This window comes from Rossellomorea oryzaecorticis, assembly GCF_045897515.1.
GTDB classification, from domain to species: Bacteria; Bacillota; Bacilli; order Bacillales; family Bacillaceae_B; genus Rossellomorea; species Rossellomorea enclensis.
On record NZ_JBJOSA010000004.1, the window covers coordinates 1 to 115,343 of the forward strand.

Consider the following 115,343-nt stretch of genomic DNA (forward strand, 5'->3'; position numbering starts at 1 on the left):
GCGTACGCGAAGCGCCATTCTTCTTAAATGATTCGGTCCTTCATGGGAATTCTAGAAGTTCCCACTACTATGACCTCGGCTGACTTCTGATCGTTCAGCGGACATTCGCATATCCGGTTACGGTGAGAGCACCGCATGCCGATCAGACCTCCCAGGGTAAGCACACACTCTTCCTCTCCATGTCCCCTCTTCATTTACTTCATACACCCTTTGGCAGTAAGGACTTTGACTTGTTGTGCAGTCTCGCCCAAGTGTATGTAGCCTGATGAAGTTCGTGTTCCTAGGGGCGGAGATTTGCCTCCGACTTCCTTCAGATTCTGGGTCACCCCAGACACCCTTGTCTTCAGCTAACCGTTACTACTGCCTTCACGGCTCGGGACTTGAACCCTGTAGATTGTGCGCATGCCTGGCACACACAAAAAAACAGACCCATCAGAGATGAGCCTGTTTTGGAAGTTTAAAATCAATTATTTCTTAACAACGTTAGCTGCTTGTGGTCCACGAGCACCTTGTTCGATGTCGAAAGAAACTTCTTGACCTTCGTCAAGTGATTTGAAACCTTCACCTTGGATCGCTGAGAAGTGTACGAATACATCGTCTCCACCTTCTACTTCGATGAATCCAAAACCTTTTTCTGCGTTAAACCATTTTACTTTACCATTTTCCATGAAAAATGCCTCCTAATGTGCTTAGCACACAATGTATTACTATTCTTGCGATATCAGGTGAAAAATCAAATCTTGTTCTTCCCTCGTATACCGGACAAAAATAATTCTTCTATAGAATAACAGGATTCTAAAAAATAAGCAAGTAAACATGAGCCCAGTTTATAAAGTCAGACGACTTACTATTCAAGACACCCCTGACTGCTTTAACTTTCGATGTTAAAATATCATTATTGCTTTCGGCAATAGTTGAATTATTATATGGTATAATAAAAGTAGTTGAAAGGAAGTGTCATATGAAATCCACTAAAAGTTTGTTTCCTAATGGATCTTCGGCTACGATTAAAGAAACTGGGGAAACAGTCACGATTTTGAAATCCCAATACGTTAAAAATATGAAACGCTATTCGTATATCGTCAAAGAACATCCTGGTACCTTTTACTTTGAAGAAGAATTGACCAGTGGCGAATAAGAGCCTGAAGCTGCAGATCCACCAATCCTGCAGCTTTTTTTATACGCAAAATTTGTACTGAGCAGCAAAAAAAGCCGCCGTCCCATTTAATGGGACGGCGGCTTTTTTTATGATGACCTGTGAGGGACTTGAACCCCCGACCCCCACCCTGTCAAGGTGATGCTCTCCCAGCTGAGCTAACAGATCGATTTAAACTACATTTATTATTATAGCGCGAATTGAAGTAATGTCAATATATTCTTATGAATATTTTGTCGAAAAATTTATAGACTATATGTATACAAGAACAAGTGTTCGCATATACTGTTGGTATCACGTTAGAAAGGACGATCAGCATGAACAAGCTTCTTACACGTTCACTCACTGAACAGGCACCGATTGAAATTATCTATATGACCGACCATTGTAACACCACGAAACGGAAAGTCATCATTAAAAAAGTGAATATGGATTCTGTGACTGCCTATTGCTTCCTTCGAAAACAGCTTCGTACTTTCCGGCTCGATTGTATCCTTGCTGCTTATCCGCCGATGAAATATAAAGAGCGCCTTTCCCCTATTAAAAGAGGGTGACCGCTATCGGTCACCCTCTTATTACATTTATGCAGTTGCTTGCTTAGGACGTTTGTCTTCCCTTTTAATGAGGAATTGAATTGCCAACAGAACTCCGAATGATACTAAACCGAAGATATCAGTCATCCCTTCAGGATAAATGAGCATCAGTCCTGCTGCCACACAAAGGAAGCGTTCAATTACAAAGAGTCTACGGAACCAATAACCGATCATTCCTGCACCAATGGCAATCATGCCTGTCACTGCAGTAAATACAACCCACAATAATTGAGTGACAGTTGTATCGATCATCAACAGTTCGGGTGACAGCACGAACATATACGGTATGATGAACGCCGCTATGGCAAGTTTTGCGGAGTTGACTCCCGTCCTTATCGGTTCACCCCCGGATACCCCGGCAGCGGCAAATGCTGCAAGCGCAACCGGCGGTGTGATGTCCGCAATAATCCCAAAGTAGAACACAAATAAATGTGCGGATAGTTCCGGTGCTCCCAGCAGGATGATGGCAGGTGCAGCAATGGTGGACGTAATGACATAATTCGCAGTAGTCGGTGAACCCATCCCCAGAACAATCGATGCAATCATCGTAAAGAACAGAGTCAGAAGCAGTTTCCCTTGTGCTGAACTCGTTAAGTCGGCTGCCAAATCAACAAGACCGTTGGCAAGCGTCAAACCTAATCCTGTCTTTGTTACCACCCCGACGATGATCCCCGCGGCGGCTGTTGCCACGGCAACAGAAAGAGCAGTTCGCGCACCGTCGACGAGTGCATCCACAGCGTCCTTGAATCCGATCCTCGTATCTTTACGTATGGCACTGATTGCGATCGTGGCAACGATTGACCACAGTGCCGCCCTCATGACACTCATTCCACTAACGAGTAAAATGATGACAGTCAGTATCGGAAGCAGAAGATAAATTTTCTTCAATACTTCTTTTTTGTTCGGCATTTCTTCATCTGATAAACCTCGCAAACCGAGTCGCTTGGCTTCAAAGTGAGTCATGATCCAAATTCCTGTAAAGTATAATACGGCTGGAATAGCTGCGGCTTTCGCAATATCCCAGTAAGAAATCCCGCCTATGAATTCAACCATCAGGAAAGCAGCCGCACCCATTATAGGAGGCATGAGCTGACCTCCTGTAGATGCTGCAGCTTCTACACCACCGGCGAATTCTTTACGATATCCCATTTTTTTCATCATAGGAATGGTAAAGGAACCCGAAGTCACGACGTTCGCCACAGAGCTTCCGCTTATAGTTCCTTGAAGGGCACTCGAGAAGATGGCGACTTTTGCCGGTCCACCAGTACGTTTACCCGCGATGGCTACAGCCAGATCATTAAAGTATTGACCTACTCCTGTCTTGACAAGGAATGCTCCGAATAACAGGAAGAGGAAAATGAAGGTGGCAGATACGTATAAAGGCGTACCGAGGATCCCTTCAGACGTAAAGAACATCGTTTTAACAATGTCATCCCAGTCATAGCCGCGATGTGAAAGGAAACCAGGCATCTGCCTTCCATAATACATGTATAAAAGGAAGGCTGAGGCTATTATCGTAATCGGCAGCCCCACGGCACGTCTCGTGGCTTCCAGAACCAATATGATGGCTGCAAGTCCGACGTAAAAATCCAGGCTGGTCATAAGCCCAACCCGGCTCACGATATCATCCTGCATGATCGGCCAATATGCACCGATACAGACGGAAATGGCCGCCAATACGACGTCATACCACGCAAGCTTATTTAGTTTCAAGTTCTTTTTCCTTGCAGGGAAAAGAAGGAATACTAGAGATAATGCGAAACCTAGATGAATCGACAGTAATAATTGCCTTGGTATGAATTGAAATATGGATGCCGTCAATTGAAATAATGAGAATGCTAATAGACCAAAAAATATGATCCATTTAAACAGTCCGCTCTCCAATTTTCTCGTAGAAGATTCAGGATCATATTTTTCTAATAATTCTTGTTGTTGTTCTGCAGTGAGAGACTCAAATTTTTTATCTTTTTCCAACAACAATCACTCCTTTCCATTGGCTGAACAGCGATACTTTTTTAAAATGCATTCTAACGATGGCCCCCTCTTTGAAATACTCTTTCAAGGGATATACTTCACCGTCGTAGACAAGCCGGTGATTAGCCACTACTTGTCCGATCTGTATGTCGATGAACGGGAATTCCCTGTCCATATTCGAAATGGCATACCTGCCATCTTTTGTTCTGCTGAATACTTCCCGGCCTTCTGCGTCGGAAGGCATTCCGATCGCTGTGTCTTCGTATAACAGTTTTGTTTGACGTATGTTATTTGCAGGTGTTTGGCGATAGATTTCCTCTACCTCTGACAGGTGGATGGAATGGGTATAGAGGATTGAAAATGATTGATCTTTACTGATCGAGAAATAAGCGGGTTTGTCTTCGTACTCCCTTGGTTCTATCACCAGGAATGTTTGTAAGGGAAGAAAAATGAATGACGTGAGAATAAGAAAAAGGAGAGCGCTCCATAACATGTATTTCCTTTTCATCGCTCCTCCCCCTTTCCATTTCTTCAAAACAAAAGAATAGACCGTGATAAGCGGCCTATCCTTTGTTCATCTCGGGGTGAATCAATTATTCTGCTGAAATACCTTTTTCATCAAAATATTTCTTTGCTCCCGGATGCAATTCGATACCCATACCTTTTAATCCATTTTCAGCTTTGATCAGCTTTCCTTTAGCATGGGTGATCTGATCTGTATTTTCAAAAATTGCTTTTGTTACATCATAAATGACATCTTCAGAGATATCTGCATTTGTTACAAGCATTGCGCGTACAGCGACGGTCGTAATGGCTTCATCCACTTTACTGTACGTACCGGCAGGGATTTCATCCTCTGCATAGTATGGATATTTCTCGATAAGTTCTGCAATCTTAGCTGAATCAACAGGTACGATTGAGATATCTTCAGTCGCAGCAAGTCCTTCTACCGCTCCTGTAGGGGTACCAGATGTGATGAATGCCGCATCGATTGTTCCATCCTGGATACCAGTTGTAGAATCATCGAAAGATAGGTTGCGGGCTTCAAGGTCTTCAAGTTTCATACCGTGGATTTCAAGGATCTGTTCTGCGTTCAAAAGTGTACCTGAACCAGCTTCACCTACTGAAACGACTTTCCCTTTTAGATCTTCAACCGATTTGATGCCGGATTTCTTAGTTGTTACGATTTGGATCGTTTCAGGATATAAAGTGGCGATACCGCGTGCATTCTCTACTTTGTTATCAGAGAACATTTGCGTACCTTCTGAAGCATATGAAGCTATATCTGTTTGTGTAAAAGCGATTTCAGTTTTACCATCTTTGATTGAAGCCATGTTCTCGGCAGATGCACCGGAAGTGGATGCCGAAGCTTTGATCCCGGTTTCATCTTCAATGATTTTTGCGAAGGTACCTCCAAGCGGATAGTATGTACCGCCGGTTCCTCCTGTAGCGATTCCGATGAAGTCTACTTTTTCATCACCATCGGAACTTCCACCGCCAGCTCCGCCTCCGCATGCCGCAAGTACGGCAGTAAGAATAAGAAGCAAGGCAGTGCTTAAGAATAAACTGCGTTTTTTCATAATCTGTTCCCCCCCTATTAAATTTTCTACTTTCCCGTAATCAATTGTATCACAAACTGTAACATTCTTGTCAAACAGGATACATAAACTTATAATTTTTTTCATAAAAAAACCCTCCATCCCACATCCATCCCGTGCAACATCAGATTCAGCGCTATATTTCACCCTTACTCTCAGTTGTAAAATGCATGGAAAATGTATAAAGCGTTTCCATTATATACTCTGGATATTCACTGGAAACAGATGAATGTCCACATAAAAAAGACTGAATGGCCTGAATGGCCATTCAGTCAAACTGTTATACATCAGGGTATCTTATCCGATTAATTCTTCATCCTCAAATTGTTTTTTGTCTTCGCTTGAAATGTTTTCTTCCTTGTCCCGAAGGCTGTGTGCGATCCGTGAAGAAGCGTTCGCGGCGATACTTGCGATAATATCATCCAGGAAGGTGTGAATCCCATTGCCATTTTTAGTATCAAGATCACGTATGATGCCTATCTTATTTTTATCTAAATGGCCGAAGGTCGTTACCGCAATACTTCCATAGCCAAGGGCTGCCCCAAGCGCAATCGTTTCATCCACTCCGAAAAGCCCTTCGTCGGTTTCGACGATTGATTGGAGGGGTTCTGAAAGCATCTTCTTCTCAGCCAGCTGGTCCAATTCCACCCCGACTAAAATGGCATGCTGGATTTCCCTTTTCAAAAGTACTTTTTTCACGCTGTCTATACAATCTTCCATTTCCAACTCAGAATGGTACGGGAACTGCATTTCATATACGATTTCAGCGATATCTTCTATCATGACTCCCCTGTCCTGAAGTTTCTGGAGTGCTGCCTGTGTGACTTCTTTTGAATGAATCGGCTTGTGCATTGTATGTACCCCTTTCTGACTTGTCTTCCATAGTAGAATTATAACATTTTTTAGAATTTTCTCATCCTAATCTGCTTGAAGGATTTAAATGAAAGATTGTGATACAATCTTTTTGTAAACGTTATCGAAGAGAATCAGGAGGGTTATGTATGACTGTTAACAGAGGTGCTGTGAATGAATTGAACCTCTTTAGTAAAGAGCTGAATGAGGAGATAAGGATGCTTGTGTATCTCCCTGCGACTTTTTCTCCTCTTTATAAATATTCTATATTGATTGCGCAGGACGGCAAGGACTATTTCCAGCTCGGAAGGATCCCGCGTCTTGCAGATGAATTTTTGAATAACAAAGAAATAGAAAACATGATCATTGTAGGCGTACCATATAAAGATGTAGAAGATAGAAGAAGAAAGTATCACCCTCACGGAGAAGAAAATGACGCTTATATCCGTTTCCTGGCCCATGAACTTGTCCCTTATCTTGATGAGCATTATCCGACTTATCATATGGGAATGGGACGTGCGCTTATCGGGGATTCATTAGGGGCGACTGTATCTCTGATGACCGCCTTGAAATATCCCAATACCTTTGGAAAGGTCATTCTTCAATCACCGCTTGTAAATGAAAAAGTACTGGATGAAGTTGAAAACTTTGCTCATCCCCATCTTTTGAATATTTATCATGTAATTGGAACCAAAGAAACCGAAGTGAAAACAACCAATGGGAAAGTAAAAGACTTCCTTACGCCAAACCGCCAGCTCCATGAACTGTTCAACGAAAAGAAATTCACCACTTTCTATGAAGAATTCGAAGGTGACCACACATGGAAACACTGGCAGCCGGACCTGAAACGGGCACTTCCCATGATGTTTGGGTGAAATGATCATAAAGACGCCATGAAAGTGAATTCTCCCACACTTTAGAAAAGCTGAATTATCAGTGGGAGAAGTTCCCTTTCGTTCGTCCTATATTAAATTTTTGAAAAATTTGCTATACTATATTTATATTAATTGCTTTTACAAGTAACAGTATCTGGAGGAGGTTTGAAGACAATGAACTATGGTGTTGTCGTTTTCCCATCAAAAAAGCTTCAGGATTTAGCAAATTCGTACCGTAAACGCTACGATCCTCATTACGCTTTGATTCCGCCGCATTTGACCCTTAAAAATGTGTTCTCTGCTGATGATGATCAAATAAAAGATATCGCCGATAAATTAAGGAACGTAGCAAAAAAATATGACCCTTTTAACTTGAAGGTTTATAAGGTCAGCTCATTCCAGCCGGTGAACAATGTCATTTATTTCAAAGTGGACCCTACCCCTGAACTGGAAGGGCTGCATCATGACATGCATAAACAGGACGTATTGGACGATGAGCCTGAATTCGCTTTCGTCCCTCACATCACGATTGCACAAAAACTTTCAAACGATGAACATTCCGATATTTTTGGTTCGCTGAGCATGCTGGGTGTGGATCACGAAGAAACGGTCGACCGCTTCCATCTCCTCTATCAGCTGGAGAATGGTTCATGGACAGTATATGAAACATTCCGCCTCGGAAAGGACTAATGCAGTTGAACGTAGAAATCGCTCAATCGGAATCACAGCTTGAAGAAGTTTTCAGTGTAAGGAAAACCGTGTTTGTGCAGGAACAGAATGTGCCTTTGGAAGAAGAAATCGATGAACATGAAAATCAATCGACCCACTTCATTTTGTATGACGGGGACCGGCCCGCCGGCGCAGGAAGATTCCGTCTGCTGGACGGGATCGGAAAAGTGGAACGTATCTGTGTGTTGAAGAGCCTCCGCGGTAAAGGGGCAGGCAGGGAGATCATGCAGGCCATTGAGCAATACGCTTCAGGGCGTTCCATTTCCAACCTTAAACTCAATGCGCAGACCTATGCGATTCCCTTTTATGAAGGATTAGGTTATGAGGTTGTCTCTGAGGAATTCATGGATGCAGGGATCCCCCACAGAACAATGATTAAAACAATCTCTTAATCAAGCATGCAAGACAAAAAAGATCAATCACCCTTTATATGGGAGGATTGATCTTTTTTTATCTAAATACAAATGACTCAAGTATAAAGGTACTTGCACTGGACGATAATGAAGAAATATATGGGGAGGGATATTATGGAGTACATGTCAATAGCCGTTGAGCTTGTTGTCGGCTATTTCGCCCTTTTGTTTTTAACGAAAATTTTAGGTAAGACCCAAATCACCCAGATTTCTGCCTTTGATTTTATTTCTGCATTGATATTGGGCGAATTGGTAGGGAATTCCCTTTATGATAACGAAATAAGTGTCTGGCAGATCCTTGCGGCCATTTTCATCTGGGGTTTTTTAATATTTGCTACAGAGTTCATTACACAGAAATCCAGAAGGCTCCGCCATGTTTTGGAAGGGACTCCGGCCATAGTGATCAATAAAGGAAAAATAGATTTCCAGCAGTTAAAGAAAAATAATCTAGATTTAAATCAGCTTCAGCATTTACTAAGGGCAAAGGATATTTTTTCCATAAGGGAATGTGAGTATGCATTATTAGAAACAAATGGGACATTAAGCGTCCTTAAGAAACCTTTGTTCGAAAATGTACAGCGGTCAGATTTGAATATCCAGCCAACTCAAGTAAGCCTTCCGCTCTCGTTGATTGTGGACGGTGAAATTGTTTATGATAATTTAAAAATCGTGCACCAGCAAGAAGAATGGCTGATACAAGAAATAAATAAACATGGATTTCAATCACATAAAGAAGTCATGTTTGCAGAATGGAAAGAAGGAGAAAGTCTATTGGTTCAAGGGTACTAAACAACAGTCAGGCTATCGCCACCCTGGGTTCATTATCCTTTACGTAAAACTTTATCCGCCCCTGACGTTCCAGGCTTGTTAAATAAGCAGTCACGGAAGTGCGGAACAGCAGCCACTGACCCATGTTTTTAACATCAAGTTTATGTAATGCCAGGAATTGTGTGGTCAGACTCTCCAGGGTTTCACCTACTCCTTTGCTTTCAATCAGTTGATATAGAGTATGGATCCGTTCTTCATGGACTCTTTGATTCATACGTACGGTATCGCTGAAGTTTTCCTCATATGGACCATGTCCCGGTATTGCTCCTTTGCATTTAATGTGAAGGAGTTTTTCCAATGTTGCCAAGGTCTGGTCCGCATCGATAATAAATGGGATCACATGTTTTTCCAGAGATTCTGTTCCGAAGTAACTGTCTGAGGCGTATAGGATATCTTCTATCAACAAGCCTGCCTGGGCATAGGAGTGGCCTGGAAGATCCAAAGCCTGGAACATAAATGGACCGATCCTATTCTCTCCGGATTCAATATGGAAATCTACTTTGACTGAAGGGCCTTCAAGAAATTTATTTCTTAATTCCTTAATCGGATTGGCGCCATTGAATAGATAAATTGGTTCGAGAAGCGGATTTTCGATGATGGCTGATTCCATGGGAGGGCAGTAAAGCGGTATCCCGGTCACTTTCTTCAAGTATGCGGCGCCGCCAAAATGGTCTGCGTGGGCATGAGTGATGATGCAGTAATCCAGAGGAAGTTCTTGTTGTTTGACCATTTTCAGGATTTTCTTGATTGCCGACTCATCCAGTCCGGTGTCTATAAGGAGTCCTTTACCTTCCTTTTGGCAATAACCGATATTCACGACGCCGGTGAAAGCATAGCAATTCTCATTAAACTGTTGAAGCTTCAATTCATTCATCCTTTCAGTACAATGCTGCAAGGCTCGTACTGTTTGTGAATACAGACAGCGGTCCTTTACTTTATACGTATTCGTTAAAGTAGGTCCCTTTTCCTGTCACTTCCGCTAATAATTCCTGTGGAATCATGTTCTTTTGGGGTCTTCTTTTCGTGGCTGAAAGATTTTTCTTGTGTTCATTGTCCTCGTATATGCGCATTTCTTCACTGAAGGTTTCTTCGCGGTTATTTTTCAGTGCCCTGGCCGGCTGAACGGGAAAGAACCGGAATGGGTGTTTATTCACCTTCATTTCCCTTTCTTGATATTGTCTATATTGAAAGTGTGGAATTGGAGCGATATAGCCCATATTCATGACCTCCTTATAATGGGTTTACCCGCGATGCCATTTTTTTAACCCCGGGTAAAAATAAAAAGAGAATTAACATAAAGTACGTGTCTCAACGTTCTTTTATGTCCATTCTCTTTCAAAAAATTATTTCTTCCCTTTGTTGAGCATATTGGATATAGTCCCAAAATCCAGCTGCTTTCCATCGTTTACGATTGACTTGACGATCTTATCTTCCATCTCTTTATTAACTGGTTTGTTGGCAATTTTCGAAACACGTTTAATGACTTTCCTGACTGTCGCTTCATCCTTGAAATTCGCATTTTGCAGTGAGTTTGCAAGCTCCAGCACTTCGTTCATATTCACGCCTGTCTTCTGCTCGAGATTTTTGAAGAAATTATTGTTCATGAGTAAACCGCCTCCCTTTTAACTATAAGTATCATATGTATAAAAATGGAGAGCGTGAGTATTCCAAGAAAAAAAGACAGGATCCCTCATAAAGAGGATTCTGCCTTTATTCTGCTTCATGATTAGCAGAAGCTAGCTCCAACGATGATCAACAAGATAAATAAGACGACGATCAATACAAAAGTAGAACCATAGCCGCCGCCATAGCCGCCATATCCGCAGCCACCATATCCATATCCGTAAGGCATTCAGCTTCACCTCACTTTACCTTTAGTCACTTATAACATATGTAAGTGAGGGATATTCCGTATGGGCTTTTTTCAATTTTGTTGTGTGTTTGTCCAATTGTACAAATCGAGGGTCAAATTCCCTTCACTGTCCGCCTGTGCCAGGAATACTGCCTCGAAGTCAAGCTTCCTTTTCAAAAGTTCCTTTAACAGCCATGGCTTATCAAATCCAACCGCCTTCAGTGCTGCATCATCAATTTTCCCATCAATGATCACAGCCTGCGGGGGTGTGGCCCTCTGAAAAAGGGACAATATATCTTCTTTTACCAGTGGCTGTTTTTCTTTTTTCAGCATCACGCTGAGGTCTCCATTCGTATCCAGCGTGGCAAATTCAACATCCGCGGCTCTGAAGACATCTTTCTTCCTCAATTGTTCAAGCAATTCATCTACGGAATACTTTTCTTTACGCAGTGCTTTTTCATCGATTTGTCCATCTTTAATGAAAACAGAAGGCTTCCCTTCAGCAAATCTCCTGAATTTGCTGCTTTTAAGAGAGATGAAAGAAAACACAAGCGGGAATGAAAACCAAAGCAGGATACTCATAAGGCCTTCACTGAGCGGCAGGCCAAGATCCATCGAGAGGGTTCCTGCAATACTCCCGACGGTTATACCCGTTATATACTCGAAAAATGATAATTTGGACAGCTGTTTTTTCCCAAGAAGCTTTGTAATAAAGAACAGTGAAAGAAGGATAAATGAACTTCTGGCTGCAACTTCTAAATATTCCGGCATCTCATACACCCCCTGCTATCCCTTCGGTTTAAAAAGGAGCGCCCCAATGAAACCAAAGACGATCGCTGCGGAAATGCCTGAACTTGTTACTTCAAACATCCCGGTCAATACACCTACAAGTCCATGCTCCTGTGATTCCTGCATGGCACCGTTCACAAGGGAATTTCCGAAGCTGGTAATCGGGATTGTTGCCCCTGCCCCTGCAAAATCGATCAGCGGCTCGTATAGCCCAAAACCCGAAAGAATGGCGCCTGCAACCACGAGCAGGCTCAATGTATGAGCCGGTGTCATTTTTGCAACATCAAACAATAGCTGTCCGATGACACAGATGATTCCTCCTATAACAAACGACCAAAAGAACATCGCTAACATGTTTACTACCTCCCTATCCTATACAAATTCAATGGAAACGGCATGTGCAATACAAGGAATGGTTTCTCCCTGCTGGAAGGTAAGGGGCGACAGCAGGGCGCCGGTCGCGACTACCAGGATCCTCTTATACGTACCTTTTTTCATTTCATTCAGCAGATGCCCATAAAGGACAGCGGCTGAACAGCCAGGTCCGCTTGCCCCCGATTGAACCGGCTGGTCTTCTCCATAAATGAGGAGTCCGCAATCCTTATACTGCTGTTCTGTCAAGGTGTATCCGTTTTCCTTCATCAGCTCCATCGCCGTCTGTCTGCCAATGGCTGCAAGATCACCGGTTACGATTAAATCGTAATAAGAAGGGTCTCTTCCCAGATCCTGAAAATGGCCCGTCATTGTATCCGCTGCTGCAGGTGCCATTGCCCCCCCCATATTAAAGGGATCTGATAAACCAAGGTCGATGACTTTCCCAATTGTAGCGGATGTCACCCTCGGTGCTGGAGAGGTGATATCCGTGCCATTGCCGACTACTGCATATCCTGCTCCTGTTACGGTCCATTGTGCTGTCGGGGGCTTTTGCCCTCCGTACTCAGTCGGATAGCGAAATTGCTTTTCAGTTGCAGAATTATGACTTGAGGCCCCGGTCACTACTTTTTCCGCCCCTTGATGATTGACCAGAAAAGCGGCAAGTGCAAGCCCTTCCATTGAAGTTGAACAAGCTCCGAACAATCCAAAGTAAGGAAAGGAAAAGGTGCGTGCAGCAAAGCTTGAGGGAGTGATTTGGTTGATCAGGTCGCCCGTCAGGAAAAATTGGACATCTTCTTTTTGCAGTTTTTGTTTGTCCAGCGCAATCTGCACTGCATCCTCAATTAGGGTGCGGTTTGCTTTTTCATATGAGTCTTGTCCCATCCATAAATCATCAAAAAAGCGGTCAAAGTCATCAGATAGTTTACCCTGTTTTTCGAATGGTCCTCCCACGACGCCTGTTGATAAGATCGCAGGCTGCTTCTCGAAAATCCATGATCTTCCTCCTTTAAGCATCAAATCAACCCCCACTGGATTAATAATGTCTTTATCAGCGCCACAACAAATGCAGAGAAAACACCGAAAACAATGACAGAACCAGCCAGTTTAAAGATATTCCCGCCTACACCAAGGACATAGCCTTCTGTTTTATGTTCAATTGCCGCTGATATGACTGCATTGCCAAATCCTGTTACCGGCACTGCGCTCCCTGCACCTCCGAATTGTCCGAGGTGATCGTAGATGCCGAATCCAGTCAGAATCATGGCGAAAAAGACCATAGTAGCGACTGTCGGATTCCCGGCAGTCTGCTCAGTGAAATTAAAAAAATAAATATAGAAATAACTTACTGCCTGCCCGATCAGGCAAATGGCTCCGCCTACAAAAAATGCCTTTATAACATTTTTCAACAACGGCCTTTTCGTTTCATATTGTTTTTCAATTTTTTCATACTTCTGCTGTTCGGGGGTTTTGGGTGTCTTTCCCACAGAGAATCCCTCCTACGTCTTTTCCTTCTGAAGCTCGATGATATCCTTGAATTCTTTTTCAGCTTCTTTCTTGGAAATCGTTTTCTGCTGGATTTGTTCTTTTAAGCGGACAGTTTCCAGAAAGATTTTGTAATCACTTGATAAAATGAAGTCTTCACCTGGATGCTTATCTTCAAGTAATTTCTCCATATCCTTTTCAATCTTTTTCATTTTAAAGCGCTGCAAATGCTTCACTTTGTATACCACAAGTGTTTGTTCCTTACTTTGAATCACTGCTACATCATAAAGTTCCTTCTTCTTGGCCAATTCTTTTTTAATCGCATGGCCGAAGCTTTCCGTTTCAGGATGATCCACCAGTTCAACAGGCTCTGGATCGGTTGTCTTCAAGAGAGCGATTTTACTCTCCTCTCCATCCTCTTTGTTCGAGCAGCCTGCAATCATTAAGAGACTGATGATCCCTGCCAGTAAATAATTTTTCATACATGATCCCTCTTTTTTGTTTATCATCATTCTTTATTTTTTTCTTAAAGTCTGATTTTATGTAAAAAAAAAGACTGCTCTTAATGAGCAATCTATTTTTTCTTTGATTTCGAACCGCAGCCGCATCCGCCTTTTTTCTTTTTATTTGTTGCAGTATTTGTTGATTTAATCACATTATCCATAGAGGTTTTTTTCAATTGCATTGCCTCCTTTTGCATAAGAATGATTCATTATATGTAAAAGAAAGCGTGCTTGTTTCCACTAATTACCTACACCGATTCTCTATTCCAGTACTGTACGGCAGCTTCAATGATTGCTGCCACACCGGCCACAGCCAACAAAGTGGTGAGTGGACCGAATATGACTGGGAACAGCAGATAACCGCCGTATAAGAATAAGCTTACCCAGATTCCTGTGCACCAATAACAGGATAGCAGTTGACCGATAAAGCCTTTCAATCCGGTCGTTTTGGGTATGAGGTATATTTCTTCCACCCCATCCTCCACTTCTTTCACTTCATCAAAAAAGGGAGCCCGCATCCATTCTGTTATTTTATCGAAGACAATCAGATGCGTCATCCGGAAGATGGCAAAACCAAGGGCCAGGAGCTGTACCAATGATAAATCCATTTATCATCGCCCTTTCTATATTAGTAAATATATACAAGCCCAAATTTTTAAAAGAGGGCAGATGTCCGTTACCTAATTGCCTACCTGACAATATGTTAGTAATGTAAATGAAATTTATTTTAAGGAGGAACTTTATATGGGTTGCGGAAGAGATAGAGATTTTGGTAAAAAAGATCTCGGCTGTGTATGTCAAGCTGTGCGCGCTATCAAAGACATTCAAGATGCTGGTGACGAATGCAACGAATGCCGTAATGACTGTTTCCTTGAGCCACTGGGAACAATGGTCAGCCCTGCTAACCGTGTAAATACACGTATCTTCAAGCTTTATCTGAAGAACGGTGATACATTCAAAGCACACATCAAAGGAAAGCCTTGGAAATCACCATTTTTCCGGGTGAAGGACATCTTCGATAATTGCTGTGCTACATTGCAAGTAGTGAAGCCAGAGCACCATCACCACGGTGGATCAGGCGGAGGCGGCAGAGGCGACGATCTTGAAGATGCAGATACAATGATGAGCGAATGGGAATTAACAGGGGACTGTATCACTGTTGACCTTGATTGCTTCTGTGCGATTCAATGCATCAAAGATGTGTTTGTCGACTTATGTGAAGACTGATAAGTCAGAGTAACGAAGATTAAAGCCAGCCGGGAATTTCCCGTCTGGCTTCTTTTATTGCAAGCCGATCATTTTGATGGATTTTAATGAGTCCCTTGCAACCTCTACTTCATCACCGCGGAAGGTTTTTATTTTAATTGCTGATTCCCACATTGAGATAAGCACCCCTTTATAGGTGTCAGTATCAGTACTGAATTCACATGGGAATGGCACTTTTCCGTTGATGCTTGCAGTAATGTAGTCAAGTTTTTCATCCAGGGTCAATTCCTTGAAGGGGGGCAGCCTTCTGAACGCCTGCATGGAAGACTGGGATTCCTCCCTGGCAGCCTCAGGGACCGGTCTGGCTTCTTTATCAATTTTTGATACAGGGACTGGATTTGCTGTTTCAGAATCTACTTTGTGATGGACGGCTTTGTTTTCAATCGGGCTTGGCGAATCAGCCTCTTTTTTCTCTTTCCGTTTCGAGGAACGATAGACCACTTGCATATTCCCTTTGACTTCCTGAAGCTTTGGCTGTTGAATGTATAACAACGGTTCTTTATTTGATGACTTATCTTTTTTCATGAAGCACACCTCCAATTCTTCTCCACTTTTATATGTATGCAATTGGTGCACGTCAGTTTCGTTTTTGGGATAAAAAACCGCCGGAAATCACTCAGAAGACCGAGTAAAATGGATGGTGATGGGGGTTTGATGGAGGCTTGAAGGACATATACAGGATTATCGTTCATTGATCTATTCTTTTCAGCTGGCTAACCGGTGTTATCAAACAAGTTTGAAGGAATCTTTCGTTTTGGCTCATTAATTTTCGAATTTATTCCGATTATCTTTGAATTTTTACCATTAATCTTTCAATTTCACCCTTTAATCTTTCAAATCTGCCGATAATTCCGTCACGAGGTAAAGCATGGAAATACTCCATACTCTTATATCACTAACGAGTATGACACTTTTCTACATGAAAAAACCCCGCCGGCACTAATACCGGCGGGGTTTAACTTTCATTACCCAAGGATATGATACCCGGAATCGACGTGGAGGTTTTCCCCTGTGATTCCCCTTGAAAGGTCGCTGAATAGGAATACGGCTGTATCTCCTACTTCTTCCTGTGTTGTATTGCGTCTCAGCGGTGCACGCTCTTCGATTTCTTTAAGGATGGAGTTGAAATCCCCCACTCCCTTAGCGGAAAGGGTGCGGATCGGGCCGGCAGAAATCGCATTGACACGGATGCCGTGTTTGCCAAGGTCACTGGCAAGATATTTAACACTTGCTTCAAGAGAGGCCTTTGCTACTCCCATGACGTTATAGTTCTGCATGACACGTTCGCCGCCCAGATACGTCATCGATACGATGCTTCCGCCTTCCGTCATTAAATCCTTCGCTGCCTTTGCCACGGCAGTGAGGGAATATGAACTGATATTATGCGCGAGAAGGAAACCGTCCCTTGTTGTGTTCATATAGTCCCCGGCAAGCTCTTCTTTATTCGCAAACGCGATGCAGTGCGCAAGGCCATGGATCACTCCCACTTCTTCCTTTATTGAAGAGAAGCATTTGTCGATGTCTTCGTCACTTGTTACATCACACGGGAAGAATAGAGACTCTTCTCCGCCTTCCAATGTCCCTGCAAGATCTTTGACACCTTTTTCAAAACGTTCTCCAGCATATGTAAATACCACCCGCGCACCTGATTGATGAAGTGAACGCGCAATTCCCCAGGCGATACTGCGTTTATTGGCAACTCCCATGACAACATATGTTTTGCCTTTTAATGAAAGAGTCATATTTATCCTCCTATTATTACAAGTTATTAGTACCTGATACTAATTCTACATGAAACTTGAAAAAAAGAAAAGGTTCATTTCATTGATATCTTGTTTTTAGTCTCTTGTATTTGATGGATATGACGCTCTTCGTGCCTTCCCAGAAGCTCGAGTACCTGCCATACCGGCATGATGCCGAATCGATGATGATCCATAGTCTTACCGGAAAGCGAATCTTCCGTATGCCCCTCAAGGAATTGATCAGTCAGCCTTCTTGATGTATGAAGGGCGGTCAATAATTGCTCCCTTGTTTGAGGATCTTCCGGCGGATCGATTGGTGCCTTGAGTTTTTTATTTTTATCTTCAAATACACTTAAATCAACCTCTTCCCCTTCCATTACCTGCTGACTTTCTGCAGCTTCCAAAGCGAGTTTCATAAAGCGTGTCTCAGCACCCGCCAAATGAAGGACGATTTGGGCAATGCTCCACTCACCTGGTGCCGGCTTTTCATTCAGCTCTTCGAATGTCAAAGCCTCGAAACTTTCTTCCAGCTTCTTTCTTATGTCTTTTACGTTAATTTCCCACATTCTCATCATCTCCTTATTATTCTGCATATGTAACTAATTAGGTATTCACCACGTAAAATCCTTTATTCACAAAAAAGTAAAGGCCCTCCGGTGTCACCGGAGAGCCTTGTTTATAGACTAGCAATACTCACAGAACTCTAGTTCACGTTTCAGTTCATCTACATATTCCTTAGAGCCGGTAACGATCAACCGGTCATTCATATGAAGTTCTGTATCACCGTGAGGGACAATGGAATCTTTGCCCCTGAAAATACGGACGAAAATGACATCCCCTGTAAATGGGAATTTTCTTAATGTCATCCCTTCAAACTGGCTGTTGAGCATCTTGATTTCATATAGCGACATTTCCTGGTTCGTGAGGATATTCATCACCGATGGAGATTCAATCATCGCTCTCAATAACGCTTTTGTTGAAAGGAATACAGAGTAAACCTCAATCTCCTGTTCCTTGAGTGATTCATGCAGATCAGGGCTTTCGACACGAACGATGACCCGCTCGACACCTCTTTCTTTTGCTGCGACGGATAGTGTGGCATTCGCTTCTTCATCCCCTGTGGAAATCACAAGGATATCAGCTTCGAATATACCAAGTCCATCCAGGGTATCAAGTTCGTAATTCTCAATTTCATTGATATTGAACAATGAGTCTGCAATATTTTTATCCGATTTATCCTGAATCGTATGATAAAGGGTTGAATCATACAGGGACGATTGCAGCTCCCTCGAAGCAGGCAATGTCATTTGATTTGCCCCAAGAAATACGACGTTCAGTTTCTTTTCAGTTGCACTTTCCCGAGGGAACAGCTTCTTAAAGACAATCGGTGTGATGATACAGGCAATGACAGCCACAAGTATCAGCGTACCACTCATTTGCGGTGTTATGATCTCCATTCTCTCAGCGATTTTAGCTGCGGCAATTACCAGGGAGAGTGTCGATGTCAACAGGAACGCGGAAGCGATTGTCGTCTTTGTATCGTACCATTTTTTCAACAAATACACCGGCAGAAGCTTTGAAATCAGGAAAGCAAGCAGGAGCAGCGGGATCAAAAGAAGCATCTTCTTATCACTCAGCAAGGTCATCAGATCCAGTTCAACCCCGACCATTACGAAAAAGATCGGTATCAGAAAACCATAACCGAAAGAATCCAGTTTCTGCACCATTTCCTGATTTGGAGCGAGTAATGACACCAATACACCTGCAAGGAAGGCCCCCAGGATATTCTCCGCCCCGACTGTTTCAGATACCGCGACAAGCAGAATAATCAGCGTGAATACGGCACGTGTCCCTATTTGGACCGTTCCCGTGGACAAGCTTTTGATGAAATTGTTGTTTTTCATACGTTTGCCCAACAGATACAGAAGCACTCCTACACCGAACAGCACCAGCAGAAGCCACATGCTGCCATGTCCTTCACCGTACAGTGAAACAAATACAGCAAGAAGGATCATGGTGACCAGATCTGCTATGACGGCGATCAATAAGATGATTTGACCAATGGCGGTTTTTGAGATCTGTGCTTCCTTCAGGGTCGGAACGACTACTCCCAATGAAATTGTCGATATAATCAAGGTCATAAGGAAAGCATTCTCTATGAGACCAAACAGGACGAATAAATAGGACAGCCCAAGAGAAACGAAGAATATGCCGATGAAAATGATGCTTGCCACCAGCAGTCGGTTAGGCTCTTCCTTTCCGCTCGGGAGGATTTCTTTTTTGGTCTTACTATTTGAGAATGCCTTGAAATCAATTTCCAATCCACTTAAAAACATCAAAAAGATGAAACCGAAAGTGGATAAAGTTTCGAGCCACATATCTTGTTGGACAAGGTTGAATCCACTTTTCCCTATCACAAGGCCCATGATGATTTCGGCAATGACCACAGGGATGAAATTCAATTTAAAACGATGCAGCAATATCGGCGTCAAAAAGGCAACAATGATCACAATAACCAGTGACGTTACAGAAGCATGCTGTTCCATCATACTCTCCCCCTTTTCTTTCTATATAAGGTAGTTTAAAAATAGCGTAGCAAGCCCTAAATAGATCAGGGTGCTGATGATATCGTTGATCGTCGTGATGAATGGACCGGAGGCGACTGCGGGATCGACTTTCAACTTATGCATGAACAGAGGTACAAGCGTTCCTGCCAACGTAGCAACAAATAAGGAAATGAAGACGGAAACCCCGACCAGCATACCGAGGAAAAATGTACCTTTCCACACATAGACAATCAGACTGACAACGATCCCGCATGTCGTTCCTGTTATGAGCCCAGTACCTGCTTCACGCAGGACAAGGGAGAGCTTGTTTTCTTTCTCCAAATCTCCTGTAGCGATTCCCCGGACAGCAACCGCCAGGGCCTGAGTACCTGTGTTTCCTGCCATCCCTGCTATAAGCGGGATAAAAACTGCCAAAATGGCGACTTTATCGAGCGTCGCTTCGAACCGCCCGATGAGATTCGCTGTGATCATACCGAGAAATAATAACGCAATCAGCCATGGCAGACGCTTCTTTGCGGCATTAAAAGGGTTTCTGTCAATGGAATCCAAGTCGGCGATACCGGCAAGCTTGGAGTAGTCATCTGAAGCTTCTTCTTCCATGACATCCATGATATCATCGACTGTGATGATCCCGAGGAGATGATGCTGAAAGTCCACCACGGGCAAGGCAAGGAAGTCATAGTCTTTCATTTGTCTTGCAACAGCCTCCTGATCCTCGCTCACCCCGACTGACATGACCCTTTCACTCATGATTTCAGATATCATGACGTCATCATGGCTGATGATAAGATCCCTTAACGAGATAACCCCCACGAGCTTCTTATCATCGTCTACTACATAAATATAATAAATGGTTTCTGCATTCGGGGCTTCATTCTTAAGGATATACATGGCAGATCTGACCGTCTGATTTTGGGAAATGGCGACAAATTCGGTCGTCATGATACTTCCTGCAGTGTACTCTTCATAATGAAGGAGCTCTTTAATTTCTTTGGCCGATTCATCATCCATGATGGTAAGATAGCTTACCACCTGTTCCTTATCAAGTTCATTCAATACGTCGACTGCGTCATCCGCATACATGTTTGATAACATTTCGGCAGCATATGACGGGTTCATCTCCGCAAGTATTTCCTGATAATCTTCTTCATCTATATCCAGGCTTTCGAATAGTTCAGCCATTTCTTCCGGAGAGAGATAATGGTACAGCCTGGTCCTCAGTTCATCTTCGACTTTCGAGAAGAATTTTGCCTGATCATAGGAGTGTAACTGAGTGAATTCAGACCTGAATAAATCTAAATCTTCCTGCCTGAGGGCTCTAATGAGAAGCTCTTCATCATACATTTCTTTATCCTGCTTTTCTTTTTCATTGTTTTGATCTTTGACTGCTTCTTCCATTAAGGCTCACCCTCCTTTATATGTTAATCTCATATAGTCGTAATAATACTAGCAAATCTTCTTTCAATTGTCTTGCATTAACCGGGGCATTCGATCTGGTAATATTGGTAATGATCTCAAAACGAATAAATACTCACGTTTTTTCAAACACTGAATCATTAATATGTCACAAAACTACTGAAATGAAAAGAAAAAAGTTTCCCGTTTCAGAGAAAGAAGGTACCCTATGAAAACTGATGTAATCGGTGATGTACACGGATGCTTTGACGAATTTTACAGGCTGACTGAAAAACTCGGTTATAATTGGGAATCAGGTCTCCCTCGGCATCCCGAAGGAAGAAAACTTGCTTTTGTCGGGGATTTGACCGACCGAGGCCCTCACTCTTTAAAAATGATCACAGTCGCCGCTTCCCTGCACCGTGAAAAAGAAGCTTACTATGTCCCAGGGAATCATTGCAATAAGCTTTACAGGTATTTTCTTGGGAACAACGTGAAGATCCTCCACGGTCTAGAAACCACAATAGCAGAATTAAGTGCACTGACAGAAGAAGAAAGAATCGGGTACAGAGACTCATTCATTGAGTTATACGAAACTTCCCCGCTGTATCAGGTCCTGGATGAAGGAAGATTGATCATTGCACACGCCGGGATAAAGGAAAAGCATATAGGCAAGAACAATAATCGTGTAAAAACATTCGTCCTCTACGGCGATATAACAGGCGAAGTGAACGAAGATGGAACTCCGGTAAGAAGGGATTGGGCAATGGAATACAAAGGCAGGCCATGGATCATCTATGGGCATACCCCTGTCATGAAACCAAGGAAGATGAATAATACGGTGAACATTGATACGGGGGCTGTATTCGGAGGGAAATTGTCGGCGTTAAGGTATCCGGAAATGGAAATCATAAGCGTGCAGTCAACCATGCCGCTGGTAAAAGAAAAGTTCAGGACCTTCCCCTGATGATATACAAAAAATCCCCTGTGCTGCTTAGCACAGGGGATCCATATTTTCATGAGAAGCCAATTCTGTCAAAGCTTCCCTCATATCATTTGCCAGCGGACACTCGAATTCCATCCGTTCCTTTTTCATAGGATGAAATAAAGAAAGGGTTTTACAATGAAGTGCCTGGCGCTTTAGACATTTTACATTGCCGCCGTACAAATCGTCCCCTATGAGAGGATGGCCGATTGATGCCAAGTGTACGCGTATCTGGTGTGTTCTCCCTGTAAAGGGACGTACGGACAGATGGGCGGCTTCTGGATACTGTCTTAGAACCTGATACCCGGTCTTGGCATATTGTCCGTCTTGCCGGACTTCTCTTTCAATTATACTCGTTTCTTTGCGTCCGATGGGCTTCTCGATCATTCCATATGTATCGGCCATCACCCCTTCAACAAGTGCTTCATATGTCCTCTTCACTCCTCTTTCCTGATGCTGCAGGGAGAAGAGGTGATGCACATGCCTATGCTTGGCTACAAGTACCAATCCGGATGTGGCACGGTCCAGCCTCGTTACAATATGAACAGCAGATGCCAGGTTAAGCTCTTTGTAGTAACCCGCAATCCCATTTGCCAGGCTGCCTGTTGGATGTTCTTTTGTAGGGATTGAATACATTCCCCATGGTTTCTCCACAACGAGGAGATCGCCGTCCTCATAAATGATTTGCAGAGAAATATCCTCGGGAAGTAACTTTTGACTTCCTGTTTCAGGAGCAAAAACCAGTTTGACCTTGTCGTCTTCTTTTAAGGGATGACGGACATTTACTTCCCTGTCATTCACTGAGATCGACCCGCCTTCGAATTTGACAGATGTCAGGGTCCGTTTAGAAACCTTCTGGTCTACAAGAAATTCCCTCAGAAGCTTCCCTTCATATATAGAAGGTACACTCCACTCGATGGAATACCCTTTACTCATCTGCCACAAATGAGTCATGCACCCTCTTCCAGAAAGGGAATGGACGGAAGCGGGCAAAACGGATTTTCTCGTCTGCAACACGGTATTGGATCGATTTCACATCTTTATGAAGAAGGGAAAGATGGTCGATCGTTACCAGGAAGTCGGGACCATTGACAGGCTTCAACATACACGTATGGTGGGCAGGAAGGATAAGCGGCGAACCGATCGTTCTGAATACCCGGTTGTTGATTGATGCCATTTCGGCAAACTGAATAGCTGGCAGTGAAGGGTGTATAATCGCGCCCCCCAGCGCTTTATTATAAGCGGTGCTTCCTGACGGCGTGGATAAACACAATCCGTCCCCCCTGAATCGCTCGAAATGCTGTCCCCTGATTTCTACATCCATGACGAGAGTGCCTTCCACACTTTTCACCGTGGATTCATTCAAAGCCAAATAACGCGTCTCCTTACCGCCATGCTGATAGCGGATGATTGTTTCCAGGAGAGGATATTCAATCACTTGATAAGGAGTCTTTGCAATGGCTATGACCAGTTTTTCAATTTCTTCAGGCACCCAGTCTGCATAAAACCCGAGATGACCCGTATGTACCCCTACGAAGGCGGTTTTATCAAGTCTCGAACGATAGCGGTGAAAGGCATAAAGCAGAGTCCCGTCCCCTCCTACGGAAATCACGATATCAGGCTGATCTTCATCATATGTCAAATTGAAATCCTGTAAATAAGTCCTCATTTTATGCATCAAAGTATTGGACTTTGAATCACCCTTTGATGTAATGGCAAACTTCATTCGGGTTGACCCCCTTCGTCTCATTGTTTATGAATTCTTTTATCAGTCGAGCCGCTTCCCCTTTTATCTTTTTCCATCTTATTGGTGAATATCGCCTGCGCTTCCTGGATTTCTTCCCTTATCAGGCTCATTTCCTCGTCCAGCCGAAAAGCCGCTTCTGCAGCACGCTGGAGCCTCATCTGTATTCTTTCAGGAAATTGTCCGCTGTACTTATAATTCAAAGAATGCTCAATAGTCGCCCAAAAATTCATCGAAAGGGTACGAATTTGAATTTCGACAAGGATGTTTTTTTCTCCCTTGATCGTCTGTACAGGGTAATCTACAACGACATGATAGGACCTGTATCCGCTCGGCTTTTTATGCGTCACATAATCCCTTTCTTCTATCACTTTGAAATCCCTGCGTGCCCGGAGGCGTTCCACCACAGTGTGTATATCTTCAACGAATTGACACATCATCCTGAGACCGGCGATATCCTGCATCTCTCTTTCTATATCGGATAGAGCTATTCCCTTTTGATTTGCTTTATCCAAAATACTGGCGATCGGCTTCACCCTGCCAGTGACAAATTCAATTGGAGAATGAGTCTGCTGAAATTCATATTCTCCCCGCATCCCTTTTAACTTTACTTTTAGCTCATCCACTGCTTGCTTATATGGCGCTAAAAATTCTTCCCAATGATTCATTGCCTCACCCCACCTGAAACATTCCTTATATTTTCATGACGGAATCAATCGATGAAAGCAGTTTCAACCTTCTTAACCATTTCGTCACCGTAATTCCCGTTTCCTTCTATATTACTGACCAAATAGTCAAGCTCTTCGTGAAAGCCGTCCAATTCGAACGATTCTTCCTCGCTTTTTGCGATAACAGGGCACTTCTCATCCAGTGCTTTTTTCAATTGACCCCATATTGGTTCATCCAGGTATAAATATACATATTCTTCTTCATTTTCCGCCAGATAAACGAACGCAAATTTGTCAGAATCTGCAATGATCTGCCCGGCAGGTTTGATCCCTTTAATCAGCTCATTTTGTTCAGTATGTAAGTGCAAAACACCGTTTTCAAATTTCGCTTCCTTAAATTCAATCATTTTTCTCATGGCTATTTCATCCTTCCTTAAAACAATCAGTCTTATTTTATCATAAGAGAGGATATTCATCTAAACATTGAAGTTCCTTTCCTGAAAAGAGATAATAAAAAGACTAAGTAATGAAAGGATGCTTCACATTGGCACAAGAGATTGAAATCGAATTCAAGAACCTTTTAACAAAGGAAGAATTCTTGCAACTGATAAAGCAATTTTCAATAAGAAACAAAGATTTCAGGGTGCAGGAGAATCATTACTTTGATACTCCCGACTTTCAACTGAAGGAGAAGCAGTCGGCATTGAGGGTCCGGGTAAAGGATGGAAACTCCACTCTTACGCTTAAGACTCCTATCACAAATGGTTTGCTGGAAACAAACCAAGGCCTTTCTCCCATGCAAGCAGAAGAACTTTTAAAACAGGGACTTTTTCCTGAAGGGGAAGTGAAAGATGTCCTATTAAATATAGGAATTGAAATCCCCTCGCTCCTTCACTTCGGTTCTTTGAAGACAAAGAGAGCTGAACTTGAATTTCAGGAAGGTCTGCTCGTCTTTGATGAGAGTACTTATTTTGATAAAGTAGACTACGAACTCGAATATGAAGTTAAGGATTTTGACACGGGCAAAAAAATATTTTTTGATTTGTTAAAAGAACAAGATATACCGAAAAGGGAAACGGAAAATAAAATCAAACGTTTTTATCGGGAAAAAGTAAGGAGAGAATCGTAAAATAACTCGAATCTTTTCCGATATTATAGAAAACACCTCTAAATGAGACAGGAGCCGTTAGTTATGAATGTTCAACAAATCAAAACGATGATGGAACTGCAGGCAATGAATAAATTGGGTTCGGTTTCCTCTTTAGGCACTGCGGGGCAGAGTAATCAATTGTTTCAACAGCTATTCACCCAGGCCCTAACAAACAGACAGGGAAATTTGCAGACGCCTGAGAATACACTTGGTGCCGTAAAGAGCCTGTTTGAAACACATCCTGCCTTTACAGTTTCACAACCACCCGTTTCGCTTACCGGACTTAATAAAAACGATTATAAGACGCCCCCGTCAATAGATGATATTATTACGAAAGCCGCCGATAAATACCAGCTCCCGAAAAAGCTGATTCAGGCTGTTATTCACCAAGAGTCAAACTTCAACCCGGATGCTGTGAGTCCTGCAGGGGCTTCAGGGTTGATGCAGCTGATGCCTTCTACCGCCAGTGGACTTGGAGTGACAAATATTTTCGATCCCGAAGAAAATGTTTTTGCAGGTACAAAATACTTAAGACAGATGCTGGATAAATATGACGGTGACATCGATTTGGCGCTTGCAGCTTATAACGCAGGCCCGGGGAATGTCGATAAGTACAATGGTATCCCCCCTTTCAAAGAAACGAAGGCTTATGTTAAGAAAGTAACCAATGCTTTTTATGCGTGAACAGTTTAGATGAAAGATCTGCTTGAGACAGCAGGTCTTTTTTGTTTGACTATCTTCTGTATGTACTTGCTTACCTTCAGGATAGCCCTCATCATTCTGGCAACACTAACTTTACAGATTCTTGCGCCATCAAGGCGATTTGTTTGAGATATAAATGAATGCTTGCTAGAATAAACTTACATTCTAAGTAAAAAGGAGTCCTTCTTATGGTCGAGAAACCTAAAATGCCTTATAACTTAATCGGCGAAAAGAAACTCTCCATGCTCGTTGATGCATTTTATAATAGAGTGTCCAAGCACGAGTTGCTTGCACCTATTTTCCCGGAAGATCTAACTGAGACGGCCCGTAAACAGAAGCAATTTCTGACTCAATATTTAGGCGGACCACCTCTTTATACTGAAGAACATGGACATCCTATGCTGCGTGCAAGGCATCTCCCTTTTCCGATCACGGAAGAGAGAGCGAAAGCATGGCTGGGCTGTATGCATGATGCAATGGACGAAGTGGAACTTGAGGGTCCGGTGCGGGAAGACTTCTTTCACAGACTGGTCTTGACCGCCCATCATATGGTCAATACGGAAACACCGGAGAGAACCAGCGTTGACTAGTTTACATCATTCAAGTCCGCTCAATTCTTGTGGAGGAGCTGAAAAGAAACCACTTGAAATATATATGTTTGTTGATCCCTTGTGTCCGGAATGCTGGGCATTAGAGCCTATCTTAAAAAAGCTTAGGATTGAATACGGCCAGTACTTTCGCATCCGTTATATTTTAAGCGGTCAGCTTTCATCATTAAATATTGCGACAAAGCGTAAACAGGAAGACCTCGCCCAGCAATGGGAGAAAACCGCAAGCCGGTCAGGTATGTCATGTGATGGAAGCTTATGGTTCGATAACCCGATTGATTCACCCTATATTGCTTCGTTTGCAATAAAGGCGGCAGAATTGCAGGGAAAACATTCGGGTATTCGTTTTTTACGATACCTGCAGGAGCGGTTATTCCTTCAAAAACAGGATATTTCGAATTTCGATGTGCTTAAGGATTGTGCTGAGGAAGCAAAGCTCGACCTCAATGAATTTATGAATGATATCCACTCCTACTCAGCATCAAAAGCATTTCAATGCGACGTAAAAATCACGACAGAAATGGATGTCGATGAAATCCCTACCCTTGTCTTTTTTAATGAAAATATCGAAGATGAAGGGTTGAAGGTTACCGGATTGTATTCTTATGAGGTATACGTTCACATCATTGAAGAGATGCTGACAATTAAACCGGAGAAAAACCCTCTGCCGACACTGGATGAATTCATGAAACATTACCGTTTTGTAGCATCCAAGGAAATTGCCGTTGTATATGATTTGTCCATTGAAGAAGTAGAAAAACAAATGAAGAAGTGGATTTTGCAGCAGAAAGTAAAAAGGATCCCTGCAAAGCACGGGACATTTTGGAGATATATCGCTGATTAGTTATTTTACAATAATGAATATTGTGAGTAACGGGAAAACCCGATGTTGTTTCCAACATCGGGTTTTCTATACGAACAAAGGGGATGGGAGAAATTTTTCACGGTCAAACAAAGGGGTATATGTTTGCTTGTGATCAACTTCACACTGATAATATATCATGTATGAACTTGTATTGGCAAGTTGTTTGTATGGTATTTCACAATATTGTCAAAATCCATGAATGAAATTCATCAGCTTGTCATATAGTGATATAAACCTTCTGAGGAGGTACCACGATGAGATTAAGTCTGAAATTTGTGCTGCTGATCGTATTGATCCTGTTCAGCTTTATCATTCATATTCTTGGGTTGATGAATCTCATCCCGCTTCTCATCACAGCTCCCATACTATTCCTATCACTGTTGATTTTTTTCTATACCGTTGGCAACAGGAAGAGATTCAAGGGATTTAAGTCATAAAGATGGGAGGAGCCAAAACAGGCTCCTCCCTTTTCATCATTATTGTAACTTCTCCAATAATTCTTCCATTTCATTCAGTTTTTCTTCAAATACTTTACAAGCTTCCTCCACCGGTTTGGAGGTCGTCATATCGACTCCTGCCTTTTTCAATACTTCAATAGGATAATCAGAGCTTCCCGCTTTAAGGAATTCAATATACCTTTCAACGGCTGTGTCCCCCTCTTCAAGGATCTGCTTGCTTAATGCAGTGGCTGCCGAGAACCCGGTAGCGTATTGATATACATAATAGTTGTAATAGAAATGAGGGATGCGAGCCCACTCAAGACCGATTTCCTCATCGATGGAGATCTCGTCCCCAAAGTATTTCTTATTGAGTGCGTAATATTCTTTTGTAAGGAAATCAGAAGTCAAAGCTTCCCCTTCCTGTGCTTTCTTATGGATCAAGTGCTCGAATTCTGCAAACATTGTTTGTCGGAACACAGTGCCCCTGAACCCTTCCAAATAATGATTTAATAAATATAAGCGTTTCTTTTCATCATCTATCGTGTTCAATAGATAGTCATTCAGTAATGCTTCATTGCATGTTGATGCGACTTCCGCCACGAAGATTGAATAGTGACCATAAGTATATGGCTGTGAGGATCTTGTATAATAACTATGCACACTGTGCCCGAATTCATGTGCCAATGTAAACAGATTGTTGACATTGTCCTGCCAATTCATGAGGATATAAGGGTTGGTGCCGTACGCTCCCGAGGAGTATGCACCGCTTCGTTTTCCTTTGTTTTCCACAACATCCACCCAGCGGTTATCAAATCCGTCTTTCAGGACCGAAGCATAGTCTTCACCCAGCGGTTCCAGTCCTTTTAGGATCATTTCTTTCGCTTCTTCATAGCCGATTTCCATTTTCACTTCTTTTACAAGCGGCGTATAAAGATCATACATGTGGACCTCATCAAGTCCGAGTACTTTCTTACGGAGCTTCACGTAACGCTGCAGCAGGTGAAGATTCTTATTCACCGTTTCTACAAGGTTATCGTACACCTGCTCAGGAATATTGTTATTAGATAACGCCGCGTGCCGCGCAGAATCATAATTTCTGACACTTGCTGTAAAGTTATCTTTCTTTACAGCACCGCTGAGTGTCGAGGCAAATGTATTTTCAAATTTCCCATACGTTTCATATACCTTTTTAAATGCTTCTTCACGCACCCGTCTGTCACTGCTTTCAAGGAAACGAATAAAGCGGCCGTGTGTAATATCCACTTCTTCCCCATCCTCATCCTTAATGCTTGGGAATTCCAAATCTGCATTATTCAGCATCCCGAACGTATTGCTTGCTGCACTGAACACTTCAGAAGCTTGGGCCAAAAGGGCTTCCTCTTCAGCAGATAACACGTGGGGGCGCTGCAAATTGATCTCTTCCAGTGCATGCTTATATTTCTTGAGTTCTTCCTTTTCCTTGAGGAACCCTTTCAGTGTGTCTTCATCGATCGAAAGGATTTCAGGCACCAGATATGCGAACTTGCTGCCTAATTGGGTATAGAGACTTTTTGCACGGTCATCCAGCCCCTGATAATGTGAATTCGTGGTATCCTGGTCATAGCGCATGTGAGAATATGTATAGACCCTGCCCATTCTTTCCATAATTTCATCTTGAAAGCTCAAGGCTTTATACAGTTGATCAGAACTGCTGCTTAACGTTCCTTTGAATTCTTCGGCTTTATTGATCATTCCTTTGATTTCTTTATATTCTTTCTCCCAGGCTTCATCACTTTCAAAAATATCTTCCAGCCTCCAAGTCAAGTTTTCTTCCACTTGATCTCTGGTTGGCAGACTTTTTGTTACTGTGTCATTTGACATATACATCCTCCATTCTGAATCTACAGACTATTCCTTATAGTTACATTCTCTCTCAAGCAGGATATTCCTGCAAGAAAACAATCTTGATTAGTCCTTTTTTAATATATGCTTCAATTTAGGAAATAAATCATGTTCGTGCTGTTGATAGTCGATGAAGGTTTTTGGACAGATCCATTTAGCGGTTAACTTATAGCCTTTTCCCCTTTTTTTCTGTATGATCTCTAATTTTTCTAATAAGCATAGATAATCATTGATTAATGTTTTAATGCTGCTGCCCGTCGAATGCAGCGGGAAATTCCTTGTTTCAATACTCCCATTTTCCAGCCTGCGCATGAAGGCACTATAAATCATCTCTCTAGTGAAATAGGGGGATTTTTTGAGTACATCTTTCCAAATGTAGTATTGCCACTGAAGTGGATGGGTTTTGATCAAGGTCATGTGAGGAATGACCGGTAAGCCGATAAACAACGGTAAATAAAGGAATGTATCACCTTCTCTATATACTTCAGAGAGAAACGGATCACGGCGGGCGGAACTGAACTGTATTTTGTTATTTATCCATTTTTCCCTGTAACGTTTCCAGTTCTCTAGAAAAAGGGACTCTGCTTGATCCGGAGGAAGAATGGATACCGGGATAGTGAATGTATTAAGGGGGATTTCGATTTCTTTTGAGAAGAAAAATGAATTTGTGCTTACTGGTGTGAGATGCGGAAAGATCGTGAAAGATTCATTCGAGGGATCAAAGTGAAGCAGGTAAAAGTGAAGTTCCTCTGAAAAACGGATGAATCCCTGCTGGAAACTTGTTAATTTAAGGGGGGTGCCGATAGTCAGGGGCTGGGTTAAGATCCATATGGGATGTATGTTCCCTTTTCTAAAACCTTCTGTCCTCTCTTTTATTTCGGAAAGTGGAATCGTGCTGCATTGAATCTCTATTGCAATCCGATATCCTCTCTCCGTGATGAGGAGATCGGGAATCTGCTGAACCTCTTTTACAAAATACTCCAGCTTTACATCCTGAAATAGCTGCGACAATCTTTTATATAACAAGGCTTTGCTCCATATATGGTCAGGGGTTTCCTTTTTTGTTTCAAGTATGCATGGGAGCTTTGAAGTGTGAGCAAAATGCGGGATTTTTATATTACCGATCTTGAGGATCAAGGGGGATGAACAGTGAGGACAGGTAAACGTTTTTAAACTTTTCCTTAAATTCAACAGTTCTTCTTTAGAATGGTGAATGGCCGTAAAATGCTGATGATCCATTATAGCTGTTAACATAGAACACCTCCTTCAAATCTTATTCGACACGAATTGGGAAAATCCTGCAAAAAAGCTCAAAGGAAAATTTCCTTTGAGCTTCTCATTATAACAATGGCGACATCAAACGGGAGGTGGATTCAAGTATTCGATATCCCATATGCCTTTTCTGAAATTCGTCGTGTGAAAGTTCGAAGGAATGCTCCAGGTCATTCAGGTATTCGTCCACGAGGGATTGGGTGCTCGTCGTTTTATACAGGAAGGCATTTACTTCGAAATTCAAATGAAAGCTCCTCATATCCATATTGGAAGTGCCAATCGAAGCCAACTCATTGTCGACAATGACTATTTTACTGTGCATGAATCCCTTTTGATATTCATATATCCTCACGCCTGCTTCCAATAGTTCAGGAAAATATGACCTGGAGGCATGAAACACAATTCGCTTATCAGGTTTATGCGGGACAAGCAGCCTGACATCCACTCCGCTCAACGCGGCAATTTTTAAAGCTGAGAAGATATCTTCATCCGGTATGAAGTAAGGGGATGCAACCCAAACGCTTTCCTGTGCGGAAGTGATCATTGAAAAGAAAATGTTTTTCAGTACACTAAGTTCATTGTCCGGACCTCCTGCTATCATCTGTACCCCTCCGTCATGTATTTCACTGACGGGATCGGGGCTGAGATAACCCGGAGTAAGGAAGTCATCATTTGTCATATAATACCAATCCTGAAGGAAAATAAGCTGGAGCGTGCGGACAGCCTCTCCTCTGACAAATAGGTGGGTATCCCTCCAGAATCCAAAACTCGGGTTTTTCCCCAGGTATTCATCTCCTATGTTAAGACCCCCGACAAATCCGATGCTTCCATCAATGACAATGATTTTACGATGATTTCGGAAATTGAATTTATTATTAAGGAATGGGATCTTCACCGGGCCGAACGGTACAACTTCAATCCCCGCATTTTTTAATTCCCTGAGATACTCATTTGATAATTGCCATGCCCCTACAGCATCGTAAAGAAACCGGACTTTTACCCCGTCCCGGGCACGTTCGATCAACACATCTTTAATCTGGTTCCCTATATCATCATGGCGGACGATATAATATTCCATATGGATATGATGCTTGGCTGTTTTTAGCCATCGCAATATTTCACCGAATGTTTCCTGCCCATTAGTCAATACTTTCGTTTCACTTGAAAAGGAAATGGCACTGTTCCCGATTCGCTGGGCGAGCTGTACATGTTTTTCCTGATAGAACCCGAACATCTCCGGATTCATGTCCTTCGGGCCTGGTTCATACTTGTTGTAGGTCTCCTTATCAAGGATATGCTTTTTCTTGTACATTTTCTCCTTCCGGTAATTCCTTCCGAATAAAAGGTAGAAGATAAAACCAAGAAAAGGGAAAGCACCAAGGACGACGAGCCAAGTAAGTGTTTGAGTCGGATGACGATTCTCAATGAATATTAAAAAACCTATGATTATGACTGAAAACGTGAACAGTAAACTTACGTATTTTATCATACCTTCAAAATATTGATCCAAAAAGTAAAAGTAGCTGAGGCTTATGGCTGCGATAAATATGAGCACTTTCACCGTATTCTTCATTTGTTACACCTTCCCGTGAACTCAAAATAAACAATTATGTAGTTTATCATTGATATTTGTTTAAAAAAATTTAATTTATCCTTTCAATCACACTTAATAAAAAAATACCGATTTCAAGATGAAACCGGTATTCGCGCTTATGAAAAGTATGCACTTAGTGTTTCGAATACATTTTGGTCGATGACAACTTTACCATACTCCTCAAGACGATGAACGGTCATTCTTGACTCGTCTGCGTACTCAAGCAAGATGCTCAACATGTCATCGATTTCTTCTTCTGAGAAGTGCTCCTCTGAAAACTTGATATAAAGGTAATAATTATTTTCGAAAGCAAGTAACTTCGTATCCAAGTTTTCAGCGGATATATCCTTCAATCTCTGCGATAAAGAAATGGAATCTTCGAAATCACTGAACTTAAGTGTGAAATCCAGTGCAACTTCCGTATCTACGTCCTGGTCCTGTTTGATTTGGAAGTGTTGATCAAGCAGCTCCTCGATCCGTTCGTCGACAGGAAGCTCTTTTAATTTATCTTCAGGGATTGGCAATTCAAAACGTTGACCATCTTTGGAAACCTGCGCCCTTGTGACGAGTACTTCAAGTCCTTTGTCCAAAGCCTGTACTTGGATCCATAAGGGACCCTCGATACCGAAATCTTCTTCTTGATGAACTTCATCCATCATTTCCCAGAAAAGTTCTTCGCTTCTTTCGCGGTTATACCAGATTTCCTCACGATCAAAGCCTCTATCCTCTATATCCCCATATGAAATATAGAATTTAACTGTATTTTCATTTATGCGTTCGATTTCCATTTAACACCTCTCCCTTCTTGCGTAAAATTAGTGAAGGGACTACACCCCATGAGCTGTAAAGCCCGCCTGTCTGACTGAAATGCCAGACTGTTGGTGAAGACAGAAGATACATTTAAGTTAGTTTGTACCTTGTACTTCTATTTTATGTTATCTGTACGTAAAATGGAATTAAATTAACACCCATTTTTCATCTGGACAGATTGAACTAAATCAATTGTTTTTGACATTTTAGCTAATATTTGCAGAAAACTCAAGTGATAATACTTATTACTAAGTTATGTCACAGCTAACCGTTTCCGTGCAAAAATTAGTGGAAAAATAAAAAGGCTAACCCGCAAGGAAACAAAACGTCCTTTAAGGGTCAGCCCCTTTTAATTGTATATTCCCGCAGACTTAAAAAGATGCGGGAATGTGAATGATTGATTAATTAACCATTCTTTGAGCTTCAAGAAGTTGAAAAGTGCGTACCTTCCTTGGAAGGAAGCGTCTAATTTCATCTTCATTATATCCAACTTGCAAACGCTTTTCATCCAGGATGATCGGACGTCTAAGTAATCCAGGATTCTTTTGGATAAGCTCAAACAATTCTTGAAGTGGTAATGTTTCTAAATCCACATTAAGCTTCTGAAAAGTCTTGGAACGTGTAGAAATGATTTCATCAGTACCATCCTCAGTCATGCGGAGGATTTCCTTGATTTCGTCAATGCTTAAAGGCTCAGAGAAAACGTTACGCTCTGTATATGGAATCTCGTGCTCTTCTAACCAAGCTTTTGCCTTGCGACAAGATGTACAACTAGGTGAAGTGAATAATGTAACCACGTCATTCACACTCCCTTAAATAGTTTTTAGTAGTGTATGATATAGAGTATTTTATTTAAACAGCTGCGTTATTTAAAATTAGTTTAAATAAGAAATCTCTATTATGTATTATACATGAATTGCGAGTCGATGAACATACTTTTAATGAATTTGTCAAACTTCTTACACATTCGTTTAACATAAGCTATATATTTATGTTTCTAAATAATATTTACCCGCTTTTCTAGAGGGATAAACATTCTTTTTACAACTTACTATTTTCATTTAGAAAACCTTATTGCGAATCGCAATAAGGTTTTCTGAATAGTATTTTGTTTACGTAATCAACAGCTAGCAAAAGTTTATTTCCATGTTTTTTATAAATCTTTCAACAAGTCTTCTTCTCGATCTTCGTCGCGCTTTAGGACTTCATCCACCGGCTGATAGGATGCACCGTAGAATTTTTCGTCCTTGTAGGTATGGATCAGTTCGTACGTTTTTTTCATGGAATCAAAAATTAATTCCTCTGACTCTTCATTGGGTGCCCAATATAAAATTTCCATTGCGTTTACTTCATTTGTAGCAAGGGATTTCCTGGCATATCCGATACTTACTGCATGCTCGAATCCTTCCCTCTTGTAAAACTTCAAACGCTTTTCAGTATCCGTGTCTTCGTAATCGACAGGTTCTACCTCAAGGATGATCGGTTTATTCTTTGTCTTCAGCTTTTCAAGAAGTTTATGGCCAAGTCCCTGGCCACGTGCATCCTTAGAAACGAATAGATAATCAATAAAGATGAATTCATCAAGTTCAGCATACATCAATACGTGATGCTGCCCCTCATCTTTATGATATATTTCGCTTCGTTCCTTAAGAAGCGTTTCGAGATGTTCTTTTGATTTCATTTCCTCGACCGGGAAATATTGATTTAGCTTTTCATACCAATGCATGTACCTGCTCCTTTAATTGAATTTTTCCGACTAACGGGATAAAACTATTTTTCTCATAATTGAATGGATTATGTCAGTTGTTAGTCTTTTCTGTGGAATTAATTTTTAATAACGGTTTTGCAGGATATGAGTTCTGCTAAGGGGGAGATGTGGTTGTAAAGCGGTTAATGTTACCATTTTAATCATAACAATCTCAGCGCGATTGTCAAATGATATCCTACCATCAATCTTGACCCTCCTTTGAGTACATGCATTGTGAGTATTGAGTTTAAATACCGCTATTGATTTCCGTCCACATGTCATAAGTCAAACCGACCAAGAAGGCAAAAAGCGCCTTCTTGGCCGATTCGTCTTATAACACCCGCCTCTCTTCAAAGCCCTTCCGCTTTTCTTATAAGCTACTCTTCCCGCAGGAGTCTACGTGTTTCACTCCAATCAACCGCTGAATAGGGTAAATTCTGATGTACATGCAAAAAAACCGAACCGATTTGACATCTGAAATGCTAATCGGTTCGGTTTTTTAATGAGAATAAAACACTTACGCCCCTCATCCTTCGATTAAATCAGGGGGTGTAGTCTACACCTTCTGTATAGGAGTTTCCTGCATCCCATAGCAGGAATTCGTTGATACCCTGGTCGTTCAGGGCTTTGATTTGAGCTTCGATTTCAGCTTTTCCATATGATTTGTAGTTTCCGCTTCCTAACCATGAAGCAGTGAAATCTTGAAGCCACGGTCTTGAAATCGGGGGATCCTCAAGTTCAGCCAGTTTCTTATTTTCTAGTTTTGCATACTCTGTCACAAGTTCATACGGCTGGAGATCCGGCTTTGCAATCCCGAAGTATGGCGTCCAGTGACTTGGATAGATCATGGAGGATATGACATCCACATGTTCAGAGATTTTCGAGAAGTTCTGGCCGATTCCAGGTGCCTCCGGGAGAGTGGCTGTGTATCCGAAGATATCGACGGATACTTTTACTCCATACGGCTTTAATTTCTCCTCGGCATAGGCAACAAAATCAGTCACGGCCTGCACACGTTTTTGGACATTGTCCTTTTCTTTATCTGTATACTCACCGGTACTATATTCCAGTTCCTTGTCCCTTTTTTCAAACCCTTCCGGGAATCGTACATAATCAAACTGGATTTCCTGGAATCCCATTTTCGCCGCTTCGATTGCGATTCCTACGTTATAATCCCATACTTCTTTAAGAAATGGATTCACGAACGATTCGCCGCGTCCGTTTTTCCAGACCTGTCCGCCGTCTATATAGGATAACTCAGGTTTTTTATTTGCCAGGACTGTATCTTTAAATACAACGACCCGGGCAATTGGATAAATTTGTTTTTCTTCCAATTTATCAAGCAGTGATTTAGGATCCTTAATATACGGCTGGCCAATATCAGCATATGAGGAAGATGCTTCCGGTTCATATGTAAGATTCCCATTGTCATCCTTAATATCAATTACCATCGCATTTAGATCCGTCGAATCGACCAGGTTTGTCAATTTATTGATCCGCTCCCCTCCGGCGGAATGTCCCGTGACATATACTCCTCTGATGGCGTCAGGATATTTAAAAGTATAACCTGAATCATATACAAATCTTGGGGGTGCAGCAGGAATTTCCTTTTTGCTCAGCGTCAGAGTCCTTTTTTCATGGCTGCTTTCAGCTTGACTATCTTTAGATTCGGCACTTACTGATTGAATGGGCAATACACACATTGTGATCAAACAGAAAGATGTCGCCAGCTTACTCCATTTCAACATTAACCTCTCCTCTTTAAAAATAACTATCTACTAAAAATTGTAACACTTGTTACTATTTTAACAAGGAAATAACTTCAAGGGACAGGGAATATACACCTAAAGTGGGTGAATTTCCGAGGAAATCAGTTTGACTGATTTCTGTAACGATATATCTCCCTCAAAAAGGATTTTAAGAATAACATTTCTTATAAACAGAATATGTATTTTCCATTTGAAAAAGAAGAAGTTTATCGTTTTCTGGATGTGGAATAAAGAAAAAAAGCCCCCTTTTCAAGGGAGCTTTAATATATCAGGCTTTATACTGTGCCTGATATTGCGCAAACTCTTTTTCAGAGCAGTATACAAAGTGCCCCGGCGCAACCTCGCGCATTTCAAGCTGATCTTCTTCCGTATAATTGTGAACCGCAGGATCGTATTCTTTTCTTCTGCGTGTGCGTTCATACTCTGGATCTGGTAGTGGAATCGCAGAAAGCAGAGACTGGGTATAAGGGTGAAGCGGGTTCTTATACAAAGCATCACTTGGTGCCAATTCTACTAATTTACCAAAATACATTACCCCGATACGGTCACTGATGTATTTTACCATTGACAGGTCATGGGCAATGAACAGATAAGTCAACCCTTTTTCTTTCTGAAGCTGCTGCATCAAATTGACGACCTGTGCCTGGATCGATACGTCAAGTGCAGAGATCGGCTCATCGGCAATGATAAAATCAGGATCTACTGCAAGGGCACGTGCAATACCGATACGCTGTCTTTGTCCGCCTGAGAACTCATGCGGATAACGTCCTGCGTGCTCCTTGTTTAAACCAACCGTCTCAAGGAGTTCATGGACCTTTCTAAGACGTTCTTCTTTAGAGGAAGCAAGTCCGTGAATATCGATGCCCTCTGCGATGATATCTTGTACTTTCAGGCGTGGGTTAAGAGATGCATAAGGGTCTTGGAAAATCATCTGCATTTTCCGGTTGAACTTCTTCAACTGGGATCTGCTCTTCTTACCGTGTACATCGTCGCCTTCAAAAAGAACCTGGCCGTCAGTGGCATCATACAGGCGGATGATCGTACGTCCGGTTGTTGATTTTCCGCAACCGGATTCTCCAACAAGTCCTAGCGTTTCACCTTTGTAAATATCGAAAGAAATATCATCAACCGCCTTGACCATATTCGGTTTTCCAGGGTTGAAGTATTGTTTCAGGTTTTTAATTTCAAGTAACTTTTCAGCCATTATGAACGGACCTCCTCAACTAGTACCGGCTCAGCATAGTTAGACGGCATTTTTCGATGTCTCAGTTTAACTGCTTCAGGAGGCTCAACGTTTGGTGCACTTGGATGCATCAGCCACGATTTAACTAAATGTGTGTCCGATACTTTGTAGTATGGCGGTTCCTGCTCGAAATCGATTTTCATTGCATACTCGCTTCTTAGCGCAAATGCATCCCCAGGAGGAGGATTCAACAGATCAGGAGGCGTTCCGGGAATTGCCACCAACTCCTGTTCCCCTTCTGTATCGGTCGTAGGCATAGATCCAATTAGTCCCCACGTATATGGATGACGTGGATCATAGAAGATTTCATCGACAGTTCCGGACTCTACGATTTGTCCCCCGTACATGACTGCAACACGATCGGCTACATTTGCAACGACACCAAGGTCATGGGTGATAAAGATGATCGAAGTTTCGATTTTTGTTTGCAGATCCTTCATCAATTCAAGGATCTGTGCTTGAATTGTAACGTCGAGTGCAGTGGTCGGTTCATCTGCAATGAGAATTTTAGGGTTGCAAGCTAACGCAATTGCAATTACCACACGCTGACGCTGCCCACCCGAGAATTGATGCGGGTATTGTTTAATTCTTGCTTCCGGACTTGGCAGTCCTACTAATTTCAATAACTCTATTGCTCTCTTTCTAGCATCACTTTTGCTCATGTTCTGGTGTTTAACAAGAGGTTCCATGATTTGTTTTCCGATTGTCATAGTAGGATTCAAGGACGTCATAGGATCCTGAAATATCATCGAGATATCCTTACCCCTTACCTTTTCCATCGCTTTTTCAGAAAGTGTGGCAAGGTCCCGGCCTTCAAATTTAATTTCGCCATCTTTTATGAATCCAGGTGGATTTGGAATTAATCTCATAACAGCTTTCGTCGTAACCGACTTACCGGAACCCGATTCACCAACGATGGCAAGTGTTTCCCCTTTGTCCAGGTGGAAATCCACACCGCGGACAGCTTTTACTTCTCCTCCATGCGTATTGAAGGAGACATGAAGATTGTTAACTTCTAGTATTCTCTTTGACATATTTTCTTATCTCCCTTCCATTACTTACGCATTTTCGGATCGAGTGCATCTCTCAGACCGTCTGCCATCAGGTTAAAGCTCAAGATAACCAACGAGATAACAACAGATGGAACAAGCATCATATGCGGGAATGATTGGATCGACTTATAACCGTCGTTTACCAATGATCCCAATGAAGCTTTAGGCGGTGCGATACCCAACCCGATAAAGCTTAAGAATGCTTCAGTATAAATTGCACCAGGAACTGTGAACATCGTGGTGATGATGACAGGTCCCATTACGTTTGGAAGTAAATGTTTGAAAATCAGTCGATTACTGCTTGCTCCCAAAGTACGGGATGCAAGGACGAATTCCTGATTCTTCAGTTGTAATACCTGGCCGCGGACAATCCTCGCCATAGTTGTCCAACCGGTTATGACCATCGCCATTGTAATCGAGAAGATCCCTGGTTCAAAGACCAAGATAAATAGAATGACAACAATCAAGTTTGGAATCCCGACAAGGATTTCAATGATACGCTGCATGATGTCATCTACTTTTCCTCCATAGTAACCGGAGATGCCCCCATAGGAAATACCGATTAAGAAATCAATGAAAGCTGCAAGAATACCAATATATAAAGATATCCTTGTACCGCTCCATGTTCTGGTCCAAAGGTCTCGTCCCAAATCATCTGTACCGAACCAGTAATTTTCTTCTACTTGTCTTGATTCGTAAACATCAAACCCATCAGCATCCTTACCGTCAAACGGAAGCCAGCTGATTCCTGAAAGCGCTTCAATTTTAGGCGGGAGTTTTGCATGACGGATTTCTTGATCACTGAATTTATGGTCATTCATTCCAGGTCCAAATATGGCAAAAAATGCAACTATCAGCATGATGACGATCCCAATCATTGCACCCCTGCTTTTTCGGAGTCTAATCCATGCGTCCTGCCAAAAGTTCAGAGTGGGACGCGAGATTTTTTCTGCTTCTTCCTCATTAGCTTTTTGCTGCTGGAAGAGTTCTGGACTAAGCTGTTCTAATTTTCGTTTATTTGTTTCCATTATTTCTTCCCTCCAGCCAAACGAATACGCGGGTCGATAATTCCATACATAATATCCACTAAGAAGATGACCGCAATCAATAATGCACTATAGAATAAAGTCACACCCATTATGACTGTATAGTCATTCATTTCAATCGAACGAACGAATTGATCCCCCAAACCTGGGACAGCGAAAATACGCTCGATAACAAGTGTTCCTGTCATAATGCTTACAGTCATTGGGCCTAAAATCGTGATGATAGGTATCATCGCATTCCGGACCGCGTGCTTTACGACAGTTCCAGTCTTCGATATCCCCTTTGCTTTGGCAAGCAGGATATAATCTGAACCAAGGATTTCAAGCATTTCAGTTCGCATAAAACGTGCAATCGTTGCCACAACACCTACCGTTAATGCCAATGTAGGTAAAACGGTGTGCTTATACTCTCCCCACAGTGCTACAGGGAACCATTCAAGCTTAACCCCAACATAGTATTGGAGAAGTCCTGCAAATACGAATGAAGGGATCGAAATCCCCAGTACTGCCAGGAAGGTTGAACCGTAATCCCACACAGTATTATGTTTGATTGCTGCAATGATACCAACTAGTAACCCGACAATTGTTCCTAATACGATTGATTGGAAACCGAGAAGTGCGGAAGGACCAATACGTTCCCCGATCATTTGTGTAACCGGACGGTTGTCGTACTGGAAAGATAATCCCAAATCACCTTGTGCAAGTCCAGCCATGTAGTTTACGTACTGCACAGGTAGCGGGTCATTCAGACCGTATTTATCCAAGATGATTTGCTGTTGTTCCGGAGACAGCCTTTCTTGATTTTGTAGTGGAGATCCAGGAAGGAGCTTCATCAGAAAGAAAGTAGCGGTAGCAATGATAACCAAAGTGATGATCATATAAACGAGTCGTTGAATTGTATATCTGACCATTCTTTAGCCCCCCTTTTTGTCTATTTTTTCAATACATAATATATTATATAGTTATTCGACAAATTTTCAATCTATTTTTACTTTTTAGATTTTTTTCGACATTCAGTGGAAAAGGAGAGCGTATGCCCATGCATACACTCTCCCTTTTCAGTTTGTCATTGAGCTATTAATTACTCAACTGAAGCCCACTTGTAAGAGTTATCAGCACCAAATGAATGGCGAAGGATACCTTTAACATATGGACGCTCTAGGTAAGAAGTACCGTTCTGGTACATCGGGCTGATCGCTTGATCTTCGAAAAGGATTTTCTCTGCGTCGATCATAGCCTGCCAGCGAGCTTCAAGATCACTTGCAAGTTCACCCTTAGCTTTTTCAACTAGCTCATCATATTTTTCGTTAGAGTAAGCCATTTGGTTATGAGCTCCATCTGTAACGAACATGTCGATGAATGTCATCGGATCTGGATAGTCAGGACCCCATCCAGCGAATGAGAAGTCATATTGACCTTTTGATTCTAAATCAAGCTTTTGCTTGAACGGCTGTGCTTTGATTGAAACAGTCAAACCTTCAAGGTTTGTTTCAAGCTGTTCTTTAATGAACTCACCGATTTTCTTAGAGCTTTCAGAATCATAGTTTAGTAGTTCCAGCTCAACAGAATCTTTACCAAGCTCTTCTTTCGCCTTAGCCCAGTATTCTTTTGCTTTCTCAACATCGTAACCGCCGAAATCTCCGACAGTTTCACGGTACTCAGCACCATCTGGACCAGAAACGAAGTCTTTTGGTACCAGGTAGTAAGCAGGGATTGAACCGTTGTTCATAAGAACGTCGACCATACCTTGCTTGTCATATGCAGCATCGATTGCTTTACGAGCGTTTACGTTAGCCAATACTTCGTTCTTCTGGTTCAGACGAAGGAAATATACAGCAGTATCCGCACGTGTTTTGAAGTTAGGATCATCTTTGTACTTGTCAACAAATTCAGCTGAAAGACCAGTTACGTCAGCTTTTTCAGTTTCATAAAGGTTAACTGCAGTTGCAGTATCTTTAACGATGTTGAAGTTAACTTCTTTCAACTTCACAGTATCTTTATCCCAGTAGTTATCATTCTTGGATAATTTGAAGCTTTGTTCGTGCTTCCACTCAGAAAGTGTGAAAGGACCATTGTATAATGTGTTACCCGCTTCAAGACCATATTGATCGCCTTGTTCTTCAACGAATTTTTGGTTTTGAGGATAGAAAGTTGCGAATGAAAGTAATGCTTCGAAGTAAGGTACAGGACCTTCAAGCTGTACTTCCAACGTTTTGTCATCAACGGCTTTAACACCTAATTCTTCAACCGGAACTTCACCAGCGTTCACTTTTGCAGCGTTTTTGATATCGTACATGATGTACGCATACTCTGCACCAGTGTCAGGGTTTAAAGCTTTTTGCCAAGCGTAAACGAAGTCGTTAGCCGTAACAGGCTCTCCGTTTGACCAGTTAGCATCACGGAGCTTGAATGTGTAAGTTAATCCATCTTCACTCTTCTCCATGTTTTCAGCCATACCAGGCTTCGCTTCGTCGTTCTCACCTAAACGGTAAAGACCTTCGAATACGTTGTTCATTACGTTGAATGAAACAGAGTCAGTTGCCAGTGTAGAGTCCATTGATGGGATCTCAGAACTCTCAAGCAGGTTAAGAACTTGTTCCTTACCTTCAGCAGGCTTGTCGCCGCCTTTTTCACCTGAATCTCCTCCTTTAGCATCGTCATTGCCGCCGCAAGCAGCAAGGAACGTGCTAAGAGCCAGAAGAAGAACCAGCAAGAATGAAAACTTTTTCTTCATCTTGAAATTGACCTCCTCGTAAATCTCATATTTATTTATCTTCTAATTTTCAGAAGATTTGTTACTTATTATACATGATAGAGATATTTTTGCAATATTAATTTAACAGTTTTTTTGCAAAATTATCAGATTAGTAGGTCATATGTTAGTAAAACCTTGATATATTAAGGTTTTAACCATCATTCTTAGGGTGTTTGTCCTATTACAATTGTTACAATAAACCGTTTTTGTCTATCTGCAATCTTTACATATCTTAAATAGATTAAAAGTTTCATCTATTATATTTATAAAGGGTTCTGTTTCTTTATTAAATTTGCGCAACCTGAGAGTCCAATAGCAGATGTTGTCAGGATTCTAATAATCGGCTGATTGTGCGCTATTCAGAGATGAATGTATATCAAGGGAATACACAATCCGCCAGAATGTATATATATGAATCCAATTGAAATCACCGATGGGCTTCGTGTATACTTTCTATAAAAAAGGAATAAAGGAGTATTATGAAACGTATAGTTAATATTTATTTGATTGCAGTTATCATCTTGATCGCTTCCCTCACTGTCTCACTGGCTAAAGGTGATACATACATGCTCTCCTTTATAAACAGCTTGTTTATTGCCGGAATTATTTATTTCATTGCCGGGGCCTTCTTATATATCTTTCAGAAAGGTTTTTTCAACGGAATTATTTATTCACTGAAAAGATTCCGGAGAAGCACAACCCAGGGCAAGTACGTCTCTCAATTCGATGATCTTGATGACACAAAGGAAGCCCACGTGGAACTTTCAGTGATCAGGTCATACCGGGTAACCCGATCCCTTCTTGGTATAGGTGGTATTCTCCTTATCATTTCGTTGGCGTTGTCCTATCTCCTGTATACTTGAATTGAAGGAATGGATTCACTATAATAGTGGTATCAATAAATTCTGGCGTTGATAAAGAATAGTACCTATTAAATGATTCCAAGAGAGCTTGTGGCCGGTGTGAACAAGTAATCATTTTTTAGGGAATGGACTTTTGAGCCTTATTTGTGAAATGCACTTGCAGATTAGCGAATAACGGGTTTGTCCCACGTTACAGGGGCTTCATGCAAACTGCATGGACTAAGCTGACTCATCATAATGAGTACTTAGGGTGGCACCGCGGATATCATCCCATTCGTCCCTATATTAAAAGGACGAGTGGGTTTTTATTTTGTTTAAATATAGGAGGAAAATGAAATGCAGACAATTTTCAGCGGAATACAGCCGAGCGGAACGATTACGCTTGGTAACTATATCGGGGCGATGAAGCAGTTCACCGAATTACAGAATGAATATAACTGCTACTTCTGCGTCGTCGATCAGCACGCCATTACAGTTCAGCAGGACAAAGCGGAGCTTCGCAAAAATATCAAAAGCCTTGCTGCCCTTTACATCGCATGCGGAATCGATCCGGAGAAATCCACATTATTCATTCAATCGGAAGTACCTGCCCACGCGCAGGCGGGATGGATCCTTCAGTGTGTGACGTATATAGGTGAACTTGAGCGAATGACACAGTTCAAGGATAAATCTCATGGAAAGGAAGCCGTTTCTGCCGGCCTCTTGACCTACCCGCCTTTGATGGCTGCGGATATCCTGCTGTACGGAACAAACCTGGTGCCGGTCGGGGAAGATCAAAAACAACATCTTGAATTGACACGTAACCTTGCAGAGCGCTTCAATAATAAATACAATGACATCTTTACCATCCCTGAAGTGCGCATCCCGAAAGTCGGCGCCCGCGTCATGTCGCTTCAGGACCCGGTAAAGAAAATGAGTAAATCAGATGCCAATCAAAAATCCTTCATCACGCTCCTCGATGATCCAAAACAGATCGAGAAAAAAATCAAAAGCGCGGTGACTGATTCAGACGGTATCGTGAAGTATGACAAAGAGAATAAACCAGGTGTTTCTAACCTGCTGTCCATTTATTCTATCCTTGAAGGCACTACAATAGAAGAACTGGAGCATAAATATGACGGTAAAGGATACGGTGAATTCAAAAGCGACTTGGCTCAAGTTGTCGTTAACACCATTAAGCCCATTCAGGACCGGTATAATGAATTGATCGACTCTGATGAATTAGATGACATTCTCGACCGCGGTGCTGAAAAAGCAAACCGTGCAGCGGGCAAGATGCTGAAGAAAATGGAACGAGCCATGGGACTTGGCCGAAAAGAACGAAAGAGAAAATGATGGATGATGTGCCGGGGCTTGATATCAAGCTCCGGTTTTTTTGCATAAAAAAACCTTAAGCCTGCTGCAGACTTAAGGTCCCTACATTCAATTCACTTTTGGCCTGTTTTCAACTTCCCATAACTTCTCGAAAAACGGCTGCCCTTTTATCATATTTTCACATAGGGTCAGGTGCTTGTCCGACCATCCGTATTTTGTTTCTTCATATAACATGTTCCATACGTCTTCAAACTCCATGTGCTGAATGACCCGGTATTGTTCAGGTGCCCATTCCGTATACCAATATCGGATTTCGGCAGTATTATTCGAACTATGGAGCTGATCAAGCGCCATGAATAGGAGCTGTTTCAACTGTCTTTCCTTCCTTGTCAGTCCGTTCATCACTAATGGACTCGGGGAAAGGATATGATAGTTGTGCTCGGGTTTCGGTTCCTGATCCACTGAGTATGAAAGGGATTCATGACCTTCCACCATTTCATAAACCAGCTGCTCCTGCCTCGGTATTAGTCTGCTCTTTCGGATCGGCACGTTATATCCAATCGTATCAATCGCCATTATGCCTGTCCCATCTGTGACTATAAAGCAATAATCAAGCTGAATCCGCTCATGGTTCTTTCTTAAATATGCCTTTTGATACACATCATTCAGCAGTTGTTGAGGTAATTCTGATAAATCATTCTCGATGTAGTGAAAAAGTGCAGTATCCACCTTCATTAAAGGGACTTGATCTAACAACTCAATGACATCTTCTTTTCTCCATTCGTGAAAATGACACACATTGTAGCCATTTTCTTCGCCTTCGAACCAATTTACCCATACATCATGAAGATATAACATGATTGACCCCTCGCTTTGCTACAATCTTATTTGTCAATCAGTATAGGCAGAACGGAGTAAAAATATTCCTGATTCAACACCTTTTATAGATAGTCGTTATTTTTCCTGCGAGGCAGGTAGATCGTTACGGTAATGATGAGAATCCCGACCAGGAAAAGATAACATTCTACCCGTGTGCTTATAAATAATAAATATTCGATTATTGTCATACCTGTTGTAAGCAGGTTCAGATAGATAATCAGGCTCACCCCGCCGGAAACGGCCAGTCCAAAACCAATAAACAATATGAACATACGAAACACCATACCTTCCGCCTCTACCCTCGTTTTTTGCTTGTCCTTTTATACTATAGTTTATGTCCTTCAGGGTGATATATGACGAAAACGGGTGTCTGTCTGAATCCGAGTCTCAACCCTTCTTATCGGGCAGGAAGTAGGAAGACGGCTTCCCCAGGAAGAGCTTTGTCACAAACTTATTATTTTTACGTGCTTTTTCCACCAGATAATAGCCTGCGGCATATCCAAGCATTTTCGGATATCCTTTCTGGCCGAGGAGCAATTGATCGTGCAGCGGGTTAGCCCTCGTGATATCAACATTCGGCCCTATCCATTTATCATAATAATTAGAAAGTTCTTTATCATCGTAAGCTTTCGTCCATGAAGCAACATATTCATATCCGCAATACTCCCGCACGGCATGCTCCGCCAGTCCTTCAAATATGATGGAATCCAAAAGGGTATAATCTTCATCTTTTTTGTTCATTCTGTCCATCCTTACACAATGATGATACTCATGAACAAATAACGATTCATATTCTTTCAGGTCTTCCTGTTCAGTCACAAATAAATATATTTCATCCTTGAAACACACTCCCGACTTCTTCATGGATGATTGAAAAAGGCCTCTTTTTTCCTGGACAGGCAAGAGATAAACAGGCACATCGGGGCCATTCCATCTATTTCTGTATACTTTTTCAATTTTCATAAACAAATCCCACAGTTTATTTTTCTTCATCGCTTCATAAATCATTTTGGCTCCTGCTGACGGCCGGTACATTCCATGCTTCATAAGATATTGGTACAAAGATTCATTATCGTCAGATTTCCCCTGCTTCGTCTTTTTTAAATAATTTATCGGATGATCCAGTGAATCCTCTAGCCATTCATCAGTCGGGGCGATTGTCACATTCATCCCTCTTTCTCTTTTTTTAAGATGTATATGTAGAAAAAGAGATTTTAGAAACAACGCAAAGCTGAACAATTGCCATTAAAAAAAGCGCACGGGGATCCCGTACGCTTATTGTATCGTCATGTTAATTTTTATATTTCTTGAAGACAAGTGTTGCATTGTGTCCGCCGAATCCCAGCGAGTTGCTCATCGCCACATTCACTTCACGTTTTCTCGCTTCATTTGCCACATAGTCCAGATCGCAGTCCGGATCAGGCGTGTCCAGGTTAATTGTCGGTGGAAGCATGCTGTCTTTCATTGCCAATACGGTAAAGATCGCTTCGACTCCACCGGCAGCACCCAGCAAGTGCCCCGTCATTGATTTGGTGGAACTCATCGCAAGCTTATAGGCATGTTCACCAAAAACTTCTTTGACTGCCATTGTTTCATATTTATCATTATAAGGAGTACTTGTTCCGTGAGCATTGATATAATCAAGCTCTTCCGGACGAACCCCTCCATCTTCAAGGGCCATTTTCATCGCTCTTGCGCCGCCTTCCCCTGCCGGTGCAGGTGCAGTGATATGATAGGCATCACCCGTGCTACCATAGCCCGTCACTTCAGCATAAATGGTTGCGCCGCGTTTCAAGGCATGTTCCAGTTCCTCCAATACGACAACCCCAGCCCCTTCTCCCATTACGAATCCGTCACGGTTCGCATCGAATGGACGTGAAGCCTTTTCGGGATCTGTGTTGGTTGACAGTGCTGTATTGGCACAGAATCCTGCAACAGACATTTTGGTGATCGGTGCTTCCGCTCCGCCGGAAATCATGACGTCTGCATCTCCGCGCTGAATGACCTTGAAAGCATCACCGATGGAGTTTGTACCCGTTGCACAAGCGGTAACCGTACAAGAGTTGACTCCTTTAGCACCGAGCATGATAGAAACTTGGCCGGTTGCCATATCGGGTATGATCATTGGAACGAAGAACGGACTTACTCTCCGGTATCCGCGCTTTTGAAATGTTTCGTACTGGTTTTCAAATGTTTCCATTCCGCCGATTCCCGATCCGATCCATACCCCTACCCGATGAGCATTTTCATCGTTGATTTCCAGATTTGCATCTTTGACTGCCATCATGGAAGCTGCAACCGCATAGTGGGTGAATCGGTCCATCTTACGGGCTTCTTTACGTTCTACATATTGTTCGATATCAAAATCCTTCAATTCCGCTGCTACTTTCGCAGGATAATCATCGGCATTCAGCCTGGTTAACGGTCCGATACCCGTCTTTCCTTCCAGAATACCGCTCCAGGTCGATTGTACATCATTCCCTAATGGTGTAACCGCACCTAAACCAGTAATGACAACACGTTTTTTACTCATTCGATCCATCTCCTTTAGAAACAATTTATAGAAGAATTACATTTTATTTACCCCAGCGCATGACGATCGCGCCCCAGGTGAGGCCGCCGCCGAATCCTACCATGACTACTACATCGCCTTCCTTGACTCTTCCATCCTGTAGATCTTCAACTAAAGAAACCGGAATGGAGGCAGCTGATGTATTGCCGTATTTATTAACCGTTTTGGACATTTTTTCAACCGGAAGTTCCAGACGCTGCCTTGCAGCTTCCATGATCCTGATGTTTGCCTGATGAGGAATCAGGAAGTCTACATCTTCTTTCTTCAAGCCAGCTTTTTCAATGACATTCACACTGGATTCACCCATTTGGCGAACAGCGAATTTGAACACTTCCCTGCCGTTCATCACAATGTTTTCTTCCTGATACAAGTGTTTCGCTCCTGAACCATCCGCCCCTAGTTCGAAGGCAAGAATCCCTTTTCCATCAGGAACTTGACCGAGTACCGCAGCTCCTGCTGCATCACCGAACAGCACAGCTGTATTTCGATCGTCCCAATCAGTAATCTTTGAGAGCTTTTCCACTCCTACTACCAGAACGTTCTTGTAAGCACCATTATCGATGAATTGTTTTGCCGTGATCATCCCATACATGAAACCTGCACATGCTGCACTGATATCCATCGCTGCAGCTTTCTTCGCTCCCAGTCTTTCCTGAAGGAGGCAGGCAACCGAAGGGAAAGGCTGATCCGGAGTTACGGTGGCAACGAGGATTAAGTCCAGCTCTTCAGGTGAGATCTCAGCATCCGCAATCGCCTTCATTGCTGCCCCGTAAGCCATGTCTGAAGTATCTGTGTCTTCACCAGCTACGCGCCTTTCTTCAATTCCTGTCCGGGTCCGGATCCATTCATCCGAAGTATCAACCATTTTTTCCAAGTCAGCGTTTGTTAAAACTTTTTCTGGAAGGTAACGCCCAATTCCGATTATTCCTGTATTCATACTGGCATCCCCTGCTTTCTTATATTTTCTTACTCCCTATACTATAAGTTTATTATCAATTATTATGACTTGGTACTAATTTTAACGAATATTGATTCTTTGTGCAATATATTTTGTTTTCCCTAATAAAAAGACCGCTCGATATGAGCGGCTTTTTTATTATCCTTGATCGTTATGTAATGCATCTCTTTTCCCTAATTCATATGCTTCTCCCATTACCTGGGTGAACAGGGTCATGAAGGGCTGGATCATTTCCGGGGATAATTCGATGCCTGCCTCATCAAGTGTCTGTTTTGCTTGGGGTAAGTACTTCATTGCGATCTGCATAAATTCCATTGATTTGTCCTGGTTCATTGGTTTGCTTCCTTTCCGTTTGGTAATTTTCCTGTTTCGATATAGTTTTTGACTTGCTGATTGATGGACTTTTGAAAATCCTTTGATATCAGGGGACTGAATTTACCTAATGAAACGGCTCCATCTTTAAAGTCAAATTCGAGGACCCCTGAAGATAGGTCACCCTCGGCAACCTTATCGGCTACCAGTTCATACAGCTTATCCGCATGCTGCACCGTACTTGTTAGTACAGTTGATTCACCAAGGTCAGATTGATCGGATACATATCCGATTGCAAATAATCCTTCCTCTTTCAGTTCTTCGATAACAGCTACATTATAGCCGTCCCCGGCAGGATATACAACATCGGCATCCTTCTTCACGAGCGAATCCAACCGCTCAAGCGCCCTTTCTTTGTCATCCCAGTGATTTGTGTATTCAACAATCACTTCAATGTCTTTATTCTGGTGTTTAGCGCCGTCAACAAACCCTTGTACTTCAGGCTGCCAGTCAAAGGCGGCGATCACACCGATTTTATTCGTCTTGGAATGGTGGGCCGCTGTCATCCCCCCGAAAAATCCCATCGAATACCCTTTGAACGCTAAACTGGTTGTATTTTTTTCAGTTGCCTCTCCATTAAAACTGACAAAATGGATATCGGGATACTCTTTGGCTGTACGGTTAAAAACATCAGCATATTCACTTCCATGTCCAAAAACAAGGTTGACGCCGTCTTGATCGTATTGCTTGATCGCCTGTTCGATTGATGTATCATTGTTCATGCTCTCTTTATAAAATACGTCTACATCGTGTTTTGATTGTATTTTCAATAATCCTTTGTAGCCTTTTGTTCCCCAAACACCATCATTAACGGTTTCCGGGACTAAGAGACCTACATTATCCAATTCATCGGATACATTCTCTTTCATGCATCCGCTCAAGCAAAGTACTAAAATAGCGAGAATAAAAAAGGTTCGTTTCTTTCTCATGTGCAGCAACTCCTTTAAAGCCAATGCAGCGCTGATAAAAAGTATCATTAGAAAAATATTACACCAATATGTCCATTTTACCTCCATCCGTATCCATATAAAAGAAAAACTTTTCTCATTCATTCTTTCAGAAAGAGTTCATCACTAATTTCTGCTCTTTCAATATGGATTCATGACATTTGGAGGGATGGACAATGATGGGTTTCCCTATCATGGACCGTTCTTTCTCAATAGGAGCAAAGGGATCTTCAGTTATATAGGAAAGAGCTTCTTCCCAGCTGTTTTCAGAAAGGGATCTTAAAGAAAAAGTCCCCTGCCTTCCTGAATGTTTCAGGATGGAAATCGCTGCATCTTTCACATATATTGCACCGCTTGGATCATCCTCGTACTTGCTTTCGTTTTCTCTTTTCCCCTCCAGGAGCTGTGCAAATAAGAATTGCGATGGCTGATGGCCCCCATACAGTGTAGGCAGATAAAAAGTGGCGGAAGCTGCATCACTGGAATTGCTGCCGATATTCCTTTCTGTTTGATTCGGGAAAATCCGCACGATTTCCGGAATTCCGTCTTCACCACTCTTGATATTACCGATTACAGATGGGGAAAGGCATTGCAGACTCCTGCCTCCGACTTGGTCATAATAAGGGAGAAACAGCCTGCATTCAATCGGCAGTTCCCGATCCCACTTTTCTACAGGAACATATTGAATGTTAGCGTTTCTCCCGATTTCCATCCATTTATCCCCTGTGTCCACCTCATCATCCACAGCTGTTACAGTCCACCCTTTTTCCAGAAGTGCCCGGCAGAGTTCAAATCCCAAATACTGCTGTGCAGCAAATACAACTGCATGATTCAAATCACTCACTCCTAATCAAGACTATAGTACTTTCTCATGTAAAGAGAAGTAAGAGGCGAATTTCATTCCAAGTGAATCTCTCTTTTCTGGTACAACGTAAAAGAGATCAGTTGACAACCCTTTCTCTAAACGATGTTTATATATATCTTTTATGAGTGAGAATTGATTTTTATAACGATTAACATTATAGGATTGAATGATATAAAGGGGAATGGGGCTGTCCTTAAATGCTGCATTATCATGGTTGGATGGTATGAGCAGCTGTTCATAGTCCTCTTCTTTTATCCCACGAGAAGCCGTTAATTCTTTGAGAAGCTTTTTATAGAAAAATTTTTGTTCTTTTTCATGCTTGATCAGTTCGTAAATAGAAAGACAGGGTGTAAGCATGACCACTCCTCTTATTTCCTTTTCCATTCTGGGATAGAGTTCTTTGAAGACGAGGGCGCCCATCCCTTCTGCAAGAATATGAATCTTGCTGTTGATGATTTCACGCCTTTTTACATATTCGTACAGCCTGCCCGCTAATTCTACTGCCTGTTCGCTTCCCCAATTAGCTCCATAAAGGTTGCTGTAAAAAACAATATACCCTTTTGCCGTTAAATCTCTTATCCATTTTTTCCTGGCTTCGTGCTGATCCCAAAAGCTCGTTTTATGATCGACGTAATGATGGTGGTCACCGAGAATCATTATGGCAAATCCGTTTGGCCTTTCAGGATAATGAATCCTGCACCACTCTTGATCTAACTTAAACAATCGCTGATTCATCGGAATTCTCCTTTTACATAGTGAGTCATTACATGGTATGTAAAGATAAAATTTATGAAAGGAAGTTCGCCTATTTCAAAGGAAAAATACAAACAAGTTATTTGCTGACGGGAAGCGGATGACAGGGGTTACATTTTCACATATTCGTCATTTATTATTCTAAATAGGTGTGGTATGATAAAAAAGATTGAAAATGGTGGCAACCCATATACATATGGATGAATATAGAGGAATGAGGTGACTGGCGTGAAATTTTTCTGGACATTTTTCTGGGCGTTTTTGTTGACTCAGATGTTAAATTACGTTGTTAGTTCAATGAATGGATTATCATTTCATTTTATGACAGGTTTGGTATTATCAGTTGTAATCACAGTTTTACTATTTGTGATGACTTTGATCATCCCGAACGATCCTGTAGAAGATCATCATTAAAAAGCAGCCTTTTTGGGGCTGCTTTTTATATTTCATCTTTATTCTGCTGGATATGCAATTACAGTAAGCTCATTCTTAACCGGATACCGATAGTGTCAGCCCCTGGTCATCTGCATCAATGATGACTTCTTTGTTTGCCCCGATGCTGCCTGCGATCATTTCCCTTGCGAGTTTGGTTTCAACTTCCCTTTGGAGATAGCGTTTTAACGGGCGCGCTCCGTAGACGGGGTCGTAAGCGGATTCTGCAATGAATCCCTTCGCTTTATCTGTCAGATTAATGGTTATTTGCTGTTCCTCAACGCGGGACTGTAATTCTGTGAGAAGCTTTTCGATGATGCCTTTTACATTTTCGATGCTGAGCGGCTTGAATAGTATGATATCATCCACACGGTTCAGGAATTCCGGCCTGAACGAGCTTCGGAGCTGCTTCATGACTAAATCCTTTGTATCTTCATCTATTTCTTCCTGCCCTTTATTTCTTTCCAGCAAGTGTGAGGAGCCTATATTTGAAGTCATGATGATGACAGTGTTCTTACAATCGACGGTTCTGCCTTGTGAATCGGTTATGCGTCCGTCATCAAGCATTTGCAGTAAAATATTGAACACTTCCGGATGGGCCTTTTCGATTTCATCCAGCAGGATGACCGAGTAAGGCTTCCTTCTGATGGCTTCAGTCAACTGGCCGCCTTCTTCATAACCGACATAACCGGGAGGGGCACCGACCAGTCTTGATACTGCGTGCTTCTCCATATATTCAGACATATCAATGCGGATCATCTGCTCTTCACTGTCAAACAGGGTATGGGCAAGGGTCTTTCCAAGCTCTGTTTTCCCGACTCCGGTCGGTCCTAGGAAGATGAAAGAGCCGATCGGCCGGTTTGGATCCTTGATTCCGGCTCTAGCACGGATAACCGCATCACTGACAAGCTCGACTGCTTCATCCTGGCCGATGACGCGTTCATGCAGTATTTTTTCCAGTTTAAGGAGTTTTTCCCTTTCCCCTTCCACCAGTTTGGTTATAGGGATCCCCGTCCATCTGGCTACTATGTTTGCGACTTCTTCTTCCGTCACTTCTTCTCTCAGGAGCCTGCCTTCCTGTTCTTCCATCATTTCCTGCTCAACAGTTTGCAGTTCCTTTTCCATGGCTGGTATCTTTCCATGACGCAGTTCTGCTGCCCTGTTTAAGTCATAATCGCTTTCCGCCTCTTCCAACTGCCGTCTAAGCTTCTCCAGCTCTTCCCTCTTCTCCTGGACAATCCCAATGCTTTCTTTTTCTTTTAACCACTTAAGCTTCATCCCATCGGCTTTTTCTTTCAGATTGCTTAACTCTTCTCTGATACGTGCAAGGCGTTCCTTGCTTTGTTCATCTTTTTCCTTTGTCAACGCTGCTTCCTCGATTTCCAGCTGCATGACTTTCCTTGTCACTTCATCAAGCTCGGTTGGCATCGAATCTATTTCAGTCCTGATCATGGCACATGCTTCATCAACGAGGTCTATTGCTTTATCTGGAAGGAAGCGATCGGAAATGTACCTGTCCGACAATTTTGCCGCTGCAACGATTGCCCGATCGTGGATATTGACTCCATGGTGAATTTCGAATCTTTCCTTTAACCCCCTCAGGATAGACACGGTGTCTTCCACATCCGGCTCCTGTACCATCACTTGTTGAAAACGCCGTTCAAGCGCCGGATCTTTTTCGATGTATTTTCGGTATTCGTTCAATGTTGTGGCCCCGATACAGTGGAGTTCCCCCCTTGCAAGCATAGGCTTCAAAATGTTGCCGGCATCCATGGCACCTTCTGTTTTTCCAGCCCCTACAATCGTGTGCAGTTCATCGATGAATAAAAGGATCCTTCCTTCGCTTTTCTTCACTTCCGTCAGGACCGCTTTTAGTCTTTCTTCGAATTCTCCGCGGAATTTTGCACCGGCGACGAGTGAACTCATATCAAGTTCAAAAATAGTTTTATCCTTCAGCCCCTCAGGAACGTCCTTTCTGACAATCCTCTGGGCAAGTCCTTCGACGATGGCTGTTTTTCCTACACCCGGTTCTCCGATCAAAACAGGATTGTTTTTTGTTTTTCTCGAAAGGATGCGGATCACATGGCGGATCTCACTGTCCCGGCCGATGACGGGATCTAGCTTACCGGATTTGACTTCCGCTACAAGATCCCTTCCATATTTTTTCAGAGCTTCATATGTAACTTCAGGATTTTGTGTACTCACCTTTTTTCCCCCTCTTACGGAAGTGATGATTTCTGAAAGCTTATCTTTGTTTATACCTCTTTCTTTCATATATACAGTGATGGCATGATCCCTTTGTTGGGACAGTGCGAGGATCAAGTGCTCAATGGATAAGAAATCATCCTCCCACTTTTTTTGAACTATTTCACTGTCTTGTAAAAGGCGGTTCAATTCACTTGATATATAGTTGCCATACTGGACCCCGCTTCCCTCAACCTCAGGGATGCCCTTAAGCTGCTTATCCAGGAAATCATTTAAATCCGCCGACCTTACCCCTGCCTTTTCATATATGGAGGGAAGCAGGCCTTCCCCCGTTTGGTTCAGCGCTTTCCATAAGTGTAAAATCCGTATCTCAGTGTGCTTATACTCTTTTGCGAGCTGCCCTGCAGAAGCAAGGCCTTCTTGAATGCTGTGTGTCATGGATTCATAATTCATCTTTAAACACCTCTATTGACCTTCATTGACCTTTGTACCTATTATATATCCTATCCACAAAAAAGAAAAAGAACAAGGATGACCGGTTGAAAGGAAAATGTAGTATGTTCATTCCCTTTATATCAAAACGGTAATCCTTGCTCCTGGCCTGTCGTTATGGTTTTCTCATATATGTCCAATGGCGGTTGTGGTTGGAGTTCTCAGGAAACCGGTCTCCCGCTTTCATTTTTAGCTTTTGAGGATTGTTTACATTGCTGCCGGTTTCACCAATTTCGATATAGATCCCATTGTTCGGAGCTTTTTCTCCGCCCCTGAAATGTCTTGGTTGTCCCATTCATGATACCTCCTCGTTTTGAAGCATCGCTTCTTTCTTATTTTCTTCATAGGGAGATGGTTCATGCATGCCATTTGGAGGTAACCATTAGATTACGGTTTGGTTAACATTCGGAAAAAGTCTTTACAGTTTGTACCTGTTTGGTGTTAAATAAAAAAATGTGGAGAAATAAGGCTTGGAGGATATACAATGGATTTTTATACGATAGTGAAATACTTATTCTTAGGGATTTTCCAGGGTTTTACTGAACCTATCCCGATTTCATCAAGCGGGCATCTCGTACTCGCCCAGCACTTCCTGGGCATTGAAGAACCAGGACTGACTTTTGAAATATTGGTGAATACTGCATCTCTCTTCGCAGTTCTTTTAGTATATCGCGAAGATATTTGGCGTTTGATTGTAAATGGTTTAGGCTACTTTAAAGAAAAAACACCGGAGAACAAACGCGATTTTCATTTTATCGTGTACTTGATCATCGGTACGATTCCAGCAGGTGTGATCGGAATCGTTTTCGGCGATGTGATTGAGGAGCATCTATCTTCTGTTGTGACGATAGGAATCACTCTCATTATTACCGGGACTGCGCTGTGGCTCATCCGTAACCTTCGCGGGAGTAAAAATGACGGAGACTTGAACGTGAAGGATGCCTTGATCATCGGTCTTGCGCAGGCAGTCGCACTGATTCCGGGAATCAGCCGTTCCGGTGCAACAATTGTTGCCGCAATGGCCCGCGGAATGAAAGCAGAGACAGCTTTACGCTATTCGTTCCTTTTATACATCCCTGTCAGCTTTGGAGTGATGCTGCTTGGCATCAAGGATCTGATTGAAGTTCCGCCTGCAGCATCGATGACCGTTCCTTACGTGCTGGCATTCCTGGGATCATTGATTGCTTCGTATTTTTCATTGAAATGGTTCATGAATATTATGGTCAGAGGAAACCTGAAATATTTTGCTTTTTATTGCTTGATCGTCGGGTTACTCGTTGTGATTTTTATTTAAAATTGAAAAAAGCCCCTTTTCAATCGATATTGAAAAGGGGCTTTTTTATGATCATGTGATACCCAGAGCGATTTTCGCATAGCGTGACATTTTGTCTTTGCTCCATGGCGGATTCCAGACGATATCTACTTCTGTTTCTTTCACTTCAGGGATATCGCTTAAAGCGGTCTTGACTTGGTCTACGATCGTTCCGGCCAGCGGGCAGCCCATTGACGTTAGTGTCATGGTAACGGTCGCTTTACCTTCTTCATCTAGATCGACATCATATACCAATCCTAAATTGACGATATCTATTCCCAGTTCAGGGTCGACAACTTGTTCAAGTGCACCCATTAAATTATCTTTAAGATCCTGATCCATCGTAACACTCTCCTTCACTCATCTTTATCTACCATTCATCTTAACAAAGAAACGGCCTGAAAACAAAAGGTTAAGCCGAAAGATGTTTTTCGAACCATTCCACCAGCTTCATGACACCTTCTCTGGAGACCTTATGATCTGCTTTATCATCAGCAATGAAGAGGATATTATCTTCATTTCCCTCGTAGGCAGGAAGAATAGCCTTGTAAAACTCCTCTGTCAAATGGAAAGGGACAACCTTGTCTTTTCTTCCATGCCAGAACATGAGCGGACGTCCATTCAACTTTTCCGGCTGGAGGCTCAAATCATATTTTGACAGTTCATCAAGGATCGCCTTCACTTCTTCCTCACTGAACGGCAGCTGATATCCAGCTGACTTCAAGTGAGCAAGCTGAGCCTTTGCAAATTTAACATAAGATGGGTTCCCCATGAGAGAAACGGCTGAAGAAATCCAATCATACTGAGTCAGCGCTCCCAGTGTCACGATGCCGCCCATCGATGTTCCCGCAACGCCAATTCCGTTATCAATCAGCAAGCCTTTTTCCTTAAAATGACTCTTTAGTATGGAAAGTTCATGGATGCTGTTCAAGACTATTTTCCAGAATACCCCGCCTAATTCTTCTTCTGTTTTACCTGTCGCCCTTTCTCCATGCTCCAGGCAATCCGGCAGTACGACTCTGAAGCCTTTTTCAGCAAGGTAATAAGCATAATGAAGATTATGCTCCTTGGCACTTGTGAATCCATGTATAAAAAAGCATAATGGCAGAGGTTGATTTCTTTCCTCTTCCTTTACTAAATGCAGATATGGGATTTTTTCGATATACGACTTCTCAATTACGATCATGATCAGCTGCTCCCTCCTGTACGCTTATAACACTATTATGATATCCTAGATTTTACAGGTTGTATATTAATCAGCTCCTGTATTTTCAATAGAATTGATTCACGACATTTCAAAGAATTGGGGATAATACGTTATGACTTTACATGAAAAACACTTAATCGTATTAGATTTGGACGGTACACTTCTGACCGATGAGAAAAAGATTTCATCTAAAACTCTTCATACATTGACAGAGGCAAGGAAACAGGGTCATGAAGTGATGATCGCGACCGGCCGTCCTTACCGTGCAAGTGAAATTTATTATAAGCAGTTGAATTTAGGTACTCCCATTGTCAATTTCAATGGGGCTTTCACTCATCACCCTATAGATGAGAATTGGGGTACTTATCATACCCCGATGGATTTACATGTATCCAAGCAGATCATTGAAGCTTGCCATGACTTTCCGTTCCGCAATATCATCGCTGAAGTGAAGGATGATGTGTACCTCCACTACCATGATGAAAAGCTCATAGATGTTTTCATGATGGGCAACCCGTCCATTTCCACGGGGGATATACGTGAATTTCTCACTGAGAATCCCACTTCCATGCTGATCCATGCTGAGGAAGAAGATGTGAAGGATATCCGCGCACATCTTGATAAAGTCCATGCAGAAGTGATCGATCACCGCAGGTGGGCTGCTCCCTGGCATGTCATTGAAATTGTTAAATCCGGTTTAAATAAAGCTGTCGGGATTGAGAAAGTTGCTTCCTCTTTGAATATCCCGCAGGAGCGCATCATTGCATTCGGAGATGAAGACAACGATTTTGAAATGCTTGAATATGCAGGAACCGGCATTGCAATGGGGAATGCCATCGAAAAAGTTAAAGAAATCGCCAATGATGTCACATTGACGAACGAAGAAGATGGAATCGGAGTATACCTGCAAAAGCGCTTTAATCTTTGATGGCAGGAGTGGGAATTTTTTTTACTGTAAACACGGCCGACTTAAGCCATACTACAAAAGAACACAATTTGTGTTCAAGCTTGTAAAAGGGGTGGTTGCAGTGGGTAGAAATAAATCCAAACGATTTGTACAACAAGGTAAAGTTGCTGTTGAAAAGCATGATGAACGGATTCCATACCACTTGACATATGCTGAAGCAGAGGCGAACAAGCTGTCATCCAAAGCTGAAGACTCCTCTTTGGGAGGAATATAGATGAGCAATCCATTATTCCGACAGGCACGACAGGCCGTCAATTCTGCGAAGCAGACAGCATCTCAAGGCGGTAATGCAGAAGAATCGATCAACAAAGCAAAAAACGCCTTATCTTCTGCCTATGCGAATAGCAATGCAGCAGAACAACACCAATTACGCGCCCTTCAGGATGAGCTGAATACTCTTCAATAAAGCAAAAAAGGTTGACCTTCCAAGACGGGAAGGTCAACCTTTTCTTCTTTTGCTGAACTAATCTCTCCTGAAGAATCCAAAGATGCCTGTCGTCTGCACGATATTGGTGAAGGCGTTCGGGTCGACTTCTTTTATCGTATGCTCCAGCTCATACAACTCATAACGCGAAATGACAATGATCATCATTTCTTTCTGCTCTCCGGAAAAGGCACCTTTTGCAGGAAGAGTAGTAATTCCCCTCATCAATTTCGAGTGGATGGCTTCACGGAGCTCCTGGGATTTCTTTGTGATGATCATTGCCGTCAATTTCTCATGACGGGTATGGATGGCATCGATGACACGTGTGGAAGCATACAGCGTCACGAGTGTATACAACGCTTTTTCCCAGCCGTATAAAAAGCCGGCAGAGATAATGATGAAAGCATTCATGACAAAGAAATAAGAGCCGACCGGCCTATCTTTCATACGGGAGAGGATCATGGCGATGATATCCATACCGCCTGTTGATGCCCCCCACTTCAATGTAAGACCGACCCCGACAGCTGCAATTACACCGCCGAAAACGGCATTCAGCAAAATATCCGGTGATAAATGAATGACCGGGATCACTTCGAGGAAAAATGAAGTCAGAAATACAGAGATAAAGCTGTAAACAGTAAATGATTTACCCACCTTGAACCATCCGATAATGGTTACAGGAATATTCAATAAGAATAATAAAATACCGGTTGATACGTTAAACTGTGTAAATTCTTTGATGATGCTTGATAATAATTGTGCCATACCGGTAAAACCGCTCGCATAAACGTTTGCCGGTATCAAGAAGAAGTTCATGGCGATCGCTCCCAAAACCGCACCGATCAGCACCACTACAAACTTTTTCACTTCCAAATGCACACTATCCCTATTCATGCACAGACCTCCCCTGTTGTGTAGTATCTACTACTAAATATGTTCCACAAAATATCATAACTAAACTCTCCCTCAAATTCACCTGCTCAACGGTTTTTTTTGCAAAAATAATCTGTAAGTAACATATTCCGGATAAAGTTTCACTTCTGTCTTGCAGCGAAGACTATCCAGCGTTGATTGGATTGCAAGACGAAGACTCCCGCTGGAAGAGTAGCTCATTTGAAAAGCGGAAGAGCTTAGATCAAAATAGATAAGCATAACATGAATGATCCTGAAAGGTGTTCTTTGTTTGTTTCGGTTCATTCTTCTAATAATTTGGATATTTTTTCTAAGTGATGGAATTAATCCGGAAATTCAAAGATTATTCCTCAGAATTCGAAGATTATTGTCTGGAATTGAAAGAAAAAGGCTGGTTTTCGAAAGATAATAGCCAAAATTAAAAGATTCCTTCGAATCAACCCGTCCCTCTGGCTGCACCATAACACTCATCAAGCCAAACCGCTGATTTACAGATAATATTTTTCGTACATTGAGTCATGAACGCTTCTAACCTCCATAAAACATTCAAAAAAACAAATCAGGCACCCGAGAGATAGACCCCGGATCCGGGGAGGGAATCTGCCGCCAGAATGCCATGAGGCTCACGGTCTACCGGCGGAAAGCGAAGTCATGCACGAAAATCATAAATGGAATCAATGTTATTATGGGAAATTAGACAGGATTAGATTGTCATTTCACCAAAAAATAGCTAGACTAAAGCTATAAGTTAAAGATAAAAGGATGAGAAATGATGACAGTAAAATTATTTGCCGACAGTGCAAGCGACCTGCCGAAAGAATTTTTCAAACAGGACAACATAGAATTTTTCCCACTTAAAGTACATATCGAAGGACAGGATTACGAAGACCTCATCAGCATCGAACCCAAAAAGGTATTTGACAAAATCCGTGAAGGCCATATGCCTAAAACGTCTCAAGTATCACCGGAATCCTTCCTGAAGAAGTTCACGGAAATCGCTGAGAAAGGGGAAAAAGGAATCTATGTCGCCTTCTCTTCCCAACTATCTGGAACGTATCAAACTGCCGTGATGATCCGTGATCAAGTAAAAGAAGAACATCCCGGGCTTGACCTTACCATCATCGACTCCAAGTGCGCTTCCCTCGGCTACGGCCTTGTGGTCAAGAGTGCCCTGACAGCCCTGAATGCAGGCGCTGACCATCAAGAAATCATTGATACAATCAACTATCAGGCAGAGCATATGGAACATCTTTTTACCGTTGAGGATCTTGATTATCTAGCCAAAGGCGGCCGTGTTTCAAAAGCCTCTGCTTTTTTGGGCGGACTGCTTAATATTAAACCCCTTCTTCACGTCGAAGACGGTAAGCTTGTACCGATCGAAAAACTCAGAGGCAAGAAGAAACTCCTCAAACGAATCCTTGAACTGATGGAAGAACGCGGTTCCGACCTCTCAAAACAAACAATCGCCATCAGTCACGGAGATGATGAAGAGCTTGCCTTCGAAATGAAAAAGATGATTGAAGAAAAGTTCTCTCCGAAAAATGTTTATATCAATATTATTGGATGTGCCATCGGATCTCATACAGGAACAGGGACATTGGCAGTATTTTTCCTCCGATGACACTCATAAACCTTCCTTCAAATTGTCATACTAAATGAGAAACTGTTTATAGTGAAGGGAGTGCATACTATGCCGCACACATCTGATAATGACAAAAAAGCGAAAGACAACCAGGCCCTGCATGAAGAGAAAAACAAAATGAAGGAACAAAACCGCCAAGGCGGAAAGAATCAATACTCCAAAAAGACCGACCACCTCTAATACGGACTGTATTTGAATCAACCGGCCACCTGACAACAGGTGGTCTTTTCATTTCAATCATCCTCCATCATAGTTGTGCATTACTAAGGGACTCCGATATAATATTAGAAGAATATAGTAATGGAGGGAACTACATATGGCAAAAGAAAGCTCTTTCGATATTGTATCAAAAGTCGACATGTCCGAAGTAAGCAACAGCATCCAAATTGCATTGAAAGAAATCCAGACCAGATATGATTTCAAAGGAAGCAAAAGCGATATCAAACTGGACGGGGAAGAAATTGTTTTGATATCTGATGACGAATTCAAAATGAATCAGCTGAAAGATGTCTTATTAAGCAAATTGATTAAACGCAGCGTACCGGTTAAGAATCTTGATTACAGCAAGCTGGAAGGTGCATCCGGTGGCACAGTGCGCCAGCGCGCAAAGCTCGTACAGGGAATCGATAAAGAAAACGCGAAGAAAATCAATACAATCATCAAGAACTCCGGTGTCAAGGTAAAGAGCCAGGTCCAGGATGACCAAGTCCGTGTCACCGGAAAGAGCAGAGATGACCTGCAGAAGATCATTTCAGCCGTAAGGGAAGCGGACTTATCCATTGATGTCCAATTTGTAAATTTCCGCTGATTTGTTATCTTGCATAGTCTGATGGGTAAACTATACTCATTAGACTTTTTTTATATTCTGCACTAATTATGAATCATACTAGAGACGTATACGGAGGAGAAATATGAATAAGAAAATTATCGTTATAGGAGCTGTCGGCGGTGGCGCCACAACTGCTTCACAACTAAGGAAGCTGGACGACAAATCAGACATCATTTTACTCGAAAAGACTTCTTATCTTTCATACGGAGCCTGCGGGATGCCTTACTATCTCGGGGAAGTAATCGAGGAACGAGAAGATTTATTTGCTTATACCCCCGAAAAGCTGCAGTCCAAGAAAAAGATCGATGTGAGGATGCAGCATGAAGCCGTAAAGATTGACCGGGAAAAGCAAACCCTTCACATCATAGACATTCTTAAGAATCAAGAATATCAAGAAACCTATGATGCACTAATCATAGCAACAGGTGCATCCCCATTCGTCCCTGAAATAGACGGCCTTGATACCATCCCTTCCTTCACTCTAAGGACGGTCGAAGACATGGATAAACTAAAAAACTACCTGGTAACGGAAAAGCCGGCAGCCGGGGCCATCATCGGCGGCGGGTTCATCGGCGTAGAAATGTCCGAAAACCTCACCCGCCTCGGTATCAACACTTGTATTGTTGAGCGTTCAAACCATGTCCTCAACATCATTGATGAAGAATCGGCTTTGAAGATCCAGGATCACGTAAAAAGAAAAGGTGTTACGTTATATGTTGAAAACGGACTGCATAAAGTCACTTCTGCATCGGAAATCCTGCTTGATAATGGAGAAAGAATTAAAACTGATTTTATTCTTTTATCAGTGGGGATAAGGCCTAACAATTCACTCGCAAAGGATGCCGGGCTTACGATCGGGGATTCTGGCGGCATCAAAGTGAACGAGTATATGCAGACGGATGATCCATCCATTTATGCTGTCGGTGATGTAGTCGAATCATTCGACCGGATCGACGGCAGCCCTAAACAGGTCCCGCTTGCCTGGCCGGCACACCGCCAGTCCTATATCATCGCCAAACACCTGACAGGCAGTCCGGTCTCTTTTGGAGGGATGCTCGGAAGTGCGATAGCGAAAGTATTTGATTTAAGCATCGGCTCGACCGGATTGGGTGAAAAGGAGCTCACTGAACGGAAAATGAAATATAAGACTGCTGTACATGAAGGGAAATCACACGCAGGATATTACCCGGACAGCAAGGATGTTTATGTCAGGGTCCATTTCTGTCCCTCCACCGGTAAAATCTTTGGAGGAAATGTCGTCGGAGGCGAAGGAGTGGATAAACAGATTGATGTCCTCTCCACAGCCATTACAGGCGGACTGACAATCTTACAGCTGCAGGAAATCGAAACCTGCTATGCCCCTCCATTCTCTTCCCCTAAGGGCCTGCTGAATATGATCGGCTACAAGGCAGAGAAGATGATGGATTCGTGATTCACGGAACAGACCCAGAGCGGGTCTGTTTTTTTGAAGGGCCAGATTCCAAAAATGCCGGCAAAAGATGTTAATAATTGCACTCATCGGGTAAACACTAACCTAAGAATAATTAATTTACTTAACATTAAAAGGAGTGTTTCAGTTTGTCACAACAGCAAAACGAAAAACAAACCTTCCCGCCTCAGCATCAGAATCATCAGCCGGGAACGATCGATGAAATGAATCCCCAGCCGATCCATACCGACCAAAATTATAAAGGAAGCGGTAAACTGGATGGGAAAGTCGCTCTCATCACAGGAGGAGACAGCGGGATCGGGCGTTCTGTCGCTTGGTACTTCGCACGTGAAGGTGCACATGTCGCCATTTCATACTTAGATGAACATGAGGATGCTAACAAGACGAAAGAACTGGTGGAAGCAGAAGGCGTCCAGTGCATGCTCCTGGCAGGCGATATCGGCAGTGAGACATTCTGCAAAGACCTGATCAACAAAGTGATTTCACAGTTTGGCAAATTGGACGTGCTCGTCAACAACGCTGCAGAACAGCACCCCCAGGACGGCCTGGAAAACATCAGCAGTGAACAGCTTGAAAAAACCTTCAGGACCAACGTATTTTCAATGTTCCATTTAACAAAATCTGCCCTGCCTCATCTTAAAAAGGGCGCATCCATTATCAACACTGCTTCAATCACTGCCTATAAAGGCAATAAAGATCTCATCGATTACTCCTCCACGAAAGGGGCAATCGTAAGTTTCACCCGGTCTCTTGCCGAGAATATCGCATCAAAAGGTATCAGGGTCAACGGAGTGGCACCTGGTCCGATCTGGACGCCGCTCATCCCTTCCACTTTCAACGCAGACAAAGTATCTCAATTTGGTGCCAATACACCGATGGGAAGGGCCGGTCAGCCATTTGAACTGGCACCTGCTTATGTCTATCTGGCAAGCGATGATTCCTCTTATGTGTCCGGCCAGATGATCCATATTAACGGCGGGACGGTCGTGAACGGATAATCTGATTAAGACGAGATGTCACGGGGGACAGAGATAGTTCAAGTTTTAGAAGCCGGGTTTTATATACCCGGCTTTTTTGTGCGTGGTAAATGTCTGCGGATATCTGTTCTGTTCCAGATTAGAATGATTGTTAAGAGATCATATATTTGGAATTAGGAACGTATTTTTGAATTCAGGACCGTAAATTTCAGATTAGGAATGTATTTTTCATTTCAGGATCGTAAAACTGGAATTAGGAACGTATTTTTCAAATTAGGAGCATAAACCCGGTATACGCCTTACAAAACACCCATTCAGGTATCATCCTTACATTCATTCCCTAAAACCTCTTCCACACCCCATTTCCAGCATATTTTTGCTAAATGAAGGACAATAACCAGCTACACTCAAAAAAAGACCGTGGCCACTACGCCTCGGTCTCTTCTCTATGACCAACTTCCCTCTTACTGCATGATGCCCGCTTCACAATTTCATGCGGGATGATGATCCGTTTTATTGGGTCGTTCGGATTTTCAAGCTTCTGGATCAGACTCTTTGCGGCTTCATTACCCAGGTTGAAGATATTGATATCAACCGACGTTAATGGAGGGCGGGACATTTCCGCCAGAAGCACGTTATTGAAGCTGATTATGGAAATATCGCCTGGAACGGAAATATCCATTTCATCCAGTGTATTCAACACACCAAGTGCCATTAAATCATCCGCTACAACCAGTGCAGTCGGGGGATGTGCGAGCTGCATCAGTTCATTGATCGCTTCCCTGCCGCCTTCGCGCAGAAACTCTTCGTGGATGATGTATTCATCTTTCAAACCAAGTCCTGCGTCCCTGAGCGCTTTTTCATAACCCAATAAACGCTCGACTGTAACGACCAGGTTCAGATTCCCTCCTATGAAACCGATGCATTCATGGCCCAGTCCAAGGAGATAATTCGTAACCTCTTTCGCTGCCCTGTAATTATCATTGTCTACGTGGGTGATTTCTTCAGAGTATTTATAAGGTTTTCCGACAACCACAAACGGGAAGTTGCGTGCTTTTAAATAGTTCATCACTTTGTCTTCGACTTTGGAATAAAGGAGTATGATTCCATCCACTCTTCCACCTTGGACCATTTGAACGACACCTTCATAGATTTCTTCTTCAGACTGTCCTGTCGTCATTTGAAGTGCATATTGCTTTTCATGCGCCCCTTCACTCAATCCCCTCAGGACTGTCGGAAAGAAAGGATTTTGAGAAAAGGTACTTGCAGAACCCGGAAGGACCAGCCCCAATACTCTTGTTGACTGATTCGCAAGGCTTCTGGCGATGAAATTCGGATGATACCCCAGTTGATCCATCGCTTCTCTTACTTTTTGTTTTGTCTTTTCACTGATTCTCGGGTTATTTGCGATTACACGTGACACGGTGGATGGTGCGACATTCGCAAGCTTCGCCACATCTTTTATCGTAACAGCCAACGTCACTCCCCCCTTCTGCTGTAACATTCAAAATAAAAGCGCTTCCAATACAGCGGTGTGAATAAAGGCCCTGCTAAGAGCCCCCTCAGTCTATCGTTTGCGGTTCTTTCTTCCGCGTTTCCATACAAGGTAAATAAATAATAAAAATAATACATAAACAGCTCCAAGGGCAGATAAGTAAGGGATATTCAATCCGCTTTTGGCTTTGAGCAGATAGATTTCCGCTTCTTCCCTGTCAAGTGCCACCTTATAGGTCCCGTTATCATCACTGCGGACCAGGTCGCTTGTAATCAACCCTTTCAGCTCCTGATTTTCTGCCAGGTCTTCTGAGCTCAGTTCTACGGTTTGTGTTTTGCTTGAATTATTGATGGCCACCACAACTGTCTGGTCTTTATAGGTGCGTTTATAGATACCCATTCCATCTTTTTCATACAACGGCTCTACTGATCCCCTTGTTAAAGCCAGGTAATCCTGGCGAACCTTGCCGAGTGTGATGATGTAATCGATCAACTCTTTGTCGGCACGGAAATTCATCAGTCTCCGGTTATCGGGATCTTCCCCTCCGTCTATGGCAATCTCAGAACCATAATAGACTATCGGTATCCCCGGCGTGGTGTACATATACGCCAAAGCAAGCTTCCATCGTGTACCGGGGAACACATTTTCCTTAACCAAAAGCCTCGTGAACCGTTCCATATCATGGTTGTCGATAAATGTGCCCATTACATAGGGATTTTCATAGTATGTTTCATTATACTTCCAAAAATTAAAGAGTCTGTCCATTGACGTATCAGGCTTTTTAAAAACCGAACGCATTTCTTCGGCTTGCGGGACATTAACAAATCCATCAATGCCGACATCGTTATATTCAGCGATCTTCTGTGGATCGCGGTCAAAGACTTCACCGAGCAGATAGAAATCGTCTTTTACGGATTTCACTTCTTTACTGAATTCACTCCAAAAGTCCTGCGGCACATGACGTACCGTATCCAATCGGTAACCGTCTACATCCGTCTCCTTTATCCACCATTTAGCTGCATCGAAAAGGTATTCCCTTACTTCTGGATTTTCAGTGTTCAAATCCGGCAAGTCATATAGCCATGCCTTCTGCAGACTTTCCTTATTGGAAAAGTTCATCGGCTTCTTCTCATGAAACCAGTCCTTTTTAGCCGGGTCATTCACCCACGGGTGTTCAGGGCTCACATGGTTCACCACGAAATCCAAAACCACTTTCATATCTCGCTTGTGAGCTTCCTCCACAAGCTTTTTAAACGTTTCCATTGAACCGAAATGCTCGTCCGGTTTATAAAAATCAGTGATCCAATACCCATGATATCCTTTAGGCTGGTTATCAAAGACCGGGGTCAGCCAGATTGACGTGAAGCCCATGTCCTTAATATAATCCAATCGATCGATAATCCCTTGGAAATCCCCTCCCTGATAGGCCTTGGGATCTTTTGTGTCCACTTCTTTATCATTGGTCGTATCTCCATTATTGAAGCGATCCACCATCAGGAAATACATTGTTTCATCCTGCCACTTTCGTTCTTCTTTTTCAACTGCACCTGCGGGTACGGCGTAAAAAAGAAGAAACGGGACTAAAATGAGAGCAAGTACTCTTCTTTTCATCTCCGCTTCCTCCTCGGGTAATTAGTAACGCCTTTAAGATTATCCCTTTGTACCCCCTGCCGTCAATCCTGAAACGAAGTATTTCTGGAAGAAAAGGAATAATAATGCGATTGGGACTGCAATGAGCACGGAGCCTGCAGCAAACGTCGTAAATTCAGCACCGAATTGCTTCGCGACCATGTCATATAAAGCAACAGGGAGCGTGTACATTTCCTCTGAACGGAGCAGGATGCTCGCGATGATAAAGTCTGCAAATGGTGCAATGAAAGAAAACAGCGCGACGACCGCGATGATCGGCTTGGCCAGCGGCATGACAATCTGGAAGAAAATCCTGAAGTGCCCCGCACCGTCCATTTTTGCCGATTCATCGAGCTCTTTCGGAATGGTATCCAGATAACCTTTCATCAGCCATGTATTCATCGGAATCTGACCGCCTACATACACCAGGATCAATCCGATGTGAGTATCCAGCAGATCCGTTAACAATGCAAGGACGAAAATGGCAATCAATGCTGCAAAGTTAGGAATCATCTGCAGGATCAGGAATGTCATCAGCCCATTCTTCCGTCCGGCAAAACGATAACGGGAGAAAGAATATGCAGTCAGACTTACAAGCAGAACCGTGAGAGCCATTGTCGATAAGCTGACTTTCAGAGAATTCCAGTACCAGATCAGGTAATTGCTCTGTTCGAGATCGAATAATTCCTTGTAATGCGCAAGCGTCGCATTTTTTGGAATGATTGAAGATCCTGAAAGACTCTGCCCGGGATTGAAGGATGAGCCGATGATCCAGGCCACAGGGTAAAGGATGATCGCAAACATAATACCGATAGCTATATAAGAAAGTGTCAAACGTATGAGTTTCTGTTTTTTCATATTCATCTTTACATCATATCCTCTTCTTGGAATGATTTCGTGCGTTTAAACTGCCAGATCGCTGCAGTGATGACGATGATAGACAGAAGCAATGTAATGGCGGCTGCCTTCGAATATTGAGCGGACGTCATCGTCAGTCTGTATATCCATGAAATCAGGATATCCGTCCCTCCGGCATTTTGTCCCGTCAACGCCGGTCCGCCGCCGTTGAACAAGTAGATAACGTTAAAGTTATTAAAGTTGAATGTATATTGGGTGATGATGATCGGTGCCGTTGCAAATAAGACAAGCGGCAGTGTGATGTTCTTGAATTTCTGCATGACGGAAGCACCATCCACGGTCGCCGCTTCATATAATTCATCCGGGATCGATTGAAGCACCCCTGTCGTCATCGCAAAGATGAACGGGAAACCAAGCCATGTCTGGATGAATATCAGAGCGAGCCTAGTGTACATCGGCTCTGTCATCCAGGGCAGGTCCCCAATCCCCAGGAACGCGAGGATGTCCCTGTTGATTGTGCCGAATGATTCATTGAACATTCCTGCGAAAACAAGGATGGAAACGAATGCCGGAATCGCCCACGGTAAAATGAAAACTGTACGGATGATCGCTTTTCCTTTTAAATCCTTCTGATTCACAAGGATGGCAAGGAAAATTCCGAGCGCGACCTGCAAGGTCGTTGCGCCGAATGTCCAGACAAGCGTCCAGGCCAGGACAGTAAAGAATGTTTCTCGCCAAATATCAATCTTGAAGATATCCACAAAGTTCTGGATCCCGACCCAGTCTACAAGTTTTGCCGGCGGTGAATGATACAGATCATAGTTGGTAAACGCCAGCAGTACCACGAAGATAATCGGGAAGATGACCACGAATACAAGAAGCAGGAATCCAGGGGACATGATCAGATAAGGAAAACCATTATCTATCAGGTTCCTGTATTGTTCCCTGATCGTGCTGAGCTGTTCGCCCCTGTCACGCTTATCACCATTTACATATGCATCGCGCAAATTAAATAGATAGAAGCCGATGCCGAATAAAAATACAATGATTGCGAGAATACCGTACACCATTAAGAAGATAGAGTGATCACCGTACGATACGTCTGTGCCGAGGGTAGTGATCCCCCACAGGCCGTAACCAATCAAATCCCTGAACACCAGGATAAAAGCGGCTGTCATGACCAGGAAAAATCCGCCTTTGGCATATTGCTTATGATATAACTGACCGAGTCCTGGGATGATGGACAGGGCCAGCGCTGTTTTTCTATGTTTAGATTGATAGGATTGTTGCTCCATCCTATAGTCCCCCTTCTATCTTCAAGATTTTTACTTAAGCTTCAAGAGCTTTAGGAAGCAGAAACGTTTTTCTCCCTCCTAAAGCCCTTGAATGGGCCATTAAAAGGATAGCAGTACCCTCTCCTTTTTGAGAAGGTACCGCTATGATTTCATTAATTTGAATGATTCGTTTCGATGTTTTGCTCGATTTGCTTGACTGCGGCATCAAGAGCTTCTTTAGGACCTTGTTTGCCTGTTACAAGCGTTTGGAGTGATTTCGCCATCGGATCCCATACTTCTCCCATTTCCGGGATATTAGGCATCGGAACCGCATATTGAGACTGTTCGGCAACTGCTTTTGCACCTTCATTTTCTGCAATTGCAGGATCATCGATCAATCCTTGGTTCGTTGGTACTTCTTGAGTTTGTTCAAAACGAAGCTTCGCGTACTCATCCTGAGTGATGAACTCGATGAACTTTTGAGCCCATTCTTTATTTTCAGAGTAGCCTGATACATGCCAGCCTTTAACACCCATGAATGTTTTCATCGGGTCTCCGTTTGGAAGTTTAGGCATAGCAGATACACCGATATCGATTCCGGCATCTTTATACCCTTGGAAAGACCAAGGTCCGTTCATGACTGATGCAACTTTTCCTTCATTGAATAATCCGTCCATCGCAGAACCGCCGTTTTCACCGACGATACCTTTAGGGAATAGTCCTTCAGAGTACCATTTTTGAATAAATTCAGCACCCTTGACAGCACCTTCATTATTCAATCCAAGGTCTTTCGGATCTAATGCTCCATCTTTCTCAGCAAAAACATATCCGCCGAATCCGCCGATAGGCGCATGAGCGAAGTAGTAGTTATCCCAAAGTGCCAAGAAACCGTAGTTCCCGTCTTTAGTGAAATCTTTTGAGAATGAATATACTTCATCCATTGTTTTCGGTGCTTCCTTCATCAACTCTTTGTTGTAGATGAATACAGGAGTTTCAGAAGACTTTGGCAGACCATATAGTTTTCCATCATAGCTCTCGGCTGTCATTGAAGATTCAGTAAAACGGTCTTTGATTTCACCGTCGACCTCTAAAGGTGCGATGTGACCTGCAAGTGCAAGTTCACCGATCTGGTCATGCGGCAGAGTCAATACGTCAGGACCAGTACCTGCCGGACCATCGAGGCGTAATTGTTCTTTCATCTTAGAAGCCATTTCTACTTCTTTCACTTCAAGCTCGATGCCTGTCTCTTCAGTGAACTTGGCACCAACTTCATCCAGCCATCCGGCTTTCTTTTCATCTTCCCAGATGACAAGCTTTTCAGGCTTGTTTGCATCATCGGCTTTTTTCTCGCTGTCTTTATTACCTGAAGATTGTTCTTCACGGTTAGGACCACAAGCAGCCAACGCCCCCAGTACAAGCATAACTACCATTAATAATGATAATGCTTTCTTCATCTTGACCCCTCCTAAATATAAGTAAATAATGAAAATCCCATGATTGTACAACCGTTTGCACACATACGTATAAAAAGTGACATAAGATACCGCTTACACATATTTGTGAAAGCGATTGCACAACCTATTTCCTATTATACAAATTAAATATCATTTAGCAATAGTTTTTTAATATTTTTAAGTTTAATAGAAAAATAAAAAACGCTTCCACAGCCATGGATTGTATTATTGACAACAGCACTCCAGTAGACTACTCTTGAAATAAAAACGGCTGAAGGGGGATACATATGATTCTTGAAGCGATTTATCATCGCCCAAAAGATAACTATGCATACGCTTGCACTGAAAGTGAAATTCACATAAGGATCAGAACCAAGAAAAATGATATCAAAACCGCTTCACTTCTTCATGGAGATCCATATCATTGGGAAAGTGGAGATTGGATCTATGAAAAGAAGGACATGACCCTGACAGGTACCGATCAACTATTCGATTACTGGTTCGCTTCCTTGACTCCCCCATTCAGGCGCCTCCGTTACGGCTTCATGCTGAATGATGAAAATGAGGAGATCTTCTATGGGGAAAAAGGATTTTCACAAGATCCATCATTGGATATCGGTGATTACTTCTGTTTTCCCTTTTTAAATCCAATCGATGTTTTCAAAGCTCCTGACTGGGTGAAAGATACAGTATGGTATCAGATTTTCCCTGAGAGATTCGCCAACGGTAACAGGGAGAATGACCCTGCAGGAACACTTGAATGGGGAAGCGCAGAGCCCTCAAGGTCAAACTTCTTCGGCGGCGATTTAGAAGGTGTCATCGAGAATATCCCCTACCTAAAGGAACTGGGGATATCAGGAATATATTTCACACCGATTTTCAAAGCATTTTCAAATCATAAATACGATACCATCGACTATTTCGAAATCGACCCGCAATTCGGGACAAAAGAAACGTTAAAGGAACTGATTGCCAAATGCCACGAAAACGGAATGAAGGTCATGCTGGATGCCGTGTTCAATCACAGCGGATTTTACTTCCCTCAATTCCAGGACGTCCTTGAAAAAGGTGCAGATTCACCATACAGTAATTGGTTTCACACAAAGGAATTTCCATTGGATACGAAAAGCACTCCCCCTAATTATGATACTTTTGCATTTGAAGCTTCCATGCCCAAATTGAACACAGAAAATAAAGATGTAAGGTCATATTTATTAGAAGTCGGACGCTACTGGGTGAAGGAATTCGATATTGACGGCTGGCGTCTTGATGTCGCAAACGAAGTAGATCACCAGTTCTGGAGGGACTTCAGGAAAGAAGTGAAGGCAGTAAAACCCGATTTGTACATCCTTGGGGAAATATGGCATGATTCTATGCCCTGGCTGCGCGGGGATCAGTTCGATGCCGTCATGAATTATCCGTTCACCACCAATATGATCAACCTGTTCGCGAAACAATCGATAACGCCTGCCCGATTCATTGAAAATTTAACCAGCGTGATCCACATGTACCCCAAGACTGTCACTGAAGTGAACTTCAATCTTGTGGGAAGTCATGACACACCAAGGATCCTGACTGAATGCGGGGAAGATATCCGCAAGCTGAAACAGATTTTCAGCTTTATGCTTTCTTTTCCAGGGACACCATGTATATACTACGGAGATGAAATCGGCATGACTGGCGAGCAGGACCCCGGATGCAGAAAATGTTTCCCGTGGGAACAGGACGCTCATAACGAAGAACTATTCCACCATGTTAAAAAACATATTTCACTCAGACGCAGCCATCCTTTACTTGCCAACGAAGGAAACCTCTCTTTCTTGCCTTCCGACTTGAATGATGGGTTTATCGCTTTCACTAAATCCAACGGGGAAGATACGCTCTTCATCCTGATGAATTGCAAAGAGGAACCGTCCTCATACTCCCTTCCTTTTGATTTGAAAGGAAAAAAAATATTGAATCTATGGACAGGGGAAGAATTTGCTGCAGAAGCAGAAAACATTGAAGTAGAACTTGAAGAGTATGGATTTGCCATCCTTCAGCTTTCATAATGATTCCTTGCGTACAGCGGGACTGACTCATTGGACTGAGTTGGTCCCCTTCTCTCTTTTTCAGAACTTTTCATAACAAGGAGTAATGATCATGAACAAAACACAGAAGAAGATGACCTTGTTTGCCCTCACATGGCCGATCTTCATTGAAATCTTCCTTCACATGCTAATGGGTAATGCCGATACACTGATGCTCAGCCAATACTCGGATGATTCAGTGGCAGCAGTCGGAGTTTCAAACCAAATCCTATCCCTTATCATTGTAATGTTCGGCTTTGTCGCCACAGGTACTGCGATTCTTGTGGCGCAGCACTTAGGTGCAAAAGAAGAAACATCAGCAGGAGAAATTTCAATTGTTTCCCTTGCGGTGAATCTTATTTTCGGTTTGATATTAAGCATAACTCTCGTTTTCTTCACGGAGCCCATTCTCGCTTCCATGGATCTGCCCCGATCCTTGATGGACGAGGCTTCCTCCTATTTGAAGATTGTCGGAGGCTTTGCTTTCATCCAGGCTTTGATCATGACTGCAGGAGCCGTCATGAGGAGTTACGGGTTCACGAAGGATGCCATGTATATCACGATTGGAATGAATATCATTAACGTTATCGGTAATTACCTGTTCATTTTCGGTCCTTTCGGAATTCCTGTATTAGGGGTTGAAGGCGTGGCCATTTCGACCATCACTTCCAGGATGATCGGACTTACCGTTTGTATTGTCGTAATCATGAAGAGAATCCCTGGCGCTCTGCAAGTAAAAAGGCTGTTCAAGCTTCCGGTTGCGCATGTGAAGAACCTTCTTCGAATCGGTATTCCTTCAGCCGGAGAGCATTTATCCTATAATGGTTCACAAATGGTCATTACCTACTTCATTGCAAGCATCGGCACACATGCGCTGACGACGAAAGTGTACGCACAGAACCTTATGATGTTCATCTTCTTGTTCAGCGTGGCAATCAGTCAAGGCACCCAAATCCTGATCGGACACTTGATAGGTGCAGGGGAATATGAAAATGCATACGAAAGATGCCTGAAAAGCTTAAAGATTGCCATTATCATTTCACTCATTATGGCAGGGCTCTTTTCGATCTTCGCAGATCCGCTGTTAAGGATTTTCACTGACAATGAACAGATCATTTCGCTCGGGAAAATACTTATCTATTTAACCATCTTCCTTGAACCAGGCAGAAGCTTCAACCTGGTAGTCATCAACTCCCTCAGGGCAGCCGGCGATGTCCGCTTCCCTGTCTACATGGGAATTCTGTCCATGTGGGGTGTCAGTGTCACCCTATCTTATATTCTAGGAATCTGGTTTGGCCTGGGGCTTATCGGCATTTGGATCTCCTTCATAGCAGATGAGTGGCTGCGGGGATTGATCATGCTGAAACGCTGGCGTTCTAAAGTCTGGATAAAGAAAGGTTTTGTAGCCGGGAAGAAAGAAATCAACGAAAACAAATTTGCACATGAATCGTGACGAGATTGGGACAAAAGTCTTTGATCCTAAGTAAAACCCGAATTAATTCGCCTTTAAAATGGCAAGTTAATTCGGGTTTTTAGTTTTATAGGATAAGTAGATGTTTGAACTTTCCAGGGATTGATTGGATTGCAAGATGAAGACTCCAATCAGAAATGCAGAAGAGCTTGAACGTGAGGCATAAGACGAATCGTCCACGAAGGCGTTCTTTGCCTTCTTGGACGTGTTGACTTAATTCATGTGCCTCTAAGCCCTGAAGCTGGACAATAGAAAAGCGGAGGCGGCTTGCTCAGCCCCGACAAGCATAAGATGAATGGGCCGGAAAGGCGTTTTTTTCCTTTTTGGTCCATTTAGCTTATGACCTCAAGGGGCTAGCCGCCGGAGCTGGACAGGATCTTCCGCGAGAATACGAAGGAGGCTCACCAATCGCCCCCGGAAAGCGAAGTCTTGCACGGAAATCATTAGCGTTATTTAGAACCGTCTGTAAATTGTTCATCTTTAGACGGTAGTTTTATAGTTTTGCAAGTATCTTTTTCACTTCAATAAAATAAATGTAAGGTTTTTTAACATAAAAGCGTTTTCACTTAAAATTAGTACTTGATATTTTGCTATTTTCTGAATATGATAAATAACATAACTAATTGATGTTATAAAAAATGACATCAAATTAACAAGTAATCTTTAAGGAGGAAATTCCATGAAAAAAGTGGAAGCGATCATCAGGGCAGAAGCATTCATTTCATTACGTGAAGCATTGAGTCTGCGGGGATTCAGCGGCCTTACCGTTTCAGAAGCAGCAGGATGCGGCAAGCAAAAAGGGAAGCAGGGGATCTTCCGCGGCAATAAGTTCGAAATCAACCTGGTGCCTCGCGTAAAAGTTGAAATGGTCGTCGACGATGATCAGGTTGAAGGAATCATCGACCTGATTGTAGAACAGTGCAGTACCGAAACTGTCGGGGACGGAAAGATCTTTATTTACCCTGTAGAAGAGGTGGTAAGGATCCGTACTGGAGAACGCGGAAAACAAGCCGTTTTATAACATTTCTTTTCATTTGCTCAATTCTATTAATCATTCATTATTAATCGGAGGGATAACATTGATTAAAAAAATTACTGTATTGCTTCTTCTGTCACTGGGAATTAGTACTTCCGCAATGGCCGCTTCCCCCACAGCCGATACCGTTCAAGCATCTTTGGACTCAATGTGGGTCATGATTGCCGCGTTTCTTGTTTTCTTCATGCATGCGGGATTCGCAATGGTTGAAACCGGCTTTACCCGTGCCAAAAATGCACTGAATATCTTAATGAAGAATTTCCTGACGGTTTCGATTGCCTCCGTTCTCTATTTCTTCATAGGGTTTGGCTTGATGTTCGGTTCAAGTGCAGGCGGATTTGCCGGTATGGATGGTTTTTTCCTCTCCGGCCGTGAAGAAATCGGTTTCTTCTTGTTCCAATCCGTATTTGCCGCCACTTGTGCAACGATCATCTCAGGTGCAGTTGCCGAACGCATGAAATTAAAAAGTTATATCCTGCTTACCATTGTCATGACAGGACTGATTTATCCTATTGTCGGTCACTGGGTCTGGGGCGGAGGATGGATTTTGGAATTGGGATTTGTCGATTTTGCCGGATCCACTGTCGTTCATTTAACAGGGGCTGTGGGAGCATTGATTACGGTATTGTTCCTCGGTGCCCGCATAGGCAAATATTCAAAAGGAAAAGCGAATGCTATCCCTGGGCATAATATCCCGCTGGGAGCACTGGGCGTTTTCATCCTATGGTTCGGCTGGTTCGGCTTTAACGGCGGCAGCAGCCTGGCAGCAGACCCGGAACTTGTCCCTCACGTCATCACCACTACATTATTTTCTGCATCAGCAGCCATCCTTTCATCGGCCCTTTATACGTTGGCCAGGTTTAAAAGAGTGGATCCCTCGCTTACTCTGAACGGAGCTTTGGGCGGTTTAGTCGGGATCACCGCGGGGTGCGCGAACGTCTCATTGACAGGGTCACTTATCATCGGTCTTATTGCAGGCATCATTCTTGTAGAATCTGTCACCATCCTTGATTCAAAGTTCAAAATCGATGACCCGGTGGGAGCAATCGCTGTACACGGTATCTGCGGAATTTGGGGAACAGCGGCAGTTGGATTATTCGATATACAAAATGGATTATTCTACGGCGGCGGTGCCTCCCTGCTTGCAGTACAAATGATTGGAGTGGGAGCTGTCATTCTGTGGACATCCGTCACCGTTGGAGGTTTCCTGTTCGTCGTCACCAGAATTTCAAGCATCCGTGTCTCCAGGGAAGAAGAGTTATCAGGTCTTGATTTCACCGAACATGGATCGAATGCTTATGAACTGAAAGATACTGTACTGGAATCGAATGCAGCCCCTTCCCCGTTCGGAACAGAACTTGTGGACCGGTTAAATTCGATCGGCAGCGGCAGCATGAATAACGTGAATCAACGCAATACGGTTTGATGCATCATCATATAAAGACCCGTCCGTGTACACGGACGGGTCTTTTCACTGAAACCTTTTACTACTCCACTATCTGTATATTATATTCCTTAAACCACACATGAATCTGTGCAAGGTGTGCCAGTAACTGAGGACCGGTCATCAACTGGCCGTACCAGGGGACCTTGAAAGCAGAGCCGCCTGTTTTCACGATTTCTTTCAGCTTTTGCTCGTTGAAAAGTTCATACAGGACACTCGATCTGTCTGCCAGAATTTCTTCTAGCCAGTCACTCACCAATTTCGTATAGACAGGATGGTGCGTCTTTGGATAAGGACTCTTCTTCCGATAAAGCACTTCATTTGGCAAAATACCTTCCAGCGCCTTCCTCAGGATACCTTTTTCCCTGTTCTCATGCATCTTCATTTCCCAAGGGATATTCCATACATACTCCACCAATCTATGATCGGCAAAAGGAACCCTGACCTCAAGACTCGCTCCCATACTCATACGGTCTTTACGATCTAAGAGCGTTGTCATGAACCAGATCAGATTCAGGTAGAATAACTGTCTTCTCTTCGTTTCGATTTCATTTTCCCCGTCCAATAAAGGTGTTTCCGCCACTGTCTTATCATATTGCGCCAACACGTATTCCTGAAGGTTCAACTTTTTCTTCCAGTCATCCTTCAGCAATCCCTGCCTTTCATCAACAGAACGCATCCACGGAAAACCCCTTCTGTTAAAATCATCTTCACGGTGAAACCAAGGATATCCCCCGAATATCTCATCGGCACACTCCCCTGAGAGCCCGACGGTAAACTCCTCCTTTATTTCTTTACAGAACCATAAAAGTGAAGAATCCACATCCGCCATTCCCGGAAGATCCCTGACATGTACGGCTTCTATCAGGTAATCCTTCAGTTCCTGCTGGCTGATCACACATCTGTGGTGGATCGTATTGAATTCTGAAGACATTTTATCGATCCAAGGAGCATCAGAATTTGGCTGAAAATCACTCTTCGTGAAATATTGATCATTTTCTTCGTAATCGATCGAATAGGTATGAAGCCTGCCCTTCCCTTCATCGCGGTAGGTATTGGCCGCTATTGCCGTAATGGCACTCGAGTCCACCCCGCCTGACAGGAAGGAACAAAGTGGAACGTCTGATACCAGCTGCCGTTTTATCGCATCAGACAACAAGAAGCGCACATTGGACACCGTATCTGCAAATGAATCCGCGTGCTTCTCGCTCTTCACATTCCAGTACCTCCAGATTTTCAGACCGTCTTTCGAGAAGGTCATGGCATGGGCCGGCCGGAGCTCCTTGACTCCCTTAAAGACCCCTTCACCCGGAGTGCGGGACGGTCCCAGGCCAAGGACTTCCGAGAGGCCCCCGTGTGCAACTTCCGGTTTCACATCTGGATGGGCAAGCAATGCTTTGATTTCAGAGCCGAATAAAAAACCACCGTCTTTCTCGGAATAAAATAACGGTTTTACACCCATACGGTCCCTTCCGATGAAGACATGTTCCTTTTGACTGTCCCAGACGGAAAAGGCAAAAATCCCGTTTAAATGATTGACACATTCTTCACGCCATTCTATATAGGAAATCAATAAGACCTCTGTATCTGAGTGGCCGTTGAATGTATATCCTTTTCCCCTTAACACTGCTCGCAGATCTTCAGTATTATATAACTCGCCGTTGTAGCAGATCGTATACATATGGCCCTGATGAGTAATGCTCATCGGCTGCCTCCCGCCTTCGGGATCCACCACGATCAGCCGTTTATGACCAAATACTGCATGTGGACTGACCCAGGTATTTGTCTCATCCGGGCCCCTCTTAGACAGCTTTTCTGCCATTTTTCCGACTATATTTTCCTGGTTTGTAAGATTTCGTTTATAATGAATCCAACCTGTAATACCGCACATGATGATCATCCTCACTTTCTGGTCAAACAAACTGGGCTCTCTGACACATAGATTATCTTATGCATTTCAGGATAAATGGTTAATTGCCTCACTCAATCTTCACATGAATGAAATATGATAATTATGATAAGAAATGTAGTTAAGGAGGGATATTCATTTGAGTAATATATATCGTTCAAACATCCTAAAATCCCAAAAGAGGGCATTTTCAGAAGGAACCGTCCTAGTTGATGATGATACATGGTTTTTCTTTGAAATAGATGCAGAGGAAGAATCCGAGCTTGAATTTTATATCAATCACGAAATAAGGCTTTTAAGGGAGGACGCATGGATCACCGGTGTGCTTTTGGAAAACGGCATACTCGCAACTCCATATGAGCGCATCAGGATGCTGGACGGGGACAGGATCCAGATTAAGAAGAACATTCTCTTTTCTTTGGAAAATTTAATCGAGGATATTTCTGACGATGCTTTTCTTCAATTCATCACTACCTTAAACAACTTAAATTATTCTCTTTATGATTGTATATTCTGCCACAATCATCTTGTTTTCCTGAGTGGTCAGAAAATGAAGCAGGGTGTTAACTTCATCAATTTTGACAATGGCGATGAAATATGTGCGGTCCAGCATCATTTTTCTTATTTCAAAAAGAAGCGGGACCGCTTTGAATTCACCCTCAGCACCGGAAAACGGATCGTAATTGAAAATTTCAATTTATGATGCAAAGGTAAAAAAATCGTGTTCACCGGCAAACAACGGCAAACACGATTTTTTTATTTTGTCCATGCTAGCTCCCCTGCACGGCAGCCAAATCCTGCTTCATTAAAAATTCGCCCATTTTGCAGGGAGGCATCGGTTTTTCAATTAAGAACCCTTGAGCATAATCACACCCTAAGCCCTTAAGCAGTTTAAGCTGCTGGGCAGTTTCCACCCCTTCAGCCACCACTTTCAAGTTCAGTCCCCTTCCCATCATCGAAACGGACTGAACGATTGCGACATCCGGGGAATGGTCACTCATATTGCGCACGAATGACCTGTCAATTTTTAAAATATCAATCGGTAAATGTTTCAAATAGCTCAACGATGAATAGCCGGTACCGAAATCATCAATCGCAAGTTTTATGCCCAACTGTGAGAGTTCCCTCATGACTTCAACTGAATAAGATTCATCGTGAAGCATGATGGTTTCTGTCAGTTCCAGGCACAGGTACTCAGGAGGCAGTCCTGAAACTTTTAACGCTTCCTTTACATCGCTCACGAAAGCAGGATGCTGAAATTGGATTGCCGATACATTCACCGATACGTAGAATTCCCCCAGTCTTGTGTCCATCCATGTTTTCAGCTGCTCACAGGCTCCCGTCAGTACCCACTTTCCAAGTTCCTGTATCAACCCTGCCTCTTCAGCAAGCGGGATGAATTCGGCCGGGGAGACTGACCCCATTTCTTCGTGCTCCCATCGGAGTAGTGCTTCACATCCAATCAGTGTCTCATTCGGCACGTCAATGATAGGCTGATAAGCAATATACAGATCATTTTTTGCGATAGCCTTGCGCAACTGTGCTTCCATTTCCACTTTTCTCAGCGTTTCTTCATTCATATCCCTTGAGAAGTATACTGTATTATTCCCACCCCGCGATTTTGCATGATTCAACGCTGCATCCGCATTTCGCAATACTTCTGATGACTTGTCTCCGTCTCTCGGGAAGATGCCGACACCGATGCTTACAGTCATATAAAAATCCTTGCCGTTATAGGAGAAAGGTTCTTTAATGGTCTTTAAGATAGCGTCCGTTAACGAAGAGATGCTTTCTTCATTCACATTTTTTGATAGAAGTACAGTGAATTTATCCCCGCTGAATCGTCCGAGGTACGCACCTTTTGGAAGGGCACCCCCGAGACGCCCGGCAAGTTCTTTAATTACGAGGTCGCCTGCCCTGTGCCCCAGTGTATCATTGATGATCTTAAATCTGTCGATGTCCATGAACAGCACTGCCAGCTCCCTTTTTTTCTTTTTCGCCCGCTGGATATGTTCATCGATGATTTCACGGAACTTCTGTTTGTTCGGCAGATCAGTATCCCCATCATAGTATGCCAGCTGGGTGATTTTCTTTTCCGACTGCCGCTGCTGGGTGACGTCTTTGCCTATCCCAAATATGCCTACACATTGACCGTTTACGGTGATTGGAATATTTTTTATTTGAAAGTGATTGATTCTGCCATCCTTGGTTGATATGGGAAGATCATAATACTGTTCCCTGCCGTCCATAGCGCGATAGAAATGTCTTCTTACCCTCTGCCGGTCTACATGCATTATATAATTCAATGCATTCCTGCCGATGAGCTCACTCTCACTGTAACCGAACGTTTTGATAAATGAAGGATTGAGAGAAGTGAACCGCCCCTTCAAGTCGGTGCTGTATACAAAATCGGTATTATTATCGAAAAGAGAACGGTAATATTCTTCTGATACCTCTATATTTTGTGTGAGCTCCCTGATGTCACTTGATGCAGTATTGATCAAATTTGTCAATGTCATCATCGCATTAGCCTCAGGGGCCAGATGAAATTCCGGTTTGAAGTCCTGAAGCGGTTCCCTCACCTCTTCTGATATACCAAGATAGGTCATCGAATGTGCAATCAGCTTAGGCTTATTGGATGAATCATATCCAAACTCACCATAAGAAAAAAAGCCGGTGACCGTTGAAATTTCATTCAACTTGGCAAGTTCCTGCGTAGTGAAATCCCGAATATACCTTTTACGCGCTATGCAATTGAACACATAATGGGTCTCGACCGGACTACGCTTCAATTTATTCAACTGCTTCGCAGTGGACTCCAGCAGTTCCTGTACATTCACAAATCCGAAGTTGACCCTGTCTCCTTCATCCATTTCCCTGCTGACCTCTATAGCTCCCTGCGGCAATATATTTATGACATAGACAGCAGTTTTTTCATTTCCGTGTTGATACAGAAAAGGAAATTCGATCGAAGAGTCCGGCAGTTCCTTTACGAACGACTTTCCCAAATACCTCTCGAGCACATGAAGTGGTTTTTTATCATTTATTTTATAAATGACATTCCCTTCAGATTTCGTTATTTCAAAGGAAGGCCCAACCTCCTGCCAATGTTCAAGGGCATATGAGTGAACATGCAGATCTGAATGATTCAACGAAACGGCTGCCAGACCGCTCTGTGATATTTCGTCACCTGTAAATACTATTGACGGCCTGTTTGCGGGATCATCCGCGCAGACTCCCCCGACAATTTTGAATTCATCATTGCGCGGGGATACCCCCTGCAGGATTCCGGGTATGTCCATTTTGAGATGACTGACGAGAAGGATCACTGCTTTCGTATCATAACGAATCAGTTCATCGTATAACTGTTCGCCATCCATTTTCCCTTGATGTCCGCCATCCACGAGAAAAGAATTCAGCTCCGTCTTCTCGAATGCCGTAAATGTAAGTATTACCTCAGACAGCACCCTGCCTTCGAATATTTGACCATTTGAACTGCAGCCGATCAGCGTTGCCCGGGGTAATGAAGCAGCCACTTCTTTTTGAAGAGAAGTGATGAAGTCAATGGAGGAATGACCTGTGAAGGCTTGAACGAGGAGAGAAGGAAACAAATCCAAATCATTTTCTTTAATGAATTTCTTTAATGAGTTTTCGTCTTTATATATGCATTGAAAGGAAGTAATCATATTCTACACCCACTCTGAAAAGACATGATACTACAAAAATACCACAATTCGACAGTTTTGGATATTTATTTTTTCACATCAATGGATACGCTTTTGATTTCTGTTGAAGACTACGTTTTCCGCGGGCAGCCCGTGAGCCTCCTATGAACGAAATTCACAAACATTCACTTATTTTAGTTATAAGGCATCTTTAAGATAGAGAAGCTCGTTTTGACTTCTCTATTTATTTGTTTACATGCTTTACCGCTAAATGATTTTTGTTAAAGTAAACCAGCAATAAAGCATACTGCTTAGATGATTCCATTTTGGCGTTGAATGTATAAGCGGAGAAATTCCTTCTAAGGCTGCTGGAGAAGGGTTAAAACGCTGAAATAAGGGGAGAAGTTCCGCTTAACTGCTCAATATGGAACAATATTAAACGGATATTTTACTATAAGCGGAAAAATTCCGGCTATTATTCATGAAGTAGCGCATTTTTTTATTTAAACGGAATTCTTCCGCTAATTTTCAAACGCCAGGGAACCGGCTCTTCTTGTTCTACATAAGGGTAATAATCTTTAATAAAGAATGATGAGAAAAAAGCTCGAAGCAGAATGGCTTCGAGCTTTTTTATGTGCTAATTTCACTGCTAAAGTGTCTACTAATTGAACTGGAAATTACCGTGCGAAAAGCACTGCTAATTCAAATTGTGTACTTCAAAACCGAGCCCGTTAGCGTAAGCAGACTTTTTACGAAAACCATTTTATGCCAAGCGGCAGGCTGAATCCAAGAATGAAGACGATGATCAGGGAAATAACGAACAGGATCCAGAACGTTTTTGTGCTTTTCCCTTTGTTCATCCGTACAAGGATCATTTCAAACATACCGATCACCCAGACACCTACCAGCGCCTTGATCCCGTATAAGGCAGGATTGATGCCCTGATGTTTCCAGAACAGCAAAGCACCTGTCAGGATGATGAGAAGATAGAACAAACGCAGGATCATGTGAACCACTTTCATGCCTTTCGCTTTGCCGGCATTATGAAGCCATACCGCTACAAAGAAAAGGATGATCGCAATCACCCACGTCGTGATATGTGCATGTGTGTTATCAAACATAGTGAACCTCCCAATGCAAAAATATTAATGCTCATCATATATTACCACAAGCTCTGCGGTAACAGAAAATGTAACCACTCACTGTAACCGATTTGTCAAAATTCCGATTCCGCGGACTGCGATGTCGACAGTGTCCCCCGCTTTCAGGAAACGGGGCGGTTTAAAGCCTTTCCCAACCCCGGCAGGAGTACCCGTTGCAATGATATCGCCCGGTTCCAGGGTCATCCCTTTTGATAGGATGGAGATGATTTCGGGGATGGAAAATATCATGAGTTCCGTGCTTGAAGACTGACGTACCTCACCATTGACACTCGTCCGGATTTCCAGCTGATGCGGGTCATCTATTTCTTCTTTTGTCACGATATACGGACCGATCGGACAGCTTGAATCCAAGCTTTTGCCTATGAAGAACTGGCCGTGTTTCTTCTGGAGATCCCTTGCTGTAAGGTCATTGAGGATGGTGTAGCCAAAAATATGATCCATCGCTTCATCAGATGAGATCGCCCTTCCTCTTTTACCGATTACGACGGCAAGCTCTCCTTCATAATCAAGCTCTTCCGTTACATTTTCATGGAGGGGTATGCTTTGTTTGTGTCCTGTCACGGTATTTGTGGCTTTGGTGAAGATCATGATATGTTTTGGGATGTCTTGTTCACTACCCATTTCAATGGCGTGCTCCCGGTAGTTCTTGCCCACGCACATGATATTCCTTTTCACATGCGGTATCGGGGCCAGCCAGTTGACTTCATCCACTGAGTACTGGTATTCTGCGAAATCGTTTCCCTCCCGGCATCGTTCTAAAAGCTCTTCCACTTTGTGAAGAGCCCCTTCCCCGTCTTCGATGAGCTTTTGTACGCTTGAAGGGAACTCCTTATCCAGGTCCGCTGCCAAACCTATTAGATCGATAACGACTTCTCCTTCCACAACACCGTACGTGGATCTTCCATTCACTTCAAAACTGGTTATCTTCATCCGCTTCCCGTCCCCTTTTCTTCAATAGTAAAATAGTAATCTAACCTTCCGACTTTTTCACAGAACCTCTTCCATAGCTAAGGACCCTCCACAGCTTTTCTACAGGTCCAAATCTGAATCTTGACAGCCAGATTTCAGAAAGAAGCATCTGGATGACGAAGATCCCGGCGGCTAAAAGGGTTCCTGACGTCAATGTCACTTCCCCATATAGACCCAAACCGTATGAATAGAAAATCAATGTTCCTATGATTGATTGCATAAGATAATTGGACAGGGACATCCTGCCGGCAGATGCAAGGGGCCTGCTCCATTTTTTCACATTTTCATTCTCTAATAATAAAGCCAGGATTATTGCATAAGATACTGATAAGAAAGGACCTCCTAAATAATCCTGTATGTAGGAATAGGCAGTATTCGCTTCTATTAATATAGGAAGCAGCTTTATTCCGATACTGGCGATAAGCAGGCCGGAACCGAGCAGCAGCCAGCTTCTTTTGAATTCCGCAGCTTTCTCAAGCAGTTTCAATTTCCCGGCACCTGCACCGATCATCATGACCGGCAGTATGGAAAGTGTCAGGAAAAGAAGGTTTCCTGGTGAGTTCACTGCATACCAATCACTGAATCGCTGTTTCATAATATCAGTGAAGCTGCCTGAAGCGTAGGCTGCGACTGAATCCTGCACTGCAGTGATATTCGTATAGTGAGCAACCCCTGCAGGATCAGAATATGTCATCAAAACTAAAAGAATACTAAAAAACAATTGAGGTATCAGCAGCAGTAAGCTCCCGAGCATCAAAAGGCTCTTTCCTGTCATTCTCATAAATAATAATAGCAGCAGCCCGAAAACGGCATAGTTGATTAAAATGTCCCCCGACCAAATCAAAAAAGCGTGGATGGAACCAATGAGCAGTAAAACTATAAGTCTCCTCACTCCAAATGAATAAAAAGACATTCCTTTTTGACTGGCCCGTTCTTGTTGAATGGAAAGACCATAACCGAACAGCATGGCAAACAAAGGATAGAAGCTTGCCTGTACCAACACATCGATCCATGGGTATAATGCTGCATCATCCGGTGTCTTCCACCACACGTAAGGGTCCATATAAAGAAACGGGGAATGAAAAGAGATCATGTTGATGATGAATATGCCCAAAAGGGAAACTCCCCTTATGACATCCAGGCTGACAATACGTTCTGATCGTTCAATCGGCGATAATGTGTTCATTCATTTTTTCCTCCAGCAATTAGTACTATTCCATTGTACATGAGAACGGCGATTTAGGCGATTATCACTCATTTTCCTCCTTTCACATAGAATAACAATAATTATCCTAGTCTTAAAGGTGTGAGTGCCAATGCCCGCAATCGTCGGAATAGCTCAAGTTGTCAGCGTCGGATCAAGCGGTGTGTTTCATATTGGGGATGTGTTTACAATCAATCCGATTTCAACTGCAAAAACCTTTGCCGGAGCCGGTTCCTTCGTTACAGGCAGGGGGATTTCGGTATATAACGAAAGTTCATTGACCTATACGGTGGATGATGAAGTCATGGACCAAGGCATTAACTTTAACCTGTGAGGGTGATTCAAATGAATTACTACCTTCAGCAAACCATCCAGATCCGATTCATCAAAATAGGGGGAATGACAAATTCCTCCGTACTTCAAATCGGTGCTTGCGGACAGATCAATTCAAAGAGTTACCTATATAATACCGGCGGGTTTACCGAGCCCGCACCTGCAGCTAAAAAAAGTGGAGAGGCAGGAGCAGCAGAAGCCGGGGGGCCTTCCGCCTCTCCACTCGTTCCTTTGCAGACCCCCGGCACAGCTTAGCCAGCGGCGAAAGAAAGAGGTGGAAGCATGAAACAATATTACATGACCCCGGAACAGCTCTATCAATATATCGAACAATTGAATAAGAAAGTTGTCGCGCTGGAACAAAAGGTCAATAAACTCACAGAAGAACTTACCACTGTCAAAGACACTCCCAAAATAAATGTAGAAAAAATAGAATACAAGTTCGATCAATTAAAAGTTGAATCGTTGGACGGAACGCTTAATATCGGACTCAATCCGGGGGGCATGAGTGAAGAAATCGAGGACTTCGCCGTAGCCCCGAACGGGAAGAAAAAGGCGGTAAAGGATATAACACCATATAAGGATAAGATAACGGATGAAGTGACTTCATACATCAAAAACGATCTCCCCTCACTTATTTCCGATAATGAAGTGCAGCTGCAGCGGTCGATCGATCCCTCATATCTCAACATGATACAGCAGGATCTCATGAATCAAATGCCGCAGCGGATCGATTTCTATGTGAATAATATTCCTTTTATCGAAGGAAAGCACACGGATGAAGAGTGGACCGGGAAGATCCTCTCCAAGATCAAGCAGGATATTCAGTCCGCCCTCTTTTCATTCATGTCTCAAATGCCTGATAATATGGAAGGGATGAACAATCATGAACCTACAAGTGATTAACCGGGAATTATCAGTCGGGAACATCGATATTCAAGGGGTTGCCAGTGCCTCCCTCGTACTGATCGGGGATGCTGATATCATCCAGCTTGCATCAGCTTTCGATACTCCCCCAGAGTCATTATTAATCGGCCCATTCGTTCCACTCACTCCGAAAGGTTGACGGGTCTATGTTCAAAAGATATTCAATGGTGAATGAACTGAGAGGAGAGACACTTTCCTTCTCTTCCGTCTATCAGCTGGGCGATTCTCAATCCATTTTTTCAACGACAAAAGCATTCGCCGTGCAGCGTGAAAGAGAGTTTTTCCTCGGCAGTGAAGGACGGTTTGATGCAGAGGTATTCAACCAGCTCGTTGAACTTCCGCCGATAAATCCAAGGATCTCTGTGAGCAGATTGAATCTATCGCCCATTAAAGTAAACTGCATGCACGTACTGGCAACCGCTTTTTCTTCGGTCGTACACATCGGAAACACATGCAATGTCTATATGGACTCAAGGGTAAAACACGTGCGCCAGCTTGAAGGTGAGGCGGAATACAGTGAAGAAGAGTTAGCGATGATCGAGGAGGAAAAAGCTCAAGCTGCGTCAGAAGGAGAACCGGTCGAATTCATTGAGTATTAACGGGAATGAAGATGAATGAACGCTCTCAACTTTATCACATAGATTAAAAGTGTAGACTACTAAAGAAGGATGTTTTATTATGCCTGCGATAATTGGTCCGGTTTCCATTCTGAGCGTCGGCGGCGGAAATGTTCAATTTGGGGATACTGCCATCATTTCACCGAAGTCTGCCTCAAAAACGTTTGGCGGTTCAGGCGGTTTCAACACAGGTCCATTCCAATTGAGCTATAATGTCTTCAGTATCACGAATACATTTGATTGCAATGTCGTAGATCAGCCTATAACAGGAAATAACTAAGGAGCAAAAAGTCTGTGCCAAGGCTTTTTGCTTTTTGTTTTATCCTTTAAACCTCCCGCAGTTTTTCACTGCCTCTTCCTATTCCTGCGATCATTGCTTTTTTTCGTCTTGACTAATTTCGATGACGGCTGCTTGCGGATCCATTTGATGAATTTTCCGATTTTCTCATCCTGTCTTAATGCTTCGATGGTATTCAATCTGGCTCCAAGTTCTTCATTGGTGTAGAGTGAGTGGATTTGTTTATGGCATGGAATGCATATTTCCGCAGTCGGCATGTATGCACCTCCGACTTCTTTCGGGGTCAAATGGTGCACGGTTACAGCGACTTGCTGCCGTGCACAAAGTTCACATGTTCCCGTCGTTTTATTCTTCATATCATATCAATTCCCTGTCCAGTATTTGTTTCCTATCGTTCCCTATTTAAGATCAAACAAGCCGCTCACAGGATGATTCCATCCCGCGGCGGCTTTTCTGCTACAACTCCAGTAAATGACCTCCGTCAAAGAAGTAGAGGTATTTTTCGGATACTGATTCTTTCCATATTGATTCAAGTGCTCTTGTATAGAGCTCAATTTGCACTTTATAGCGGTTTTCAAGTATTTCTTTCGCTTCTTCAAATCCGTTTTTATACCTGTCATGTATGCCGTCTGTTTTATAATCCAAGAGAACAAGGCCGTTTTCATCCCTGAAAACACAGTCTATCACACCCTGCACAAGGATGGTTTCCTCCACAGCCTCTTCACCCGTATCAGAAATTTCTTTCAGCGGAACACTCATACTGAATGGGATCTCCCTTTGGATCTCATCTGCTTTCACCATTCTCTCACCCAGTTCATTGTCAAAGAACCGAAGGATGTTCCTGACGGAAATGGACTTTCGCTGTTCCTCGGTCATGATCTCTTTTTGAACGAGCTCCTCCAATAGGGATGAGACTGCCTCTTCATCCGGCTTGCCATCTTCAAATGAAATATGCTGCATGACCGTATGCATGGCCGTCCCTTTCTCTGCAGGTGACAGCTCCTTTGCCTGCATGAAAGCAGGGCGGTTATAAACAGGCTTCTGCTGGCGTCTGAGCAGCTCGACACTTGCGGATTCATCCCTTATTTCATACATTCGCTTCAATTCCGACACCGACTGTTTTGAACGCAGGCTGGCTGCGCGCATATTGGGATATTTCCATAGAAGGCGTTCAAACACCTCTTCCTTATGAAGAGATTCTGATGCAACCTTTTTGCCGTCCCTGACTGCTTTTCTCCAGTCATCTTCAATTTCCTCAGGGGCATCCTGTTCAGGGTTCAAGTCGGATTTGTGAATCTTTGTCACATTCCAGCAGGAAGGGTGAAGTTGTATGTCTTCGTTTTGCCCGGTCCCTCCCAGTTCCCCTTCATGGATTTCGATGCAGTGAGAATGACGGACAAGAGCAGGGCCTATCCAATCAAGATAAGATGAAGCACCGGCCCGGTCATAATCAGGAAGCAGCCATCCGCTCTCTTTCATGGTACTTTTCCATTTCTTCACGGATTTCTCGAAGCTCTTTACCGTACCGATCAGGAACAGCTTCTCTTTGGCCCGTGTGAGTGCCACATACAATACCCTCATTTCTTCAGAAATGGCTTCCATCCTTTTCTTTCGCTTGAAAGCAAGCTGCGGAAGGGAAGGATAGCTAATCCTCTTATCAGGATCTGTATATTTGCTTGCCAGACCGAGGTCCTTGTCCAGCAAATACGAAGCATTCAAATCCATCAAGTTGAATTGCTTGGACGTACCAGCCACAAAAACGACCGGAAATTCCAGCCCTTTACTGGAGTGGATGGTCATCAATCGGACCACATCTTCCTGCTCGCTCAGCGCCCTTGCCACCCCGAGGTCATCTCCCCGTTCCCTCATGCGGTCAATGAACCTCAGGAAACGGAATAACCCGCGGAAGCTTGTCGATTCATACTGGCGTGCCCTGTCATACAGCGCGCGGAGATTGGCTTGACGCTGCTTACCTCCCGCCATGCCGCCGACATAGTCGTAAAACCTGGTATCGCGGTACAGCTGCCAAATCAGCTCTGTCACCGATCCCTGTCTCGCCCTTGTTCTCCAGCCGTCCAGCTGATAAAGGAAGAGCTTCACTTTCTCAAAGGTCTCTTCCTCGCTGGACCGTGAAGGCTTCTCTTCGGAAAATTTCTTTAACGCTTCATAATAGCTGCCCGCCTTTGAGTGAATACGGATGCTTGCGAGCCCCTCTTCATCCAGGCCTGCGATCGGGGAACGGAGGACCGATGCAAGCGGGATGTCCTGGTATGGATTATCGATCACTTTAAGGAGCGAGAGCATAATGGAAATTTCCGTTGCGTCGAAATATCCCGTGGAAAGATTCGCATAAATCGGGATGCCCTGGCGTTTGAATTCTTCCATGATCTCAGCTGCCCACGGCATAGACCGAAGCAGGATCACGATGTCCTTGTATTGTATCGGACGCTCTGTTTTTGTTTTCGGATCAAATACAGGGCTTCTTCCTTCAATCATCTCTTTCACTTTCCCGGCCATATATCTTGCTTCAAGCACAGATTTTTCAATATCTTCTTCATCAAAAACAGATAAAGACTCATCTTCAGCCTGGGAAGGGGTTTTTTCAGGGGTTTCCTGATCGATCAGGGCCACCTCGACAGGATATCCCCTATCTTCCGGATAAGGTGCACCCTTCACGAGTTCCGCTTCTTTGTTATACTCCATTTCACCCACTGAAATGCCCATGATCTGTTTGAATAAAAAGTTTGTGCCATCAAGAACCTCTTTACGGCTCCTGAAGTTTTGCGACAAATCAATCCTCAATCCTGCTTCACCCGACTCAGGAAGGAAGCGGTTATACTTGGTCAGGAACAAATTCGGTTCTGCCAGACGGAAACGGTAGATCGACTGCTTGACATCCCCAACCATAAATCTGTTTCCCGAATGTTCCTCTTCACCTGTTATTAGAAGGAGAATGGATTCCTGAACCATATTGGTATCCTGATACTCATCCACGAGGACCTCTTTGAATTTTTGTTTGTATTGCAGTGCTGCTTCCGACGGCTGAATCTTCCCGCTTTCAGCCGGATCCCTCAGGATATCCAGGCAGAAATGCTCCAGGTCTGCAAAGTCAACAAGGCCACGCTCTTCTTTTACAGCCTTGAAGCGGCGCCCGAACTCAATGACGAGTTCGGAGAGAGTCTGGATGGAGTCTTTCATTTTCCTCATGTCCGCCAAAAAAGACTGCGGGTTTCTCATGAAAAATTCTTCATGCAGTTTCTCAAGCATTTTCTTCCCCTGATCACGGAGTTTTTTCGCATCATCTGCAAGATCTTTATCGAATTCATCACCTCTGCACGGCTTAAGTTTCGTAAAATGAAGGGTCTGCATTTTCTCATAGAGGGCATTCCATGAATCCTCAGCTGCCAGTATAAGACCATTCACTACCTCGAGGTCATCTTCGAAATTCACGGCCCTTGGTGACGGACCTCCCGGGACTTTCGTTAAATCAAGCGCCCGTTGAAATAGAGTGCGCGCACCTTGAAGCTGTAAACCGATATCGACTTTCAGCGGATCTGCGATAGATAGTGAATCGATGTCTGCTTCCTCACTGATGTCATACATCTCCGTCAGATCCCTCAGCCATCTTTCAGGATTCGGGTGGGATCGTGAAAAGTCGTACAGTTTTCCTATCATCTCCTGAAGGGCACCATCACTGCGGTCATTAGTATAGGTATCCACAAGCCTGAAAAATGCCGTATTGTCTTCTTTTCCATACTCATCTTCAAATAATTCATCAACCACTTCGTCACGGAGCAGATCACCCTCTGTTTCATCTGCGATCCTGAACCCGGGATCGACATCGATCAGATAATAATATTTCCGGATCACTTCAAGACAAAAAGAGTGCAATGTCGAAATCGAAGCACGATTCAACAGGCTGAGCTGCTTTCTGAGATGTGTGGAGTGGGGCTCTTCATCGATTGCCTTTTCGATCGCCTGGCCGATACGGTGCCTCATTTCAGCAGCGGATGCGTTTGTGAACGTTACGACTAGTAGCTCATCGACATCCAGCCTGTCTTCTTCAGAAAGGATGCGTTGTATGATTCGTTCCACAAGAACCGCCGTTTTACCGGAACCGGCAGCTGCAGCAACGAGTATATCCTGCCCCTTGGCCCAGATTGCTTTCCACTGATCGTCCGTCCAGGTGACATCCTCGGGTTTTACCGGAATGTTGCTATTACTCATTTTCATCCTTTCCCTCCTCTCTTAATTTTGCAAGCAGATCATCTGCTTTAGCCGCCCGGAGAACCCTGTATTCATTCTCCTCGAGGGCCTGATCGAATTGACAGACAGGACGGTATGAACAAAATTGGCACGGTGTCCTGTCCTTAAGTTTATAAGGTGTTATATCCACCGCGCCGGTGACGATCTGATTGCCTGCATCTTCATACACTTTACGTACATGCTTGCGCATATAATGGAAATCTTCGTTCGAAGCCGCCTTGGACCTTGATGAAAGAGTCCCGTCTTTTTTAATTCCTGCTGAAATGATATCGGAATTACCTGATTCAAGGGTCCTGTCCATCAAACGGATGATGTCGGAGTCCCCGAGTACGAGCCCTTTCATCTTGAAGCTCTTGAAGATTTCATTCTCTATCTGATCCAGAGTCAATATCTTTTTACTGTTGATCATCGGATTATGGACATGGAAATATAATACTCCTGCAGGCTTGGCTTCCTTACCGACGAATTGCTTCGAATGTGATAATACGATATCGAGATACGTCAGCATCTGAAGGGCAAGTCCATAATACACCTCGGTTACATCAAGGTCCCTTGCACTCGATTTATAGTCCACGATGCGGAGATACACCCCGCTTTCATCTTCAGCCTTGTCCACCCGGTCAATCCGTCCCTGCAATTCCATCTTCGTGCCATTTTTCAATTGGAATTGAAACGGCGGCAGTTCTGCATTCGGTCCAAATCCAAGTTCCACCCCGACTGGAACGAATCCGCTCGCCTTCGCATGCTCACTCAGGATGAGGCTTGCACGGCCGATGATGTGTTCAAGCTTCTTTGCAATATAATGAAGGCGGTTTGAACTTAGCAGGATTTGATGCTGCAGCTTGGGAGCCAGCATCCTCACTGCGTCCCTGGCCAGCTGCAGGCATTGGGCTTTCGTGAGTCCTGCCCAGGTAAGCCCGTGTTTCTCCACTTCATCCGATATCCATTTTAGGGCGGAATGGAACATCTCGCCGATATCAGGCGCCTCAAGCTTGAAGAATTCCCTTTCCCTGAGCTTCAGTCCGTGACTGGCGAAGTGGGAGAAAGGACAGCTGTTGAAGAGCTCCATCCTGGATACACTCGCAAGGATCTGCTCGCCGTAAAGGTCCCTGCTCGTTTCTTCAGTCAGCCTCTCCGCTTTATTTTCATAGAACAAGCTGGTCAGGATATGCTGTGCCTGCCACTTCCACTCTGCAGAGCCGGCATAAAAGTTATACACATCCCACCAGAAATCATATATCGGATAATCCCTTTTTTTCAGCTGAAGCTGGGAAGTCAGGTGCGATATCGTGACATTCGGGTGGCATACATAATGCAGCTGCTCTTCTTCCGGGAGTTCTGAAGGCTCATTGACCAGCATTTTCTCAGCCGCTTCCGGGTACATCTCTTTCAGTCTTTTAATATGCGATGAAGGAAGGAGTGCCTTCCCTTCTTCATTTGCTATCGGATAGCTGACATACAGCCTTTCACTCGGGGTTGTGAATGCTTTATACGCGACGAATTCTTCATCCAGCAGCTTTGTCCGATTCGTCGGTGCAATCTTGAATCCTCTTTGGAGCATTGCCTCCCTGTCTTCGTCCGATAAAACGCCTTCCTCGCCCATCTTTGCCGGAAGGACCCCGTCATTGATGCCGATCATGAACGCAGCCCTGATATCAGCAAGCCTGGACTTTTCCAGATCGGCTATGATGACCTGATCGATCGCCGGCGGCACAAGCGAGAACTTCATCGATTCCATACCCGCGTCCAGAATGGAGGCGAATTTCTTAACAGTCGTTTCCTCATCCCCGAGCATCTCCACATACTGGTCAAGCAATTCAATGACCGCACTCCATGCCTGATCATGTTCCCTGGCAGCAACGAGATCCCCGCGTTCTTCAGCCTGTATCCTCAAGCGTTCAAGCTTTGCAGGAATATCAAGTTCTTCAAGATAAAGATAAAGCGTCTCGCAGAATCCCCTTCCGGTCCGCTGCTTCTTCAGCCTTTTGCCCAGCCGGACAATCGGTGCCGAAATGAACAGTCTGAGCTCATTGATTTCATGCTCAAGCTCCCTCTCCCTGTCTGTCTGAGGGGCATCGACGTGCTCCAGGCCCCTGAAGCGACGGTATTTCCAACGCTCTTTACCCGTCCATCGTTCCCCCTGTATCCCGTAGGCAAGAACATAATTCTCGAGACGGTCCATCTGCTCGCGCAGTTCGGATGGGTCCTTCTGATAGGGAAATAACAAATCCGTTTTAACAGCCCTGAATACTGGTTCATATCTCCAGTTGGAATTCATGATCTCGAGTGTCGACCGGATCAGTTCAATCAATGGGTGATTTAGCATCGTCCTTTTCTGATCAAGGAAAAAAGGAATCTCGAAATCTTGGAATATCGTTTCAATCTTATCGCGGTAATCCGCACTGTTCCTGACGAGTACCGCTATATCCTTGTACCTGTAACCTTCAGTCCGTGCAAGCTTCCTGATTTCCCTCGCAATCCCCTCGATTTCCGCACGGCGGTTGGCCGCCTCGAGGAACTGAATGGAATCACGTGCATCCCCGCCGGTATAAACAACAGCAGGCCGTTCCTCAAAATGTCTTTCGATGTGCAGCATAGAGCCGCTCCTGAAGCGTATAGGCTTTATATACTCCTGCTCTTCGACCGGCTGGCGGGTTCTTTTGCAGATTTCCTGAAGGGTATCATACGTCTCGTTCGTCATCCTGAACAGGCTCAGCTCATTCATCGGTCCGAACTGCTGACTTGAATCAGCAGTCAGGGCGATTGTGACCTCCCTGCTGTGTGTGATCAGCTGTTCAATGATGAGATATTCCTGCGGCGTAAAGCTGTGAAAACCGTCAATATAGATTTCTGCATCTTTAAGAAGCTCAGAGTTCCTCACATTATCCGCAAGGAGCTGGAAATAATCCTCTGAATCTATATATTTACCCATGAGCTTCTCTTCGAAATTCTCATAGATCAGTTCAAGGTCATGAAGTTTATCCTTTAAAACCTTGGATTGGCCTTCTTCCCGGTTGAAAGCCTCAAGCTCCTGGGGCTTCACGCAATACCGCTTGAATTCTGTCAGCATCGTCTCAACATGATCAATGAAACCCGTTTTCTCAGACGCCTTCGAAAAGATGCGGAGATCATCCTTCTTCTCTTCGATAATTTTCCTGATCAGCATATTCAAACCGACGCTAGAGAGATGATAACGGCTCATCCCCCCTGTTTCCTGGAGGATTTTCCATGCCAGCCTCGTAAAACTGAAGACCTGCGCACGTATCATCCCGTTCAATCCGGGAGTGTTGACCAATTCATATTCTGATATAAACGACATCTGGTCGGGCACCAGATAAATGATCGGCTTTCCGTTCGGCTGCCCGCGCAGCTTTTCTTTTATCTCTGACAGCATTCCGTGGCTCTTGCCGGTACCTGCCCGTCCCAGTATAAATCTGACAGCCATGCTCTCACTCCTTTAATTATGTATTTCTATGATAACCAACAGGTTGCTTGAATTTTTGTATAGGTCCATTATAAACCATTCTCTCTCTGAGCAAATCCATCCTGCTTCATTCTATCATGAAAATATTTGGGAGCTTCCGCATAGAGTAAAGAAGGCAGGTGAGCGTGATTATGCAGATCTCTTTTAAATTGATTTCTATTTTACTTGTCAGCATGGGCATCATGGTTGCATGCAATATCTATACATTCATCCCTATTTACGGTGAGATAGCCTCCTCATTAGGAATCCCTTCAGAATCAGTCGTTGTTGCCGGCAGTTCGTTTACTTTTTTTTACGCTTGCGGTTTATTGACATTCGCCAATATAGCTGACCGGTTCGGGAAGAAGGAAATATTAGTGTTAGGCATGCTTGTTTCAGCCCTCTCAACTGCACTGGTCATGTTTTCCTTCGATTCCTGGAGTTTATCCTTTACTCGGGGGCTGCAGGGGTTTTGTCTGGGAAGCTTTGCACCGGTGGCTTTCTCTTATACGTACGACCTTTTTGAAGGAAAAAGGAGGACACTTCTCCTCGCCTTGATCAATTCGGGGTTTCTTTTCGCGGGCATCCTTGGTCAGTTAGTAAGCGAGTGGATCACGGGCATCAGCCATTGGACGGCTGTATTCATATTCTTTTCCATTATGTATCTCTTCCTTTTCCTCATGGGGAAGAAAATATTGCCGGGGACTCCTGTTTCTGCATACAATTACGACAGGCAGCCGGCAATTATCCTTTTCAGGCTCCTGCAAAACAGGAAGCTTCTTATGCTTTATGGTATTGTATTTACTCTTCTCTCTTCTTTTGTCGTGTATTATGACAGTTTGACAAGGTTCCTTTCTGGAAAAGACGACCTCCTTTTACAAACACGACTTACAGGTCTGATCGGTGTTGTACTCTCTCTCTATACAGGAAGGCTGCTGGAAAAGGTTGGGGCCTATAAAACATTATTTATTGGATTTGCAATTGCCATTCTGTCTTTTGTCATATCATATATCTACTACTATACGGTCCATCCGCTTTTTTTGATGACTTCTTCCATTCTATTTGTCTCTTCGATCTCCCTGTTGATCCCGACAGTCATCACCCTGATCGGGGATATCAGCAAGGGTGAAAGGAGCCAGGCACTGAGCCTATACTCGTTCATCTTACTGGGCGGGACCAGTCTTGCTCCTCTCGCGGCGATGAAATTGGGGTATTTACAGTCATTGGCATTGCTGGTCTTGTGTTACACAGTGAATATTCTCCTGGGGAGCCTTCTGACTATCAGGGGCGGCGGCCGATTTAAAGAAGATAGCGGAGGGGCAAAATAAAAAGAAGGAGTTCATCCTTCTTTTTTATTTTGCCATTCATCTGCCAGCATTCCGTATAAATACATATCATGGCGTTTTCCGTCCCTCTGCAAAAATTCGCGGAAACTGCCTTCTTTTGTGAACCCTAGATTTTCGTACAAACGGATGGCATGTGTATTATAAGAAAACACAGTCAGCTGGAGACGATGCAAATTGAGTTCATGGAATGAAAAATCCAGCAGACATTCCATCGCTTCCCTGCCTAATCCCCTGCCCTGATATTCTTCCTCACCGATTAGTATCGATAGCCCGCCGACCCGGTGCGCCCAGAGTATCCCGTCAAGTTCGGCATATCCGATCAAGCGCCCGCTGTCTTTTAACCGGATAGCGAACAGGCGGGTACTTTGATCTTCTCCCCCTATCCATTTCTTCACTTCATCCTCAGACTTCGGTTTGTATGGAATGGCGTCCAAGAGCCGTTGAAGCTTTTCATTTCTGCTCCACTTCATCAGGAGACCCGCATCGTCTTCGCTCAAACTTGTCAAATGGATGTGTTGGCCAGTAAGTAATGATTTCATTGTGATCACCTCGAGTTAACAATATTCGAGAGAGTATGCGGTTTTTCCTTTATTGGGTGCGTAAAAAACCTTCCACTAAACGTTTTTTATTCACTTTCCCTACATCTGTTTTAGGTATGTCATCGATAAAGTGATACTGCTTGGGTATCTTGAATGCCCCGAATTTTTCAAGACAATAAGCCTTTGCTTCACTGCCCGTCATCATTCTGCCTTCACGGATTTTCATAAAGGCGGTCACGACCTCTCCCCATTTTTCATGCGGCATCCCTACGACGGCACACTCTGAAATGGACGGGTGTTCACATAACCAGTGTTCGATTTCCTGTGGATAAATATTTTCCCCCCCTGAAATGATCATATCTTTTTTTCGGCCGACGATATAATAATCACCCTCATGATCGATTCTTGCCAAATCCCCAGTGTGTAGCCAGCCGTCCTTAAGCACCGCAGCTGTTTCTTCCGGCATATTCCAGTATTCTTTAAAAAGATGGTCTCCACCGAGAAGGAGCTCGCCTACGTCTCCATATTTCACACATTTCCCCTCTTGGTCCACAACCTTCACTTCATTGAGCATCATCGATTTCCCAATCGACCCCTTCTTCATTTTACCGGGGTCGATATAGAAATTATTCGGTCCCGCTTCGGTCAGCCCGTACCCTTCTTTAAAATGGATTCCTTTTGCTTTGAAGGCATCATAGACCTTTCCCGGACATGGTGCTCCCCCCGATAAAAACACCTTCATCTTCGGAAAAGAAGCATATTCGAAGTCCTCTTCTTCCAAGAGATCGTGATACATCGTGGGCACCAGCAGGACAATCGTACATACATGATGGTTCAGCATATCGATTGCCTGCTGCGGCACAAATCGTTCAGAAGTCACCACTTTCCCTCCGACCATGAGAATAGGCAGTGACAGGGCATTGAGCCCTCCGGTATGAAAGGTCGGGAGATACGTGATTGTCGCATCCTCTTCAGTCAGATTCCAGCTGATTACCGTATTCAGGGCATTCGCGTTAATTGATCTATAGGAAAGGATGACACCCTTCGACTTGCCGGTCGTCCCTCCGGTATAAATCATGACCCACGGATCATCTTTATCCCGAATGATTTCAGAAACCAGTTCCACTCCGTTGTACGCTTCTTCTGCCGCTTCGTCTATTCTTTCCGCCCGGTGCCCTTTCAGCACCGCATTGAACCCATGCTCAAAGTCAGCTTGATAGAAAACCAGATCAGGCGAACAGTCCCCGATGAGCGATTCGATCTCAGCAGCAGACAATCTCCAGTTTAACGGGACAAAGATCGCGCCTATTTTACTGCAGGCAAACAGCAATTCAAAACAGACAGGATGATTTTTACATATAAAGACAACGCGGTCGCCTTTTTTTATTCCTTTTTCTTTCATATAGTAAGCCCACTTTGCAGCTCTTGCATCAAGTGAGCGGTACGTAATCATTTCATTGGTGGCTCCATTTACAAGCGCCACTCTGTCAGGAGAAATGATCGATCGCTTCTGCAGCCAATCCGTCACCATTCCCATGTCATCTCCTCCTTGGTTTGGATAGGATTTATTTTAGGGAAGGGGAGTTACAAATGAGTTACAGGTTTTTCAGGCGCTCAATAATGGAAGGGATTCAGGGTACTGCAGAGATAATGGGATGGATACTTTTCGACAGCAGGCACAATTAGCGGGGAATTGGCACCATAATATGGATTCAAGCACGATAATCCTGAAAGCAGCACAATTAAGGAAGGGACGAGCCGGCTCAGGCTGCCGCCCTTCAATCATCTGAGCGGGAGTTCCACAGGGATTAAATGATCAGTAAAAAATAGACTTTCCCCCTCATGAACTACCATTTTCCGATAAAAAAACCCGGGGGACATCTTCCTCCCCCGGGTGCCAAACTTCAATCTGAACTATTACCAAATCATCTCCGCCCATTCCGGATGATCGATGAATGGGTTCCGGTTTCCTTGATAGTCTTTATAAATAATATTATTGCGGCGGATTTCCTTGGAATCTACCGGGTCTTCCTCGTTCCACTCTAGTAGAACGGACATTTTCCCGTGATAGGGTGCACTTCCGTTATTCACATTTTCATTTAACTCCAGATCCACTTCACCGCTGTCTCCTTCATAGCGGACTGCCATGTAGAAAATCATGCGGGCAACGTCGCCCTTTACTTCGTCACGGGGCTCCCAGGAGTCTCCGTCATAGTAATTTCCGGCAGCTTCACTATGTTCGGTGCCTCCATTGTCAAAGTCGAGATTCCCTCTGGTGGAATTGACCGTCACGTCGGTGGGGCGGAGATGGTGAAGGTCTGTTCCCGGTCCCTGGGCAGTGCCAAAGTCACCGTGTGACTTCGCCCAGACGTGTTCCCGGTTCCAGTCGTCCACACCGCCGCCGTTCGTCGTCTTTGATTGTGAGCGGCCGGAGTATAGCAGAAGGACATTGTTTGAGTTGGCCGGATCTTCGTCTGTGTTCCGAAGCGCTGTCCACACTTCACTATAGGATAGCGTGGTATGATCATCGATGATCTCGTGCAGCGCCGTTTTAAGGGCGGATCCTGTTTTTCCATCTGCAGCTGAATAGTATTCTTCATAGGCTGGCGGATCAGAAGGGTCGGTTCCCCCTGCTGCTTCTTCAAAAGCAGAAGTCGACTTCACACCTGGATGAGAGAAGTAATCTGTCAGGCTTCCCGTAACTTTCAGCTTTTCCCCCATGAGTGACGGATTGCTTCTGAGACCGTAGTTCGAACGGAATGAAGAAGGGATCTGTACATAAATCATTTCATTGACATTCGTTTCCGATGGCGTATCAGCCAGAGCCAGTGCATAATCATTCGGGAAGTTCTCTGTCACGACAGATGACTCCGAGGTTGGCTGCCCAACAACGTAGCCCTCGACTGAATGGACTGAACCTGTCTGATTTACGATTGCCTGGCTTACAGAATAAGGTGAATCCCACGTACCGCTTCCTGCTGCATCTGTCTTGTCCACTTGTACGCCGCTGCAGCTTAATAAAACGAGGACGGACAAGGTAAGGATACTGATCAGCTTGCCTGAAACTTTTTTCAAACGTAACGCCTCCTTAATGCTGGTATACCTTTAGCGTACAATATAAAATTTTGAAAAAGGGTAAAATGAATGTAAATTTTCAAGAATAAGTAAAACCGACCATGCCGGGTTAGGATAAAAGCACTCCTGGTTGGAGGGAATTGGGTGTTATCACACAAATAAAAGCGCCGTCCTGTTCTTCGACGGCGCTTCCCCATAGTAGACTTATAAACGTTCAATCAAAACAGATGCCCCCATGCCTCCGCCTACACACAAAGAAGCAATCCCCTTCTTGAGATCCTGCCTCTTCAGTTCATGTACAAGCGAGACGGCGAGGCGTGCACCGGTGCATCCGACTGGATGCCCGATACTGATGCCGCTTCCATTCACATTCACCTTATTACGGTCAAGGCCCAGCTCCTTCTCAACAGCGAGATACTGTGCGGCGAATGCCTCATTGATTTCGAACAAATCAATTTCATCCAATGTCCATTCCCCTTTATGTAAACCCTTTTGAACAGCCGGTACAGGGCCGATGCCCATGATCTTAGGATCAACACCCGCAACAGAGTATCCCGTAATCCGTGCAAGCGGCTCCAGCCCTTTTTTTTCTGCTTCCTCTTCGCTCATCAGGATCAGTGCTGCTCCTCCGTCGTTCAAACTGGAAGAGTTGCCTGCTGTCACAGTCCCGCCTTCCCTGAATGCAGGCTTCAATTTAGCAAGTTTGTCAGCAGACAGTCCCGGACGCGGACCTTCATCCGTATCGATAACCTTTTCCCCTTTTCGTTCCTTTACCGTAACCGGAACGATTTGCGAGTCAAAATGTCCCTTTTCGATGGCATTCACCGCTCTTTGGTGGCTCAGCATGGCGAATTGATCCTGTTCTTCACGTGAAATATCATGAGATTCTGCAAGGTTTTCTGCTGTTTCCCCCATCATGATGCCGTGAATTGGATCCTCTAGCACTTCCCATACCGAATCACGGATCTCACCATGCTGTAACCTTTGGCCGAAACGGTGCTGTTTTAATATATACGGACTGGAGCTCATGGCTTCCACTCCCCCTGCCAAAACAATATCCGACAACCCTGTCTGGATCTGCATGGCGGCCGAGATGATGGCCTGCATCCCGCTTGCACACTGCCTCTGAACCGTGAAGCCTGTTGTCGTATCGGCAAAGCCTGCAAGCAGCGCTGCCGTCCTGGCCGTATTCGGCTGATCGGTGCGCTGGATACAATGGCCGAGGATCACTTCATCGATCTCATTCGAATCCAGTTTGCTTTGTTTCGCCGCTTCCTTCATGACAGGTACAATCAAATCTGTCGGCAGTAAATCTTTGAATGCTCCCCCGAATGCTCCAACCGGTGTACGAAGGGCCGATGTGATGACTACGTTTCTCATAATTGCTCTTCCCCTTTCATTGTTGTACGATTTTTTTACATCATGATTCCGCCGTCCACATGAAGGACGGTCCCATTCACATAATCACTGTCATCGGATGCCAGATAAAGATAAGCTTTTGCGATATCTTCAGGCTTGCCAAGCCTCCCGAGCGGAATCATCGATTTCATCCCTTCGATTACCTTCACAGGAACGCTTGCAACCATGCCGGTTTCAGTGAATCCCGGTGCGACCGCATTGACATTGATTCCTTTGCGGCCCAGCTCCTTTGCCCACGTTTTCGTCATTCCTACCACAGCTGCTTTTGCTGCAGCATAATTTGTCTGTCCCACATTACCGTATACTCCGCTTACCGAAGAAGTATTGATGATTTTCCCCTTTCCGTTTTCCACCAGGTGGGGAAGGACAGCTTGCGTACAGTTGAACACACCGGTCAAGTTGACATCGATTACTTTTTGGAAGTTTTCTTCAGAAAGCTTGTGAAGCATCCCATCTCTTGTGATACCTGCGTTATTAATGAGAATATCAATCTTTCCGAAATGTTCTTTGGCTGCTGAGACGAAACTGTCCACAGAATGCCGGTCCGCCACATCCCCTTGGAAGAATACCGCCTTTCCAGCACCAACCTCATTCAATGAGCGTTCTTTATCTCTCCCTGTTTCTTCATCAAAATCTACGAGAGCAACATGACAGCCTTCTTTTATGAAAACTTCAGCTGCTGCATATCCGATTCCATTTGCAGCTCCGGTAATAAGAGCCACTTTACTTTCCAGCCTCATGATATTTCCTCCTTTTGCTGCATAAACGATGTGATTGCCTCAAGCAGTTGGTCCAAGTCATCCACCAAAGGAGAATGACCGCTATTCTTCAACTCTTTAAATCGCGCATTCTCACCAATGTCTTCCACAATCTCACTGGCCATCGCATTCGTTATCACATAATCCCGGTCACCTCTCAATACAAGAGCGGGTATCTTTATCGAGCCGGCCTGAGCTGTTCCTTCCACCAGTCCGTTATGACGCTCACTGATATTGAAGGTATTCAAAGCATGATAGATTTCTGCGAGGTTACGCTGAGTCCTCATGTCATCGATATATTCCTCATAGAGCACCGGATCCGGCTGCGAATCCGTATAAATCAGCGCATTCCATAATGTGCGCAGGAATTCCCTGTCATTTTCGTCATACGCCCTCTGCACCGGAAGGGTCTTCCCTTTATCCCTTTTCACTTCATCCAACGTTGTCAACCGATTTCCTAAATCTGGGGAGCCATCCTCTTTTGTACCGAAAAATGGATATCCCCTGGTTGAAGCCGAGGCTAATAATATCAGCTTATCGCAATATCCCGGATGATCCGCGGCGAATTGCATGGCCACTGCCCCCCCTGTCGACCACCCGACGAGGCAAAATTCTTCCAACCCCAATTCATCAACCCAGTCTTTTAAATCGAGGGATAAATCTTTAATGCCTGTAATCGGTTGTGAATAACTGGATTCGCCGAATCCCCTCATATCGATCGCATAAAGTTTGTATCGTTGGTCCATTCGTTCCATCAGCAGATCCCAGTGTTTTGAAGAAGTCATATTCCCATGTACCAGCACTACAGGCAGATGACCTCCATTTCTTTCACGGTAAGCCATTGTTTCCCCATTCGCGAGCAGCACTTTTTTCATTTCAACCTCTGCCATTTTCAGTCCCTCCTTTAGGATTCGCCCCAAATGATTGTCGCTGCGCCCCATGCGTAACCGATACCGGCACTTACAAATACGACGACATCGCCTTCTTTCAAAATGCCCCTTTGTGCCGCAAGCTCAAGTGAAAGAATCTGATCAAATTGACCGATATGACCATAGTCCTCAAGATAGATCGATTGCTCATCATTCAATCCCAATTCCTTAAGCACATAATGGTGAGCAGATTTCTTCATATGAAGAATCGCTGCATACCCAATGTCACCTTCTTCATAGCCGCTTTTATAAAGAGATTCCCGGATCACCTTCAAAAAGTTATCCATGGATTTTTGTTCCAGTCTTTTTTTCATTCCACCGGGATCCGGTACATCAAGGAAATAACGATCCTCCGCAAGTATGGTGGAAGTCAGGGGCTCCACCGTGCCGCCTACCGGGACAATGACATCTTCTGAAAAAGAACCATCTGTCACAATCGCCGTCTCCATCAGCAGGTTTTTTTTCAATCCTTTTTGAAGGATCATCGCACCTCCTCCGGCTGCAAGATTAAACATGAAACGAGTACTCTCGTTTTTATAATTGATGAAATCACTGTTTCGATATCCTCCGGCAAGAAGCACCGTTCTGATGTCGGGGTCGGTTTCCATAAGACTTTTGGCAAGTTTCATCGCCATAATCGTCGTCCCGCACCGCAGCGAGGTGTCGAACGCCCATGCACGGTAGGCTCCGATCTCTTCCTGCAGCTTGATGGCTGCCGTCCATAAAGGATATTCCTTATGTTCTTCCCCCACGTAAATGACAACATCTATCTCTTTAGGATCCAGTCCAGCTTTTTCAATGGCAGACTTTGCTGCTTTGATTCCCATGGCACAAGTATGGTCCCCCGGTCCTGGAACCGTTTTCTTTCTTATTCCCATTTTGTTTTCGACAACTTCTGCCGGAAGTCCTGCTTTCTCGGCAATTTCCTGACCCGTCATGGTTTCTTCCGGCAAATAAATCCCCGTACTCAGTATACCGACTGTCATGGCGCTCCCCTCCTCATCCTGCTATTTTCTTTTCCTCTGGCCGATGTTTCTTCACTGTTTTCTTCTTACTGCCTATTTTCCGCAGCGATCCGACAATGCCGGCAGGGAAGAACATGACTGCAAGGATGTAAAGAATCCCGAAAAAAATGATCCACCTTTCAAATATCGGATACGTGCCAGCAAGTTCCGTCAGCCAGTGGTGGGCAAACTCAATCAACCCTGCCCCGATGATTGCACCGATCAGTGTGCCGACCCCGCCTATGATGGTCATCAGCAGCGCATCAAGCGTGATATCCATTGTAAAGACGCTCGTGTTCACAAAGCGTAAGGAAATGGCATAAAGCGATCCTGCAAGACTAGCCAGCACCCCTGCGATGACACTTGCGATGATTTTGTAATGAAGGACGTGAAAGCCCAGGGATTCAGCTCTTTGCTCGTTTTCCCTTATAGCCTGAAGAACCGAACCTGCGGGGGATTGTGTAAACCTTTTGAGGATAAAATACACCGCGGCCATCACTGCAAGGCACGCAAAATAAAAGGTCATCCTGTCTTTCATGAAATCCGGTGTCCGGAATGTAAATCCATCATTCCCAAATGTAAGTGTCCTCCATTTCTCTGCCAAAACCAGGAACAATCCTGCAAAAGCCAGGGTCAGCATGGCGTAAAAGTGGCTTTTGAGGCGCAGGGTCAGGAGACCGACAATATAGCTGACGATTCCCGCAACAGCGAAACCAGCCAGCAGGGAAATGAAAAACCACATCATGGTAGGTTCCATCCGGTCCAAAAAGATCCCTGTAGAATACGCCCCAATTCCGAAAAACATGGCATGCCCGAATGAAACGATGCCTGTGTATCCCAGCAGAAGATCATAACTCATCGCAAAGATCCCGAAAATGAATATTTGAGTCAGCAGGATCATCATGCTCCTTGAATCATTAAACAAAGGAAACAGCACCAAAATAAGAAGTGCGATCCCCATAAACATATTTGAACGGCTTTGAAGGATTTTCATTACCTCACCCCTTTACTGTAAATAATCCCTGCGGCCTGAAAATGAGTACGAGTGCCATCAGTATCATGTTGACGGCGAGTGATAACTCAGGGACGTAATAGGTCATAAACGAACCTGTCATCCCTACCAAAATGGCTGCAAACAGGGATCCTGGAAAGCTTCCCATCCCCCCGATCACCACGACGATGAACGCAAGGATCGCAAATTCCATTCCCATTTCGGCATAAATCACACCTGAATAAGGAGCAAGTAAAATCCCGCCCAGTGCCGCAAGTGCAGAGCCCACCATAAATACATACATGAAAACTTTTTTGATATTGATTCCAAATGCCTCTACCATTTCCTTGTTCATGACGCCTGCACGCACGACCAATCCTACTTTTGTTTTCTTCAAAATGAGCTGGACAACGCCAAAGATGAAGAGACCTGTTGCAATGATAAAGAGCCTGTATTTAATGATGATGACATCTCCTATCACCCAGCTGCCCGCAAGGTACTCAGGAGCTCTTGCTGATAATTGATTCGGGCCCCATACCACTTTCAATAATTCCGAGAGAATGAGCATGAACCCTAACGTGATCAGAATCTGCTGTACGTGATTCCCGTAAACAGGCTGAATGATGAACTTTTCGGTCACCATCCCCAGAATCAACCCCGTCACTACGGCCCCGATGATCCCCAGGACAAAACTGTCCGTCAAAGCATAAAGCCACACACCGCTGTAAGCCCCCCACGCAAATAATCCTCCATGGGCAAAATTCAAAACATCCATCAACCCAAAAATCAAAGTCAAACCGGCTGCCAGCAGAAAAATCAGCATCCCTGTCGCCAGGCCGTTCAGCGCTAAATTGATGATGAGGTCCATATGACCGCCTCCTTTATGCAATCCCCAGATATTTCTTCTTCATATCGTCATCTTTCACAAGCATCTCCATCTGCCCGTCATGGACCGTCTTTCCATCGTCGATGATATAGAACCGGTCCCCTATCTTGCTCGCCATGATGAAATTCTGCTCCACGAGAAGGATTGTTGTCCTTTCTTTCATTTCAACGATGGATTCCATCACTTTTTCCACAACGATCGGAGCAAGCCCCTTACTCGGTTCGTCAATGAGAATCAAATCGTTATCATTCAGATAAGCTCTCGCGATCGACAGCATTTGCTTTTGTCCCCCGCTCAAATTCCCCCCGGCCTTCTTCCAGAATTTCTTTAGATCCGGGAAAAGATCGATGATCCAATTCATCCTGTCCTTTGTTTCCACGTCCTGTTTCCGCATCGCCACTTTCATATTTTCCTCTACAGTCAGGTCCCCGAATATCCCCTGATCTTCAGGCACATACCCGATCCCTTTGTCAGCAGTCTTAAACGTCGGCAGCCCCTGGATTTCCTCCCCTTTATATATGATTTTCCCCGATGAAGGAGGCGTCAGGCCCATGATGCTTCTGAGACTCGTGGTTTTCCCCGCACCGTTCCTTCCAAGAAGTACGGTGACCTCTCCCTTCTTCACTTCAAACGAGACGCCCTGAAGGATATGATACTGACCTATATACGTTTCGATATTCTCCACTTTAAGCAGTGTGCTCATCGTATAGCCCTCCCAGATAAGCCGATTGCACTTGTTCATTCTTCATGATTTCCTTGGGGTGATCATCGGCAAGGAGACGTCCGTTGAATAACACCATGATGGAATCGGAAAGATCCATGATCATGTCCATTTTGTGTTCGATCAGTACAATCGTTTTGCTTTCCTGCTCTTTGATCTTCCGGATCACATCCAAAATCGCGGGAACCTCTTCCAAAGACATGCCTGCCGTCGGTTCATCAAGCAGCAGGATCTCTGTATCGAGCGCGAGCAGCATCGCAATCTCAAGTTTTCTCTTTTCTCCGTGTGCAAGATTCACGGCAAGGAAATCGGTTTTCTTCGTGAGCATCACCAGCCCGATCAAACGGTGGGCTTCATCCATGATCTCCCTGAAGCTGCTTTTATTCCGGTGCATGATATACCGGATCCCCCTCTTGGACTGGACTGCCAGTCTTACATTCTCTAAAACTGTCAGATTTGGGAATACATTCGTTATCTGAAAGGACCTGCCGATACCGAGCCGTGCCCTCTTCGCAGGGGACAACTTCGTCACATTCCTGCCTTTCAGATACACATCCCCGCCCGTCGGTTTCAACTGGCCGCTCAATAAGTTAAACAGGGTCGTCTTCCCCGCACCATTCGGGCCGATGATCGATTTGAATTCCTTTTCCGGAACAGTAAAGGAAACGTTATCAACCGCTGTATGGCCGCCGAATTTTATCGTTAAATCTTTCGTTTCTAAAATCGCCACATCTATCACCCATTCTTTTAAGGATTGATATTCAGGAAAAGGCTGACCGCTTCCATGCCCTGTTCCGCCGGGACGGGAGCAAGGAAAGCCGGTCAGCCCTGCCTTAATTCATGATTGGAGGAGCAGTTTCTTCAGGTGAAAGCTCTCTGATCAACACAGGAACCGGATACGGCACCCCTTCTTTCTTTTCCAGCCTGATTGCATAAAGAGTCTGCAATGCCTGATGATCCTCTTCACGGAACGTCATTTTCCCTTTAGGCGTCTCGAAGCTCATCCCTTCCATTGTTTCGATCAATGTATCCGGGTCTAGATCCCCTTCTGTCTTTTTGATGGCTTCCACAATCGAAATCGCAGCACTCATGCCTCCCGGAGTGAACAAATCAGGAACCTCTCCGTCATATTTCTTCTTATGCTCTTCCACTAGCCAGTCATTGATTTCATTATCAGGCAGCTCATGATAATAAACCGAGAAGCCTTCCATACCGACAAGCGGTTCCATTGCCGACAGGGCAGCGATATCCGGTGCACCGGTCGAAATCTTTATTCCTTTGTCCTGAAGCTTCATATCAGCAATTTGATTCCAGGGTGAATTCGCACCCGCCCAAATGACAAATAAATAATCAGGCTTTGCTTCAATCACTTTTTGGATATTGGATGTGAAGTCCGTCGCTGCAGGATCTGCATACTCTTCATGGACAACTTCCGCTCCAAGCTTCTCTGCCGCTCCCTTGAATGCAGCCACCCCATCACGGCCAAACGAATAGTCAGGCGCCAGTGTCGCAATCTTCACCCCATCTTTAGCAATGGCGGCCGCTCCTGCCACTGCGTCCTGTGACGAGTTCCGTGCCGTTCTGAATATATATGGATTAAACTCTGAACCTGTAATACTGTCAGCTACCGCAGGTTCTACAACCATGATCTTTTCATATTCTTCGGCCAGCGGAAGCACCGCCAGGGTATCCCCTGAACTTGAGGATCCCACCAGGAAATCCACTTCATCCTCTTCCAATAATTTTGTTGCCTTTTGAACCGCCACTTCCGGTTTTGTTTCCGTATCTTCAAATACGACTTCTATTTTCTTACCGGCCACTTCCATCGTACCGTCCGTGGCATATTCCAATCCCAGTTCAAATCCCCTTTGCGTCTGCTTCCCGTAAGACTCCAAAGCCCCGGTCAACGAAGCAAGCACCCCGACCTTCACCGTTTCCTTATCTGAGGATCCGCCGCCTGACCCGCTGCTGGACTCCGAGTTACAGGCCGTTGACATAACCAGCATACCTGACAGCACCATCACCAAAGCCGGCCACTTCATCGATTTCTTCATCTTTACTCCCCCTTGTTTAAAAACTAAAGCAAAATAGCTTTGACACCATCGTAGGGAATGGGAGTTACAAATGAGTTACAAAACCGAAAAGCGGAGGCGGCTCGTTCAGAGGCGACAAGCATAAGGCGAACAAGCCAGAAAGGCGCTCTTTGCCTTTTTGGCTTGTTTGACTTATGACCTCGAGCCTCTAGCCGCCGGAGCTGGACATCAGGAAAAGTGAAAGGGCTTTGCCCAGAAGCGTGGGGCATAAGGCAAATCGGCCACGAAGGCGTTCTTTGCTTTCTTGGCCGGTTTGACTTATGACATGTGCTTCTAAGCCCTGGAGCCGGACAAAACGAAAAGCGGAGGCGGTTCGTTCAGAGGCGACAAGCAAAAGGCGAACAAGCCAGAAAGGCGCTCTTTGCCTTTTTGGCTTGTTCGACTTATGACCTCGAGCCTCTAGCCGCCGGAGCTGGACAAATCGAAAAGCGGAAGGGCTTTGCCCAGAAGCGGGTGGCATAAGGCGAAGCGGGCACGAAGGCGCTCTTTGCCTTCTTGGCCGGTTTGACTTATGACATGTGCTTCTAAGCCCTGGAGCTGGACATCACGAAAAGCGGAGGCGGCTCGTTCAGAGGAAGGGGCATAAGGCTGGAATATCAGGGGGTCTGGGAGTCCGAGGGGTGCGGGACGTTATAACAGCATGAGCTGCTTAAAGATTTTTCGACAAGTGGCTCGTATTTTCAAAATGTGGCACGTAAATTTGAAATCTGGCTTGTATTTTTCAAAAGTGGCACGTAAATTGTGGAAAGGGGCTTGAAACGTCTGCCACCGCCTCCTTTTTTGTTCTTTACATCGAACAAAAGACGTTTTTACCCATGAATATGATAATTTCCCCAAGCATTCAAGCATGAAAATACAATTTTTCATCTTAATCCAGTCGTTTTCCAACCTTCTTCTATCAAAAGCTGCCCCAGGTCCGCATAAAAAAACAGGCCCCCACAACCCGGACCTGTTTCTCCTATTTAACCATTCTCTATTTCTCTATTTTTCTATATCCTATTTCTCTATTTCCCCGCCCCTATCACCATATCGTACATTCTTTGTGTGGCCTCCATCGGGGCGACTCCCAGTTCGCTGTCCAGGAGTTTTTTGCACCTTTGAAACCACTTCACTGCTTGGGGACGGTTATTCTTTTGATAGTAACAATACATCAGGTTCCTGTAAGCTTCTTCCCATAACGGATCGTGTTCGATAATGACGAGGCAGGAATCGATGGCATCTTCATAGCTTTCTTTACGTACAGCGAGCTGCGCCATTTTCTCCATTCCCCTCAGGTACAGATGCTGCAGTCTTTCCCTTTCTTTTTCTGTCCACCACGTTCCTTTACGGTCAGGCAGAAAGGAGCCTTTATAGAAGTTCATTCCCCTTTTCAGGTATTGAAGGGATTGATCTGCATCGGCTTCCTTTAAGCCCTGTGATACCCAATTTGAAAATTGGTCACTGTCATACTCGATCCCTGCCACTCCATTCAGTTTGTATCCTTCCTGCACCCTGCTGATGAAGAATGCCTTCCCTCTCGCCGGCCGGTTCGGTTCCAGTACATTATTCAATGTGTTGAGGGCCACTTTGAAATCCCTGTCGGCACCTCCCCCTTCCGGCCAGAGCTCTTCGATGACTTCTTCCTTCCGCTTTATACTGTTACGGTGGATGAGGAGATACTGAAATAATTCCTTGGCTTTCTCTCTTTGCCATTGTTTTTCGGTAACCCTCTCATCTCCGAGCCATATTTCGAAGCTCCCCAGCGTGTGGACTTTCAAGGTATAGCCAGGATGGGAGGCAAGGGATTCATATCCCATTTTCGCAAGTAGTTCGAGGCAATAAGCTGCATGGATCCCTTCCTGATGGGCTTTTACCAAGTAAGGGATGATGCTCTGCAGATCTTTTGGCCCGAAAGTGGTCTGCCTGAAGAATATGAACTCATAATTCCCTATTTGCACTTCATTCAGAAAGGCGGTCATATACTCCTTGAATTCTATCTGTTTTTCCCGTTTGTAGGCGACTGCGCTCTTCCATAGATTCGTAAGCATTCTCCCGTAGCCGTCCCCGCAGGCATCAAATAATCTGCCGGCCTTGGTGATCTGTTTGTAAGATTCGTCTAGTTCCCCTCGGTAATAATCATTTATCCCCGCGCTCAGCAGGATCAAGGAAGAAAGCCAGGAATCCTCCACTTTTTCTGTTTCATGCAGTGCTTCCTTCGCATATTCTTTTGCCTTTTGATGATCACCCATTCTGCTGTATAAAATCGACAGACCCATGAACGGCTCTGCTTTTCCTCTGGAAATATTCATTTGACTCATTAATTCCAAAGAGGTTTCGTAGCAGTTTTTCGCCAGGTCGCTTTCATATTCATTGATCAATTGAACGGCGTGCCCCATGCGTATCCAGCCGCACGCTTCCACAAATGGGGATTTTGTTTTGATTCCCTGGCTTATTCCCTGCTGTGCAAGGACTTTGGCTTCACTGCCATTTCCCATGAATGACTCAATCAATGAGAGCAGCAGTTCTTTTTCACGGTGAGACTGAGGAAGCTGTTCATGGTCTTCTTTTTCCATAAGGAGCCCCTTTGCTTCATGAAGCTTCCCGGTCCGGAGAAGCATCCTTGCTAAAAGATTCCCTTCTTCCATCATGACTCCATTTTCCCTGCCTTTTTCATACCAGATTTTCGCCTGCACCGCTTTGCCGGAATTGACCAGGTTTTCCGATATCATATAGTAGAGCTGATTTTTTTCGTTGCTGAAACCATCCTCTTCACCCTCCAGTGACTCAATCGCTTTTAATAGATATCTCTGAGCTTTGCCTGGCTGGATCGTATCGAGGTATATACTTCCCACTCCTCCATACGCGCGGCTTAAGATCAATGCATCCTGTTTATCACGGGCTTGCCTAATCCCGCTTGTATATGCTTTCTCAGCCTTTTCATAAAATGACCGGTAGCGAAAGAATTCTCCCTGATATACCCAAAGGGAATAATAGCGATCCTTGATTTCTTCAGGAAGCTGCCGAAGATAGTCACCCAGTGTCTCAAGGTGCCCGCTCTTGATCATGCCCTCGGCTTCCCTCGTCAATATCGAGGCGACTGCCTCCATGTTTCCCATTTTAAAGTAATGATGGACCGCTTTTTCCCACTGCCCTTTCCGTTCAAAATAGTAAGCGCATTTCAACTGCAGCTCATTATACAGTGGAGGATTTTCATCTGCCAATTTCTTTTCAAGATAGGTTTTGAATAAAGCATGAAGACGATAATGGGATGCTCCTTTCATTTCCTGGAGCAGAGCATTTTTCTCTGAAAGCTGCTTCAGCATCTGATGAGATCCCGGCACATCGAAAACCGCAACGCATGTGTCGCCATTGATTTCCTCGAGAATGGAGATTTGCTTTAAAAATTGCTGTACGATGGGAGATTGCTTCGAAAAGACTTCATGTGCCAAATATTGAAATAGTTCTGTCAAGGAAGAATAATGCTTATCCACCATCAGGATGTCCGGGTTTTCCTGAAACTGGGAGTGAATCATACTGACAGCGATCACCCATCCTTCCGTCAATTTGCATATTGCCCGGATCTCCTCTTCTGGAATCGCCTTATCATAGAAGTCAGTAAGAAGCATTTCCACTTCATCATCATTCAGGCATAAATCGGCTTCTGTTATCTCGAGCAGGTGACGGGAAATCTTCAGTTGAATGAAAGAACTCCATGATGGTTTGGTCCGGGTTGAGAGAAGGAAGTGCATGTGATTCGGGAGGTATTCCACTACCTTTTCCATCCACTGGTTGATAAGGAAGGAATGATCGATCAGATGATAGTCATCCAGGATGATGGTCAGAGAATGTGGGATCTTCATACATTCATTGATAAAGACCGCACTTAATTTATAAAGCTCTTCTTCTTTGATATACTGGCCGATTGATTCCAGCGTTTCCTTTAATTCGCCGCCAAATCCAGGCACCTGCTTCTTCATGCTGTATAAAATATTCGTAACAAATGGCACCAATCCATCGTCATTGGCCGTGATGGAATACCAGCAATAATCCAGATTCTCATCCTGCAAGAATTGACTGACTGCTGTGCTTTTTCCATACCCCGCCCCGGAATGGACGATCAATAGTTTATAGTTTGTAATCGTTCTCATTTTTTTCATTAACTCAGGCCGCCGAATATACGACTCTTTGACGACTGGCGGAACAAATTTCGTTTCAATAATAGGAATTTCCGTTCCCACACGATCACCCTCAAAACGAACGAATTTTCTTACTATTTTACCATATATCCTGCAATTTGAACGGATGGATACAGCTTAATTCCATTTAAGCAGCAAAAAAAAGAATTCTGTTCATCTGCCCGAACAAAA

General features: G+C 43.8%; 113 protein-coding genes, 1 tRNA gene and 1 other annotated feature. Of the genes, 37 read left to right on the forward strand and 77 right to left on the reverse strand.

Going from position 1 to position 115,343, the window contains the following annotated elements; genetic code table 11:
- Window positions 1–467: 467 nt before the first annotated feature.
- Complete coding sequence (gene cspD, locus ACKA06_RS06040) at window positions 468–668, reverse strand: cold-shock protein CspD (RefSeq protein WP_032089110.1); 201 nt, start codon at window positions 666–668, stop codon at window positions 468–470.
- Between the two features lie 293 nt (window positions 669–961).
- Here cspD and ACKA06_RS06045 point away from each other — a divergent pair, with 293 nt between their 5' ends.
- Complete coding sequence (locus ACKA06_RS06045) at window positions 962–1,138, forward strand: hypothetical protein (protein ID WP_169792807.1); 177 nt, start codon at window positions 962–964, stop codon at window positions 1,136–1,138.
- 113 nt (window positions 1,139–1,251) lie between these two features.
- Here the strand turns inward: ACKA06_RS06045 and ACKA06_RS06050 are convergent.
- Window positions 1,252–1,324, reverse strand: a tRNA-Val gene (locus tag ACKA06_RS06050).
- A gap of 149 nt (window positions 1,325–1,473) precedes the next feature.
- Between ACKA06_RS06050 and ACKA06_RS06055 the strand changes: the two genes are divergently transcribed.
- The gene (locus ACKA06_RS06055) at window positions 1,474–1,710 is read left to right on the forward strand and encodes a hypothetical protein (RefSeq protein ID WP_032089111.1); all 237 of its coding nucleotides are present in this window, start codon (window positions 1,474–1,476) and stop codon (window positions 1,708–1,710) included.
- 27 nt (window positions 1,711–1,737) lie between these two features.
- Here ACKA06_RS06055 and ACKA06_RS06060 read toward each other — a convergent pair whose 3' ends face one another.
- The 4 genes from ACKA06_RS06060 to ACKA06_RS06075 all read right to left on the reverse strand — a co-directional run bounded on the left by ACKA06_RS06060 (window position 1,738) and on the right by ACKA06_RS06075 (window position 6,173).
- Window positions 1,738–3,723 carry a TRAP transporter permease gene (locus ACKA06_RS06060; protein WP_411159283.1) on the reverse strand — a complete coding sequence of 662 codons (1,986 nt, stop codon included), beginning with the start codon at window positions 3,721–3,723 and terminating at the stop codon, window positions 1,738–1,740.
- Window positions 3,710–4,231 (reverse strand): DUF1850 domain-containing protein, encoded by a 522-nt coding sequence (locus tag ACKA06_RS06065; protein WP_032089113.1) that lies wholly within the window; start codon window positions 4,229–4,231, stop codon window positions 3,710–3,712. Before ACKA06_RS06065 ends, ACKA06_RS06060 begins: the two co-directional genes overlap by 14 nt.
- Window positions 4,232–4,316: 85 nt before the next feature.
- Entirely contained in the window at window positions 4,317–5,303 is a 987-nt protein-coding gene (locus ACKA06_RS06070; RefSeq protein ID WP_411159284.1) for a TAXI family TRAP transporter solute-binding subunit, read from the reverse strand.
- A 315-nt stretch (window positions 5,304–5,618) separates the two neighbouring features.
- A complete protein-coding gene (locus ACKA06_RS06075; protein ID WP_411159285.1) occupies window positions 5,619–6,173 on the reverse strand; it encodes a phosphatidylglycerophosphatase A family protein in 555 nt (184 codons plus the stop codon).
- A gap of 149 nt (window positions 6,174–6,322) precedes the next feature.
- Between ACKA06_RS06075 and ACKA06_RS06080 the strand changes: the two genes are divergently transcribed.
- The 4 genes from ACKA06_RS06080 (at window position 6,323) to ACKA06_RS06095 (ending at window position 8,979) form a co-directional block, all read left to right on the forward strand.
- Window positions 6,323–7,048, forward strand: a complete 726-nt coding sequence (locus tag ACKA06_RS06080; protein ID WP_032089116.1) for an alpha/beta hydrolase — start codon at window positions 6,323–6,325, stop codon at window positions 7,046–7,048.
- A 174-nt stretch (window positions 7,049–7,222) separates the two neighbouring features.
- Window positions 7,223–7,738: a YjcG family protein gene (locus ACKA06_RS06085; protein WP_032089117.1), complete on the forward strand. Its 516-nt coding sequence runs from the start codon at window positions 7,223–7,225 to the stop codon at window positions 7,736–7,738.
- A gap of 5 nt (window positions 7,739–7,743) precedes the next feature.
- Window positions 7,744–8,169, forward strand: a complete 426-nt coding sequence (locus tag ACKA06_RS06090; protein ID WP_032089154.1) for a GNAT family N-acetyltransferase — start codon at window positions 7,744–7,746, stop codon at window positions 8,167–8,169.
- 135 nt (window positions 8,170–8,304) lie between these two features.
- Window positions 8,305–8,979: a DUF421 domain-containing protein gene (locus tag ACKA06_RS06095; RefSeq protein WP_197670687.1), complete on the forward strand. Its 675-nt coding sequence runs from the start codon at window positions 8,305–8,307 to the stop codon at window positions 8,977–8,979.
- A 7-nt stretch (window positions 8,980–8,986) separates the two neighbouring features.
- Here ACKA06_RS06095 and ACKA06_RS06100 read toward each other — a convergent pair whose 3' ends face one another.
- The 10 genes from ACKA06_RS06100 to ACKA06_RS06145 all read right to left on the reverse strand — a co-directional run bounded on the left by ACKA06_RS06100 (window position 8,987) and on the right by ACKA06_RS06145 (window position 14,627).
- Window positions 8,987–9,883 (reverse strand): MBL fold metallo-hydrolase, encoded by an 897-nt coding sequence (locus ACKA06_RS06100; protein WP_032089118.1) that lies wholly within the window; start codon window positions 9,881–9,883, stop codon window positions 8,987–8,989.
- A 70-nt stretch (window positions 9,884–9,953) separates the two neighbouring features.
- On the reverse strand, window positions 9,954–10,241 hold the full coding sequence (locus ACKA06_RS06105; protein ID WP_411159286.1) for a hypothetical protein: 288 nt from the start codon (window positions 10,239–10,241) through the stop codon (window positions 9,954–9,956).
- Window positions 10,242–10,361: 120 nt separating this feature from the next.
- Window positions 10,362–10,622 carry a stage VI sporulation protein F gene (locus tag ACKA06_RS06110; protein WP_032089120.1) on the reverse strand — a complete coding sequence of 87 codons (261 nt, stop codon included), beginning with the start codon at window positions 10,620–10,622 and terminating at the stop codon, window positions 10,362–10,364.
- 122 nt (window positions 10,623–10,744) lie between these two features.
- Window positions 10,745–10,870 carry a YjcZ family sporulation protein gene (locus ACKA06_RS06115; RefSeq protein ID WP_081941189.1) on the reverse strand — a complete coding sequence of 42 codons (126 nt, stop codon included), beginning with the start codon at window positions 10,868–10,870 and terminating at the stop codon, window positions 10,745–10,747.
- 72 nt (window positions 10,871–10,942) lie between these two features.
- Complete coding sequence (locus tag ACKA06_RS06120; protein ID WP_032089121.1) at window positions 10,943–11,641, reverse strand: DUF421 domain-containing protein; 699 nt, start codon at window positions 11,639–11,641, stop codon at window positions 10,943–10,945.
- 15 nt (window positions 11,642–11,656) lie between these two features.
- Window positions 11,657–12,013, reverse strand: a complete 357-nt coding sequence (spoVAE, locus tag ACKA06_RS06125) for a stage V sporulation protein AE (RefSeq protein ID WP_032089122.1) — start codon at window positions 12,011–12,013, stop codon at window positions 11,657–11,659.
- A gap of 18 nt (window positions 12,014–12,031) precedes the next feature.
- Window positions 12,032–13,048, reverse strand: coding sequence for a stage V sporulation protein AD (gene spoVAD, locus ACKA06_RS06130; protein WP_064565112.1), 1,017 nt, complete (start codon window positions 13,046–13,048; stop codon window positions 12,032–12,034).
- On the reverse strand, window positions 13,048–13,518 hold the full coding sequence (gene spoVAC, locus ACKA06_RS06135) for a stage V sporulation protein AC (protein WP_032089124.1): 471 nt from the start codon (window positions 13,516–13,518) through the stop codon (window positions 13,048–13,050). Before spoVAC ends, spoVAD begins: the two co-directional genes overlap by 1 nt.
- A gap of 12 nt (window positions 13,519–13,530) precedes the next feature.
- Complete coding sequence (locus tag ACKA06_RS06140; RefSeq protein ID WP_032089125.1) at window positions 13,531–13,998, reverse strand: sporulation protein; 468 nt, start codon at window positions 13,996–13,998, stop codon at window positions 13,531–13,533.
- Between the two features lie 269 nt (window positions 13,999–14,267).
- The gene (locus ACKA06_RS06145; protein ID WP_032089126.1) at window positions 14,268–14,627 is read right to left on the reverse strand and encodes a DUF1360 domain-containing protein; all 360 of its coding nucleotides are present in this window, start codon (window positions 14,625–14,627) and stop codon (window positions 14,268–14,270) included.
- A 136-nt stretch (window positions 14,628–14,763) separates the two neighbouring features.
- Here ACKA06_RS06145 and ACKA06_RS06150 point away from each other — a divergent pair, with 136 nt between their 5' ends.
- Entirely contained in the window at window positions 14,764–15,246 is a 483-nt protein-coding gene (locus ACKA06_RS06150; RefSeq protein WP_032089127.1) for a CotY/CotZ family spore coat protein, read from the forward strand.
- Between the two features lie 54 nt (window positions 15,247–15,300).
- On the opposite strand, the gene ACKA06_RS06155 is transcribed toward ACKA06_RS06150, so the two are convergent.
- From ACKA06_RS06155 to mgtE, 5 genes are all read right to left on the reverse strand, one after another.
- On the reverse strand, window positions 15,301–15,810 hold the full coding sequence (locus tag ACKA06_RS06155) for a CotO family spore coat protein (protein ID WP_032089128.1): 510 nt from the start codon (window positions 15,808–15,810) through the stop codon (window positions 15,301–15,303).
- A 440-nt stretch (window positions 15,811–16,250) separates the two neighbouring features.
- Window positions 16,251–17,027, reverse strand: a complete 777-nt coding sequence (fabI, locus tag ACKA06_RS06160) for an enoyl-ACP reductase FabI (protein WP_058298264.1) — start codon at window positions 17,025–17,027, stop codon at window positions 16,251–16,253.
- A gap of 74 nt (window positions 17,028–17,101) precedes the next feature.
- Complete coding sequence (locus tag ACKA06_RS06165; RefSeq protein ID WP_081941191.1) at window positions 17,102–17,620, reverse strand: DinB family protein; 519 nt, start codon at window positions 17,618–17,620, stop codon at window positions 17,102–17,104.
- A gap of 90 nt (window positions 17,621–17,710) precedes the next feature.
- Window positions 17,711–19,573 carry a monovalent cation:proton antiporter family protein gene (locus tag ACKA06_RS06170; RefSeq protein ID WP_032089131.1) on the reverse strand — a complete coding sequence of 621 codons (1,863 nt, stop codon included), beginning with the start codon at window positions 19,571–19,573 and terminating at the stop codon, window positions 17,711–17,713.
- A gap of 21 nt (window positions 19,574–19,594) precedes the next feature.
- The gene (gene mgtE, locus ACKA06_RS06175) at window positions 19,595–20,992 is read right to left on the reverse strand and encodes a magnesium transporter (RefSeq protein ID WP_058298261.1); all 1,398 of its coding nucleotides are present in this window, start codon (window positions 20,990–20,992) and stop codon (window positions 19,595–19,597) included.
- A gap of 226 nt (window positions 20,993–21,218) precedes the next feature.
- On the opposite strand from mgtE, the gene prpE reads away from it, so the two are divergent.
- Window positions 21,219–21,956 carry a bis(5'-nucleosyl)-tetraphosphatase PrpE gene (prpE, locus tag ACKA06_RS06180; protein ID WP_411159287.1) on the forward strand — a complete coding sequence of 246 codons (738 nt, stop codon included), beginning with the start codon at window positions 21,219–21,221 and terminating at the stop codon, window positions 21,954–21,956.
- A 27-nt stretch (window positions 21,957–21,983) separates the two neighbouring features.
- Here prpE and ACKA06_RS06185 read toward each other — a convergent pair whose 3' ends face one another.
- The 4 genes from ACKA06_RS06185 to ACKA06_RS06200 are packed head-to-tail and all read right to left on the reverse strand — an operon-like array spanning window position 21,984 to window position 24,802.
- Window positions 21,984–22,928 carry an RluA family pseudouridine synthase gene (locus ACKA06_RS06185; RefSeq protein WP_232353799.1) on the reverse strand — a complete coding sequence of 315 codons (945 nt, stop codon included), beginning with the start codon at window positions 22,926–22,928 and terminating at the stop codon, window positions 21,984–21,986.
- Window positions 22,903–23,700, reverse strand: a complete 798-nt coding sequence (locus ACKA06_RS06190) for an NAD kinase (protein WP_032089135.1) — start codon at window positions 23,698–23,700, stop codon at window positions 22,903–22,905. Before ACKA06_RS06190 ends, ACKA06_RS06185 begins: the two co-directional genes overlap by 26 nt.
- 20 nt (window positions 23,701–23,720) lie before the next feature.
- Window positions 23,721–24,386 (reverse strand): GTP pyrophosphokinase, encoded by a 666-nt coding sequence (locus tag ACKA06_RS06195; RefSeq protein ID WP_032089136.1) that lies wholly within the window; start codon window positions 24,384–24,386, stop codon window positions 23,721–23,723.
- A 44-nt stretch (window positions 24,387–24,430) separates the two neighbouring features.
- Window positions 24,431–24,802: a UPF0738 family protein gene (locus ACKA06_RS06200; protein WP_058298259.1), complete on the reverse strand. Its 372-nt coding sequence runs from the start codon at window positions 24,800–24,802 to the stop codon at window positions 24,431–24,433.
- Window positions 24,803–24,930: 128 nt separating this feature from the next.
- On the opposite strand from ACKA06_RS06200, the gene ACKA06_RS06205 reads away from it, so the two are divergent.
- From ACKA06_RS06205 to ACKA06_RS06225, 5 genes are all read left to right on the forward strand, one after another.
- Window positions 24,931–25,515: a CYTH domain-containing protein gene (locus tag ACKA06_RS06205; RefSeq protein WP_411159288.1), complete on the forward strand. Its 585-nt coding sequence runs from the start codon at window positions 24,931–24,933 to the stop codon at window positions 25,513–25,515.
- Between the two features lie 63 nt (window positions 25,516–25,578).
- Window positions 25,579–26,220 carry a lytic transglycosylase domain-containing protein gene (locus tag ACKA06_RS06210; RefSeq protein ID WP_032089139.1) on the forward strand — a complete coding sequence of 214 codons (642 nt, stop codon included), beginning with the start codon at window positions 25,579–25,581 and terminating at the stop codon, window positions 26,218–26,220.
- 206 nt (window positions 26,221–26,426) lie between these two features.
- Complete coding sequence (locus ACKA06_RS06215; protein WP_032089140.1) at window positions 26,427–26,828, forward strand: globin domain-containing protein; 402 nt, start codon at window positions 26,427–26,429, stop codon at window positions 26,826–26,828.
- Window positions 26,821–27,690: a ClpXP adapter SpxH family protein gene (locus ACKA06_RS06220; protein ID WP_032089141.1), complete on the forward strand. Its 870-nt coding sequence runs from the start codon at window positions 26,821–26,823 to the stop codon at window positions 27,688–27,690. Before ACKA06_RS06215 ends, ACKA06_RS06220 begins: the two co-directional genes overlap by 8 nt.
- A 275-nt stretch (window positions 27,691–27,965) precedes the next feature.
- Window positions 27,966–28,148, forward strand: coding sequence for a hypothetical protein (locus tag ACKA06_RS06225; protein ID WP_032089142.1), 183 nt, complete (start codon window positions 27,966–27,968; stop codon window positions 28,146–28,148).
- Window positions 28,149–28,187: 39 nt separating this feature from the next.
- On the opposite strand, the gene pepF is transcribed toward ACKA06_RS06225, so the two are convergent.
- The 12 genes from pepF to ACKA06_RS06285 form a co-directional block, all read right to left on the reverse strand.
- Window positions 28,188–30,011 (reverse strand): oligoendopeptidase F, encoded by a 1,824-nt coding sequence (gene pepF, locus ACKA06_RS06230; protein ID WP_032089143.1) that lies wholly within the window; start codon window positions 30,009–30,011, stop codon window positions 28,188–28,190.
- Window positions 30,012–30,098: 87 nt separating this feature from the next.
- Window positions 30,099–31,286: a competence protein CoiA gene (locus ACKA06_RS06235; protein WP_411159289.1), complete on the reverse strand. Its 1,188-nt coding sequence runs from the start codon at window positions 31,284–31,286 to the stop codon at window positions 30,099–30,101.
- A gap of 85 nt (window positions 31,287–31,371) precedes the next feature.
- Window positions 31,372–32,877 (reverse strand): cardiolipin synthase, encoded by a 1,506-nt coding sequence (gene cls, locus ACKA06_RS06240; protein ID WP_032089159.1) that lies wholly within the window; start codon window positions 32,875–32,877, stop codon window positions 31,372–31,374.
- A 137-nt stretch (window positions 32,878–33,014) separates the two neighbouring features.
- Window positions 33,015–33,686, reverse strand: coding sequence for an adaptor protein MecA (mecA, locus tag ACKA06_RS06245; RefSeq protein ID WP_032089160.1), 672 nt, complete (start codon window positions 33,684–33,686; stop codon window positions 33,015–33,017).
- A gap of 423 nt (window positions 33,687–34,109) precedes the next feature.
- Window positions 34,110–34,505 (reverse strand): transcriptional regulator SpxA, encoded by a 396-nt coding sequence (spxA, locus tag ACKA06_RS06250; RefSeq protein ID WP_032089161.1) that lies wholly within the window; start codon window positions 34,503–34,505, stop codon window positions 34,110–34,112.
- A 356-nt stretch (window positions 34,506–34,861) separates the two neighbouring features.
- A complete protein-coding gene (locus tag ACKA06_RS06255; RefSeq protein WP_032089162.1) occupies window positions 34,862–35,434 on the reverse strand; it encodes a GNAT family N-acetyltransferase in 573 nt (190 codons plus the stop codon).
- A 563-nt stretch (window positions 35,435–35,997) separates the two neighbouring features.
- Window positions 35,998–37,203 carry a putative glycoside hydrolase gene (locus tag ACKA06_RS06260; RefSeq protein ID WP_411159290.1) on the reverse strand — a complete coding sequence of 402 codons (1,206 nt, stop codon included), beginning with the start codon at window positions 37,201–37,203 and terminating at the stop codon, window positions 35,998–36,000.
- 289 nt (window positions 37,204–37,492) lie between these two features.
- The gene (locus ACKA06_RS06265; RefSeq protein ID WP_032089164.1) at window positions 37,493–38,428 is read right to left on the reverse strand and encodes an ABC transporter ATP-binding protein; all 936 of its coding nucleotides are present in this window, start codon (window positions 38,426–38,428) and stop codon (window positions 37,493–37,495) included.
- A complete protein-coding gene (locus tag ACKA06_RS06270; RefSeq protein WP_032089165.1) occupies window positions 38,428–39,501 on the reverse strand; it encodes an ABC transporter ATP-binding protein in 1,074 nt (357 codons plus the stop codon). Before ACKA06_RS06270 ends, ACKA06_RS06265 begins: the two co-directional genes overlap by 1 nt.
- A gap of 20 nt (window positions 39,502–39,521) precedes the next feature.
- The gene (gene opp3C, locus ACKA06_RS06275) at window positions 39,522–40,547 is read right to left on the reverse strand and encodes an oligopeptide ABC transporter permease (protein WP_032089166.1); all 1,026 of its coding nucleotides are present in this window, start codon (window positions 40,545–40,547) and stop codon (window positions 39,522–39,524) included.
- On the reverse strand, window positions 40,547–41,476 hold the full coding sequence (gene opp3b / locus ACKA06_RS06280; protein WP_032089167.1) for an oligopeptide ABC transporter permease: 930 nt from the start codon (window positions 41,474–41,476) through the stop codon (window positions 40,547–40,549). The genes opp3C and opp3b overlap by 1 nt, the downstream gene beginning before the upstream one ends.
- 170 nt (window positions 41,477–41,646) lie before the next feature.
- Entirely contained in the window at window positions 41,647–43,299 is a 1,653-nt protein-coding gene (locus ACKA06_RS06285; RefSeq protein ID WP_032089168.1) for a peptide ABC transporter substrate-binding protein, read from the reverse strand.
- 500 nt (window positions 43,300–43,799) lie between these two features.
- On the opposite strand from ACKA06_RS06285, the gene ACKA06_RS06290 reads away from it, so the two are divergent.
- Together ACKA06_RS06290 and trpS are read left to right on the forward strand one after the other, a co-directional pair.
- On the forward strand, window positions 43,800–44,183 hold the full coding sequence (locus ACKA06_RS06290) for a DUF3899 domain-containing protein (RefSeq protein ID WP_032089169.1): 384 nt from the start codon (window positions 43,800–43,802) through the stop codon (window positions 44,181–44,183).
- 39 nt (window positions 44,184–44,222) lie between these two features.
- Window positions 44,223–44,468, forward strand: a binding site (T-box leader).
- Between the two features lie 51 nt (window positions 44,469–44,519).
- Window positions 44,520–45,518, forward strand: coding sequence for a tryptophan--tRNA ligase (gene trpS / locus ACKA06_RS06295; protein ID WP_198258280.1), 999 nt, complete (start codon window positions 44,520–44,522; stop codon window positions 45,516–45,518).
- 87 nt (window positions 45,519–45,605) lie between these two features.
- Here trpS and ACKA06_RS06300 read toward each other — a convergent pair whose 3' ends face one another.
- The 9 genes from ACKA06_RS06300 to ACKA06_RS06340 all read right to left on the reverse strand — a co-directional run bounded on the left by ACKA06_RS06300 (window position 45,606) and on the right by ACKA06_RS06340 (window position 52,825).
- On the reverse strand, window positions 45,606–46,355 hold the full coding sequence (locus ACKA06_RS06300) for a YjbA family protein (protein ID WP_032089171.1): 750 nt from the start codon (window positions 46,353–46,355) through the stop codon (window positions 45,606–45,608).
- An 83-nt stretch (window positions 46,356–46,438) separates the two neighbouring features.
- Window positions 46,439–46,660 (reverse strand): hypothetical protein, encoded by a 222-nt coding sequence (locus ACKA06_RS06305; protein ID WP_032089172.1) that lies wholly within the window; start codon window positions 46,658–46,660, stop codon window positions 46,439–46,441.
- A gap of 103 nt (window positions 46,661–46,763) precedes the next feature.
- Entirely contained in the window at window positions 46,764–47,546 is a 783-nt protein-coding gene (locus ACKA06_RS06310) for a DUF2268 domain-containing protein (protein ID WP_052011657.1), read from the reverse strand.
- A gap of 121 nt (window positions 47,547–47,667) precedes the next feature.
- Window positions 47,668–48,909, reverse strand: a complete 1,242-nt coding sequence (gene fabF, locus ACKA06_RS06315; protein WP_411159291.1) for a beta-ketoacyl-ACP synthase II — start codon at window positions 48,907–48,909, stop codon at window positions 47,668–47,670.
- A 43-nt stretch (window positions 48,910–48,952) separates the two neighbouring features.
- Complete coding sequence (locus tag ACKA06_RS06320; RefSeq protein WP_032089174.1) at window positions 48,953–49,885, reverse strand: beta-ketoacyl-ACP synthase III; 933 nt, start codon at window positions 49,883–49,885, stop codon at window positions 48,953–48,955.
- A gap of 159 nt (window positions 49,886–50,044) precedes the next feature.
- Window positions 50,045–50,239 carry a ComZ family protein gene (locus ACKA06_RS06325; RefSeq protein WP_032089175.1) on the reverse strand — a complete coding sequence of 65 codons (195 nt, stop codon included), beginning with the start codon at window positions 50,237–50,239 and terminating at the stop codon, window positions 50,045–50,047.
- Window positions 50,236–51,207 (reverse strand): BMP family ABC transporter substrate-binding protein, encoded by a 972-nt coding sequence (locus ACKA06_RS06330; RefSeq protein ID WP_058298241.1) that lies wholly within the window; start codon window positions 51,205–51,207, stop codon window positions 50,236–50,238. Before ACKA06_RS06330 ends, ACKA06_RS06325 begins: the two co-directional genes overlap by 4 nt.
- 127 nt (window positions 51,208–51,334) lie before the next feature.
- Window positions 51,335–52,060: a hypothetical protein gene (locus tag ACKA06_RS06335; RefSeq protein WP_411159292.1), complete on the reverse strand. Its 726-nt coding sequence runs from the start codon at window positions 52,058–52,060 to the stop codon at window positions 51,335–51,337.
- A gap of 21 nt (window positions 52,061–52,081) precedes the next feature.
- Window positions 52,082–52,825, reverse strand: a complete 744-nt coding sequence (locus ACKA06_RS06340; RefSeq protein WP_032089178.1) for a hypothetical protein — start codon at window positions 52,823–52,825, stop codon at window positions 52,082–52,084.
- Window positions 52,826–53,071: 246 nt separating this feature from the next.
- Between ACKA06_RS06340 and ACKA06_RS06345 the strand changes: the two genes are divergently transcribed.
- Window positions 53,072–53,257: a YjzD family protein gene (locus tag ACKA06_RS06345; protein ID WP_032089179.1), complete on the forward strand. Its 186-nt coding sequence runs from the start codon at window positions 53,072–53,074 to the stop codon at window positions 53,255–53,257.
- A 75-nt stretch (window positions 53,258–53,332) separates the two neighbouring features.
- Here the strand turns inward: ACKA06_RS06345 and clpB are convergent, their stop codons facing one another.
- Both clpB and ACKA06_RS06355 read right to left on the reverse strand, forming a co-directional pair.
- On the reverse strand, window positions 53,333–55,933 hold the full coding sequence (gene clpB / locus ACKA06_RS06350) for an ATP-dependent chaperone ClpB (RefSeq protein WP_411159293.1): 2,601 nt from the start codon (window positions 55,931–55,933) through the stop codon (window positions 53,333–53,335).
- A gap of 154 nt (window positions 55,934–56,087) precedes the next feature.
- Complete coding sequence (locus ACKA06_RS06355) at window positions 56,088–56,267, reverse strand: YjzC family protein (protein WP_032089181.1); 180 nt, start codon at window positions 56,265–56,267, stop codon at window positions 56,088–56,090.
- A gap of 189 nt (window positions 56,268–56,456) precedes the next feature.
- Between ACKA06_RS06355 and ACKA06_RS06360 the strand changes: the two genes are divergently transcribed.
- On the forward strand, window positions 56,457–57,266 hold the full coding sequence (locus tag ACKA06_RS06360; protein WP_058298237.1) for an undecaprenyl-diphosphate phosphatase: 810 nt from the start codon (window positions 56,457–56,459) through the stop codon (window positions 57,264–57,266).
- A 51-nt stretch (window positions 57,267–57,317) separates the two neighbouring features.
- Here the strand turns inward: ACKA06_RS06360 and ACKA06_RS06365 are convergent, their stop codons facing one another.
- On the reverse strand, window positions 57,318–57,626 hold the full coding sequence (locus ACKA06_RS06365) for a metal-sulfur cluster assembly factor (protein WP_032089183.1): 309 nt from the start codon (window positions 57,624–57,626) through the stop codon (window positions 57,318–57,320).
- A 70-nt stretch (window positions 57,627–57,696) separates the two neighbouring features.
- Window positions 57,697–58,470: a prolyl oligopeptidase family serine peptidase gene (locus ACKA06_RS06370; protein ID WP_197670663.1), complete on the reverse strand. Its 774-nt coding sequence runs from the start codon at window positions 58,468–58,470 to the stop codon at window positions 57,697–57,699.
- A 133-nt stretch (window positions 58,471–58,603) separates the two neighbouring features.
- On the opposite strand from ACKA06_RS06370, the gene ACKA06_RS06375 reads away from it, so the two are divergent.
- From ACKA06_RS06375 to ACKA06_RS06385, 3 genes are all read left to right on the forward strand, one after another.
- Entirely contained in the window at window positions 58,604–59,419 is an 816-nt protein-coding gene (locus ACKA06_RS06375) for a Cof-type HAD-IIB family hydrolase (protein ID WP_032089185.1), read from the forward strand.
- Window positions 59,420–59,519: 100 nt separating this feature from the next.
- Window positions 59,520–59,672: a hypothetical protein gene (locus ACKA06_RS06380; protein WP_169792806.1), complete on the forward strand. Its 153-nt coding sequence runs from the start codon at window positions 59,520–59,522 to the stop codon at window positions 59,670–59,672.
- Complete coding sequence (locus tag ACKA06_RS06385) at window positions 59,673–59,864, forward strand: DUF3813 domain-containing protein (protein ID WP_032089187.1); 192 nt, start codon at window positions 59,673–59,675, stop codon at window positions 59,862–59,864.
- 57 nt (window positions 59,865–59,921) lie between these two features.
- Here the strand turns inward: ACKA06_RS06385 and ACKA06_RS06390 are convergent, their stop codons facing one another.
- Window positions 59,922–60,776 carry a YitT family protein gene (locus tag ACKA06_RS06390; protein WP_032089188.1) on the reverse strand — a complete coding sequence of 285 codons (855 nt, stop codon included), beginning with the start codon at window positions 60,774–60,776 and terminating at the stop codon, window positions 59,922–59,924.
- Between the two features lie 790 nt (window positions 60,777–61,566).
- Between ACKA06_RS06390 and ACKA06_RS06395 the strand changes: the two genes are divergently transcribed.
- From ACKA06_RS06395 to ACKA06_RS06415, 5 genes are all read left to right on the forward strand, one after another.
- Window positions 61,567–62,415, forward strand: coding sequence for a DegV family protein (locus ACKA06_RS06395; RefSeq protein WP_411159294.1), 849 nt, complete (start codon window positions 61,567–61,569; stop codon window positions 62,413–62,415).
- 69 nt (window positions 62,416–62,484) lie between these two features.
- The gene (locus ACKA06_RS06400; protein ID WP_098151218.1) at window positions 62,485–62,616 is read left to right on the forward strand and encodes a DUF3941 domain-containing protein; all 132 of its coding nucleotides are present in this window, start codon (window positions 62,485–62,487) and stop codon (window positions 62,614–62,616) included.
- Window positions 62,617–62,752: 136 nt separating this feature from the next.
- Complete coding sequence (locus tag ACKA06_RS06405; RefSeq protein ID WP_032089190.1) at window positions 62,753–63,244, forward strand: YajQ family cyclic di-GMP-binding protein; 492 nt, start codon at window positions 62,753–62,755, stop codon at window positions 63,242–63,244.
- A gap of 103 nt (window positions 63,245–63,347) precedes the next feature.
- Window positions 63,348–64,697 (forward strand): CoA-disulfide reductase, encoded by a 1,350-nt coding sequence (locus ACKA06_RS06410; RefSeq protein ID WP_411159295.1) that lies wholly within the window; start codon window positions 63,348–63,350, stop codon window positions 64,695–64,697.
- A gap of 146 nt (window positions 64,698–64,843) precedes the next feature.
- Window positions 64,844–65,713: an SDR family oxidoreductase gene (locus ACKA06_RS06415; protein WP_411159296.1), complete on the forward strand. Its 870-nt coding sequence runs from the start codon at window positions 64,844–64,846 to the stop codon at window positions 65,711–65,713.
- Window positions 65,714–66,119: 406 nt separating this feature from the next.
- Here the strand turns inward: ACKA06_RS06415 and ACKA06_RS06420 are convergent, their stop codons facing one another.
- The 5 genes from ACKA06_RS06420 to ACKA06_RS06440 all read right to left on the reverse strand — a co-directional run bounded on the left by ACKA06_RS06420 (window position 66,120) and on the right by ACKA06_RS06440 (window position 72,402).
- A complete protein-coding gene (locus ACKA06_RS06420; protein WP_198258288.1) occupies window positions 66,120–67,169 on the reverse strand; it encodes a LacI family DNA-binding transcriptional regulator in 1,050 nt (349 codons plus the stop codon).
- Between the two features lie 90 nt (window positions 67,170–67,259).
- Window positions 67,260–68,798: an alpha-amylase family glycosyl hydrolase gene (locus tag ACKA06_RS06425; RefSeq protein WP_411159297.1), complete on the reverse strand. Its 1,539-nt coding sequence runs from the start codon at window positions 68,796–68,798 to the stop codon at window positions 67,260–67,262.
- 39 nt (window positions 68,799–68,837) lie between these two features.
- Window positions 68,838–69,680, reverse strand: coding sequence for a sugar ABC transporter permease (locus ACKA06_RS06430; protein WP_032089195.1), 843 nt, complete (start codon window positions 69,678–69,680; stop codon window positions 68,838–68,840).
- 2 nt (window positions 69,681–69,682) lie between these two features.
- Window positions 69,683–70,969: a carbohydrate ABC transporter permease gene (locus ACKA06_RS06435; RefSeq protein ID WP_058298230.1), complete on the reverse strand. Its 1,287-nt coding sequence runs from the start codon at window positions 70,967–70,969 to the stop codon at window positions 69,683–69,685.
- Between the two features lie 152 nt (window positions 70,970–71,121).
- A complete protein-coding gene (locus ACKA06_RS06440; protein ID WP_064565059.1) occupies window positions 71,122–72,402 on the reverse strand; it encodes an extracellular solute-binding protein in 1,281 nt (426 codons plus the stop codon).
- A gap of 287 nt (window positions 72,403–72,689) precedes the next feature.
- On the opposite strand from ACKA06_RS06440, the gene ACKA06_RS06445 reads away from it, so the two are divergent.
- The 4 genes from ACKA06_RS06445 to ACKA06_RS06460 all read left to right on the forward strand — a co-directional run bounded on the left by ACKA06_RS06445 (window position 72,690) and on the right by ACKA06_RS06460 (window position 78,404).
- Window positions 72,690–74,453 carry an alpha-glycosidase gene (locus tag ACKA06_RS06445; RefSeq protein WP_411159298.1) on the forward strand — a complete coding sequence of 588 codons (1,764 nt, stop codon included), beginning with the start codon at window positions 72,690–72,692 and terminating at the stop codon, window positions 74,451–74,453.
- A 91-nt stretch (window positions 74,454–74,544) separates the two neighbouring features.
- Window positions 74,545–75,924: an MATE family efflux transporter gene (locus tag ACKA06_RS06450; RefSeq protein ID WP_411159299.1), complete on the forward strand. Its 1,380-nt coding sequence runs from the start codon at window positions 74,545–74,547 to the stop codon at window positions 75,922–75,924.
- A gap of 697 nt (window positions 75,925–76,621) precedes the next feature.
- Complete coding sequence (locus tag ACKA06_RS06455) at window positions 76,622–76,963, forward strand: P-II family nitrogen regulator (RefSeq protein ID WP_032089200.1); 342 nt, start codon at window positions 76,622–76,624, stop codon at window positions 76,961–76,963.
- 58 nt (window positions 76,964–77,021) lie between these two features.
- Window positions 77,022–78,404, forward strand: coding sequence for an ammonium transporter (locus tag ACKA06_RS06460; protein ID WP_411159300.1), 1,383 nt, complete (start codon window positions 77,022–77,024; stop codon window positions 78,402–78,404).
- Window positions 78,405–78,465: 61 nt separating this feature from the next.
- Here the strand turns inward: ACKA06_RS06460 and asnB are convergent, their stop codons facing one another.
- The gene (asnB, locus tag ACKA06_RS06465) at window positions 78,466–80,322 is read right to left on the reverse strand and encodes an asparagine synthase (glutamine-hydrolyzing) (RefSeq protein WP_198258383.1); all 1,857 of its coding nucleotides are present in this window, start codon (window positions 80,320–80,322) and stop codon (window positions 78,466–78,468) included.
- 148 nt (window positions 80,323–80,470) lie between these two features.
- Here asnB and ACKA06_RS06470 point away from each other — a divergent pair, with 148 nt between their 5' ends.
- Entirely contained in the window at window positions 80,471–81,034 is a 564-nt protein-coding gene (locus ACKA06_RS06470; protein WP_032089202.1) for a DUF2777 family protein, read from the forward strand.
- 67 nt (window positions 81,035–81,101) lie between these two features.
- Here the strand turns inward: ACKA06_RS06470 and ACKA06_RS06475 are convergent, their stop codons facing one another.
- The 4 genes from ACKA06_RS06475 to ACKA06_RS06490 form a co-directional block, all read right to left on the reverse strand.
- Window positions 81,102–84,017 (reverse strand): bifunctional diguanylate cyclase/phosphodiesterase, encoded by a 2,916-nt coding sequence (locus ACKA06_RS06475; protein ID WP_411159301.1) that lies wholly within the window; start codon window positions 84,015–84,017, stop codon window positions 81,102–81,104.
- 728 nt (window positions 84,018–84,745) lie between these two features.
- On the reverse strand, window positions 84,746–85,117 hold the full coding sequence (locus ACKA06_RS06480; protein WP_032089204.1) for a YisL family protein: 372 nt from the start codon (window positions 85,115–85,117) through the stop codon (window positions 84,746–84,748).
- Window positions 85,118–85,195: 78 nt separating this feature from the next.
- Window positions 85,196–86,089 carry a fumarylacetoacetate hydrolase family protein gene (locus ACKA06_RS06485; RefSeq protein ID WP_411159302.1) on the reverse strand — a complete coding sequence of 298 codons (894 nt, stop codon included), beginning with the start codon at window positions 86,087–86,089 and terminating at the stop codon, window positions 85,196–85,198.
- 40 nt (window positions 86,090–86,129) lie between these two features.
- Window positions 86,130–87,314, reverse strand: a complete 1,185-nt coding sequence (locus tag ACKA06_RS06490) for a DUF418 domain-containing protein (RefSeq protein WP_411159303.1) — start codon at window positions 87,312–87,314, stop codon at window positions 86,130–86,132.
- 130 nt (window positions 87,315–87,444) lie between these two features.
- Between ACKA06_RS06490 and ACKA06_RS06495 the strand changes: the two genes are divergently transcribed.
- The 6 genes from ACKA06_RS06495 to ACKA06_RS06520 all read left to right on the forward strand — a co-directional run bounded on the left by ACKA06_RS06495 (window position 87,445) and on the right by ACKA06_RS06520 (window position 89,489).
- Window positions 87,445–87,666, forward strand: coding sequence for a spore germination protein (locus ACKA06_RS06495; protein ID WP_032089207.1), 222 nt, complete (start codon window positions 87,445–87,447; stop codon window positions 87,664–87,666).
- 11 nt (window positions 87,667–87,677) lie between these two features.
- Window positions 87,678–87,920, forward strand: a complete 243-nt coding sequence (locus ACKA06_RS06500; RefSeq protein ID WP_032089208.1) for a spore germination protein GerPB — start codon at window positions 87,678–87,680, stop codon at window positions 87,918–87,920.
- Between the two features lie 27 nt (window positions 87,921–87,947).
- Entirely contained in the window at window positions 87,948–88,571 is a 624-nt protein-coding gene (gene gerPC, locus ACKA06_RS06505; protein ID WP_032089209.1) for a spore germination protein GerPC, read from the forward strand.
- Window positions 88,552–88,731: a hypothetical protein gene (locus ACKA06_RS06510; protein ID WP_032089210.1), complete on the forward strand. Its 180-nt coding sequence runs from the start codon at window positions 88,552–88,554 to the stop codon at window positions 88,729–88,731. The genes gerPC and ACKA06_RS06510 overlap by 20 nt, the downstream gene beginning before the upstream one ends.
- 7 nt (window positions 88,732–88,738) lie before the next feature.
- The gene (locus ACKA06_RS06515) at window positions 88,739–89,191 is read left to right on the forward strand and encodes a spore germination protein GerPE (RefSeq protein ID WP_052011658.1); all 453 of its coding nucleotides are present in this window, start codon (window positions 88,739–88,741) and stop codon (window positions 89,189–89,191) included.
- A gap of 79 nt (window positions 89,192–89,270) precedes the next feature.
- The gene (locus tag ACKA06_RS06520; RefSeq protein WP_032089211.1) at window positions 89,271–89,489 is read left to right on the forward strand and encodes a spore germination protein; all 219 of its coding nucleotides are present in this window, start codon (window positions 89,271–89,273) and stop codon (window positions 89,487–89,489) included.
- Window positions 89,490–89,554: 65 nt separating this feature from the next.
- Here ACKA06_RS06520 and ACKA06_RS06525 read toward each other — a convergent pair whose 3' ends face one another.
- The 3 genes from ACKA06_RS06525 to addB all read right to left on the reverse strand — a co-directional run bounded on the left by ACKA06_RS06525 (window position 89,555) and on the right by addB (window position 97,218).
- Entirely contained in the window at window positions 89,555–89,863 is a 309-nt protein-coding gene (locus ACKA06_RS06525; RefSeq protein WP_411159304.1) for an HNH endonuclease, read from the reverse strand.
- Window positions 89,864–89,963: 100 nt separating this feature from the next.
- Window positions 89,964–93,734 (reverse strand): helicase-exonuclease AddAB subunit AddA, encoded by a 3,771-nt coding sequence (addA, locus tag ACKA06_RS06530; RefSeq protein WP_411159363.1) that lies wholly within the window; start codon window positions 93,732–93,734, stop codon window positions 89,964–89,966.
- Window positions 93,727–97,218: a helicase-exonuclease AddAB subunit AddB gene (addB, locus tag ACKA06_RS06535; RefSeq protein WP_411159305.1), complete on the reverse strand. Its 3,492-nt coding sequence runs from the start codon at window positions 97,216–97,218 to the stop codon at window positions 93,727–93,729. Before addB ends, addA begins: the two co-directional genes overlap by 8 nt.
- Before the next feature lie 170 nt (window positions 97,219–97,388).
- Between addB and ACKA06_RS06540 the strand changes: the two genes are divergently transcribed.
- Window positions 97,389–98,564 (forward strand): MFS transporter, encoded by a 1,176-nt coding sequence (locus ACKA06_RS06540; RefSeq protein WP_411159306.1) that lies wholly within the window; start codon window positions 97,389–97,391, stop codon window positions 98,562–98,564.
- 11 nt (window positions 98,565–98,575) lie between these two features.
- Here the strand turns inward: ACKA06_RS06540 and ACKA06_RS06545 are convergent, their stop codons facing one another.
- The 13 genes from ACKA06_RS06545 to ACKA06_RS06605 all read right to left on the reverse strand — a co-directional run bounded on the left by ACKA06_RS06545 (window position 98,576) and on the right by ACKA06_RS06605 (window position 115,133).
- Window positions 98,576–99,121 (reverse strand): GNAT family N-acetyltransferase, encoded by a 546-nt coding sequence (locus ACKA06_RS06545; RefSeq protein ID WP_197670648.1) that lies wholly within the window; start codon window positions 99,119–99,121, stop codon window positions 98,576–98,578.
- 49 nt (window positions 99,122–99,170) lie between these two features.
- Entirely contained in the window at window positions 99,171–100,658 is a 1,488-nt protein-coding gene (locus ACKA06_RS06550; protein WP_058298217.1) for a class I adenylate-forming enzyme family protein, read from the reverse strand.
- A gap of 380 nt (window positions 100,659–101,038) precedes the next feature.
- Window positions 101,039–102,118: an endonuclease gene (locus ACKA06_RS06555; RefSeq protein ID WP_411159364.1), complete on the reverse strand. Its 1,080-nt coding sequence runs from the start codon at window positions 102,116–102,118 to the stop codon at window positions 101,039–101,041.
- A 282-nt stretch (window positions 102,119–102,400) separates the two neighbouring features.
- Entirely contained in the window at window positions 102,401–103,576 is a 1,176-nt protein-coding gene (locus ACKA06_RS06560) for a thiolase family protein (protein ID WP_411159307.1), read from the reverse strand.
- Between the two features lie 35 nt (window positions 103,577–103,611).
- Window positions 103,612–104,355, reverse strand: coding sequence for a 3-oxoacyl-ACP reductase FabG (gene fabG / locus ACKA06_RS06565; protein WP_198258301.1), 744 nt, complete (start codon window positions 104,353–104,355; stop codon window positions 103,612–103,614).
- Window positions 104,352–105,263: an intracellular short-chain-length polyhydroxyalkanoate depolymerase gene (gene phaZ / locus ACKA06_RS06570; protein ID WP_032089220.1), complete on the reverse strand. Its 912-nt coding sequence runs from the start codon at window positions 105,261–105,263 to the stop codon at window positions 104,352–104,354. The genes fabG and phaZ overlap by 4 nt, the downstream gene beginning before the upstream one ends.
- 14 nt (window positions 105,264–105,277) lie before the next feature.
- Window positions 105,278–106,288, reverse strand: a complete 1,011-nt coding sequence (locus ACKA06_RS06575) for a 3-oxoacyl-ACP synthase (RefSeq protein WP_032089221.1) — start codon at window positions 106,286–106,288, stop codon at window positions 105,278–105,280.
- 13 nt (window positions 106,289–106,301) lie between these two features.
- Entirely contained in the window at window positions 106,302–107,300 is a 999-nt protein-coding gene (locus ACKA06_RS06580) for a branched-chain amino acid ABC transporter permease (protein WP_052011659.1), read from the reverse strand.
- Between the two features lie 4 nt (window positions 107,301–107,304).
- Window positions 107,305–108,165, reverse strand: coding sequence for a branched-chain amino acid ABC transporter permease (locus ACKA06_RS06585; RefSeq protein WP_411159308.1), 861 nt, complete (start codon window positions 108,163–108,165; stop codon window positions 107,305–107,307).
- Between the two features lie 13 nt (window positions 108,166–108,178).
- On the reverse strand, window positions 108,179–108,886 hold the full coding sequence (locus ACKA06_RS06590; RefSeq protein ID WP_032089223.1) for an ABC transporter ATP-binding protein: 708 nt from the start codon (window positions 108,884–108,886) through the stop codon (window positions 108,179–108,181).
- Window positions 108,870–109,634, reverse strand: a complete 765-nt coding sequence (locus tag ACKA06_RS06595) for an ABC transporter ATP-binding protein (protein WP_411159309.1) — start codon at window positions 109,632–109,634, stop codon at window positions 108,870–108,872. Before ACKA06_RS06595 ends, ACKA06_RS06590 begins: the two co-directional genes overlap by 17 nt.
- Window positions 109,635–109,737: 103 nt before the next feature.
- A complete protein-coding gene (locus ACKA06_RS06600) occupies window positions 109,738–110,958 on the reverse strand; it encodes a substrate-binding domain-containing protein (protein WP_411159310.1) in 1,221 nt (406 codons plus the stop codon).
- Window positions 110,959–112,001: 1,043 nt separating this feature from the next.
- Window positions 112,002–115,133 carry a BTAD domain-containing putative transcriptional regulator gene (locus tag ACKA06_RS06605; RefSeq protein WP_411159311.1) on the reverse strand — a complete coding sequence of 1,044 codons (3,132 nt, stop codon included), beginning with the start codon at window positions 115,131–115,133 and terminating at the stop codon, window positions 112,002–112,004.
- Window positions 115,134–115,343: the final 210 nt, after the last annotated feature.

What these genes read in the sequence shown, in the direction of transcription:
- ACKA06_RS06285 (WP_032089168.1), bottom strand. Translation starts at nt 43,299, where the DNA reads ATGAAGAAAAAGTTTTCATTCTTGCTGGTTCTTCTTCTGGCTCTTAGC.
- ACKA06_RS06225 (WP_032089142.1), top strand. Translation starts at nt 27,966, where the DNA reads ATGAGATTAAGTCTGAAATTTGTGCTGCTGATCGTATTGATCCTGTTC.
- ACKA06_RS06450 (WP_411159299.1), top strand. Translation starts at nt 74,545, where the DNA reads ATGAACAAAACACAGAAGAAGATGACCTTGTTTGCCCTCACATGGCCG.
- phaZ (WP_032089220.1), bottom strand. Translation starts at nt 105,263, where the DNA reads ATGGCAGAGGTTGAAATGAAAAAAGTGCTGCTCGCGAATGGGGAAACA.
- ACKA06_RS06210 (WP_032089139.1), top strand. Translation starts at nt 25,579, where the DNA reads ATGAATGTTCAACAAATCAAAACGATGATGGAACTGCAGGCAATGAAT.
- ACKA06_RS06580 (WP_052011659.1), bottom strand. Translation starts at nt 107,300, where the DNA reads ATGAAAATCCTTCAAAGCCGTTCAAATATGTTTATGGGGATCGCACTT.
- ACKA06_RS06585 (WP_411159308.1), bottom strand. Translation starts at nt 108,165, where the DNA reads ATGGACCTCATCATCAATTTAGCGCTGAACGGCCTGGCGACAGGGATG.
- ACKA06_RS06485 (WP_411159302.1), bottom strand. Translation starts at nt 86,089, where the DNA reads ATGAAGATAACCAGTTTTGAAGTGAATGGAAGATCCACGTACGGTGTT.
- ACKA06_RS06525 (WP_411159304.1), bottom strand. Translation starts at nt 89,863, where the DNA reads ATGAAGAATAAAACGACGGGAACATGTGAACTTTGTGCACGGCAGCAA.
- ACKA06_RS06500 (WP_032089208.1), top strand. Translation starts at nt 87,678, where the DNA reads ATGAATTACTACCTTCAGCAAACCATCCAGATCCGATTCATCAAAATA.
- ACKA06_RS06140 (WP_032089125.1), bottom strand. Translation starts at nt 13,998, where the DNA reads ATGAAAAATTATTTACTGGCAGGGATCATCAGTCTCTTAATGATTGCA.
- spoVAE (WP_032089122.1), bottom strand. Translation starts at nt 12,013, where the DNA reads ATGTTAGCGATGTTCTTTTGGTCGTTTGTTATAGGAGGAATCATCTGT.
- ACKA06_RS06515 (WP_052011658.1), top strand. Translation starts at nt 88,739, where the DNA reads ATGTTCAAAAGATATTCAATGGTGAATGAACTGAGAGGAGAGACACTT.
- ACKA06_RS06215 (WP_032089140.1), top strand. Translation starts at nt 26,427, where the DNA reads ATGGTCGAGAAACCTAAAATGCCTTATAACTTAATCGGCGAAAAGAAA.
- ACKA06_RS06075 (WP_411159285.1), bottom strand. Translation starts at nt 6,173, where the DNA reads ATGCACAAGCCGATTCATTCAAAAGAAGTCACACAGGCAGCACTCCAG.
- ACKA06_RS06265 (WP_032089164.1), bottom strand. Translation starts at nt 38,428, where the DNA reads ATGGCTGAAAAGTTACTTGAAATTAAAAACCTGAAACAATACTTCAAC.
- asnB (WP_198258383.1), bottom strand. Translation starts at nt 80,322, where the DNA reads ATGATCATCATGTGCGGTATTACAGGTTGGATTCATTATAAACGAAAT.
- ACKA06_RS06430 (WP_032089195.1), bottom strand. Translation starts at nt 69,680, where the DNA reads ATGAATATGAAAAAACAGAAACTCATACGTTTGACACTTTCTTATATA.
- ACKA06_RS06510 (WP_032089210.1), top strand. Translation starts at nt 88,552, where the DNA reads ATGAACCTACAAGTGATTAACCGGGAATTATCAGTCGGGAACATCGAT.
- ACKA06_RS06600 (WP_411159310.1), bottom strand. Translation starts at nt 110,958, where the DNA reads ATGAAGAAATCGATGAAGTGGCCGGCTTTGGTGATGGTGCTGTCAGGT.
- cspD (WP_032089110.1), bottom strand. Translation starts at nt 668, where the DNA reads ATGGAAAATGGTAAAGTAAAATGGTTTAACGCAGAAAAAGGTTTTGGA.
- ACKA06_RS06330 (WP_058298241.1), bottom strand. Translation starts at nt 51,207, where the DNA reads ATGAGAAAGAAACGAACCTTTTTTATTCTCGCTATTTTAGTACTTTGC.
- ACKA06_RS06110 (WP_032089120.1), bottom strand. Translation starts at nt 10,622, where the DNA reads ATGAACAATAATTTCTTCAAAAATCTCGAGCAGAAGACAGGCGTGAAT.
- ACKA06_RS06115 (WP_081941189.1), bottom strand. Translation starts at nt 10,870, where the DNA reads ATGCCTTACGGATATGGATATGGTGGCTGCGGATATGGCGGCTATGGC.
- ACKA06_RS06105 (WP_411159286.1), bottom strand. Translation starts at nt 10,241, where the DNA reads ATGAATATGGGCTATATCGCTCCAATTCCACACTTTCAATATAGACAA.
- ACKA06_RS06270 (WP_032089165.1), bottom strand. Translation starts at nt 39,501, where the DNA reads ATGTCAAAGAGAATACTAGAAGTTAACAATCTTCATGTCTCCTTCAAT.
- ACKA06_RS06390 (WP_032089188.1), bottom strand. Translation starts at nt 60,776, where the DNA reads ATGAATAGGGATAGTGTGCATTTGGAAGTGAAAAAGTTTGTAGTGGTG.
- ACKA06_RS06495 (WP_032089207.1), top strand. Translation starts at nt 87,445, where the DNA reads ATGCCCGCAATCGTCGGAATAGCTCAAGTTGTCAGCGTCGGATCAAGC.
- fabG (WP_198258301.1), bottom strand. Translation starts at nt 104,355, where the DNA reads ATGAGGCTGGAAAGTAAAGTGGCTCTTATTACCGGAGCTGCAAATGGA.
- ACKA06_RS06445 (WP_411159298.1), top strand. Translation starts at nt 72,690, where the DNA reads ATGATTCTTGAAGCGATTTATCATCGCCCAAAAGATAACTATGCATAC.
- ACKA06_RS06340 (WP_032089178.1), bottom strand. Translation starts at nt 52,825, where the DNA reads ATGAATCAGCGATTGTTTAAGTTAGATCAAGAGTGGTGCAGGATTCAT.
- mecA (WP_032089160.1), bottom strand. Translation starts at nt 33,686, where the DNA reads ATGGAAATCGAACGCATAAATGAAAATACAGTTAAATTCTATATTTCA.
- clpB (WP_411159293.1), bottom strand. Translation starts at nt 55,933, where the DNA reads ATGAATTATGAATCCATGACACACAGCATTCAAGAAGGCCTTGCTTCT.
- ACKA06_RS06155 (WP_032089128.1), bottom strand. Translation starts at nt 15,810, where the DNA reads ATGAAAAAAGATAAGTCATCAAATAAAGAACCGTTGTTATACATTCAA.
- ACKA06_RS06545 (WP_197670648.1), bottom strand. Translation starts at nt 99,121, where the DNA reads ATGAAATCATTACTTACTGGCCAACACATCCATTTGACAAGTTTGAGC.
- ACKA06_RS06365 (WP_032089183.1), bottom strand. Translation starts at nt 57,626, where the DNA reads ATGGATCAGGATCTTAAAGATAATTTAATGGGTGCACTTGAACAAGTT.
- fabI (WP_058298264.1), bottom strand. Translation starts at nt 17,027, where the DNA reads ATGACTCTTTCATTAAAAGGCAAAACATATGTTGTCATGGGAGTTGCC.
- ACKA06_RS06065 (WP_032089113.1), bottom strand. Translation starts at nt 4,231, where the DNA reads ATGAAAAGGAAATACATGTTATGGAGCGCTCTCCTTTTTCTTATTCTC.
- ACKA06_RS06440 (WP_064565059.1), bottom strand. Translation starts at nt 72,402, where the DNA reads ATGAAGAAAGCATTATCATTATTAATGGTAGTTATGCTTGTACTGGGG.
- ACKA06_RS06410 (WP_411159295.1), top strand. Translation starts at nt 63,348, where the DNA reads ATGAATAAGAAAATTATCGTTATAGGAGCTGTCGGCGGTGGCGCCACA.
- ACKA06_RS06425 (WP_411159297.1), bottom strand. Translation starts at nt 68,798, where the DNA reads ATGAAAAGAAGAGTACTTGCTCTCATTTTAGTCCCGTTTCTTCTTTTT.
- ACKA06_RS06480 (WP_032089204.1), bottom strand. Translation starts at nt 85,117, where the DNA reads ATGTTTGATAACACACATGCACATATCACGACGTGGGTGATTGCGATC.
- ACKA06_RS06360 (WP_058298237.1), top strand. Translation starts at nt 56,457, where the DNA reads ATGGATTTTTATACGATAGTGAAATACTTATTCTTAGGGATTTTCCAG.
- ACKA06_RS06590 (WP_032089223.1), bottom strand. Translation starts at nt 108,886, where the DNA reads ATGAGCACACTGCTTAAAGTGGAGAATATCGAAACGTATATAGGTCAG.
- ACKA06_RS06085 (WP_032089117.1), top strand. Translation starts at nt 7,223, where the DNA reads ATGAACTATGGTGTTGTCGTTTTCCCATCAAAAAAGCTTCAGGATTTA.
- ACKA06_RS06540 (WP_411159306.1), top strand. Translation starts at nt 97,389, where the DNA reads ATGCAGATCTCTTTTAAATTGATTTCTATTTTACTTGTCAGCATGGGC.
- ACKA06_RS06080 (WP_032089116.1), top strand. Translation starts at nt 6,323, where the DNA reads ATGACTGTTAACAGAGGTGCTGTGAATGAATTGAACCTCTTTAGTAAA.
- ACKA06_RS06150 (WP_032089127.1), top strand. Translation starts at nt 14,764, where the DNA reads ATGGGTTGCGGAAGAGATAGAGATTTTGGTAAAAAAGATCTCGGCTGT.
- ACKA06_RS06055 (WP_032089111.1), top strand. Translation starts at nt 1,474, where the DNA reads ATGAACAAGCTTCTTACACGTTCACTCACTGAACAGGCACCGATTGAA.
- ACKA06_RS06290 (WP_032089169.1), top strand. Translation starts at nt 43,800, where the DNA reads ATGAAACGTATAGTTAATATTTATTTGATTGCAGTTATCATCTTGATC.
- addB (WP_411159305.1), bottom strand. Translation starts at nt 97,218, where the DNA reads ATGGCTGTCAGATTTATACTGGGACGGGCAGGTACCGGCAAGAGCCAC.
- ACKA06_RS06145 (WP_032089126.1), bottom strand. Translation starts at nt 14,627, where the DNA reads ATGGATTTATCATTGGTACAGCTCCTGGCCCTTGGTTTTGCCATCTTC.
- ACKA06_RS06385 (WP_032089187.1), top strand. Translation starts at nt 59,673, where the DNA reads ATGAGCAATCCATTATTCCGACAGGCACGACAGGCCGTCAATTCTGCG.
- ACKA06_RS06560 (WP_411159307.1), bottom strand. Translation starts at nt 103,576, where the DNA reads ATGAGAAACGTAGTCATCACATCGGCCCTTCGTACACCGGTTGGAGCA.
- ACKA06_RS06370 (WP_197670663.1), bottom strand. Translation starts at nt 58,470, where the DNA reads ATGATCGTAATTGAGAAGTCGTATATCGAAAAAATCCCATATCTGCAT.
- spoVAD (WP_064565112.1), bottom strand. Translation starts at nt 13,048, where the DNA reads ATGCTTAAAGGAGGAAGATCATGGATTTTCGAGAAGCAGCCTGCGATC.
- ACKA06_RS06310 (WP_052011657.1), bottom strand. Translation starts at nt 47,546, where the DNA reads ATGAATGTGACAATCGCCCCGACTGATGAATGGCTAGAGGATTCACTG.
- ACKA06_RS06490 (WP_411159303.1), bottom strand. Translation starts at nt 87,314, where the DNA reads ATGAACACATTATCGCCGATTGAACGATCAGAACGTATTGTCAGCCTG.
- ACKA06_RS06195 (WP_032089136.1), bottom strand. Translation starts at nt 24,386, where the DNA reads ATGAATCATTGGGAAGAATTTTTAGCGCCATATAAGCAAGCAGTGGAT.
- ACKA06_RS06170 (WP_032089131.1), bottom strand. Translation starts at nt 19,573, where the DNA reads ATGGAACAGCATGCTTCTGTAACGTCACTGGTTATTGTGATCATTGTT.
- ACKA06_RS06320 (WP_032089174.1), bottom strand. Translation starts at nt 49,885, where the DNA reads ATGAATACAGGAATAATCGGAATTGGGCGTTACCTTCCAGAAAAAGTT.
- ACKA06_RS06305 (WP_032089172.1), bottom strand. Translation starts at nt 46,660, where the DNA reads ATGGTGTTTCGTATGTTCATATTGTTTATTGGTTTTGGACTGGCCGTT.
- pepF (WP_032089143.1), bottom strand. Translation starts at nt 30,011, where the DNA reads ATGTCAAATGACACAGTAACAAAAAGTCTGCCAACCAGAGATCAAGTG.
- ACKA06_RS06605 (WP_411159311.1), bottom strand. Translation starts at nt 115,133, where the DNA reads ATGAAAAAAATGAGAACGATTACAAACTATAAACTATTGATCGTCCAT.
- ACKA06_RS06190 (WP_032089135.1), bottom strand. Translation starts at nt 23,700, where the DNA reads ATGAAGTTTGCCATTACATCAAAGGGTGATTCAAAGTCCAATACTTTG.
- ACKA06_RS06355 (WP_032089181.1), bottom strand. Translation starts at nt 56,267, where the DNA reads ATGGGACAACCAAGACATTTCAGGGGCGGAGAAAAAGCTCCGAACAAT.
- mgtE (WP_058298261.1), bottom strand. Translation starts at nt 20,992, where the DNA reads ATGGAAGAAGCAGTCAAAGATCAAAACAATGAAAAAGAAAAGCAGGAT.
- ACKA06_RS06435 (WP_058298230.1), bottom strand. Translation starts at nt 70,969, where the DNA reads ATGGAGCAACAATCCTATCAATCTAAACATAGAAAAACAGCGCTGGCC.
- opp3b (WP_032089167.1), bottom strand. Translation starts at nt 41,476, where the DNA reads ATGGTCAGATATACAATTCAACGACTCGTTTATATGATCATCACTTTG.
- ACKA06_RS06575 (WP_032089221.1), bottom strand. Translation starts at nt 106,288, where the DNA reads ATGACAGTCGGTATACTGAGTACGGGGATTTATTTGCCGGAAGAAACC.
- ACKA06_RS06120 (WP_032089121.1), bottom strand. Translation starts at nt 11,641, where the DNA reads ATGCCGGAATATTTAGAAGTTGCAGCCAGAAGTTCATTTATCCTTCTT.
- ACKA06_RS06395 (WP_411159294.1), top strand. Translation starts at nt 61,567, where the DNA reads ATGACAGTAAAATTATTTGCCGACAGTGCAAGCGACCTGCCGAAAGAA.
- ACKA06_RS06520 (WP_032089211.1), top strand. Translation starts at nt 89,271, where the DNA reads ATGCCTGCGATAATTGGTCCGGTTTCCATTCTGAGCGTCGGCGGCGGA.
- ACKA06_RS06475 (WP_411159301.1), bottom strand. Translation starts at nt 84,017, where the DNA reads ATGATTACTTCCTTTCAATGCATATATAAAGACGAAAACTCATTAAAG.
- ACKA06_RS06235 (WP_411159289.1), bottom strand. Translation starts at nt 31,286, where the DNA reads ATGTTAACAGCTATAATGGATCATCAGCATTTTACGGCCATTCACCAT.
- trpS (WP_198258280.1), top strand. Translation starts at nt 44,520, where the DNA reads ATGCAGACAATTTTCAGCGGAATACAGCCGAGCGGAACGATTACGCTT.
- ACKA06_RS06550 (WP_058298217.1), bottom strand. Translation starts at nt 100,658, where the DNA reads ATGGGAATGGTGACGGATTGGCTGCAGAAGCGATCGATCATTTCTCCT.
- ACKA06_RS06185 (WP_232353799.1), bottom strand. Translation starts at nt 22,928, where the DNA reads ATGACTCATTTGTGGCAGATGAGTAAAGGGTATTCCATCGAGTGGAGT.
- prpE (WP_411159287.1), top strand. Translation starts at nt 21,219, where the DNA reads ATGAAAACTGATGTAATCGGTGATGTACACGGATGCTTTGACGAATTT.
- ACKA06_RS06045 (WP_169792807.1), top strand. Translation starts at nt 962, where the DNA reads ATGAAATCCACTAAAAGTTTGTTTCCTAATGGATCTTCGGCTACGATT.
- opp3C (WP_032089166.1), bottom strand. Translation starts at nt 40,547, where the DNA reads ATGGAAACAAATAAACGAAAATTAGAACAGCTTAGTCCAGAACTCTTC.
- ACKA06_RS06300 (WP_032089171.1), bottom strand. Translation starts at nt 46,355, where the DNA reads ATGTTATATCTTCATGATGTATGGGTAAATTGGTTCGAAGGCGAAGAA.
- ACKA06_RS06095 (WP_197670687.1), top strand. Translation starts at nt 8,305, where the DNA reads ATGGAGTACATGTCAATAGCCGTTGAGCTTGTTGTCGGCTATTTCGCC.
- ACKA06_RS06260 (WP_411159290.1), bottom strand. Translation starts at nt 37,203, where the DNA reads ATGTTGAAATGGAGTAAGCTGGCGACATCTTTCTGTTTGATCACAATG.
- gerPC (WP_032089209.1), top strand. Translation starts at nt 87,948, where the DNA reads ATGAAACAATATTACATGACCCCGGAACAGCTCTATCAATATATCGAA.
- ACKA06_RS06070 (WP_411159284.1), bottom strand. Translation starts at nt 5,303, where the DNA reads ATGAAAAAACGCAGTTTATTCTTAAGCACTGCCTTGCTTCTTATTCTT.
- ACKA06_RS06325 (WP_032089175.1), bottom strand. Translation starts at nt 50,239, where the DNA reads ATGAACCAGGACAAATCAATGGAATTTATGCAGATCGCAATGAAGTAC.
- addA (WP_411159363.1), bottom strand. Translation starts at nt 93,734, where the DNA reads ATGAGTAATAGCAACATTCCGGTAAAACCCGAGGATGTCACCTGGACG.
- ACKA06_RS06400 (WP_098151218.1), top strand. Translation starts at nt 62,485, where the DNA reads ATGCCGCACACATCTGATAATGACAAAAAAGCGAAAGACAACCAGGCC.
- ACKA06_RS06200 (WP_058298259.1), bottom strand. Translation starts at nt 24,802, where the DNA reads ATGAGAAAAATGATTGAATTTAAGGAAGCGAAATTTGAAAACGGTGTT.
- cls (WP_032089159.1), bottom strand. Translation starts at nt 32,877, where the DNA reads ATGAAGAATACGGTGAAAGTGCTCATATTTATCGCAGCCATAAGCCTC.
- ACKA06_RS06255 (WP_032089162.1), bottom strand. Translation starts at nt 35,434, where the DNA reads ATGCATTGGTATGAAAAGCTAAATCAATATTTCCCGGTCGAGGAAATG.
- ACKA06_RS06375 (WP_032089185.1), top strand. Translation starts at nt 58,604, where the DNA reads ATGACTTTACATGAAAAACACTTAATCGTATTAGATTTGGACGGTACA.
- ACKA06_RS06455 (WP_032089200.1), top strand. Translation starts at nt 76,622, where the DNA reads ATGAAAAAAGTGGAAGCGATCATCAGGGCAGAAGCATTCATTTCATTA.
- fabF (WP_411159291.1), bottom strand. Translation starts at nt 48,909, where the DNA reads ATGAGTAAAAAACGTGTTGTCATTACTGGTTTAGGTGCGGTTACACCA.
- ACKA06_RS06405 (WP_032089190.1), top strand. Translation starts at nt 62,753, where the DNA reads ATGGCAAAAGAAAGCTCTTTCGATATTGTATCAAAAGTCGACATGTCC.
- ACKA06_RS06165 (WP_081941191.1), bottom strand. Translation starts at nt 17,620, where the DNA reads ATGCAGAATAATAAGGAGATGATGAGAATGTGGGAAATTAACGTAAAA.